This is a genomic window from Chitinophaga skermanii (assembly GCF_003259335.1).
GTDB classification, from domain to species: Bacteria; Bacteroidota; Bacteroidia; order Chitinophagales; family Chitinophagaceae; genus Chitinophaga; species Chitinophaga skermanii.
The window spans coordinates 1-115343 of record NZ_QLLL01000010.1; the positions used below are offsets into that span (position 1 = coordinate 1).

The 115343-nt window shown below is 41.3% G+C and carries 95 protein-coding genes and 4 tRNA genes (1 of these 99 running past the window's edge); 56 read left to right on the forward strand and 43 right to left on the reverse strand.

Annotated elements, in window-relative coordinates:
• The 6 genes from LX64_RS22075 to LX64_RS22100 all read right to left on the reverse strand — a co-directional run.
• On the reverse strand, positions 1-278 hold a 278-nt coding region (locus LX64_RS22075; protein WP_158538708.1), incomplete at its 3' end, for a transposase.
• Between the two features lie 393 nt (positions 279-671).
• A complete protein-coding gene (locus tag LX64_RS26100; protein WP_111599877.1) occupies positions 672-872 on the reverse strand; it encodes a hypothetical protein in 201 nt (66 codons plus the stop codon).
• Between the two features lie 93 nt (positions 873-965).
• Positions 966-2282 carry a ribosome biogenesis GTPase Der gene (gene der, locus LX64_RS22085; RefSeq protein ID WP_111599878.1) on the reverse strand — a complete coding sequence of 439 codons (1317 nt, stop codon included), beginning with the start codon at positions 2280-2282 and terminating at the stop codon, positions 966-968.
• An 83-nt stretch (positions 2283-2365) separates the two neighbouring features.
• Positions 2366-3235, reverse strand: a complete 870-nt coding sequence (gene era / locus LX64_RS22090) for a GTPase Era (RefSeq protein WP_111599879.1) — start codon at positions 3233-3235, stop codon at positions 2366-2368.
• A gap of 135 nt (positions 3236-3370) precedes the next feature.
• A tRNA-Met gene (locus LX64_RS22095) sits at positions 3371-3442 on the reverse strand.
• 705 nt (positions 3443-4147) lie between these two features.
• Positions 4148-4534 carry a single-stranded DNA-binding protein gene (locus tag LX64_RS22100; RefSeq protein ID WP_111599880.1) on the reverse strand — a complete coding sequence of 129 codons (387 nt, stop codon included), beginning with the start codon at positions 4532-4534 and terminating at the stop codon, positions 4148-4150.
• A 493-nt stretch (positions 4535-5027) separates the two neighbouring features.
• Between LX64_RS22100 and LX64_RS22105 the strand changes: the two genes are divergently transcribed.
• Positions 5028-7409 carry a TonB-dependent receptor gene (locus LX64_RS22105; protein ID WP_111599881.1) on the forward strand — a complete coding sequence of 794 codons (2382 nt, stop codon included), beginning with the start codon at positions 5028-5030 and terminating at the stop codon, positions 7407-7409.
• 138 nt (positions 7410-7547) lie between these two features.
• Here the strand turns inward: LX64_RS22105 and argH are convergent, their stop codons facing one another.
• From argH to LX64_RS22150, 9 genes are all read right to left on the reverse strand, one after another.
• Positions 7548-8879, reverse strand: coding sequence for an argininosuccinate lyase (gene argH, locus LX64_RS22110; protein ID WP_111599882.1), 1332 nt, complete (start codon positions 8877-8879; stop codon positions 7548-7550).
• A 47-nt stretch (positions 8880-8926) separates the two neighbouring features.
• Complete coding sequence (locus LX64_RS22115; protein ID WP_111599883.1) at positions 8927-9991, reverse strand: M20 family metallo-hydrolase; 1065 nt, start codon at positions 9989-9991, stop codon at positions 8927-8929.
• A 5-nt stretch (positions 9992-9996) separates the two neighbouring features.
• Positions 9997-10800: an acetylglutamate kinase gene (gene argB / locus LX64_RS22120; protein ID WP_111599884.1), complete on the reverse strand. Its 804-nt coding sequence runs from the start codon at positions 10798-10800 to the stop codon at positions 9997-9999.
• A gap of 5 nt (positions 10801-10805) precedes the next feature.
• On the reverse strand, positions 10806-11759 hold the full coding sequence (locus LX64_RS22125; protein WP_111600001.1) for a Rossmann-fold NAD(P)-binding domain-containing protein: 954 nt from the start codon (positions 11757-11759) through the stop codon (positions 10806-10808).
• Positions 11760-11831: 72 nt separating this feature from the next.
• Positions 11832-12959 (reverse strand): aspartate aminotransferase family protein, encoded by a 1128-nt coding sequence (locus LX64_RS22130; protein WP_111599885.1) that lies wholly within the window; start codon positions 12957-12959, stop codon positions 11832-11834.
• A gap of 43 nt (positions 12960-13002) precedes the next feature.
• On the reverse strand, positions 13003-13983 hold the full coding sequence (gene argC / locus LX64_RS22135) for an N-acetyl-gamma-glutamyl-phosphate reductase (protein ID WP_111599886.1): 981 nt from the start codon (positions 13981-13983) through the stop codon (positions 13003-13005).
• Positions 13984-14021: 38 nt separating this feature from the next.
• Positions 14022-15215: an argininosuccinate synthase gene (argG, locus tag LX64_RS22140; protein WP_111599887.1), complete on the reverse strand. Its 1194-nt coding sequence runs from the start codon at positions 15213-15215 to the stop codon at positions 14022-14024.
• A gap of 90 nt (positions 15216-15305) precedes the next feature.
• Positions 15306-16067: a GNAT family N-acetyltransferase gene (locus tag LX64_RS22145; protein WP_111599888.1), complete on the reverse strand. Its 762-nt coding sequence runs from the start codon at positions 16065-16067 to the stop codon at positions 15306-15308.
• A 423-nt stretch (positions 16068-16490) separates the two neighbouring features.
• Positions 16491-18572, reverse strand: a complete 2082-nt coding sequence (locus LX64_RS22150) for a discoidin domain-containing protein (protein ID WP_111599889.1) — start codon at positions 18570-18572, stop codon at positions 16491-16493.
• A 398-nt stretch (positions 18573-18970) separates the two neighbouring features.
• Here LX64_RS22150 and LX64_RS22155 point away from each other — a divergent pair, with 398 nt between their 5' ends.
• Both LX64_RS22155 and LX64_RS22160 read left to right on the forward strand, forming a co-directional pair.
• A complete protein-coding gene (locus LX64_RS22155; protein ID WP_211324868.1) occupies positions 18971-20362 on the forward strand; it encodes a Gfo/Idh/MocA family protein in 1392 nt (463 codons plus the stop codon).
• Between the two features lie 261 nt (positions 20363-20623).
• Positions 20624-21136: a GNAT family N-acetyltransferase gene (locus tag LX64_RS22160; protein WP_211324869.1), complete on the forward strand. Its 513-nt coding sequence runs from the start codon at positions 20624-20626 to the stop codon at positions 21134-21136.
• A 485-nt stretch (positions 21137-21621) separates the two neighbouring features.
• On the opposite strand, the gene galK is transcribed toward LX64_RS22160, so the two are convergent.
• Together galK and LX64_RS22170 are read right to left on the reverse strand one after the other, a co-directional pair.
• Entirely contained in the window at positions 21622-22770 is a 1149-nt protein-coding gene (gene galK / locus LX64_RS22165) for a galactokinase (RefSeq protein WP_111599890.1), read from the reverse strand.
• 160 nt (positions 22771-22930) lie between these two features.
• Entirely contained in the window at positions 22931-24229 is a 1299-nt protein-coding gene (locus LX64_RS22170; protein ID WP_111599891.1) for a sugar MFS transporter, read from the reverse strand.
• Positions 24230-24420: 191 nt separating this feature from the next.
• Here LX64_RS22170 and LX64_RS22175 point away from each other — a divergent pair, with 191 nt between their 5' ends.
• The 8 genes from LX64_RS22175 to LX64_RS22210 all read left to right on the forward strand — a co-directional run bounded on the left by LX64_RS22175 (position 24421) and on the right by LX64_RS22210 (position 33537).
• Complete coding sequence (locus LX64_RS22175; protein ID WP_111599892.1) at positions 24421-25842, forward strand: MFS transporter; 1422 nt, start codon at positions 24421-24423, stop codon at positions 25840-25842.
• Positions 25814-26776 (forward strand): ROK family protein, encoded by a 963-nt coding sequence (locus tag LX64_RS22180; RefSeq protein ID WP_111599893.1) that lies wholly within the window; start codon positions 25814-25816, stop codon positions 26774-26776. The genes LX64_RS22175 and LX64_RS22180 overlap by 29 nt, the downstream gene beginning before the upstream one ends.
• 38 nt (positions 26777-26814) lie before the next feature.
• Positions 26815-27873, forward strand: coding sequence for a N(4)-(beta-N-acetylglucosaminyl)-L-asparaginase (locus LX64_RS22185; protein WP_111599894.1), 1059 nt, complete (start codon positions 26815-26817; stop codon positions 27871-27873).
• Between the two features lie 84 nt (positions 27874-27957).
• Positions 27958-28704 (forward strand): copper homeostasis protein CutC, encoded by a 747-nt coding sequence (locus LX64_RS22190; RefSeq protein WP_111599895.1) that lies wholly within the window; start codon positions 27958-27960, stop codon positions 28702-28704.
• Positions 28705-28771: 67 nt separating this feature from the next.
• Positions 28772-29653: an alkaline phosphatase gene (locus LX64_RS22195; RefSeq protein ID WP_111599896.1), complete on the forward strand. Its 882-nt coding sequence runs from the start codon at positions 28772-28774 to the stop codon at positions 29651-29653.
• Between the two features lie 187 nt (positions 29654-29840).
• Positions 29841-30620, forward strand: coding sequence for an endonuclease/exonuclease/phosphatase family protein (locus tag LX64_RS22200; protein ID WP_111599897.1), 780 nt, complete (start codon positions 29841-29843; stop codon positions 30618-30620).
• Positions 30621-30786: 166 nt separating this feature from the next.
• A complete protein-coding gene (locus LX64_RS22205) occupies positions 30787-31086 on the forward strand; it encodes a thioredoxin domain-containing protein (protein ID WP_148707428.1) in 300 nt (99 codons plus the stop codon).
• A gap of 147 nt (positions 31087-31233) precedes the next feature.
• A complete protein-coding gene (locus tag LX64_RS22210; protein WP_111599899.1) occupies positions 31234-33537 on the forward strand; it encodes a glycoside hydrolase family 20 protein in 2304 nt (767 codons plus the stop codon).
• A gap of 106 nt (positions 33538-33643) precedes the next feature.
• On the opposite strand, the gene LX64_RS22215 is transcribed toward LX64_RS22210, so the two are convergent.
• Complete coding sequence (locus tag LX64_RS22215; protein WP_111599900.1) at positions 33644-34030, reverse strand: hypothetical protein; 387 nt, start codon at positions 34028-34030, stop codon at positions 33644-33646.
• Positions 34031-34402: 372 nt separating this feature from the next.
• On the opposite strand from LX64_RS22215, the gene nagB reads away from it, so the two are divergent.
• The 16 genes from nagB to LX64_RS22300 all read left to right on the forward strand — a co-directional run bounded on the left by nagB (position 34403) and on the right by LX64_RS22300 (position 54896).
• Entirely contained in the window at positions 34403-36322 is a 1920-nt protein-coding gene (gene nagB / locus LX64_RS22220) for a glucosamine-6-phosphate deaminase (protein WP_111599901.1), read from the forward strand.
• Positions 36323-36690: 368 nt separating this feature from the next.
• A complete protein-coding gene (locus LX64_RS22230) occupies positions 36691-38163 on the forward strand; it encodes a DNA recombination protein RmuC (RefSeq protein ID WP_111599903.1) in 1473 nt (490 codons plus the stop codon).
• 39 nt (positions 38164-38202) lie between these two features.
• Positions 38203-38886: a phytanoyl-CoA dioxygenase family protein gene (locus LX64_RS22235; RefSeq protein WP_262511796.1), complete on the forward strand. Its 684-nt coding sequence runs from the start codon at positions 38203-38205 to the stop codon at positions 38884-38886.
• A 442-nt stretch (positions 38887-39328) separates the two neighbouring features.
• Positions 39329-39907, forward strand: coding sequence for a GNAT family N-acetyltransferase (locus LX64_RS22240; protein ID WP_211324870.1), 579 nt, complete (start codon positions 39329-39331; stop codon positions 39905-39907).
• A 72-nt stretch (positions 39908-39979) separates the two neighbouring features.
• Complete coding sequence (locus LX64_RS22245; protein WP_111599905.1) at positions 39980-40909, forward strand: NAD-dependent epimerase/dehydratase family protein; 930 nt, start codon at positions 39980-39982, stop codon at positions 40907-40909.
• A gap of 86 nt (positions 40910-40995) precedes the next feature.
• Positions 40996-41943 (forward strand): YeiH family protein, encoded by a 948-nt coding sequence (locus LX64_RS22250; protein WP_111599906.1) that lies wholly within the window; start codon positions 40996-40998, stop codon positions 41941-41943.
• A gap of 102 nt (positions 41944-42045) precedes the next feature.
• A complete protein-coding gene (locus LX64_RS22255; protein WP_111600005.1) occupies positions 42046-42744 on the forward strand; it encodes a type 1 glutamine amidotransferase in 699 nt (232 codons plus the stop codon).
• An 83-nt stretch (positions 42745-42827) separates the two neighbouring features.
• Positions 42828-43811 (forward strand): YpdA family putative bacillithiol disulfide reductase, encoded by a 984-nt coding sequence (locus tag LX64_RS22260; RefSeq protein ID WP_111599907.1) that lies wholly within the window; start codon positions 42828-42830, stop codon positions 43809-43811.
• Between the two features lie 224 nt (positions 43812-44035).
• On the forward strand, positions 44036-44635 hold the full coding sequence (locus LX64_RS22265; protein WP_111599908.1) for an RNA polymerase sigma factor: 600 nt from the start codon (positions 44036-44038) through the stop codon (positions 44633-44635).
• Positions 44636-44690: 55 nt separating this feature from the next.
• Positions 44691-45839, forward strand: a complete 1149-nt coding sequence (locus LX64_RS22270) for a FecR family protein (protein WP_111599909.1) — start codon at positions 44691-44693, stop codon at positions 45837-45839.
• A 387-nt stretch (positions 45840-46226) separates the two neighbouring features.
• Positions 46227-49556, forward strand: a complete 3330-nt coding sequence (locus LX64_RS22275) for a SusC/RagA family TonB-linked outer membrane protein (protein WP_158538709.1) — start codon at positions 46227-46229, stop codon at positions 49554-49556.
• 18 nt (positions 49557-49574) lie between these two features.
• On the forward strand, positions 49575-50987 hold the full coding sequence (locus tag LX64_RS22280) for a RagB/SusD family nutrient uptake outer membrane protein (RefSeq protein ID WP_111599911.1): 1413 nt from the start codon (positions 49575-49577) through the stop codon (positions 50985-50987).
• 18 nt (positions 50988-51005) lie between these two features.
• Positions 51006-51836, forward strand: coding sequence for a DUF4843 domain-containing protein (locus tag LX64_RS22285; protein ID WP_111599912.1), 831 nt, complete (start codon positions 51006-51008; stop codon positions 51834-51836).
• Positions 51837-51854: 18 nt separating this feature from the next.
• Complete coding sequence (locus tag LX64_RS22290) at positions 51855-53453, forward strand: PKD-like family lipoprotein (RefSeq protein WP_111599913.1); 1599 nt, start codon at positions 51855-51857, stop codon at positions 53451-53453.
• Positions 53454-53619: 166 nt separating this feature from the next.
• Positions 53620-54117, forward strand: coding sequence for a hypothetical protein (locus LX64_RS22295; protein WP_111599914.1), 498 nt, complete (start codon positions 53620-53622; stop codon positions 54115-54117).
• The gene (locus tag LX64_RS22300) at positions 54114-54896 is read left to right on the forward strand and encodes a tetratricopeptide repeat protein (protein WP_111599915.1); all 783 of its coding nucleotides are present in this window, start codon (positions 54114-54116) and stop codon (positions 54894-54896) included. Before LX64_RS22295 ends, LX64_RS22300 begins: the two co-directional genes overlap by 4 nt.
• Here the strand turns inward: LX64_RS22300 and murB are convergent.
• Positions 54889-55905 (reverse strand): UDP-N-acetylmuramate dehydrogenase, encoded by a 1017-nt coding sequence (murB, locus tag LX64_RS22305; protein ID WP_111599916.1) that lies wholly within the window; start codon positions 55903-55905, stop codon positions 54889-54891. The two genes, LX64_RS22300 and murB, sit on opposite strands and share 8 nt — an antisense overlap.
• Before the next feature lie 57 nt (positions 55906-55962).
• Between murB and LX64_RS22310 the strand changes: the two genes are divergently transcribed.
• Both LX64_RS22310 and LX64_RS22315 read left to right on the forward strand, forming a co-directional pair.
• Positions 55963-56631: an NAD-dependent epimerase/dehydratase family protein gene (locus LX64_RS22310; RefSeq protein WP_148707429.1), complete on the forward strand. Its 669-nt coding sequence runs from the start codon at positions 55963-55965 to the stop codon at positions 56629-56631.
• 45 nt (positions 56632-56676) lie between these two features.
• A complete protein-coding gene (locus LX64_RS22315; RefSeq protein WP_111599918.1) occupies positions 56677-58662 on the forward strand; it encodes a DUF3857 domain-containing protein in 1986 nt (661 codons plus the stop codon).
• On the opposite strand, the gene priA is transcribed toward LX64_RS22315, so the two are convergent.
• From priA to LX64_RS22330, 3 genes are all read right to left on the reverse strand, one after another.
• On the reverse strand, positions 58663-61107 hold the full coding sequence (gene priA, locus LX64_RS22320) for a replication restart helicase PriA (protein WP_111599919.1): 2445 nt from the start codon (positions 61105-61107) through the stop codon (positions 58663-58665).
• Positions 61104-61871 (reverse strand): lysophospholipid acyltransferase family protein, encoded by a 768-nt coding sequence (locus LX64_RS22325; protein ID WP_111599920.1) that lies wholly within the window; start codon positions 61869-61871, stop codon positions 61104-61106. The genes priA and LX64_RS22325 overlap by 4 nt, the downstream gene beginning before the upstream one ends.
• A gap of 84 nt (positions 61872-61955) precedes the next feature.
• Positions 61956-62369 carry a DUF4258 domain-containing protein gene (locus LX64_RS22330; protein WP_111599921.1) on the reverse strand — a complete coding sequence of 138 codons (414 nt, stop codon included), beginning with the start codon at positions 62367-62369 and terminating at the stop codon, positions 61956-61958.
• 72 nt (positions 62370-62441) lie between these two features.
• Here LX64_RS22330 and mtaB point away from each other — a divergent pair, with 72 nt between their 5' ends.
• The 4 genes from mtaB to LX64_RS22350 all read left to right on the forward strand — a co-directional run bounded on the left by mtaB (position 62442) and on the right by LX64_RS22350 (position 64674).
• Positions 62442-63719: a tRNA (N(6)-L-threonylcarbamoyladenosine(37)-C(2))-methylthiotransferase MtaB gene (gene mtaB, locus LX64_RS22335; RefSeq protein WP_111599922.1), complete on the forward strand. Its 1278-nt coding sequence runs from the start codon at positions 62442-62444 to the stop codon at positions 63717-63719.
• A 211-nt stretch (positions 63720-63930) separates the two neighbouring features.
• Positions 63931-64005, forward strand: a tRNA-Val gene (locus LX64_RS22340).
• Between the two features lie 28 nt (positions 64006-64033).
• Positions 64034-64108, forward strand: a tRNA-Val gene (locus LX64_RS22345).
• Between the two features lie 491 nt (positions 64109-64599).
• Positions 64600-64674: transfer RNA gene (locus LX64_RS22350), tRNA-Val, on the forward strand.
• 110 nt (positions 64675-64784) lie between these two features.
• On the opposite strand, the gene LX64_RS22355 is transcribed toward LX64_RS22350, so the two are convergent.
• Entirely contained in the window at positions 64785-66935 is a 2151-nt protein-coding gene (locus LX64_RS22355; protein ID WP_111599923.1) for a cation:proton antiporter, read from the reverse strand.
• 215 nt (positions 66936-67150) lie between these two features.
• On the opposite strand from LX64_RS22355, the gene LX64_RS22360 reads away from it, so the two are divergent.
• Positions 67151-67459, forward strand: coding sequence for an ATP-dependent Clp protease adaptor ClpS (locus tag LX64_RS22360; protein WP_111599924.1), 309 nt, complete (start codon positions 67151-67153; stop codon positions 67457-67459).
• A 43-nt stretch (positions 67460-67502) separates the two neighbouring features.
• Positions 67503-68159 carry a leucyl/phenylalanyl-tRNA--protein transferase gene (aat, locus tag LX64_RS22365; RefSeq protein WP_111599925.1) on the forward strand — a complete coding sequence of 219 codons (657 nt, stop codon included), beginning with the start codon at positions 67503-67505 and terminating at the stop codon, positions 68157-68159.
• A gap of 85 nt (positions 68160-68244) precedes the next feature.
• On the opposite strand, the gene LX64_RS22370 is transcribed toward aat, so the two are convergent.
• Positions 68245-69189 (reverse strand): hypothetical protein, encoded by a 945-nt coding sequence (locus tag LX64_RS22370; RefSeq protein WP_111599926.1) that lies wholly within the window; start codon positions 69187-69189, stop codon positions 68245-68247.
• 152 nt (positions 69190-69341) lie between these two features.
• Between LX64_RS22370 and LX64_RS22375 the strand changes: the two genes are divergently transcribed.
• From LX64_RS22375 to LX64_RS22390, 4 genes are all read left to right on the forward strand, one after another.
• Entirely contained in the window at positions 69342-70001 is a 660-nt protein-coding gene (locus LX64_RS22375; protein WP_111599927.1) for a metal-dependent transcriptional regulator, read from the forward strand.
• A 51-nt stretch (positions 70002-70052) separates the two neighbouring features.
• A complete protein-coding gene (locus LX64_RS22380) occupies positions 70053-71930 on the forward strand; it encodes an Nramp family divalent metal transporter (RefSeq protein ID WP_111599928.1) in 1878 nt (625 codons plus the stop codon).
• Positions 71931-71965: 35 nt separating this feature from the next.
• Positions 71966-73354 carry an amidohydrolase family protein gene (locus LX64_RS22385; RefSeq protein ID WP_111599929.1) on the forward strand — a complete coding sequence of 463 codons (1389 nt, stop codon included), beginning with the start codon at positions 71966-71968 and terminating at the stop codon, positions 73352-73354.
• A 250-nt stretch (positions 73355-73604) separates the two neighbouring features.
• Positions 73605-73997 carry a thioesterase family protein gene (locus LX64_RS22390; protein ID WP_111599930.1) on the forward strand — a complete coding sequence of 131 codons (393 nt, stop codon included), beginning with the start codon at positions 73605-73607 and terminating at the stop codon, positions 73995-73997.
• On the opposite strand, the gene LX64_RS22395 is transcribed toward LX64_RS22390, so the two are convergent.
• From LX64_RS22395 to LX64_RS22420, 6 genes are all read right to left on the reverse strand, one after another.
• Entirely contained in the window at positions 73992-74738 is a 747-nt protein-coding gene (locus tag LX64_RS22395; RefSeq protein ID WP_111599931.1) for a LytR/AlgR family response regulator transcription factor, read from the reverse strand. The two genes, LX64_RS22390 and LX64_RS22395, sit on opposite strands and share 6 nt — an antisense overlap.
• A complete protein-coding gene (locus tag LX64_RS22400; RefSeq protein ID WP_211324871.1) occupies positions 74735-75778 on the reverse strand; it encodes a sensor histidine kinase in 1044 nt (347 codons plus the stop codon). Before LX64_RS22400 ends, LX64_RS22395 begins: the two co-directional genes overlap by 4 nt.
• Positions 75779-75798: 20 nt before the next feature.
• On the reverse strand, positions 75799-76152 hold the full coding sequence (locus LX64_RS22405; RefSeq protein WP_111599932.1) for a DUF4288 domain-containing protein: 354 nt from the start codon (positions 76150-76152) through the stop codon (positions 75799-75801).
• 60 nt (positions 76153-76212) lie between these two features.
• On the reverse strand, positions 76213-76920 hold the full coding sequence (locus LX64_RS22410; RefSeq protein WP_111599933.1) for a LiaF transmembrane domain-containing protein: 708 nt from the start codon (positions 76918-76920) through the stop codon (positions 76213-76215).
• Between the two features lie 163 nt (positions 76921-77083).
• Positions 77084-77746, reverse strand: a complete 663-nt coding sequence (locus LX64_RS22415) for an FAD-binding oxidoreductase (RefSeq protein ID WP_111599934.1) — start codon at positions 77744-77746, stop codon at positions 77084-77086.
• 48 nt (positions 77747-77794) lie between these two features.
• Positions 77795-78415, reverse strand: coding sequence for an SGNH/GDSL hydrolase family protein (locus tag LX64_RS22420; protein WP_111599935.1), 621 nt, complete (start codon positions 78413-78415; stop codon positions 77795-77797).
• A 203-nt stretch (positions 78416-78618) separates the two neighbouring features.
• Here LX64_RS22420 and icd point away from each other — a divergent pair, with 203 nt between their 5' ends.
• Together icd and LX64_RS22430 are read left to right on the forward strand one after the other, a co-directional pair.
• Complete coding sequence (gene icd / locus LX64_RS22425) at positions 78619-79884, forward strand: NADP-dependent isocitrate dehydrogenase (RefSeq protein ID WP_111599936.1); 1266 nt, start codon at positions 78619-78621, stop codon at positions 79882-79884.
• 103 nt (positions 79885-79987) lie between these two features.
• Positions 79988-81220 carry an NADP-dependent isocitrate dehydrogenase gene (locus LX64_RS22430; protein WP_111599937.1) on the forward strand — a complete coding sequence of 411 codons (1233 nt, stop codon included), beginning with the start codon at positions 79988-79990 and terminating at the stop codon, positions 81218-81220.
• An 819-nt stretch (positions 81221-82039) separates the two neighbouring features.
• Here the strand turns inward: LX64_RS22430 and LX64_RS22435 are convergent.
• The 7 genes from LX64_RS22435 to LX64_RS22465 form a co-directional block, all read right to left on the reverse strand.
• Entirely contained in the window at positions 82040-83689 is a 1650-nt protein-coding gene (locus tag LX64_RS22435; protein ID WP_158538710.1) for a L,D-transpeptidase family protein, read from the reverse strand.
• 222 nt (positions 83690-83911) lie between these two features.
• Positions 83912-84454, reverse strand: a complete 543-nt coding sequence (locus LX64_RS22440; protein ID WP_111599939.1) for a helix-turn-helix domain-containing protein — start codon at positions 84452-84454, stop codon at positions 83912-83914.
• 42 nt (positions 84455-84496) lie between these two features.
• Positions 84497-85369, reverse strand: a complete 873-nt coding sequence (locus LX64_RS22445; protein WP_148707430.1) for a transporter family protein — start codon at positions 85367-85369, stop codon at positions 84497-84499.
• A gap of 27 nt (positions 85370-85396) precedes the next feature.
• On the reverse strand, positions 85397-85945 hold the full coding sequence (locus LX64_RS22450; RefSeq protein WP_111599941.1) for a heavy-metal-associated domain-containing protein: 549 nt from the start codon (positions 85943-85945) through the stop codon (positions 85397-85399).
• Positions 85946-86048: 103 nt separating this feature from the next.
• A complete protein-coding gene (locus tag LX64_RS22455; protein ID WP_111599942.1) occupies positions 86049-86441 on the reverse strand; it encodes an HYC_CC_PP family protein in 393 nt (130 codons plus the stop codon).
• Between the two features lie 164 nt (positions 86442-86605).
• Positions 86606-88576, reverse strand: a complete 1971-nt coding sequence (locus LX64_RS22460) for a putative porin (protein WP_111599943.1) — start codon at positions 88574-88576, stop codon at positions 86606-86608.
• Between the two features lie 22 nt (positions 88577-88598).
• The gene (locus tag LX64_RS22465) at positions 88599-89420 is read right to left on the reverse strand and encodes a purine-nucleoside phosphorylase (RefSeq protein WP_111599944.1); all 822 of its coding nucleotides are present in this window, start codon (positions 89418-89420) and stop codon (positions 88599-88601) included.
• A 257-nt stretch (positions 89421-89677) separates the two neighbouring features.
• Here LX64_RS22465 and sucC point away from each other — a divergent pair, with 257 nt between their 5' ends.
• The 6 genes from sucC to LX64_RS22495 all read left to right on the forward strand — a co-directional run bounded on the left by sucC (position 89678) and on the right by LX64_RS22495 (position 98299).
• Positions 89678-90892: an ADP-forming succinate--CoA ligase subunit beta gene (gene sucC / locus LX64_RS22470; RefSeq protein WP_111599945.1), complete on the forward strand. Its 1215-nt coding sequence runs from the start codon at positions 89678-89680 to the stop codon at positions 90890-90892.
• Between the two features lie 208 nt (positions 90893-91100).
• Complete coding sequence (locus tag LX64_RS22475; protein ID WP_111599946.1) at positions 91101-92114, forward strand: DUF4407 domain-containing protein; 1014 nt, start codon at positions 91101-91103, stop codon at positions 92112-92114.
• 81 nt (positions 92115-92195) lie between these two features.
• Positions 92196-93332: an alpha/beta hydrolase-fold protein gene (locus tag LX64_RS22480; protein ID WP_158538711.1), complete on the forward strand. Its 1137-nt coding sequence runs from the start codon at positions 92196-92198 to the stop codon at positions 93330-93332.
• Between the two features lie 60 nt (positions 93333-93392).
• A complete protein-coding gene (locus tag LX64_RS22485) occupies positions 93393-95282 on the forward strand; it encodes a DUF4139 domain-containing protein (RefSeq protein WP_111599948.1) in 1890 nt (629 codons plus the stop codon).
• A 139-nt stretch (positions 95283-95421) separates the two neighbouring features.
• Entirely contained in the window at positions 95422-96354 is a 933-nt protein-coding gene (locus LX64_RS22490) for a M20/M25/M40 family metallo-hydrolase (protein WP_111599949.1), read from the forward strand.
• A gap of 247 nt (positions 96355-96601) precedes the next feature.
• Entirely contained in the window at positions 96602-98299 is a 1698-nt protein-coding gene (locus tag LX64_RS22495) for a sensor histidine kinase (protein WP_111599950.1), read from the forward strand.
• Positions 98300-98382: 83 nt separating this feature from the next.
• Here the strand turns inward: LX64_RS22495 and LX64_RS22500 are convergent, their stop codons facing one another.
• On the reverse strand, positions 98383-100806 hold the full coding sequence (locus tag LX64_RS22500) for a transglycosylase domain-containing protein (RefSeq protein WP_158538712.1): 2424 nt from the start codon (positions 100804-100806) through the stop codon (positions 98383-98385).
• A gap of 82 nt (positions 100807-100888) precedes the next feature.
• Positions 100889-103993: a type IX secretion system periplasmic lipoprotein PorW/SprE gene (gene porW, locus LX64_RS22505; RefSeq protein WP_111599952.1), complete on the reverse strand. Its 3105-nt coding sequence runs from the start codon at positions 103991-103993 to the stop codon at positions 100889-100891.
• A gap of 156 nt (positions 103994-104149) precedes the next feature.
• Here porW and LX64_RS22510 point away from each other — a divergent pair, with 156 nt between their 5' ends.
• The 5 genes from LX64_RS22510 to LX64_RS22530 all read left to right on the forward strand — a co-directional run bounded on the left by LX64_RS22510 (position 104150) and on the right by LX64_RS22530 (position 106332).
• Positions 104150-104578, forward strand: coding sequence for a hypothetical protein (locus LX64_RS22510; RefSeq protein WP_111599953.1), 429 nt, complete (start codon positions 104150-104152; stop codon positions 104576-104578).
• A 127-nt stretch (positions 104579-104705) separates the two neighbouring features.
• On the forward strand, positions 104706-105131 hold the full coding sequence (locus LX64_RS22515) for a bactofilin family protein (RefSeq protein WP_211324873.1): 426 nt from the start codon (positions 104706-104708) through the stop codon (positions 105129-105131).
• Positions 105091-105330, forward strand: a complete 240-nt coding sequence (locus LX64_RS22520) for an AtpZ/AtpI family protein (RefSeq protein WP_211324874.1) — start codon at positions 105091-105093, stop codon at positions 105328-105330. Before LX64_RS22515 ends, LX64_RS22520 begins: the two co-directional genes overlap by 41 nt.
• Entirely contained in the window at positions 105320-105709 is a 390-nt protein-coding gene (locus tag LX64_RS22525; protein ID WP_111599955.1) for a hypothetical protein, read from the forward strand. Before LX64_RS22520 ends, LX64_RS22525 begins: the two co-directional genes overlap by 11 nt.
• A gap of 2 nt (positions 105710-105711) precedes the next feature.
• The gene (locus LX64_RS22530; RefSeq protein WP_111599956.1) at positions 105712-106332 is read left to right on the forward strand and encodes a SprT-like domain-containing protein; all 621 of its coding nucleotides are present in this window, start codon (positions 105712-105714) and stop codon (positions 106330-106332) included.
• On the opposite strand, the gene LX64_RS22535 is transcribed toward LX64_RS22530, so the two are convergent.
• Positions 106322-106741, reverse strand: coding sequence for an OsmC family protein (locus tag LX64_RS22535; RefSeq protein WP_111599957.1), 420 nt, complete (start codon positions 106739-106741; stop codon positions 106322-106324). The two genes, LX64_RS22530 and LX64_RS22535, sit on opposite strands and share 11 nt — an antisense overlap.
• Before the next feature lie 125 nt (positions 106742-106866).
• Here LX64_RS22535 and LX64_RS22540 point away from each other — a divergent pair, with 125 nt between their 5' ends.
• Complete coding sequence (locus tag LX64_RS22540) at positions 106867-107916, forward strand: type IV toxin-antitoxin system AbiEi family antitoxin (protein ID WP_158538713.1); 1050 nt, start codon at positions 106867-106869, stop codon at positions 107914-107916.
• Positions 107913-108698 carry a hypothetical protein gene (locus LX64_RS22545; protein ID WP_111599959.1) on the forward strand — a complete coding sequence of 262 codons (786 nt, stop codon included), beginning with the start codon at positions 107913-107915 and terminating at the stop codon, positions 108696-108698. The genes LX64_RS22540 and LX64_RS22545 overlap by 4 nt, the downstream gene beginning before the upstream one ends.
• Positions 108699-108760: 62 nt before the next feature.
• Here LX64_RS22545 and yidC read toward each other — a convergent pair whose 3' ends face one another.
• Complete coding sequence (gene yidC / locus LX64_RS22550) at positions 108761-110578, reverse strand: membrane protein insertase YidC (RefSeq protein WP_111599960.1); 1818 nt, start codon at positions 110576-110578, stop codon at positions 108761-108763.
• A 467-nt stretch (positions 110579-111045) separates the two neighbouring features.
• Positions 111046-112701 carry a CTP synthase gene (locus LX64_RS22555; protein WP_111599961.1) on the reverse strand — a complete coding sequence of 552 codons (1656 nt, stop codon included), beginning with the start codon at positions 112699-112701 and terminating at the stop codon, positions 111046-111048.
• Between the two features lie 243 nt (positions 112702-112944).
• On the opposite strand from LX64_RS22555, the gene LX64_RS22560 reads away from it, so the two are divergent.
• Together LX64_RS22560 and LX64_RS22565 are read left to right on the forward strand one after the other, a co-directional pair.
• The gene (locus LX64_RS22560) at positions 112945-113466 is read left to right on the forward strand and encodes an acyl-CoA thioesterase (protein ID WP_111599962.1); all 522 of its coding nucleotides are present in this window, start codon (positions 112945-112947) and stop codon (positions 113464-113466) included.
• 123 nt (positions 113467-113589) lie between these two features.
• Positions 113590-114597 (forward strand): hypothetical protein, encoded by a 1008-nt coding sequence (locus LX64_RS22565; protein WP_111599963.1) that lies wholly within the window; start codon positions 113590-113592, stop codon positions 114595-114597.
• Positions 114598-114810: 213 nt separating this feature from the next.
• Here the strand turns inward: LX64_RS22565 and LX64_RS22570 are convergent, their stop codons facing one another.
• On the reverse strand, positions 114811-115343 hold the 3' end of the coding sequence (locus tag LX64_RS22570; protein WP_111600008.1) for a RagB/SusD family nutrient uptake outer membrane protein. 1174 nt of this gene lie beyond the right edge of the window; 533 of the gene's 1707 nt are visible here — the last part of the coding sequence; the start codon falls outside the window, past its right edge; it ends in the stop codon at positions 114811-114813.

Consider the following 115343-nt stretch of genomic DNA (forward strand, 5'->3'; position numbering starts at 1 on the left):
TTAAGCGCTGCAAGCTCCTTCTTAAGCGCTGCTTGATCCTTTTGCTCTTCTGGTGTCATGGCTATTTCATTTATTGTGGTAATTACCGCAATATCGCCCCTAAACCGCTTTTTCCAATTTTTTACATCATGATTCTTTATGCCGTATTTAACGGCTAGCTGCGATACACTTAAATTACCAGTTTCGTAGTCACGCACCACCATGCGCCTAAATGAATCATCATAACTCGATTGACCACCCCCAAGACCTTTTAGTCCAAATAATTTGCTTCTTTTCATCATTTTTCATTTGTGGGTGTAAACTTTTTGTAGGACTAGACATAAACAAAGAATAGGGGAAAAAGCCATCAAATAGCATGGAGACACGGTGGAATTACATAGAAATCACATGGAATCAAATGGAGTTTGCGTAGCAATTACGACTTCATGCGCTTGGGAATACATGAAAGTATGTACAATCGGTATGGGAAGATGTAGGTAAAGACGCTATGAGGAATATATAGTGGTATCAACAAGATAGCTAACGAGGCCAATACTACTTACCTAGGTATTAATCAAACAATTACGCTACTAATAGGGTATTAAACGGCAACAATTAAGGTTCAGCGGGAAAAAACAAAGCCACTAGGAATACCTAGCGGCTTGTTCAACTTCTTGCAAGTTATTGATCTCTTAGTGTTTAGCTGAATCAGCAGCTGGAGTAACAGCAGCAGAATCAGGTACTACTGTAGCAGTAGAATCAGCAACTGGAGCTGGAGCAACAGTAGCAGCAGAATCAGTAGCAACAGCAGTTGAATCAGTAGCTGGAGCTGTAGAAGAATTACAAGCTGCAAAGAAACCAGCAGCGATCGCTAACAAGAATAATTTTTTCATGTTGTTGTTTGGTTTTATAAATCGGACGCAAAAATATTACAATTTTTGCTATATCAAAATAATTTTTTCTATTCTAGGTCGTTACGCTCAACCTTATTTCTTCCTAAAGAAGATTTTAATCGGCACGCCCGTGAAATCGTAGTTACTACGGATTTGATTTTCAAGGTAATTGCGATAAGGTGGCTTCACATCATCGGGTAGGTTACAGAAAAATGCGAACGCCGGTGTATGGGTTGGCAATTGTGTAACATATTTGATCCTGATAGGTGTACCACGTACCACAGGTGGGTTGAACTTCTCAATCGCTTTCAACATTACCTCGTTTAATTTAGAGGTTTGGATTTTGCGGGTTCTGTTCTCAAATACCTGTAATGCCGATTCGATGGCTTGGAAAATCCTTTGTTTCTCTGTTACAGAGATGAAGATGATAGGCACATCATTAAATGGTGCTAATCTTTCTTTCAAGATTTTCGTGTAATCGCGGGCAGTATTGGTTTGCTTTTCTTTGATCAAATCCCATTTGTTCACGATTACCACCAAGCCTTTACCCTTACGCGCGGCTAAGCTGTAGATGTTCAAATCTTGTGCAGTGATCCCTTTTTCGGCATCCAATAACAACATACAAACATCGGCTTCATCCATTGCCTTAATAGCACGGATAACAGAGTAGAATTCCAAATCTTCGTTCACCTTGGTTTTACGGCGTAAACCCGCCGTATCAATCAAGATGAAATCTTTTTGGAATAAGTTATAGTGTGTGTGAATCGTATCTCTTGTTGTACCGGCAATGTCGGAAACGATGTTACGCTCCTCACCTACCAAGGCATTCAATAAAGACGATTTACCTACGTTTGGTTGACCAATGATCGCAATTTTAGGTAAGTCGGATTTAGCAACTGCTTCATCGAATTCGGGGGTAATTTTAGCTACCACGTCGTCGAGCAATTCACCGGTACCGCTACCAGTCATGCTAGATAAGAAGAAAACATGTTCGAAGCCTAAACCGTAGAACTCGGTCGCTTCTAGTCTTCTCTCGTTATTATCAACTTTATTAACAACTAGGAAAACAGGTTTAGAAGAACGGCGGAGCAAATCTGCCACTTCGGAGTCTAAATCTGTGATACCAGTTGTTACATCGCACATGAAGATGAGCAAATTAGCTTCTTGCATGGCGATTTTCACTTGTTTACGAATTTCTGTTTCAAACACATCGTCACTGTTCGCAACGAAACCACCTGTATCGATGACGTTGAACGTTTTACCGTTCCAATCTGCTACACCGTATTGGCGATCGCGGGTTACACCGCTTACGTCGTCTACGATTGCTTTACGTTGCTCTAACATGCGATTGAAAAATGTAGATTTACCAACGTTTGGGCGACCTACTATCGCTACTGTAAAACCAGCCATATCCCTGGATATTTTTAATTCTATTTAACCAATCCTGGAAGAAATCAACGGGTACAGGAAGTAACCGTTATTGCATTCTTCTATTATAATCCGTATTCACGCAAGTGATTTTCGTTGTCGCGCCATTTGTTGCGCACTTTCACGAATAGTTCTAAGAACACTTTACGTTCTAGGAACTTCTCGATATCCGTACGGGCTTGCGTTCCCAGTTCGCGGATCGACTTCCCTTTTTCACCGATAATGATTGCTTTCTGCGTTTCGCGGGTAACAATGATCTCGGCTGTAATTTTCGTGAGGGTATTTTTTTCCTGGAATTGTGTAACCACTACGGCAGTATGGTATGGAATTTCTTCATCGAACAGGTGGAAGATCTTTTCACGGATCATCTCTGCTACGAAGAAGCGCGTACTACGGTCGGTTAATGTATCCTCAGGGTAAAAAGGTAAACTTTCAGGTAAGAAATCGACGATCGTTTTCATCAATTCCTTGATGCCTTTCTTTTGGATGGCGGCAATGGTAACCACTGCTTTTGCTTTCCCCCAAGCTTTGCATTTCTCTACTAAAGCATCCAGGTCTTCTTTCATTAATAAATCGTCTTTATTAATCACGAGGATAAAAGGAGCTTTTAAACGGAGAGATTCGAACAAAGCGAGGTTTTCGTCGAGATTATCTTTTGCATCGAACATCAAGAGGGCGAGATCTGCATCTTCTAAAGCTGATTTCACAGCGCCCATCATTTTTTCGTGCATTTTATACTTAGGGTCGATAATACCCGGGGTATCGGAGAAGACTATTTGATACTCGGGTTCTGTAACGATACCGGTAATCCGGTGGCGCGTAGTTTGCACCTTGGGAGAGATGATGGCTAATTTCTCACCGATGATTGCATTTAGCAATGTACTTTTACCAGCATTCGGTTTCCCGAAAATATTTACAAAACCTGCCTTAAACATATTCTAAAAAATAAGACTTAACCACAATACTGTACTATCTACTTCTTAAAAATATGGCTCTAAGTTACTGATAATACAAGCACCAATTAGCTCAAATAAAAAAAGCCGAATCACTTCGGCTTTAATCTTTTTCTGTAGCGAGGAGCGGATTCGAACCACTGACCTTCGGGTTATGAGCCCGACGAGCTACCTCTGCTCTACCTCGCAATGTGGATGCAAAAGTATGCGCATTTCAGTTCTTAGCCAAATCTTTTTTAAATTATTGTTACTTTTAAAGACTAGAAAGCGCCGTAAGTTATTGCTAGCTTGGGTTTCAAAGCAATAAAAATATTAAATATATGTTGAAATAGATGTGCCAATCAATCGTTTTGCTAGTTCAAATTAACTATACAACGTAGTATTTCTAATAAGTTAAAGAAACCCAAAGACGCATCATCTTCTCGGTATCACTTCTATATTCACCCAACTTTATATCGTCTAATCCAACCATCATTTCCATGTACGTCAACAAATTTCAACCAACGTATTCCCGTTGACCATTACATAAACCTCGCAATATATGTTACGACTATATGTCGTACACACTTGGAATTTATGTACCTATTTAAAAGAGGGTTGAGTTTACTTCATCCTTCTTACTTATGAATAAAGGCTGCTTGTAATACATTACTTGCACTTCAAACGCTCAAATAATTAAATACGCCTTTTTAATGCAGGCTAAACATCACTTGGAATAAGATAAAAACTAGGCTCCCTGTCCTTTCTTCACACATCATCAACACTGGAAGCCTAGTACAACCGGTACTCATCTTTCCTTTGCGCAGCGCTTTACAGTATATAGTACAGCTTCCCTTCACGCGAATGTTTGCTTGTACTACTTTGTATTATTGCTGCAAGATGCTACCTGTTCAATTAAAATGGTAATTCGTCTGTTGGTTCCGCTGTAGTTACCATATTAGGTTGCACGAGAATTTCCGTTCCTTCCTTTTTAAATGGTAGTAACTCCACGCGGTGCACAATTAGTTTTAAAGCGGCTTGGTACTCACCATTCAGTGTTTTGTAAGATTCTGTATAAGGCGTGCCTTCTACAAACACATGGGTGCCTTTCAGCAGGTGCTTTTCCATGATTTCGCGATCCCATAGGGCGCAATCTACCCAAGTGGTGCGGGAACGCACTTCTCCCTGTTGATCTTTAAATTTCTGGCCATGCGCCACTTGGAAATTCAATACATTCCTTTTGTTCCAGGTGTTCGAAAGCGCATTATTGCCTACGAACCCGATCAATTGCATTTTGATCATTCTTTACTCAATTTTAGGTTAACAAATACATATTCATAGATCCCGGGTGTATACGGGAAGTGAATAACAATTAGTGCACAGCAAGCCATGCATAAAATTTGACGGTTTCGGAACAATTTGAGAAAAAGGGTTACAATAAAGCACCTTGGGTTACAGTGCACAATGAAACTAGTGTAATATTCATTCCCCACAAAAAAAATTCATCATTATTTCATGAATGGTTCTAACTTTGCCTCGGAAGCCGTACCAATCGCGGGCAAATACTACAAACTTTTTTCACTTTTTTGCAAACGCACGGCTTCACCTCGGGGTGCCTTAAAATAACAGGCTGAGATCACACCCGTTGAACCTGGCCAGGTAATGCTGACTAGGAAAGGTAAGCGACATTTCCTTACCTGTTTTTATGATCTGAACTGATGGCCAAAAGCCACCAGCTATTTGCGTGTTGATATCAACGGCAAACTTTTATCTAATGTGATAAAACAGGATATACATGAGAATTTTTCTATTCGTTGCGCTCCTATGCCAAATGAGCACCGCGCAAGCACAATCCCTCGTATCGGGTAAGGTGACCAACAAGAAAAACGGTCAACCCCTGGAAGGCGTTACCGTACAGCTTACCGGCCGAAATGTGTTCGGCACCCATACCAATGAAAATGGCTACTTTGCTATTAAAGTAACGAACGGTAATGCGTATACGTTACAAGTAAGCTACTTGGGTTTTAAGGCTTATTCACAACAAATTACAGTGAATGGTGCCACCAATGTAAACATTAGCCTTGAGGAAACCGGCCTATTCGTAAAACCCGTAGAGATCGCTAGCTTAAGAGCTACGCGTACTGCTCCATTTACTAAATCGGAGCTATCCGCGGAAGATATTAAGAAACAGAACCTCGGGCAAGATTTACCACTCCTATTAAACCAAATGCCTGGTGTTGTTACCAACAGCGATGCTGGTAACGGTGTGGGTTATACAGGTATACGCGTTCGTGGTACCGATATCACCCGTATCAACGTAACGGCCAATGGTATTCCTTTGAACGATGCAGAAAGTCAAGGTGTATTCTTCGTTAACATGCCCGATTTCGCTTCTAGCCTTAGCAGTATTCAATTACAACGAGGTGTAGGTACTTCTACTAACGGTGGTAGTGCATTTGGTGCAACCATGAACTTAAGTACCAATACGTTCAATGATAAAGCTTACGCAGAATTCGATAATAGCTACGGTTCTTACGATACATGGAAACACACGGTGAAAGCAGGTACAGGTCTTATTAATGACCATTTCACTTTCGATGCCCGCTTATCGAAAATCTCGTCAAACGGCTATGTAGATCGTGCCAGCAGCGATTTAAAATCGTTCTACACCTCTGCCGCTTATATCTCTAAAAACACGGCTATTCGCTTAAATATCTTCTCTGGTAAAGAAAAAACTTACCAAGCATGGAACGGTATTACAAAAGATATGTTGGAAACAAACCGTCGTTATAACTCCTCCGGCACCGAAAAACCAGGTGAGCCATACGATAACGAAACAGATAACTATCAACAAACACACTACCAATTATTCCTCAACCAAGTTATTAACGACCATCTTAATTTCAACGTAGCCTTACACATGACACGTGGTAAAGGTTATTACGAAAACTATAAAGCTGGTGAAGAATATGCTAGCTACGGCCTTACACCACCTGTTATTGGCGACACTACCATTACAGCCACCGATTTAGTTCGCCAACTGTGGTTAGATAACTATTTCTACGGCACCGTGTTTTCGTTAAACGGTACGCATAACCGCTTTAATTGGAGTGTAGGCGGCGGTTATAACCGTTACGACGGTAACCACTACGGCAAAGTTATTTGGGCAGAATACCCCATGCCTATCAACTACAAATGGTATGATTTAGATGCCTTCAAATCGGATCTCAACTTCTATGCAAAAGGTGAATATGCTGTAATCGAAAAATTGAAAGCATTTGCTGATGTGCAGTACAGGCATGTGAAATACGATATCGATGGTTTCCGTAAAAATCCAACGCTCGTTCAAAACAACAAATACAATTTCTTCAACCCGAAAGTCGGTCTTAATTACGCCATTAACGATCAAAACAGTGCATACGCATCGTTTGCAGTAGCTAATAAAGAACCTAACCGCGACGATTTCGAAGCCGGCGTTACGAATACTCCTAAGCCTGAGAAATTGCAAAACGTAGAGGCTGGTTACGCTTTCCGTTCTAAAACAGTGGTGCTACAAGCGAATGTATACTACATGGATTACAAAGATCAATTGGTATTAACGGGTAGAATTAACGACGTAGGTGCTTACACACGTGTAAATATTCCGAAAAGCTATAGAGCAGGTATTGAATTGCAAGCTGCAGCCAATGTAACGAACTACTTTACTGTTGCAGCAAACGCTGCTTTCAGCAAAAACAAAATCAAACATTTAACTGCGTATATCGATGATGCTTACTATAGTTACAACACGGTAGCCGTTAACTTTGACAATACCGACATTTCCTTCTCGCCTAATGTAGTAGCGGGTTACACGCTTACTTTCAAACCGGTAAAAAACTTGAATATTGATATTCTTGGGAAATATGTAGGTGCGCAGTTCTTAGATAATACGTCAAATAAAGATGCACAATTGCCATCTTATTTTGTTTCTGATGCCAGGATAAATTACCTTGTGCCACAGAAATTATTTAAGGAGCTAGGTTTGACATTGATGTTGAATAACATTTTCAACAAAAAATATGTCGCAAATGGTTATACTTACACTTATTTCAACGACGACAAGCGTATTTCAGCAGAGAATGGTTATTACCCAATGGCCGAATTCAATGTCATGGCGGGTGTGCATGTCGCATTTTAATCTGTACCCATATCCGAGACACATACAGAGAGCACTGAAGCATCCGCTTTGGTGCTTCTCTTTTTTAGCGAATAGGTGAACGAAAAACGCCCGTTTCTACAAGTAGAGACGGGCGTTTTTTATTATAAAGTTTGTATGTTATTTCAACAATGCTGATACAGCATTGTGTACTTTTTCGAAGTTGAAATCGGCGAGTACTTTGTTCATCAAATCGGCAATTTGCGCGGTTTGTAGGTTACCGATACTGCCTTCGTGGGTATGTTGAATGTTGGTATCTGCAACGAAAGTGCCTGCTTCGATATCCATGCCCACTTGCTTGTATGCTTCGCGGAACGGGGTACCGGCTAACACGAGGTTGTTAACTACTTCTACACTGAAAAGATACTTGTATTTCTCGTCTTCCAAAATACCTTCTTTAATGCGGATGTTACTCAACATTAAGCCGGTCATCTGCAAGCAATCGCGCAGGGTTTGGAAGGCTGGGAATAAGTTTTCTTTCAACAGTTGTAAATCGCGGTGGTAACCACTTGGCAGGTTTGTAATCATCATAGCGATTTCATTCGGCAAGGCTTGTAATTTGTTGCAGTGCGAACGAATTAACTCCCACACATCAGGATTCTTTTTGTGTGGCATGATGCTGGAACCTGTGGTTAATTCATCTGGGAAGCTGATGAAACCGAAGTTTTGGTTCATAAACAAACATGCGTCCATCGCCATTTTAGCGAGTGTGGAAGCGATGCCTGCTAATGCAAATGATACTATTTTTTCAGTTTTACCACGACCCATTTGCGCATACACCACGTTGTAGTTCATGGCTTCAAAACCGAGCAACTCGGTCGTCATTGTGCGGTTTAATGGGAAGCTAGAACCGTAACCTGCAGCAGAGCCGAGCGGGTTCTTGTTTACCACGTTATAAGCACCACGCAATACTTCTAAATCGTCTACCAAACCTTCAGCATACGCACCGAACCACAAACCAAAAGACGATGGCATAGCGATTTGTAAGTGTGTGTAACCAGGTAATAAGTAGGATTTATATTCCTCGCTTTTGGCTTGTAATAAGTCGAACAATGTTTTCACTTCTTTCACCATTTCTTCTAGTTCATGGCGAAGGAAGAGTTTCACGTCCACTAAAACTTGGTCGTTACGAGAACGGCCGCTATGTATTTTTTTACCCGATTCGCCCAAACGCTGCGTAAGCAATAGTTCTACTTGCGAGTGAACATCTTCTACGCCATCTTCTAGGGTGAAGTTGCCGGCTTGGATATCGCGGTAAATGTTTTTCAATTCTTTTTGAAGCATGTCTAAATCTTCTGTAGGCAATAATCCTACGGAAGCCAACATCTTCGTATGGGCTAATGAACCTAGCACATCAAAAGGCGCGAGGTAAAGATCCATTTCACGGTCTTTACCCACTGTAAACTTTTCTACAGCCGCCAGCGCGGTTTTATCTTTTTGCCAAAGTTTCATTTGCGTATCAATATTTTGATCATAAAATTAGTACATCATTACAACGATCAGTTGATCATGGTAATGAGTTTGATATAGGTATCGATGCCTTGTTTGATTTCGTCTACATAAATGAACTCGTCGGCAGTATGCGACCTGGCAGAATCGCCGGGACCGATTTTCACGGAAGTTACCGGGATCAGTGCTTGATCACTTGTTGTAGGCGAGCCATAGAGTTCTTTACCAAGGCTAATACCTGCTTGCACCAAGGGGTGTTCTACAGGAATTGAAGAAGAACGCATGCGCAATGAGCGTGGTTGTACATCGCATTGCACGTTTTCTTTAATTATCTCCAATACTTCTTCCAACGAATACTGGTCGGGCACCCGTACATCCACAACGAATGTACAATCTGCCGGCACTACATTATGTGCTTTATTCGACGTTTGAATCACCGTTACACTCATCTTCACCGGGCCTAATGTTTCAGAAACCTTCGGGAATTTATACGTACGGAACCATTCGATATCAGGCAATGCTTTATACAAAGCATTTTCACCTTCTTCACGGGCAGCATGACCAGCCTTCCCAGTTACCGTACAATCCAACACCATCAAACCTTTCTCGGCTACGGCTAAATCAGTTTTAGTTGGCTCACCCACGATGGCGAAATCGATAACAGGTAATTGATCCAAAATGCTTTCAATACCGTTTCTACCACTGATCTCTTCTTCTGCTGTACCGGCAAAAACGATGTTATAGCGTAGATTTTCTTGTTCGTAAAAGTGAATGAAAGTAGCGAGTAAGCTCACCAAGCAACCACCGGCATCGTTACTTCCGAGGCCGTACAATTTACCCTCTACAATATCCGGCGCGAAAGGATCACGGGTATATTGCGGGTTGGGTTTAACCGTATCGTGGTGAGAGTTGAGCAGTATAGTGGGTTTCGACGCATCAAAGTGTTTATTGATGGCCCAAACATTGTTTAAATGTTGATGATGTGGAACGTTGTGCTTTGTTAGGAAATCGGACAAATGTTGTGCTGTAGCTTGTTCTTCCCTGCTAATGCTAGGTGTTGCAATTAAAGTTTGCAACAGTTGTACAGCGTTGGTGAATAGTTGTTCGTTCCACATAGAATTTAGCGTATTAGGGTTCCCGCCACTGCATCTGTTGTGTTTTGCAACACATCATCAGCATGACCAATTAACACTTCTCCTACACCACTTTCAATGGCTGCAAAAGCATTTTCTAATTTTGGCAGGATACCGTCGAATAAAATATTATCGGCTAGTAATTGGTTGTAAATAGGTCGATCGATGAGGTTAATAACCGTGTTATCGTCGTTCGCATCACGTAATACTCCTTTCTTCTCGAAGCAATAAATTAAGCGAACATGGTATAATTCGCCCAATGCAATGGCTAATGAGCTGGCAATGGTATCAGCATTTGTGTTCAGCATTTGGCCATGACCATCGTGCGTAAGCGGCGAGAATACAGGGTTCATACCTGCATCCAATAAGGCCTTCACAGCATGCGCATTGATATCTTCCGGTTTCACGTCACCTACAAATCCATAATCCACTGTTTTTACCGGGCGCTTCGTTGCGGGTATAATGTTGCCATCGGCACCAGAAAGACCAATTGCATTACAGCCAATAGCTTGCAGCTTTGCTACAATTTGCTTATTCACCAAACCGGCATATACCATGGTAACAAGGTCGATCGTTTGGGCATCGGTAATTCTTCTACCATCTACCATTTTCGCCTCGATACCCAATTTTTCACCAATCCTAGTCGCAATCTTCCCACCCCCATGGATAAGAATGAAATTGCCTTGGATGTTGGATAAGTCCTTTAAAAAAGCAGGCAACAACGCTTCGTTATCGATTACGTTGCCGCCTACTTTAATGACGTATAGTGATTGTTTTTTAGTACCTGTCATATCAATTATTGGTTACGCAATAATTCACTCAATACTGCTTGCGCCGCCCATACGCGGTTACCGGCTTCTTGAATAACGATAGAGTTTGGACCGTCTAACACTTCATCAGCAATTACTACATTCCTACGTACAGGTAAGCAGTGCATAACTTTTGCATTGTTAGTGATGGCCAATTGTTGGTTGCTCATCATCCAAGCAGGGTCGCTGTTGATGATTTTACCATAGTCTTTGTACGACGACCAGTTTTTTACGTAAACGTAATCGGCGTCTTTCAAAGCTTCTTCTTGGTTATAGAACACAGGTGCATTACCGGCGAATGTTGGATCGAGCTCGTACCCTTCTGGGTGCGTAATAGCGAAATCCACTTCATCCCAAGCATTCATCCACTCTGCGAAAGAGTTCGGTACTGCTTGTGGCAATGATTTCACATGTGGCGCCCAAGTTAATACCACCTTCGGCTTACGTTTCTCTTTCCAAGTTTCGCGGATCGTAACGGCGTCTGTTAAGCTTTGTAAAGGGTGACGAGTAGCGCTTTCCAAGCTTACCACAGGTTTACCTGCGTACTTGATGAACTGGTTGATATACTTCTCGGTGTAATCTTCTTCTTTATCTTTCAAACCGGGGAAAGTTCGGATAGCTAACATATCGAAATACTGGCCCATTACCGCTGCCGCTTCTTTCACGTGCTCGGTTGTGCTGCCATTCATCACTACCCCATCATTCATTTCAAGAGCCCAACCTTCTTTATCGATATTAAATACCACTACTTCCATACCTAGGTTACGGGCAGCAACTTGGGTACTTAAGCGGGTACGCAAACTGGGATTTAAGAAAATCATACCCAGTGTTTTGTTAGTTCCTAAGCCTTTATCTTTAAAAGGATTAGCTTTATAGTCCAAGGCGATATCCACCATACGCGGCACGCCCGGCACATCCTCAACGGAAAGAAATTGTTTCATTTGTTCTGGCAGATTGGTTGTTACGAAAAAAGCAACAGGAATGCCATCATTCGCATTCCTGCGTGCTAACAACTAGTTTTCGAGTTCTGATTTCAATGCAGCTAAGAACTTATCTGCATCGGCTTTAGTAAGCGCCAATGAAGGCAGCAAACGAATCACGTTTGGCTTAGCTTCACCGGTGAAAATTTTATGTTTCGCCAATAGGTTCTTTCTAACGTGTGCAAACGCTTCTGGCAATTCAATACCGATCATCAAGCCCCTACCTCTTACTTCCGTAATGTTTGGCAACTTGCGTAATTCAGTCATGATGTAATCACCTAATGTTAACGCGTTATTGATCAAATTCTCCTCTTCAATCACTTCCAACACGGCTAATGCTGCTGCACATGCCAAATGGTTACCACCAAAGGTTGTACCCAACATGCCATAATGTGGAGCGATATGCGGCGCAATGATAATAGCACCCATTGGGAAGCCGTTACCAATACCTTTCGCCATTGAGTAAATATCGGCATTTACACCTGCCCAATCGTGCGAGAAGAACTTACCGCTTCTACCGTAACCACATTGTACACTATCGGCAATAAATACTGCATTATGCGCATCGCACAAGCTGCGGATTTTTTGCAAAAACGCTTCAGAGGCAACTTGAATACCACCTACACCTTGAATACCTTCAATGATCACAGATGATACTTCGTATTGTTTGAATGCTTCTTCCAATGCTGCTTGGTCTTCCCAAGGTAAAAACACGACGTTATCGGTTTCGTTCACCGGCGCAACAATTTTCGGGTTATCCGTTGCTGCTACTGCCAATGATGTTCTACCATGGAACGACTTTTTGAAAGCGATGATTTTCTTTTTACCGTTGTAAAAAGAAGCGAGTTTCAATGCGTTCTCGTTTGCTTCTGCACCTGAGTTACATAAAAACAATTGGTAGTCTTCCTTACCAGATACTTTACCCAATTTCGCTGCCAATTCTTGCTGAATGGGAATTCTAACAGAGTTAGAATAAAAACCCACTTTGTTCAATTGATCCGTCAAACGTTTTACGTAATGAGGATGCGTATGACCGATAGATATAACAGCATGACCGCCGTACATATCCAAATATTCTTGTCCTTTTTCGTCCCACACCAATGAGCCTTGTGCTTTATCGATGATGATATCATTGATTGGGTATACGTCGAAAAGATTCATTTACTTGCTTTTTGATAATGATGATGGCAATATTGTATCCTTATTAGAATACAATTGATTTCAACTTCAACCCAGCCGTCTCGTCCAAGCCAAACATGAGGTTCATGTTTTGTACGGCTTGTCCCGATGCACCTTTCAACAAATTATCTTCAATAGAATGAATGATTAACTTGTTGCCCACTTTTTCCAACTGGATTAAAACTTTGTTGGTGTTCACCACTTGTTTCAGGTCGATTTGTTTCTCGCTGACGTGCGTGAACGGGTGATTTGCGTAGTATTGTTGATAGAGCGCAACTGCCTCTTCGAGTGACAGGTCACTTTGCAAATAAGAAGTAACCCAGATCCCTCTTGGAAAGTCGCCACGCACCGGCACGAAATTGATGTCGCCTGTGAAACTGGGTTGCAGGGCGCTCAATGTTCGTCGAATTTCTTTCAGGTGCTGGTGTGTCAACACTTTGTACGTTGAAATATTATTTGCTCTCCAAGTAAAATGCGAGGTTGCTTGTAAGCTTTGGCCGGCGCCGGTAGAACCCGTGATGCCGGTTGTATGTACTTCTTGCAATAATCCTTTCGCAGCTAATGGTAAAAGTCCTAATTGAATCCCGGTAGCAAAGCAGCCCGGGTTTGCAATGTTGCCGGCTTGTTTGATGGCCTCCTTATTCACTTCAGGTAAACCGTATACAAAAGCGCGGTTACCCACTGTTTCACCTAAACGGAAGTCTTGGCTCAAATCGATCACTTTAATATGATCTGCAATGGCATTGGCTTCTAACCATTTTTTAGATTCCCCGTGTCCTAAACACAAGAAAAGCACATCTATATCGTTGCTAATGCTATCGGCGAAAAGGAGTTCCGTTTCACCCAGCAAATCTGCATGTACAGCATGCAAAGGTTTGCCCGCATTGCTACGACTATGCACAAACGTAAGCGTTACATTTGGGTGGTTGATCAATAAGCGGATCATTTCACCGCCTGTATAACCTGCGCCACCAATGATGCCCGCTTTAATTTGTTGATTGCTCATCGTTATTGCTATCGATTTTTATAATGATTGTAAGGCTATTATTGTTGATCTTCGTTCACTTGGTTCCAAATCATGGTTTGGTTACCGAAGATTTTGCTGAAGCCACGTACATCGTCGCCGCTCCAACCTTGGTTCATTTCACCGTATTTACCGAATTTGCTGCTCATCAAATCGTATTTCGATTCGATACCCGTTACTTGGAAACGGTATGGCATCAAGGTTACGTTTACAGAACCGGTTACATGTGCTTGTGAATGTTCTAAGAACGCTTCGATATCGCGCATAACTGGATCGAGGATTTGACCTTCGTGCAACCAGTTACCGTAGAACTGTGCCAATTGGTCTTTCCAGCTCAATTGCCATTTTGTAAGCACGTGTTTCTCTAAAGCGTGGTGCGCTTTAATGATTACCATTGGCGCAGCAGCTTCGAAACCTACGCGGCCTTTAATACCAATAATTGTATCACCTACGTGAATATCTCTACCGATAGCGAATGCACCTGCAATGCTTTGCAAGTATATGATCGCATCTGTTGGATGATCGAATGTTTTATCGTTGATACCTTTCAATTCGCCTTTTTCGAAATGAAGGGTAATATCTTCTGCTTCATGCTTCGTAAGCTGTGTAGGGAAAGCACTTTCAGGCAACATACCATTGCTTGTTAAGGTTTCTTTACCACCTACTGAAGTACCCCAAATACCTTTGTTGATTGAGTACATCGCTTTCTCGAAATTCACTTCTACACCTTTAGAACGTAAGTAAGTAATTTCTTCTTCGCGGCTCAATTTCAAATCACGGATCGGGGTGATGATTTCTGCGTGAGGAATCATGATATGGAAAATCATATCAAAACGCACTTGGTCGTTACCGGCACCTGTACTACCATGTGCAACAGCGTCTGCACCTACTTCTTTAACATACTCTGCAATCGCTAAAGCTTGGCTCATACGTTCTGCAGATACGCTCAATGGGTAAGTGTTATTTTTCAACACGTTTCCATAAACGAGGAAACGAATCACTTTATCGTAATAGGATTTAACAGCGTCTACTGTTTTGTGACTTTTCACGCCCAGGTTAATTGCGCGTTGTTCGATTTCTTTCAACTCACTTTCAGTGAAACCGCCAGTGTTCACAATCACGGAATGTACTTCGTAACCTTTTTCTTCGGTTAAATACTTTACACAGTACGAAGTATCTAAACCACCGCTGAACCCTAAAACTACTTTTTTCATGTGCCTAATGAATTTTAAAATACCTGGCCGAATAACCGTGAAGCCTTTACTATCGTGGCTTTCGAGCCGTGTTGAAAAAATAATTTGTGCTTAAAAATTAAAAAAGAAGAAGAAACGTTTCTTGTTGCTTCCTCCACCACCTTCTTTCTTAGTGGCCGGTTGCAACATCACAAACTTCTTAAACCGGATCCAACGCTCGAATAATTTAAAGTTACCTTTAAACTTACGACGCTTACGGATAGCGGTATCGTGCAAATCTTGCACCACTTTGGCCTTTACAGCCGCTTCTTTTTCCGCTGCTTCCTTCTCCTTTTCTACCGGGTCGTACAACATAGCTGTACAAATACAGTTCTTACGGCCCTTGCTTTGTAGAATGTCGAAGTTAACACAGCTCTGGCAGCCTTTCCAGAATTCTTCGTCGTCCGTTAACTCGCTATAAGTCACAGGTTCATACCCCAACTCGCTGTTAATTTTCATAACAGCTAAGCCGGTAGTTAAACCGAATATCTTTGCTTGTGGATACTTTTTACGTGAGAGTTCGAAAATCTTGTGCTTGATCGCTTTCGCAACGCCATGGCCGCGGAAAGCAGGATTCACAATCAAGCCGGAATTCGCAACAAATTTGTCGTGACCCCATGCTTCAATGTAACAAAAACCAACCCAATCATTCTTATCGGTTAGTGCTATAACAGCTTTCCCCTCTTCCATTTTGAGCTGTACATAGCTAGGTGAACGTTTCGCAATACCCGTTCCTCGTGCCTTCGCAGAAGCCTCCATCTCATCAGTGATGATGCTTGCATAGTGTGTATCGCCAGGTGTAGCAACCCTGACAATGATATGTTGATTTTCCAACTTGTTAAAATTGAAAACGTGAATCAATAAATTTGAAAATCGTGCTCCATGAGAATGCATGGAACTACAAAATCACAAATGACTTCTCAGTCATATTGTGCGATAGCGTGTCTTTCTGGTGTAAACGGACGCTATCAAATACGAGGTCGTCGGGAGAGGTATCTAAAAACAGGGCACCCAATAGAGTAAATACCTTCACATAATGAAGGATGGAAAGCGGAGATGTTGGTATGGGCTGTGGTTATTTCCAACTTCAGTTCAGCGTTAAATTGTTATTAAAATACTTGTTATGTTTTTAGACAAACGCAAAGTTATAACAATAATATTTATAGATGCCCAATTTTTTTATTAAATTTTTGAAAAGTCTTACTACAGCGCCAATGCAGTGCTGTAGCAAGACTTAACACTTTATAAAACAGCCACTTAGCGGGTAATTACCCCTAGTTCATTAATGCCTGCCCAATGCTCATTTTCATGCACCGGCTGCACTGCAACCAGCTTGATAAAGCGTGCTGTGAAAGGATTGTTAAAACGAATCGTTTGCTTGATGGGGTTATTCTTGATGTTCGCGAAGTGCCCTTCCGACACAGGTTTACCCCAATTCTGACCATCATTACTAATATAGAATTCATACGCCTCGATGTTTCCACTACCATTATTTTCCTTACGCGGCAAGTAGGTGAAACCTTTCAATACCAAGGCTTCCCCTAGGTCGACTTGGATTTCATGGGGGTATTTCTTGTTCGTTTCTTTCCAATTAGTTAACCACAAAGTAGCCGGGTCGCCATCAATTGCCTTCTCTGCCTCGAAGCCACGCACCTCGTCGCTACTGCCAATTACCTTCCATTTCGCCGGTGCTACATCGTAAGTGGCACTTACCGTGCTGCTCGCTTTAGCTCCATTGTTAATAAAGGCCTTTGCTTTTACTTCGCCACCTGCCGGGAAGGCAAAGGCTTGGGTATATACAGGCGATAGAGCTGTTGGCTCGCTACCATCGAGTGTAAAGCGTAATTGAGGATCAGGAGAAGGACAAGTGATGCTCACTTTGCCATCCTTACTGCGGGAAATAAAAGGTTCTGCTAATACTTCCGGCGCTTTGTATAATTCTATTTCGCTAATAATTGGTGTTGCCTTCGCATCTAAGATGGTAACACGAACTTGCCGTGTGTTAATATTAGGCAACACAAATATGCGTTTATGCCCAATTGTAGTGCCTTCGGCTACTGTTTTGAAAGTTTTTCCTTCCAATACTTCTACTTTGAAGGATTTCACACGCTGCCCTAATGCCAAGTACTCTCTTAGCACAATCCTGTTGAATTCTACCGGTTTGTAGTTCGATAACAAGATCGACGGCTGCTTCACACCATCTACAGGCGCCCAATAAGTACCAGGATTACCATCGGTAAGGTGAATAGGGCTAATTTCTTTCGAAATGCGGGTAGATGTGGCGGTTGTACGCATTCTTAAGGCTACGTTCGTTTTGAAAGTAGCGTCTAAGATTTTGCGGAACTCCATCAAACGCGTAGAATCATTCGCATGAATTAACCCGCGGCGGTCTACAGGTACATTGAGTAATAAGTTCGCATTGCGGCCCACTGAGCCATAATATATGTCTAACAGCTGTTGCGTAGTTTTTACCTTGTCGTTAGTCGACGGGCTAAAGAACCATCCTGGTCGAATGCTTACATCCGCTTCGCCCGGAATCCAATTCTTCCCATCTTCCTGCCCCTCGTTCAAAGGTTTCTCGATGCCGCCTTTACCCGGGTAAAACTCATCGCCATTCAAAGTGCTCCAGTTAGTAGTACCTGCAAAGCCTTGTTCATTTCCAATCCAACGGCAACCGGGACCGTTATCGGAGAAAATGATGGCATTGGGATGATACTTATATACCGTGTTGTGGAACAACGGCCAATTATATACTTGCTTTTTACCGTTCGGTCCTTCACCATTCGCCCCATCAAACCACTGCTCAAACACATCGCCATATTTAGTATGTACTTCTGTGAGTGTTTTAGCAAAAATATCGTTGTACTCTTCAGTGCCGTATTTCGGGTGGTTACGGTCCCAAGGCGATAAATACACGCCAAACTTCAAACCGTACTCTTTACAAGCCGCCGATAATTCTGCTAATACGTCGCCTTTCCCGTTCTTCCAGCTACTTTCACGTACGGTGTGCGTACTGTATTCACTCGGCCAAAGGCAGAAACCATCGTGGTGTTTTGCTGTAATGATAATCCCTTTCATACCGGCTTGCTTTGCCGTACGCGCCCACTGGCGGGCATCCAGCTGCGTTGGGTTGAATACCTTCGGATCTTCATCTCCATGTCCCCACTCCTTATCCGTAAAAGTATTCGGACCAAAGTGAATAAACATGTAATATTCCATATTTTGCCAGTCGAGTTGAGCTTGCGTTGGTAGCGCACCGTAAGGCTTTAATTCTTGTGCCTTTGCCGCAAACATGCTGCTGCAACAAATAGCGGCTACAAGCGCTGTTCTTTTTATCATACTTAATTAATAACTTTTTAGGTCATACGACCTATGGATTAAAGTTGACACAATAAAGATTGAGGTGACTAAAATTACATTACATTCAAACGAATGTAGGATGGATGAGAAAATAGATGTAAGGATCGTTAAAATACTACTGGTGAGGTAGATATGTAAATGTAACGAAAAAATCATTTCCGAGCAAACCCAATGCCCGTAAGGATTCCAACCGTTTCATAATCATGTACAATTCATCAATTTTAACCCATCCTAAATGGATGTTATCCTACCGCTTATACCTGCCAATTTGCATTTGTCACAATAGTATCAGAAATTAAGCGTAAAGTATACCATTGCTAACCTGTTTTTTATAAATTTAGCACCTCAACAAATCATATTCAGTAATCACCACCATTATGAATAAACATTTGCACCGTAGAAACTTCCTAAAGAACACCGCAGCCGCCGGTGTCGGACTTTCGCTGATGGGTTCACCAGCGAGATTATTCGCTGCCCAGAAAAAAGATAAAGTGAGAGTTGGCCTAATCGGCGTTGGTGAAAGAGGGAGAAACCACCTTTCTCTTTGCCTCAACAGGAAGGATGTAGACGTAGTTGCCATCGCAGATCCAGATCTAAACCGCGCTATCCCAGAATCTCGTAAGATGATTGAAAAAGCGTACGGCGCTAAGAAGAAAGTAGCGGAATACACGAACGGGAACGAAGATTTTTACAACTTATTAAAACGTGATGATATCGACGCGGTAATCATTGCTACACCTTGGGAATGGCACACCATTCAAGCAGTGGCAGCAATGAAAGCAGGTAAAACGCCAGCTGTAGAGGTTTGCGGTGCGGCTGATATTCAAGAATGTTGGAGCTTGGTAAATGCTAGCGAAGAAACGCGTATTCCTGTATTTGCCATGGAAAACGTTTGTTACCGTCGCGATGTTATGGCTGTTTTAAACATGGCGCGCCAAGGTTTATTCGGTGAAATCGTTCACTTGCAAGGCGGTTATCAACACGATTTGCGTGCTGTGAAGTTCAACGACGGTAAACAAGTGTATGGCGGCGGCGTGGAATTCGGCGATAAAGCTATTTCCGAAGCGAAATGGAGAACTAACCACAGCGTTCATCGTAATGGCGATTTATACCCTACACACGGTCTTGGCCCTGTGGGTAACGTTATCAACCTCAACCGCGGTAACCGTTTATTGTCGCTTACTTCTGTAGCTACAAAATCTCGCGGTTTGCATAAATATATCGTAGATAACGGCGGTGCGAACCACCCGAATGCGAAAGTTGAATTCAAGCTCGGCGATATCGTTACGTCATTGTTGAAAACTAGCAACGGCGAAACCATCATGTTATCGCACGATACCAACTTGCCTCGCCCTTACTCCTTGAACTTCCGTGTACAAGGCACGAACGGTTTATGGATGGACGATGTAAAATCTGTACATATCGAAGGTACTTCTAAGCCACACAGCTACGAAAAAACTGGCGATTATAACGACCCGAATTCATACTTCGGTAAGTACGATCACCCGTTATGGAAAAAGTACGCGAACGATACTGCCGGCGCAGGCCATGGCGGTATGGATTGGTTCGTGATCAACTCTTTCATTGAATGTATCAAACGTGGCCACGAATATCCATTGGATGTGTACGATTTGGCTACCTGGTACGCAATTACACCATTATCTGAGCAATCGATCCAAGAAGGCGGTTCCGTTCAATACATCCCCGATTTCACACGCGGTATGTGGATGAATCGTAAACCAATTTTCTGTTTAGATGATCAATACTAATCAATAATTGATAGCACATTTTACACTGTAGGAAAGTCCTGCCCTTACCCGGCAGGACTTTCTATTTACTTGACATATCAATTTCATCGTTTGTAACCAGGCAGGAATACGCACTTCATCCGCAGTTGCGTCGCATTTCGTTCATCGTTTGTATGGCTATGTGGCATCGCCCATCCTGCTAAAATCTCCATTCATCTTCCTTCCACCCCCAACCGCCAAAATCTTTTAAAAAATCGATTTTGCCCCCGTAATATTGCACCCATGAAAAGTGAACCTGTCATCTACCGAAACGCCACGATCGACGATCTACCGGAAATTGTTGCGATTTACAATACCATTGTAGCCGGCCGCATGGTTACCGCCGATACAGAAGAAATATCCGTGGAAAGCCGCGTCAAATGGTTCCACGACCACAACCCGCAAACTCGCCCATTATTAATGATACATACTCCATCCGGTGAAACAGTAGGTTGGGTAAGCTTCTCATCTTTCTATGGCCGCCCAGCATACAATGGTACTGCAGAAATTAGCATCTACCTTAGCGAAGCCCAACGCGGTAAAGGTTATGGTAAAATTGTATTACAAGACATGATGAAAGCAGCTCCACAATATGATATCAAAACCATCTTGGCCTTCATCTTCGCCCACAACGAACCCAGCATGAAGCTATTCCTACAGAATGGTTTTGCTGAATATGGCCACTTTCCTAATGTTGCCGTACTAGATGGTGTAGAAAGAACACTCATGATCCTGGGGTATAAAACGCAAGCATAATACTCATTAAATATGACAAAGCTGCCTTACCAAGAGGCAGCTTTTTTAGTATCTTTCCTATTCAAAACCCCGCTTTTGCAAGCTCTAATCTGCCATAAATACCCCGTAAAAGGCAAATAGCGTACTACAAGCTTTCCAATAGGTTGTAATATAGTTTCTTACAAGTATTTACATCGTAAGCACAAGCTTAATTCCAAGTACATTTCATGTAAGTTTCATGTGATTTTCATGTAAGTTTCATGTAATTCCATGTGACTTCATCGTATTACCATCGTATTCACATCGATAACACCCTTATTGTATCCTTATAGTTATTCGATATAACCTTGATAAAAACTTACGAGCAACTAACCCTGTGCTTGGGTATAAGCTTGGGTAACTATTCACCTAGAAGAGTAATACAAACGCTTATGCAGCTATAAATAAAACAGCCGGCAATAGAGATTGCCGGCAATTTCTTAGAAACATTTTTTTGACATCTTACATTATTGCACACAAGTACCGTTTTCGATACTCGTTACATATATTGATGGTTTTTTACCATATTTTTTCTCGTACTCACCCTCTACGAAGGCTATAAACTCATTTACCATGGGTGTTTTAACAAGGTTGATAGTACATCCGCCAAAACCACCGCCCATTACACGGGCACCGGCTACTTCCGGGCGACCTTTTACAGTTTCCACCAAGAAATCTAATTCTTGGCAACTTACCTCGTAAAGCTTACTTAAGCCTTCATGCGTTTCGAACATGAGACGGCCCATTTCCTCGAGGTCGTTTTGTTTCAGTAAACCCACAGCTGCCAGCACCCGCTCATTTTCTTGGGTAACATACAAGCAACGATCAAATACCTTACCGGGTAAATATGCTTTGTATGCCAGCACTTGTGCTGCGCTCACATCCCGTAAACTCTGAATACCCGGGATAAACTGCTGTAAAATACCTACCCCTTCTTCACACTGTGCACGACGAACGTTGTACTCCGATGAAGCCAAAGAATGGCTCACCATCGAGTTCACCAAAATGATTTTATAGGTATCGCCGAACTCGAACGGCACATATTCATAATCCAAACTTCTACAATCCAGTAACATCACCTTATTCGCCTGCCCATGCAGGTTGGCGAACTGGTCCATAATACCACACTTCACACCCGGGAAAGTATGTTCCGCCACCTGGCCAATTTTAGCCATATCCATGCGGTTCATATTCAATCCCAATAAATAATCAAGTGCCAATACCAGCCCTCCTTCCACAGCGGCAGATGAACTTAAGCCCGCGCCGATGGGAATATCCCCATCAATCACGCAATCGAACCCGGGAATAGTATAACCCAATTCGCGTAAATGGTACACCACACCTTGCAAGTAACAAGCCCAACCAATATTATTAGGCACGATCTCATCCGCCACGAATGACACCTTCTCGCCATTAAACGACGCGTACGCGTTACACGTATTGGTACCATTTAAGGCTACAGCATAAGTAATTTTTTTGTCGATAGCCCCAGGCAGAACATACCCTTCGTTATAATCGGTATGCTCGCCGATGAGATTAATTCTACCGGGCGATGTTACAATAATGGGGGTGCCCCCGAAGACTTCCTCGAAGCGTGCTTGAACTGTGTGGATCATATCAGTATTTATAAACGTATATTTTACACCTAAAAATATAAAAAGGGAATTAAAATACTAGGCCTCCTAGAAAATAATGTGAAAATTATAGGCGCAACATGCAACAAAAAACCCGTCTCTACAAGCGTGGAGACGGGTTTCACGATTATTTAAAAAATAATTAATCCTGTGGAAGTCCTTTTTTAGAACCGCTCAATGCATAGTACACCATGAACAGGTAACAAGGAATCATGATGATATATGGTAATTGGCGATCGCCCATTGCGTCGGCCATCGCACCGTAAACAATTGGCAAGATAGCGCCGCCTGCAATACCCATGATTAACAAAGCAGAACCAAACTTGGTAAATTTACCGAGCTTGTTAATCGCTAATGGCCAAATGCCGGGCCACATCAACGAGTGAGCAAAGCTTAAAGCTACCATGAAACCGATCGATACATTACCGCTAGTAAGTAAAGCACCTATAGTGAATACAATACCCAATACTGCGCAAATAACAAACGCAGTTTTTTGCGATACTACTTTTGGTACTAAGGCAACACCAATTAAATACCCCGCTGTGAAGGCAATTAAGCTGAAAATGCCGAGCTTACTGGCAATTTCTTTCGTTAAACCTTGTGATTCACCGTATAATGTAAGGGAGTCGATCGCTAATACTTCTACCCCTACGTAAAGGAACAAGCAAAGTACACCTAGCACTAAATATGGGATTTGGAAAGCAGAAGTTCTACCAAATGGATCAGGACCATGGTCAACTGTTTCATCATCTGCAGCGGGTTCTGGCAAAGAAGATTTGCGTACAACAACTGCTAAAACAATTAGCACAGCAGCCATAATAATATATGGAACAATTACACGGGAAGCGAGTAAATCGAGTTCTAATTCTTTTTCGGCACCGCTAAGGGTGGCGATTTTAGCCGATAAAGCCTCACTATCCTTAAACAAGAATAAACTTAACACGAAAATACCGATCATACCTGCTAACTTGTTGCAAATTCCCATGATACTCATACGCTGGGCAGCACTTTCAATGGGGCCAATGATCGTAATATACGGGTTCACGGCCGCTTGGAGAAGTGTCATACCGGCAGCAGTGGTGAATAAGCCGGCTAAGAAAATAGGATACGAGCGTGTTTGTGCTGCCGGTACGAAGATTAGAGCACCGATAGCCATTACGATTAAACTGAGTGACATACCTTTTGTGAAACCGATCTTTTTCAAGATCATCGACGAAGGAATGGCCATTACAAAGTAAGAAATGTAGAAAGCAAAGGCTACGAAGTACGCTACGAAGTCGGTTAATTCACAAGCCTGCTTTAAGAACGGGATAAGAAGGGAATTGAGCCATGTAACGAAGCCCAAGATGAAAAACATGGAACCGATGACGAACATCGCTTGCTTGTAATTCGTTGGCTTGGCCGCGCTAGTAGCTGGTTTTGAAGCTGTTGTGGTTGACATGATATGCTATGTTTAATAAACGTTCACGAATAACACGAACATAAACATTACTTTTCATATTTTATAAATATATTAGCTAAAACGTTAAAGCAGTAAAAAAACCTAGCACTTTTTTCAAGTTTTTTGCGAAAATCTAAAAAAAGATTTTATACATTTATTGCCTTAAAATAATCAAAAATTAACACGTTCATATGTCCACGCAAAAAAAGCAAGGAACGCACCCACAGTTTTTTGTACTGGTAATGGTATTTTTCTTCTGGGGTTTCGTTGCTGCATCAAATGACATCCTGATACCACTTTTCAAGGAGAAGTTCCATCTCGAGCAATGGCAATCACAACTTGTTGGATTTGCCTTCTACACAGCGTATTTCGTTGGCGCGATTATCTATTTTATTATCGGCAGTATTATGAAGGGCGACCCACTCAACAAGATTGGGTACAAAAACGGTATTATCTATGGCTTGATCTTCTCAGGTTTAGGTACGTTAATTTTCTTCCCTGCTGCTGATGCGGGTTCTTTCCCACTTTTGTTAACAGGTTTATTCATCGTTGGTCTTGGTTTCGCATTACAACAAATTGCAGCCAACCCGTTTGCGATTGCCTTAGGTGATCCATTAGACGGTGCTAAACGTTTGAACCTCGCAGGTGGTATTAACAACTTTGGTGCAACTTTAGGTCCTGTTCTTGTGAGCGTAGCTATCTTCGGTGATATTAGCCCAGATGCTGCAAAGAACGCACCGATCAGCGCTGTAAAAATTCCATACTTGGTATTAGGCGTTTTGTTCGTGTTAGTAGCGATTATCTTTAAGGTTTCTAAATTACCAGCAGTACGTAACGATGAGAAAGTTGAAGGCGGTTTTGGTGCTTTGAAATACCCTCAGTTGGTATTAGGCATGGTCGCTATCTTCTTGTACGTAGGTGTGGAAGTATCTATTGCTGCTAACTTAGGCGAATACTTGCACCAAACAGAAGGTTTGGATTCAGCAAACATCGGTCACTACGTGTCTTTGTTCTGGGGTAGTATGATGATGGGTCGTTGGACAGCAGGTTCTTCTGCATTCAACCCATCTAACCAATTGAAAAAAGTATTAACTGTTATCGTTCCTTATATCGCGTTCGGTGTTTACTTAGCGATCAATGCATTAAGAGGTAGCCACGTGGGTGACCTTTACATTTACGGTGTGTGTATCGCTGTAATGGTTGTTGCATTCTTCTTAAGTAAAGATAAACCAGCGACCCAGTTATTAGTATTTGCAGGTTTTGGTGCAATTGCTATGGTAATCGGTTTGTTAACAACAGGTGAGGTTGCAAAATTTGCGTTCATCTCTGGCGGTTTGTTCTGCTCTGTAATGTGGCCTTGTATTTTCACATTGGCAACTGCAGGTTTAGGCAAATACGTTTCTCAAGGTTCTGCCTTCTTAATTATGATGATCTTAGGTGGTGCAATTGTACCATTGTTACAAGGCTTCTTAGCAGGTAGCATCGGTATTCACTATTCTTATATTATTCCAGTTCTTTGTTTCGCATACCTAGCATATTTTGCAATCAAAGCTAAATCAATACTAAAATCTCAAGGAATCGATTATGAGTCAGCAATTAGCGGTGGGCATTGATATAGGCGGCACCAATACTGTATTCGGCATTGTAGATAGAAGAGGTAATATCCTGTGTGATGGGAAGATGTCCACGAAAGCACATGAAGAAGTGACCACGTTTTTAGAGGAGCTTCATGGGCACTTATCAAAATTAATTGAACAAGTAGGCGGCGCAGCTAATATCAAAGGTATTGGCGTTGGCGCACCAAACGGTAATTACTATACAGGAAATATCGAATACGCGCCTAACTTAAAATGGAAAGGCATCATTCCATTGGCAAGCATGTTGCAAGATCTTTTCAACATTCCAACTTTGCTTACTAATGATGCGAACGCCGCTGCTATCGGGGAAATGACCTACGGTGCAGCTCGCGGTATCAGGGATTTCATTATGATTACCTTGGGTACAGGCGTTGGCAGTGGTATCGTTGCAAACGGTCAATTGATTTACGGTCATGACGGTTTCGCCGGCGAGTTAGGTCACATTATCGTGATCCCAGGCGGTCGTTTACACCCAGGTACTGGCGCACATGGTTCATTAGAATCGTATGCATCGGCAACAGGTGTTACCAACACAGCCATCGAGTTCTTACAAACAAGAACAGATGACAGTATTTTGCGCAATTACCCAGCAGAAGAAATCAACTCGAAAGTGATTTTTGATGCCGCGCAAAAAGGCGATGTACTTGCATTAGAAGTATACGCTTATACTGGTAAAGTGTTAGGTGAAGCATTGGCGAATTTCGTGATGTTCTCTAGCCCTGAAGCCATCATATTATTTGGTGGTTTAACGAAAGCGGGAGATTTAATCATGAAGCCGGTGCGCGAACACATGGAAAAAAACTTATTGCCGATTTTCCAAAATAAAGTAAAATTGCTTTTCTCTGAATTGAAAGAAAGTGATGCTGCAATCCTCGGCGCTAGCGCCTTGGCTTGGGAAATGAAAGACTAATCATTCCCTTGATCGCAGTTTTAGAATAAAATTTTACTATGCAAAACAGGCGTAAATTTTTTAAAGCAGCAGTACTAGGTGCTGCTGCTTTTTCTTTGGATGGAGTAGGTAAAACTGCCGCTGCGGCTAGTAAAGCCTATGTGAAAGGTGGTGCTAAGAAACCCATCGTGTTATCAACTTGGGACTTCGGCCTGGCAGCCAACGAAGCAGCATGGAAAGTGCTGAAAACCGGTGGCCGCGCTTTAGATGCCGTTGAACAAGGTGTAATGGTAGCTGAATCGGATCCAAAAAATCATAGCGTTGGCTTTAGTGGTTATCCCGATAGAGATGGCCGCGTAACCCTCGATGCATGTATTATGGACGAGCACGCGAACATAGGTTCCGTAGCTGCGCTTGAACATGTAACACACGCTATTTCAGTAGCACGCCGCGTAATGGAAAAAACGCCGCATGTAATGCTCGTAGGTGATGGTGCACTACAATTTGCACTGGAACAAGGTTTCAAAAAAGAAAACCTGCTCACACCAGAATCAGAAAAGGCTTGGAAAGAATGGTTAAAAACCAGCGAGTACAAACCTATTATGAATATCGAAACCCAATCGTACGATACGAACGGCACAACCGCCTTCAACCCGTTGATGCTACCAGGCAACGTATACAACCACGATACCATTGGTATGGTGGCAATGGATGCTAATGGTAACCTCAGCGGCGCTTGTACAACAAGCGGTATGGCGTTCAAAATGCACGGTCGTGTTGGCGACTCCCCGATTATTGGTGCCGGCTTATTCGTTGATAACGAAATTGGTGCTGCCACTTCTACCGGTGTGGGTGAAGAAGTAATACGCATTGTTGGTTCGCATTTAGTAGTAGAATTAATGCGCCAAGGGTATTCCCCGGAAGCAGCTTGTAAAGAAGCAACTATGCGTATTGTAAAGCGCGACCCGGCTAAAGCAAAAGCAATTCAAATCGGGTTCTTAGCCTTGAATAAAAAAGGAGAACATGGTGCGTATTGTTTGCATCCTGGGTTTAGCTATGCATGCTGTACAGGCGACGATAAAAACGTCCTCATCAAAGGCAAAAACTATTTTCAATAATTCATAACAAAACGCTGCTAACAGCTGCCTGTACTTCATTGTACAGCATACGTTGGCAGCGTTTTGTTTTTTTTATTTACAACTATGTCTATTGTTCTAGAAATCGCTGCAGGCTCTGTAGCCTCTTGTATTGCCGCTCAAAACGGCGGCGCTAACAGGATTGAGTTATGCGACAACCTATTAGAAGGCGGCACTACGCCTAGCTATGGTACCATTGCCACGGCAAGAGAAAAAGTACAAATTCAACTCTACCCGATCATCCGTCCACGTGGTGGCGACTTCTTATACGATGATATCGAGTTTGAAGTGATGAAGAAAGACATCCAAATGTGCAAACAACTTGGTTGCGACGGCGTAGTAATCGGTATTCTTACACCCGGTGGTAAAGTCGATAAAGAACGCAGCAAGGCCCTAGTTGACATTGCCTACCCAATGGGTGTAACCTTTCACCGTGCATTCGATATGACCCAAGATCCTTTCGAGGCATTGGAAGACATCATTGAAGTAGGTTGTGAAAGAATATTGTCATCGGGTCATAGAAACCACGCCTTAGAAGGTGCTGATTTATTGGCACAACTTGTAGAAAAAGCAGCCGGTAGAATTACCATTATGGTGGGTTCTGGAGTAAGAGCGAATAATATAGTTGAGCTGGTACAAAGAACAAAAGCTGTAGAATACCACACTTCTGCCAAAGCTTATGAAGAAAGCGGTATGATCTTCCGTAACCCAACGGTTAGCATGGGCGGTATACCTGGCGTACCGGAGTATGGTATCTCTGTAACCCAAGCCGACCAAGTGGCAGAAATTAAACGTTTAGCAGAAAGTATCTAAACAATAATTTATAAATACTAAACAAAGGGCTTTATATTTACGCACACGTAATTGGAATCGTAAGTATATGAAGAAGTTAGTGATCGCCGCCGCTTTGTTATGCTGCGGCTTGTACACCAAAGCACAAGTGAAAGGAATCAAGCATGTGATTCTTATTGGTATGGACGGCCTAGGCGCCTATGCAATCCCGGAAAGCCGTGTTCCCAACATGCAACAAATGATGCAGCACGGTTCATGGACACTTCAAGCACGTAGCGTACTACCCTCGTCATCGGCCGTTAACTGGGCCTCGATGGTAATGGGTGCCGGTCCTGAAATACATGGCTACACGGAATGGAACAGCCAAACGCCTGAATTACCTTCACGGGTACTCGACAAATACGGGCTGTTTCCTTCCATCTACACCCTCATCCGCGAAGCGAAACCGGCCGCGGAAATTGGGGTGATTTACACATGGGAAGGAATTGGCGCCTTATTCCCCAAAGCCGCTGTAAATAAGGATCAACATTGTGATAACGACAGTGCTACCACCGAAGCTGCCTTAGCTTATATGACTGCTAAAAAACCGGACTTCTTGTTTATTCATTTCGATGAACCAGATCATACGGGCCATACAACAGGGCATAAAAATGCCACGTATTATGAGCAGGTTCACAGGCAAGACAGTTTACTTGGCAAGCTTTTGGAAGGTATCAAAGCTGCCGGCATGTGGGAGAATAGTATAGTTATACTTACAGCAGATCATGGCGGGATTAACAAAGGGCACGGTGGTAAAACCATGCAAGAAATGCAAATCCCTTGGATCATGGTAGGCAAAGGTGTACTAGAAAACCACGAATTGAAGGAAAGTATTATGACGTATGATACGGCTGCAACCATCGCGTATATCTTTGGGTTGAAAATACCCCAAGCATGGATCGGCAGAACCATCAACGCATTCAAGCGATAGACAAACATATCATCGCTCTATATAAAAATAGCCGGAGAAAAGGAACGCAAACGAACTACGTAGTAAAAGGGATTAATTTTTGATTAATAATGTCTTTTACCACAGTAATAGGTTGAATTCCTTTTCCCGGCTATTTACTTTTACGTAATTTACTTTGAGAATTGTGTTAAAGCATTAAAATGTTACTATGAAACAACTCGCACTCTTATTTGTCTTCAGCCTTGGCCTATCGCCTATTTTGAAAGCCCAAGAAGCCGTTCAACACGTTAGCGTGCTTTCATACAATATCCACCACGCAGAGAATAATAACGGTGTACTCGATTTACAAGGTATTGCCAATGTAATATTGGCGTACAACCCCGATATTGTAGCATTACAAGAAGTTGACAGTGTGGCTACCCGTACTAAAGGGGTCGACCAGCTGAAAGAACTCGCTTCCCTTACCGGTATGTATATTTATTTTGGGAAAGCGATGGATTTACAAGGCGGCGGTTACGGCGTAGGTATTATGAGTCGTTTCCCTATTACGCGCAGTTATACACTGGCCTTACCTGCTAAAAATCCCAAAGCGGAACCAAGAGCAGCGGCCATCGTTACTTTGCAATTACCGGGCGATTCGGCCTTACAATTCGTTAGTACGCACTTAGATTACGCAAAAGATGGTGTAGACAGAACAGCGCAAATGCAATTGATATTGAAGCATTTTGAAGGCAATACCATTCCTACCATTATTGCGGGTGATTTTAATACCACCCCTGCTTCAAAAGAAATGGTGCACTGGAAGAAAACCTTTACAGATGTAACGGAGAAAGCAGGTTTTACACACCCTGCGGAGATTCCTTCGATTAAGATTGATTATATATTTATTGGTCCGAAAGCCCGCTTTACGATCATATCTGCCAAAACGATTGAAGAAACGGTTGCGAGCGATCACAGGCCGGTTTTCAGCGAATTGGAGATTAAGTAATGATGGCTGGATGAAGATATAAGAAACCCCAAGTAAGCTGGCTTACTTGGGGTTTTTTTATGGCATTTTGATGTTTATGCTATATACTAGTAAAACATTCATATACCAACGTACAACTCAGTATGTTACATTGAATTCCCATGTAAATTGCATGAAAATTAATGATATGAATAAATTAAATTCATTACTAGCGGACGTAAATACTTTCATGAGCCTCAGCGTTAAAAACCTTAAATTCCAATTTCACAATGGGAAAATGTTTAAAAATGGGGGATACTTTGCCAATTATAAAATAGAAACTACAAATAAACCTAATCAGTTTAAGCTGACACTAAGTAGAGGCGGCAGTGAGTTAGGATTCTATGATTTAGAAAATATAGTAATAGTGAAAAAAAATGATCATCGTTCACCTATATTTCTCAATGTAAATCCTAACAATAAGTACTTCAATCCCTTTTGGTATTAAATTTACACACATAGTAAATTAACCATTCCTCATTTTATCGTGTGAATATGATACAGGTCTATCCTCCTTCCCTTATTTTTACACTTACCGTGCCATTCATACACCACGTGAAATAGTGAACAAACAAAATATTAAACACCGGTTTTCATGATTCAACTAAAACGTTTATTTCGTGTAGCCTTGGTCGTTAGTGCATGTATATGTTGCACAACGTATCAATCCTTTGCACAATCCACCAGTGCAACGGCTGCCAAAGTAAGTATCATTCCTTTGCCTGCAAAGCTTGAGCAACAGGAAGGTTTCTTCATCATCAACAAAGGAACGGCGATTCTTGCGAAAGATGCTGTAGAGATTAAAACGGCTGAAGTTTTTAACGCCTATTTCAGCGCCATTAGCGGGTATTCATTGCCAACAACAACAAATGCTACGCGTAATGTGATCATCTTAACAAAGAAACAAGGTGGTCCTGCTGAAGGATATACTATTACTTCTTCACCCAATGCCATTACCGTTACCGGTAACGATAATGCCGGTATGTTCTACGGTATGCAAACGGTGATGCAATTGATTCCTACAGAAAAAAGTAACACGTATAATTTGCCTTTGGTAGCGGTAGAAGATGCACCAAGATTCGGCTACAGGGGCTTACACCTCGATGTGTCGAGGCATTTCTTCTCTATTGATTTCATTAAGAAGTTCATCGACTTATTAGCGATGCACAAAATGAATACGTTCCATTGGCACTTAACCGATGACCAAGGCTGGCGTATTGAAATCAAAAAATTCCCTAAGCTACAAACCATCGCATCGCAACGTAAAACGTCTATGATTGGCAATTACGCCGATAATAAATACGATGGCAAGCCTTACGGTGGCTTTTATACACAAACAGAAGTTAAAGATGTAGTAAAATACGCAAGCGAACGCTTTGTAACTGTTATTCCTGAAATTGAAATGCCGGGCCACGCATTGGCTGCATTAACGGCTTACCCGGAATTAGGTTGTACAGGCGGCCCCTACGAAGTAGCTACCAAATGGGGCGTATTTGATGATGTATTCTGTGCCGGCAACGATCAAACTTTTACGTTCTTACAAGATGTGTTAGATGAAGTAATGCCGCTTTTCCCAAGCAAACTGATCCACATTGGTGGCGACGAGTGCCCTAAAACACGTTGGAAAGTTTGTCCTAAGTGCCAAGCCCGCATGAAAGCCAATAACTTGAAAGATGAACATGCGTTACAAAGCTATTTCATCCAAAGAATGGAAAAATACATCAACAGCAAAGGCAAACAAATCATTGGCTGGGACGAGATCCTTGAAGGCGGTTTAGCGCCTAACGCAGCGGTAATGAGCTGGCGCGGAATGGAAGGCGGTATTGAAGCAGCTAAACAGCAACACGATGTAGTAATGACTCCGGGCTCGCACCTGTATTTCGACCATTACCAAGCACGTGGCAAAAATGAACCGATTGCTTTTGGTGGTTTTACCCCTGTAAGCAAAGTGTACAGCTTCGAGCCTATTCCTAAGGAATTAAGCAACAACGAGAAAAAATATATCAAAGGTGCACAGGCGAACTTATGGACGGAATACATATTATCATCGTCACAAGCAGAATACATGGAATACCCACGTGCTACTGCATTAGCGGAAGTATTATGGTCGCCCGCAGATAAGCGCAACTACGACGATTTCATGAACCGCTTAAAAGTACATTTCTCGCGCCTCGACGTGAAGAAAGTAAACTACGCGAAGCATGTATTCGATATCAATGCAACGGTTTCTCAAACCGCTAAAAATCAAGTGCAAGTAGCCTTCGACACTAAAATGGAGAACGCACAAATTCGCTATACATTAGACGGTTCTAAACCAACCATGAAATCTGATATTTACAGGAAACCTATTATCATTAAAGAAAATTGCAACCTACAAGCGCTCATTTTCGTAAAAGGCGAACCATTTGGGAATGGTTATGCACAACCCTTCGTTGCTAACCTTGCAACCGGTAAAGAAGTGACCTTGAAAGATGCACCAGCTGATAAATACAACCCGGGTAATTTTGCCTTGGTGAATGGTATTGAAGGTTCGAAAGAATTAAATGATGAACAATGGTTGGGCTGGAATGGTAAGAATATGGAAGCCGTGGTAGATTTGGGTAAACCTTCCACAGTTAAAAATATCAGTTTCAACACCGTCCACGCTCCGGGTAAATGGATTTACAAACCCAAAGTAGTTACCATGTATGCATCGAATGATGGCCGTATTTACAGGATTATTTATACCGAAAACGTGTTTAACAAAGAAGGTGTATTTAAAGTAAATGCGAAAGTGCCGAATGTACCGGCCCGCTTTATTAAGATTGTTGCAGAAAACTTTGGTACTATTCCAGCAGGTGCGCCAGCAGGTGCAGGTTCACCGGCTTGGTTCTTTATTGATGAAATTATTGTAGAATAGATTATTACCATATTACAAATGAAAAAGCCGCCTCTACTAGTAGAGAGCGGCTTTTCACTTTTATAAAAATAACCTTATAAAAGTGTAACGTTAACACGTAGCAATTTTATGGTCGACTTTCCATTAAGCTCCAGTTATTATCGAATTTGTACCAAACGCCGCCGGGACCTTCCCATGAATTATCAGATACATGGTTCCAGGTTTCACCTTTATCTGATGAACGAAGCAATTTACCATCTGCAATTTTATACCAGCTACCGCCCTTGTCGGCCCAAGAGTTTTCTGCTACCGGGGTGAATTTGCTACCGTCGGTGCTCCAAGTGAGGTCGCCATTTTTTTCAAGTTTATATTGGTAAGTGATACCATCTTTTGTACCGGACCAGGTGGCGGTTTTAGATTTTTGCCATTTCTTATCTTGGGCAAATGTGCTAACGGTAGGCATCACGGATAACATAAAGCAGGCAAGCGTGATGAGCATCAAGAACTTTTTCATACGATTGTGTTTTAAAGATATGATAGGCGATTCAAAGCCTGGACAATGAAAGCCGGGTGAAATTGGGTGTTATAACAGCACGATCCAGGTTCGCGCTACCAAGTAAAATGTATCACGAATATCATACCAAAGCAATGTGTACTTTGTACGCATTGAAAAATATTTAATATTTATTCAAAAATTTTGCAAAATTTTAGCACGCTAAAATATTAGCTTTTGTACTTTTGTGATTCACTTTAATTTTACTGGTGCATTGCAAACATTTAATGAATGCCGTGAAAATTTAATTAATCTTAAATTTTCATGCAGATCATCGTGAATTTGTATATTTTTCCGGTAGTTTAATAGAACGCATATAAAAAACATTGACTCATGACCATTAATCACCAGGAAATCGAACTGATCGACAGTTTTGAACAGATTGCCGTGGACATTCACCCAACTGCGAAAGAAGGGTCAAAAAAGGTGGCGCAGGAAATTGCCGCGCTTATTCGTGAGAAGCAAGCCGCGAAAGAGCCTTGCGTACTTGGTTTAGCCACAGGATCTACCCCAAAATTCCTCTATGCCGAACTGGTAAGGCTACATAAAGAGGAGGGATTAAGTTTCAAAAACGTTGTTACTTTTAACCTGGACGAGTACTACCCCATTGAGCCGGATGCTTTACAGAGCTATAACCGTTTCATGAAGGAACATCTATTTAATCACATCGACATCCCAGAAGGCAATTACCACGTTCCAGACGGTACTGTGCCTAAAGACAAAATCAAAGCCTACTGCGAAGCCTACGAAAGAAAAATCGAACAAGCCGGCGGTATCGACATCCAAATCCTAGGTATCGGTAACAACGGTCATATTGGCTTCAACGAACCGGGTTCTAACCTCAACTCTCACACACGCCTTATTACACTCGATAACAATACGCGCATTGCCAATGCTTACGAGTTCCCTAATATGAGCCAAGTTCCCCGCCTCGCTATTACCATGGGTATTAGCACCATTATGCGCGCTAAACGTGTATTATTGATGGCTTGGGGTTCACATAAAGCGAAAATCGTTCGCCGATCAGTAGAAGGTCATAGCACCGACCAAGTGCCTGCTTCTTTATTACAACAACATTCTAACTGCGCATTCGTAATCGACGAACAAGCAGCTACTGAATTAACCCGTTTTAAAGAACCATGGTTAACAGGCGATTGCGAATGGACGCCTAAATTGATCCGTAAAGCGGTTACCAGCCTCGCATTGAAATTGGATAAACCCATTTTGATGTTGACGGACAAAGATTACAACGAAAACGGTTTGAACGACCTCGTTGTACAATACGGTTCTGCGTACGAATTAAATATCGAACAGTTTAACGCTATCCGCGACACCATTACAGGCTGGCCAGGTGGTAAACCAGGTGCACACTTACCTAACCATCCAGAACGCTCTGAACCGGCTAGCAAACGCGCCTTAATCTTCTCTCCACACCCCGATGATGATATCATTTCTATGGGTGGCACTTTCATTCGCTTACACGAACAAGGTCACGATGTACACGTAGCTTACCAAACTTCTGGTAACATCGCGGTAACCGACGAGTTTGTTTTGCGCTTTATTGATTTCGCTGTAGGTTTTGAAGATATGTTCGGCATCGATCGTGGTATTTCTTCTAAAATCCTCGACGAAGCAAGAGAGTTCTTGAAAATTAAGAAGCCTTCTCAAAAAGATACGAAGGAAATCCGCGCGATTAAAGGTTTAATTCGTCGTTGTGAAGCAAAAGCTACTTGTCGTTACGTAGGTATCGAAGACAATGCTCACTTCTTGAACTTGCCTTTCTACGAAACGGGTTTAGTTGAAAAGAAACCAATGGGTGAAGAGGATATCCAAATCACCGTGGATCTGTTGCAAAAATTAAAACCACAACAGATCTATTGTGCCGGTGACTTAGCCGATCCACATGGTACGCACAAAGTATGTTTAGACATTATCTTCGCTGCATTAGAGCGTTTGAAAAACGAAGAGTGGATGAAGGATTGTTGGGTTTGGTTATACAAAGGTGCTTGGCAAGAGTGGGATATTCATGAAATCGAAATGGCTGTTCCAATGAGCCCAGACCAAGTGATGCAAAAACGTTTAGGTATCTTCATTCACCAAAGTCAGAAAGACGTAGTTCCATTCCAAGGAACGGATTTACGCGAGTTCTGGGAACGTGCAGAAGATAGAAATGCGAATACAGCTGATTTGTATGACAAGCTCGGGTTGCAGAAGTATGCTGCAATGGAAGCGTTTGTGAGGTATCATTTCTAATTCTATTATACATTTTTTAAAAAAAGGCTTTTCCATTTGTTTGGGAAGGCCTTTTTTGATTTTAATCGGGGAGCGGCCATACTAATTTTAATTACATCCTAGTGTGTTACTTTCTTTGCTCGCCAAAGAAAGTAACCAAAGAAAGGCGAAAAACGCCCGTGAACGACAGGGGCGTTTTATCGGAGCCGTGATTAGGCGGTTGGGGTACTGTGCTGCCGGGCGTTGGGATTTCTTTATTGGTGGTGGAGATGTTTATTTGTTTGTTTGTGGGTGGGGGTATGGTGGGGGTTATGAACATGTGTGCATATTTCCCGTAATTTTTCGCAAATGCATTTTCCTATCTTTGGTTTGGTCAAATTTTTATTGTTATGATGGAAGTACTATTGTTGGTTGGGGGATTAATATTGGGGGGATTAGTAGGGTATTTTGTGGGGAAGTTGCAAGGTGGCAGTGGCAGTGTTAGTAAGTTGCAATTTGAGCAGCTGCAATCACAATTTAGCCAATTGCAAATTGAGAGTGCGCAGAAGTTGAGTAAGCAAGAGGTGGATGCGAAATATGTTTCGAGGGAATTACATCAACATACAATGTTACAATTGCGCGAGCAAGATAGTGAAAGAGGAGATTTGAAGATGACGGTGCAGATGAAGGATAACGAGATTTTGGACTTGAATACGGAGCTAACGGCATTGAAGAAAGAGAATGAACATTTGATGGATCGTATGTCGGATTTTAAAGTAGAGGTAGAACAATTACAATCCCAAGCAGAAGAAAGGTTCAAGAATATTGCAACAGAAATATTGCGCGCCAATTCAAAAGAGTTTACCCTCACGAATTTGCAAAGTATGGATGGTATTCTTACGCCACTAAAAACCGATTTAGCGAACTTCAAAAAAACAGTAGAAGATACCCGTAAAGAAGATATTCAAGATATTACTTCCCTGAAAAAAGAAATCGAACAATTACATAAGCTCAACAATCAACTCAGCGAAGATGCTAAGAACTTAGCGGGGGCCCTTCAGGCCGATGTGAAGGTGCAAGGTAGCTGGGGCGAGGAACGCTTGCGCGTGATACTAGAAGCAGAAGGGTTGCAGAAGTATGTCGACTATACAGAACAAAACCAATACTTCGACGAAGAACAACAACAAATACGCAAGCCCGATATGATTATCAAATTACCCGATGGTAATAGCATCGTAATTGATAGTAAAGTGTCGCTAAATGCTTATGTTCATTACTTCAATGCGCACGATCCAAATGAAAAGAAAGGGTATTTAAAACAACTCGTGCGTAATATCACTACACATATCGATGATCTATCGGCTAAGAATTATCATCACTTACGTGATTTAAAAGCACCACCGTTTGTGTTTATGTTTATGCATTTCGAATCGGCGCTTACCTTGGCCCTGAATGAAGAACCTAGCATTTTTGAACGTGCGATTAAGAAGAATATTGTTATTATAACACCTACTACGCTTATTGCCGCAATGAAAATGGTGAAGATGATTTGGCAAAAAGAAAATAGGGTGCAGAATGTAGAGGAAATTTTCAAACAATGCGGCGCCTTGTACGATAAATTTGTAAGGTTCCTCGATTCTATGGAAGGTGTAGGTATTGGCTTAGAGAATGCTAATAAGAACTATAAAGCCGCCATGGATCATTTAAAAGATGGTACCAGGAGGGGCGATACCATTATTGGTAGGGTGGAAAGATTGCGTGAATTGGAGGCTAAAACCACGAAGCAGATTTCACCTAAATACTTTACTGAGATTCAAATGTTAGATAACGACCTTAGTATTGTTCCTACCGAAGATACCAATGGCGCAAACATAGAGGAATAAACGCGTTTCTTTCTTGTAATTTACAATGTAACTTATGCTATCCATCCAAGAAAAGGGTACGCCTTATTGCCGGCTATTTATACACGGGTAGAATGTGCCCAGCTGATGGCTGCTATTGAAGAAGCTACACAAAATGAACGTTTCCGTAGATCGAATGAATTATTTGCCATCAGGCGCTTTTTACACGAAGTACCGGCGGCTTGGGGGATACTGAATAATGCAGCTTTGCAAGATGTGTTGGCTAGTCTTTCAACAGGCAAACTGCGGCCTGTGAAGTCTATCTATTTCGATAAACCAGGAGGTTCAAACTGGTTCGTGAGTTACCACCATGATTTAACGATTTCTGTGACATCGAGGCATGATGTACCCGGCTTTGGTCCGTGGACAAAGAAGCCTGGGTATTTTGCTGTTCAACCACCCCTATCCTACCTACAAAACATCTTCACCCTCCGTATCCACCTCGACGATACCAACGAAGAAAATGGTGCATTACGCGTGGTACCAAGTTCGCATAATAAAGGTCTCTATCGCCCCGAAACAATCGATTGGACCCTTGAAACGGAAGATACCTGCTGTGTAGAAGCCGGTGGCATTATGATCATGAAACCCCTCCTTTTACATGCCTCTGGCCGAACAACTAACCAAGCTTCCCGCCGCGTTATCCATATCGAATTCACAACAGATACGCTTCCTGCCCCATTAACTTGGGAAGAAAGCCTGTAAACACCGAAAGTTAAAATAGTATAATTACCCTATTGAACTGTATAGGCAATAAGGACTTCTATTAGTCATAATAAGGGCTATTATAGGGTAATCATTGGCTATCAATAGGGTTATAAGCATCAAACTACTTGTTCATTACATGGAATTACATGGTAGTTACATGGAAATTACTTAGAAACTACATGGATCTTACATGAAACATACTTGAAAACTACAGGGAATTTACAGGGTACTTACAGGAAACCTATAGTAAATTAACTTGGATAATAACTAGGCATACTAGGAAATATAGCAGGTACTAAAGGGCAACTTACGGCAATGAATATGGAAGGCATATAAGTTTACAGGGCAAGCCATTCTTTCGTAATTGGTGAAGAAAATAGCCACACTGGAAAACAAAAAACACTGATTTTTATTATTTTAGTATAACAACAATTACCAGATGATAACAGTGCCCGATTTTGCCCCACTTACCGTGTTCCCTAAATTACAAACTAAAAGGTTATCACTTGTTCCGATTACCATGAAGCATTTGGAGGACATATTTGCGTTGTTTAGCGACGAGCATGTAACCCGCTTTTATAACCTGCATACGTTCAAACAGTTACAAGATGCGCAACCCTTCATTGAGTTTTATATCAAGAAATTCAATGAAAAATCTGGTATTCGCTGGGGTATAACGTTGGAAGATTCACCACAAATCATTGGTACTATTGGGTTTAATAACTTCACCAAAAACCACCGGGCGAACATTGGATACGATTTGCAATCTAAATATTGGAATAAAGGTATTCTAACGGAAGCCTTACAAAGGGTCGTAAATTTTGGTTTTGAACACTTAGCGGTGAATAGAATTGAAGCGGAAGTGATGATTGGGAACCTCGCATCGGAAAAGGTTTTACTGAAGAACGGGTTTACCCGGGAAGCAGTATTACACGACTGGATGTTGTTTAATAACCAACATTACGATATGACGATGTTTTCATTGTTGAAGTCGCAATACTTGGCAAACCAAGCATAATTTTTGTTGTTGTACAATATGGCGGCTCTTGGTTCGTCTTCCTAATCAATAAAGACCCATAAACAATCAAACATGCAAACTATCCTAGGTGCAAACGGCGTTATCGGCTATGAATTAGCGAAGGCGTTAAAAGATTATACGAATGATATTCGACTCGTGAGCCGTGCACCCAAACCTGTGAATGAATCTGACCAACTATTTTCCGCCGATTTACTCAATTACGAACAAACTTGCGATGCTGTAAGAGGCAGCGAAATTGTATATCTCACCATAGGCTTACCGTATAAATCGAGTGTTTGGGAAGCCCAGTGGCCGGTGATCATGCAAAATGTGATCAACGCTTGTATAAAGAGCAGTGCGAAATTGGTGTTTTTCGATAATGTATATGCATATGGTAAAGTTAAAGGCGAAATGACCGAGAATACGCCTATGCGACCTGTTAGCCGGAAAGGGGTTGTAAGAAAGAGGTTAACAGAAATGTTAATACATGAAATAGAGCGCAACACCATCCCTGTGATTATAGCCCGTTCAGCCGACTTCTACGGTCCTAGAAATACCAACAGTGTTGCGAACTTGATCTTCGACAACTTAGTGAAAGGTAAAACACCACAGTGGCTAGGCTCTACAGAATTTGTACATTCATTTACCTATACACCCGATGCCGGCCAGGCTACCGCTATACTCGGCAATACGCCTTCAGCTTATAATCAAACTTGGCATTTACCAACCGATGCGCAGCAGCTAACTATGCAGGCTTTTATTTCTACAGCATGTGAAGTGTTAGCCAAAGAACCCAAAACCTCTATCATTGCACCGTGGATGATGACACTCGGGGGGCTTTTCAATAGCACCATCCGTGAAAGCAAAGAAATGATGTATCAATACGACGCCCCTTATTTCTTCGATTCTTCCAAATTCCAACAGGCATTCAACTTCGTACCTACCTCCTACCAAAAAGGAATTGTAAATACAATTCAATACTTAAAGAATAAAAAATCATAACTACAGGTTATAACTAATCACATTTTACAATTTGACTTAGTTATAACACTACCGGAACTTTGTGCTTGTAATCAATTCAAATCGACATGGCACAAAGTATCACTGGGCAGGCATTACGCAAACACAAAGCAATTTTCTTATTGGCATTGTGCTGCTGTTTTCTTCCCTTCATGAATGCACCGTTTGCTTTATTATTAGGCGCTTTGGTAGCACAATGTATTCCCCATCCATTTGCACAAATACAGGCTAAAGTGACGCAATATTTATTGCAGGTATCGGTGGTATGTATAGGCTTTGGCATGAATGCAGTGGCGGCATTCGAGGTAGGCAAAGAAGGCTTTGTGTTTGCATTTGTTTCTATCTGTAGTACGTTATTATTGGGGTTATTATTAGGGAAATGGTTGAAGATAGATCGTATTACAAGCTATTTAATTTCTGCCGGTACCGCTATTTGCGGGGGTAGTGCCATTGCTACCTTAGCCCCGGTTACCAAAGCCAACGAAAGACAACTATCTGTTGCATTGGGTACCATCTTCTTACTGAATACCGTCGCGCTTTTTGTATTCCCGGTAATTGGGCATGCTTTACACTTAACACAACATCAATTCGGGCTTTGGAGTGCTATTGCCATTCACGATACTAGCTCTGTTGTAGGAGCTGCTACAAAGTATGGTAACGAGGCTTTACAAATTGCTACAACGGTAAAATTATCACGTGCTTTATGGATAGTACCTGTAGCCTTATTAACTGCCACCACCTTTAAAACAGGTGAGCGCCAAGTGAAATTGCCTTATTTCATCTTGTTATTCATCATTGCGATGGTACTAAACACTTATGTACCGGCCATTCACATAGCGGCACCATTCTTTGTGCAATTGGGCAAATGGGGCTTGGTTTTAACGTTGTTCTTTATTGGTACAAGTTTATCGAAACAGGCCTTGCAAGTAATTGGCTGGAAAGCCTTGCTGCAAGGGGTTTTATTGTGGGTATTTATTAGTGTATTAGCTTTATTGGGAATCATGTTTTTATCTTAACTGCATTGAATGCGCATTTTTGATAGCAAATCCGAAATAAGTTGTAATTTATAGGTCCGAATATGTTTGCCAACAATTCACCCCTTAAATACTATGCCTACAATGCGCATTCATTATTTCCAACATGTTCCCTACGAAGGTTTGGGCTGCATCGGCCACTGGGTAAGGGAAAATGATTACGAGCTAACCGTTACCCATTGGGATGATACTGTAGAAATTCCCGATTTAACCGACATTGATATGTTGATCATTATGGGTGGTCCCATGAGTGTTTATGAAAGTGCCCGCTATCCTTGGTTAAATGTTGAAAAGAAATTGATTGGCCGCGCCATCGACCAAGGAAAAATTGTGCTTGGTATTTGTTTCGGTGCACAGTTAATTGCGGCTACATTGGGCGCTGCTGTTATACCCAACCCTCAGAAAGAAATTGGTTGGTTCCCTGTTAGCTTTAACCATGTTGCCGCGCATACCCCTCTCCTAGAATTTCTTCCCCCTACCCTCGAAGTGTTCCATTGGCATGGCGATACATTCGAACTACCAGAAGGCGCTTCCCGCTTCGGCTCGTCTGCTGCTTGTAAAAACCAAGCATTCATGTATGGCGACCGTGTGATAGGTCTTCAATTTCATTTAGAAATGACTGCTACCGGTGTTGACGAAATGTTAGTACACGGCGAACATGAAATCCTCCCTGCTCCTTACATCCAAAGCATTCCCACTATTGAAAGCAAAATCAATGCTGTAGGTCGTATCAACGAATACATGTACCAATTGCTGGATAAACTAGCCGACATCAAATCATAAAGTATCGTCAAAATGACAATGCTATGCAACAAAAGAACTTTGAATAAAGTAGATTTGTTGTCTAGGTTTAAAGAATTGTCATAATGCAGAACGAAAAGTTAGATGTCTTGATTATTGGCGGCGGCCCCATTGGACTAGCTTGTGCCTTGGAGGCCCGTGCAGAAGGGTTATCTTATGTAGTGATAGAAAAAGGTTGCTTGGTAAATTCTCTTTACCGGTATCCCTTGAACATGACTTTCTTCTCCACTTCCGAGAAATTGGAAATTGGGGGTGTGCCGTTCGTATCGAACAACGCGAAACCTACGCGGCCAGAAGCCTTGGAATATTACCGTCGTGTTGCCCAGTCTCCTGGTATTAACATTCATCTTTTCGAAGAAGTACATAACGTTATACCGAATGGTAATGGCTATACCATTAATACATCTAAACAAACCTATACAGCGGCACAGGTAGTGATAGCCACCGGCTTCTATGATATTCCCAACTTGCTGAACATTCCCGGCGAAGATTTACCCAAAGTAACGCACTATTACCGTGATCCTCATTTTTATGCTTCGCAGAAAGTGGTGGTGATTGGGGCGAATAATTCCTCGGTAGATGCTGCATTGGAAACTTACCGTAAGGGCGCTCAAGTTACAATGGTGATACGCGAAGGAGAAATTGGCAGGCGTGTGAAATATTGGGTAAAACCTGATATTGAAAACCGTATTGCTGAAGGTTCTATCCAAGCGTATTTTCATTCTCAATTGGAGTCGATTAGCGAGCACCATGTGAAAATTAAAACACCTAATGGCGTGGTAGAATTGGAGAATGACTTCGTGGTAGCAGCAACAGGATACCAGCCGAATTTTGCCTTTTTAGAGAAAGTGGGCATCGCATTAAGTGCTGATGAAAAGCGTTACCCTACGTATAATCCTTTAACCATGGAAACCAATATGCCTGGTATCTACTTAGCAGGCGTGGTATGTGGGGGTATGGATACCCATGTATGGTTCATTGAAAACTCCCGTGAGCATGCGAAAAAGATCATGCATCACATCACCAACAAAAACAGTTACACCTTCTAACACAATCATGTCATAAGCTGCATTCGGAGTGCAATTAACTACTTAACCGGTAGCGTAAGGGGAAACTTATGAGTGGTTAAAAAGCAAAATTTAATCCTTCTAACGAGCCATGGTAAAGGATTCTTTCCAGTAGAACATATATAACGGCATGAGTACTATAGAAATTAAAATGAAAACACTAGTTTTGTTTGGACTGATCAACCAAATAAATTGCTACTTTATCAATGACCGTGCAACCATTACCAAACGAACCGGACTTGCTGCATGATTTACAAGCTGGGGATGCTGAAGCATTCACGGCCTTGTATCATCATTACAGCCCGATGGTGTACGTGGTTATCCAGCGAATGGTAAAAGACCCGGTTCAAACGCAGGAGATTGTACAAGATATCTTTTCCGGGATTTGGAAAAAGCATGCCGAATTAGAGATTGAAAATTTAGCCGCCTACCTATACAAAGCCAGCCATAACCGGGTCGTGAATTTCTTCCGCAAGATCAAGCAAGACCGGGCACAGTTACAAGACTTCAAAGTTTACGTAGAAGAGCATTATTCACATATCGAGGAAGCATTACACTACCAAGAAAGCGAGGCTTTATTGCAACAAGTGCTAAGTACATTAACGCCGCAACAGGGAAAAGTATACGAATTAATTAAGGTAAAAGGTTTATCGTATAAGGAAGCAGCTGCGGAATTAAACCTTTCCACCTATACCATTAAAGAATACTTAGTAAGTGCCAACAAAAAAATCAGGCTTTATTTTGATAATCATATCGTAACAGCCCTGTTTTTATTATCGTTATATGGAGCGAAAAACTTTTTTTAAAATTTTTTCGAATTCCATCCCCCCATTTTTATTTTTCATTTGTCATTAATATAGAATGAAACGTCCAGATTACTTTATTAACCTATTTAATAGGTTATTGGAAGGTAGCTGTTCTCCCGAGGATACGCAAGCGTTGATTGAATGGTTAGGAAGCGAGGAATTAGATCCACTAGCCAGTAATTTAATACAAGCAGAGATCGAAAAGATGCCGGACCCGACCACCATCGACCCCGCCATCAAGGAGAGATTAGCTGCACAACTTCCAGCAATTTTAGCGATGCGCGAAACGCCTGTCGTACGGGTATCGCCATGGCCGAAATTGTTGAAAATTGCAGCTGTAGTACTCGCCATTGCTTTGCCTGTTAGCTATGCTATTCTTCGTGCACCAAAACAAGCAGTTGTTATTTCGCATCAAGAAATTAAACCTGGTACCGATAAAGCTATATTAACATTAGCCGACGGGTCGCAGGTAACGCTAGATAGTAGTGGCAACCAAGTTTTAGTTCAAGGTAACACTACCATTAAGCAGCTAGGTGGAGAATTGTTGTATGATGCCAATACAAACGGTGAAGTATCGTACAACAAATTATCCACGCAGCGCGCTAACCAGTTCAAGGTGAAATTGCCAGATGGCACTACGGTATGGTTAAATGCCTCGTCGGAGATTACTTACCCTACTGTATTTACCGGCAACGAGCGGGTAGTTACATTAGAAGGGCAAGCCTATTTCGATGTAGCACAAAATGCATCGCAACCATTTAAAGTGAAAACTAAAACGGGCATTGTGGAAGCACTAGGTACAAGTTTCGATATTATGTCGTACCCCGATGAACCTTCTACAAACACCACCTTGGTATCGGGTGCGGTAAGAGTTTCCAGTGGCGACCAGTCGGTGGTATTACAACCCGGTATGCAAGCAGTATATCAACATCAAACAGGTAAAATAAAAGTTAACAAGGTAAATGTAGAAAGTGTGATAGCGTGGAAGAATGGCGTATTTGTTTTAAACAATGCCGGTATTTCGGTAATTATGCGCCAGATTCAACGTTGGTATGATGTGGAAATCGAATACCGTGCAGGATTTAAAGATGAAGAATACGGGGGCGAAATCCCTAGAGATTATCCTATGTCCGACGTGATCAATGTGTTACAACAATCAGGGGTAAAATGCGAATTACAAGGTAGAAAAATCATTATGAAATAAACAAATAAGGTACATATCATTTACATGTAGAAAGGAGTTCAGCAAAAGACTGTCAACTTAAAATCAACAACCAACCATTATATTTTAACTAACCAGTATTTATCAATCAAAAACTTAGAACACATGAACTCTTTCAGCTTCATTACGAGCAGGGGTATGCCCTGCTCTACACCTAATTACTAGTTATGTCTAGCCCTCAACAAAAAGGCCGGTAATGTTGCAGCATGACCGGCCAGTGTTGGTGCGCATAACAATTTTTCGAGGACTGTTATTTTCTAACCAAACATTATCAAATCTATGCAATTTCTTGCAAATGGCAAGGCTATGCCTTTGACCTGGTTCAAAGGCGTGGTTCCACTTCGAAGTACAGCACAAATTTGGCTGATTATGAAATTAATGATATGCTTACTTTTAGGGGTTTCTCTACATATAAGCGCTAATAGCTACGCTCAACAGGTGTCTATTTCAGTGAAAGACGCTAAACTTGAAAGAGTTCTAGAGCAAATAAAATCACAAACAGGCTACACCTTCGTATACAAAACCGAATGGTTACGCGAGGCTAAGAATGTTGATTTACAATTAAGCAATGCACCTTTAGAAAGTGCGTTGGAATTGGCATTTAAAAACCAACCATTTACGTACTCTATTACACGTAAAACCATCGTTATCAAGCAAAGAGACGAGCTGGGGATTGGTGCACCTAAACCTGTTGAAACTTTCCAAGAGATTACTATCCGTGGTAGGATTGTTGACGAGAAAGGGAATGCCTTACCAGGCGCCAGTATTGGTATTGTGGGCGATAAGCGAGGTACTGTTTCCCTTGGAGATGGTACATTCAGCTTAAGCGTTCCTGACGAAAAATCGAGAATCAGAGTTTCGATGATCGGTTATCAACCCGTTGATTACGTGGCTACTAATGTTCCTGCGGTGATTAAGTTACGTTTGAAAGATGAAGATTTGAACCAAGTGGTGGTAACGGGTGTGATGAAACGTAATAAAGAATCGTTCTCTGGTGCAGCTGCTACTTATACCGGTCAACAATTAAGAACAATCAGTAATACAAACGTGATCCAAAGTTTACGCACCTTGGACCCATCGTTCTTGGTATTGGAGAATAACATTGCGGGTGCGAACCCTAACCAGCTCCCTACCATCGAGTTACGCGGTCAAACCAGTATCTCTACAGAAACCGTGCGCGATCGTTATTCTGAAGATCCTAACCAACCATTATTTATCTTAAACGGCTTCCCGGCAACTTTACGCCAGATTGTTGATTTGGATATGAACCGCGTTTCTTCCATTTCAATTTTGAAAGATGCTGCTTCTACGGCTTTATATGGTGCCCGTGCTGCAAACGGTGTAGTAGTAGTAGAAACTATTCGTCCACCAGAAGGTACTTTCAACATTCGTTATAACAGTGATTTCAACTTCGAGATGCCGGATATTTCGTCATACAACAGGATGAATGCTGCTGAGAAATTGGAATTTGAAAGATTGTCGAATGTGTACAAAGCGAATTCCCGCTTCGATAGCCCAGATGATTATTATCAATACTATTTGCCTTTATACAATAGCCGCTTGCAAGATGTTTTGAGTGGCGTAGATTCTTACTGGTTATCGGATCCATTGCGTAACGGGGTTTCTCAGAAGCACGGTATTTATGTGGGTGGCAACTCTGGTGCAGTTAGCTATGAATTGGGTGGCCATTATAGAAAAATAGAAGGTGTAATGAAAGGAGATGGTCGTGATGAATGGTCGGGTACACTTCAAGTAGGTTACAGGCAAAATCGACTCAACTTAAACAACATCTTATACGTTAACGGCTCTAAAGAAAACGAATCGCCATATGGTTCTTTTGCCACTTGGGTGAATACGAACCCGTATTTCAAAAAAGCCCCGGCAGATCAACGATTCTTATCCGTATTTAAAGATAAAGGCAGCAATGGTCAAATACGCGATGATTCAGTTTATATTGCCAACCCATTATATAATGCCTCTATTGGTAACTTTGATAAAGGTCAGAGTTTCAATATCCAGAATAACTTACAAGTTTCGTATAACTTAACGAAATCGTTGATCTGGGAATCCAACTTGCAATTGAATGCAACGAATACAGATAACCGTACCTTCAAATCACCCTTACATACTTCTTACTTCAAACAAACAGAACCAACAAAACGTGGTGAGTTAGGCATTCGTACCTCTAATCAATTCCGTTACTCTGCCAACACGATGTTATCGTTCTATAAAAACATCAATAAGCACTCGATTAATGCTAGTGCAAGAGCGGAAGTAGAAGAAGACAAAAGCAGTGTAAACACTACTAACTACATTGGTTTCCCGAATGCAAGTAATGGTAACTTACGTTTTGCATATGGTTACAATACCGACAAACCGGCAAGTGCTTCCATGCAAGTGAGAAGAAGAGCGGCTTATGTAGGTGTATTGTATTATTCTTATGACAACCGCTACAACTTTGATGTAACCTGGAGAAATGAAGGTTCTACAGCTTACGGCGCGGCCAATCCTTTCCAATCTTATTTTGGTTTAGGTGCAAGTTGGAATTTACACAACGAGAAGGTAATCAAAGATTTGGATCTATTCAGTGCATTACGTGTTCGAGGTAACATAGGTTCTACCGGTAACCAAAACTTCGATTCATACACTTCTATTACTACTTATGTATATCCTTCACAATACAATATGTTTGGACAAGGTGTGGTATTAAGTACGAAAGGTAACCCGCATTTGAAAGCACAAAAAACAGATAGTTACAACTTAGGGCTTGATGTATCGATGATGGAAAACCGTTTGAACTTAGAGGTGAACGTATACCAAAAAGTAACATCGCCGATGGTATTAGCCGTAGAATTATCACCATCATCGGGTTTATCGAGATATCCATTTAACGCCGGTACCAGTACTGTAAAAGGTATGGAGTTCAACTTACGCTATAACATTCTCCAAAACAGGCAGAAAAACTTGCAATGGATGGTGGGTGTAACGGGATCGAGATACAATACGATTTACTCTAACTTGAACACTACGTTGAATAACTTGAATGATAAATTACGCGAAGCGAATTCGTTGGTAAGTTATAGAGATGGTTATTCGCCAGAAACAATTTGGGCGGTACGCTCCTTGGGTATTGATCCAGCAACCGGTAGAGAAATCTTCCAAAAGTTAGATGGTACACAAACATTCGATTACAACACGAAAGACCGCGTAGCATTGGGTAGTACTCGTCCTGAGTTAACTGGTGTTATTTCTACTTCCGTAACGTACAAAGGATTTTACTTCTATTTAGCTGGTAGGTACAATTACAATGCCGACTACTTAAACTCATCCTTATACGACCGTGTAGAGAACATCGATTTCTATAATATCGTTGAAAACAACCAAGACAAGCGTGCCTTATACGAAAGATGGAAAACAGCCGGTGACATCTCTAAGTTTAAAGCCATTTCATTAACAAGCACAACGCCGATGTCGTCGAGGTTTATTCAGAAAGAAAACTCTTACACCATCGAATCAGTGAGTCTTGCCTATACATTCAACAGCAGGAATTTCTCATGGTTAAATGCGCTTAGATTGAAATCGCTCCGTATTTCGGGTATTGCCAACGAACCGTTAAGAATTTCTACTATTAAAAGGGAAAGAGGTTTAACCTATCCATTCTCTAGGAAATTCTCCGTTTCATTGAACGCCAATTTCTAGTTTTTTTAATGTGTAATTATGAAAAAAATACTGACATATCATATTGTACTATTAGTTGTATTAGGCAGCACCATTACTTCGTGTAAGAAGTGGCTGGATGTACAACCTGAGGACAGAATCCCAGAGCAAGTTGTTTTTAAAAATGAAAATGGATTCCAAGAAGGGATCAACGGTTTCTATATCGAACTAGCGAAGCCCGATTTATATGGTGGTGTTACTTCACAGTTTATCTACGATGTGTTGGCACAACGTTATGTTTCATCTAAGAATACAACGACGCAATATTTTTTATCGCGTTACGACTGGCAACAAACACCAGTAAAAGCCATGGTGCTTAACATTTGGACTAAAATGTATGCACAGATTGCGGGTGTAAACCAGTACTTGGAGAACGTGGAGAAATATAAAGGCAACATTGCAGAAGGAAGATACATTTATTACAGGGGGCAAGCATTAGGTTTACGTGCCTTCTTGCATTTGGAATTACTTCGTGCATTTGGTCCCATTTATTCAGCCGATTCAACAGCACCGTCTATTCCTATTTACAAAGCCCTTAAAGCAGAAAACCAGAAGCCTGTTTCGTCTACAACTGTAATGGATTTTGTGTTGCAAGATTTGGATGCTGCTATTGCAGACTTAAGTGTATCAGACCCGGTTACTGTTTCTGGACCGAAGAACTTCCTGAACTGTAAAATGAATCTTGCAACTGTGAAAGCATTAAAAGCGAGAGCTTATATGTACCGTGGTGATACTGAAAATGCAGCGGCGGCGGCAAAAGATGTATTGAACCAGTTTGATGCATTGTTCCCATGGACAACGGCAAGTGATATTAACATAGTAGGATCTGGCGACCGTATTTTCAGTACAGAAATGTTCTTTGGTGTGTATTGCAACGTATTGAATGATGTGTACGATACATATTATACTTCGAACGCCGATGTTGGAGATTTCTTGTACGTTGGGCCAACCTTGGATCAAATCTATGATAACAAAATTCAAGATTACCGTCTTACTTACGTATGGCGTACAGATGGCAACTATTCCTTTAGAATTTTGAAGAAATACCAGCTACAACAAGGTATTGTTGACAGGTTAGTTCGTTCACGCAATATAGTGCCGCTAGTAAGGAAAAGTGAAATGTATTACATTTTAGCAGAGTGTGAGCAGGATCCAAATGTTGCCTTGACTTATTTGAATGCAGTACGTGATCATAGAGGATTGGAATTAGATAAATTATCGGACCCAGCATCAGTACACGATCAAATTACAAAGGAATATGTGAAAGAGTTTTATGGTGAAGGCCAATTATTCTTCTACATGAAACGTAATAAAATTACGAACATTCCTAACGTAACTAATCTCAACAACGTATCGATACCACTCAGTGGGTTTAGGTTGCCAATTCCAGAAAAAGAATTGGAACACTATTAATCTTTCAAAACGTTTTATATGCAACTTAAATACATCAATTATATACTCACCTGCATCGTAGCATTATCGATGGTATCTTGTAAAGAAGATCCAATTATGATGTACGATCCCAGTACTACTAAAAGTACGATCTATTTCTCCGATAGGTTTAACAAGGCATTAACCTTTGATAGAACCATTCAAAATGACAACGAGTTCATCAGTTTTGGTTATACAAGCACAGAGAAAATGGATTCCATCTTCATATTGAGTGTACGTGCAACTGGACCTGCTGCCCAGGAAGATAGAACCTTTAAAGTTGTTGCTGATGAACATTCAACAATGAAGGAAGGGATAAATTTTGAATTTGTAACGGTACCGGTTATTTTAAAAGGTAGAACAACCGGGAATGTTGTGGTGAAAATTATTCGTACGCCAGACATGAAAAAAGATACCTTATCGCTGAAACTTCGATTGGTATCGAACGAGCAATTCCAAACAAATATCCAATACAAACAAAACAATGCGAAAACGGATAGTTTAGATATCCTTTCTACTTTAATTTATGTAGATGATATTACCGGTGTTCCGTCTCTTTGGACAAGCGATCGTACAAAAAGTACTATCAACACTTACTTACTAGGCACTTTCTCAAGAGAAAAATTATTCTTGATGATGGATATATTGAATCTAACAATTGAAGATTTCAATCCTACTATCACATCAGCTAATAGTGGCCAGCACTTAGATCGTGCTACCGGTTGGGCATCTTATATGCAATATTGGCTTGCTAAAGAAGCGGTAGCCAACCGTTTTTATTACGAAGCCGATGGTGTTACAAGAATTAGAATGGGTATATCCTACCAATAAACTATCAAATCGAATCACATGAAATTTCAACATAAAATCATTTGCAGTTGCCTCCTTTTAAGTGCGCTCGTGTATGGTGCGTGTAAAAAAGATTTGGGCAACTATGAATATACACAACCACTTGACATTACCATCGAGGGAATTCCTTCAAACTATGCTATTGCAGCAGGTGATAAACCCGATATTCAGCCTGTATTAAAAGGTGCTGAAAATGTAGCCGATTCTAACTTTAGTTATCAATGGGTAATGTCGGTTAGCTATTTAATTGGGGAAGACAAATTACGTGTTATTGATAATAGCAAGAATTTGGACAGTGTTTTCCGTTATACATCGGGTGCATATAATGCTTATTATTTGGTAACCGATAAAAGAACTGGCCGTACATGGACAACACCTTTCACGATTACCATCATGGGTAGTGTAAGGAAAAACGGTTGGTTCTTATTAACAGAAAAAAGTGACCATACTGCTAATATTGGTTATTTGATCGAGGATACTTTAAATGTAGGTACTTATCCTAAACGATTCAGCGAATTCCAAACGACCTTAAGAGATGCGACTACAAATGTGCCTTATAGTTTGCCGGGCAAACCTAAGTTTTTAAGCATCGTTTCAGCATCTGTTAACGCAGCAGAAACAGGTACAAAAGTTTGGATTTATGCAGGAACAGACCAATGGTTAGAAAAAATAAATGTTACCAATGACTTTACTTGGAAAAATAGGGTGTATAGTTTCCCATTAGAAAACTCTACGGGAATGACTACACTCGATAAAATTTTACCAACATCAAGCGGCATCGGATATGGTATTAAGGATACATCTTTGTACCGTTATTATAACGTATTCCGTTATACAATGGGTGTACCTATTAGTCGTTTAGCAACGGGCGAATTAATCAATATTGCCCCAACGATAGCCCAAGTAACGCAAACAACATCTTTAGCCTCCGTAGTATACGACACACGTGGAAAGCGTTTCTTGTATCACTATGAAACAAACTCATTCTTAAAACAATTCACCAACAAAATCGATGGCTTTAACCCTGATAGTGTAGGTATGGATTTAGTTTGGATGGGGTATACGCATGCTTATGCCGGTAACGTAATTGCGTTGATGGAAAATAGTGCGAAGAAAAGATTTATTGCGCGTATGGAGTTTAATTCATCAGCAACATCTCTACCGTTAAGTTTATACGAAGTAACGGCGCCAGAATTATTCCAGGCGGAGAACTTTGCGATTGACTTGAAATATGGCTTTATGTATTTCTCCAACGGCAGCAAATTATTCCGTTACAACTTAGATACAAAAACTGTACAGTTGGTGAAGGATTATGGAACAGGAAATAACATTACGAAAATTCGTACAAAGTTCCACCAATCAGTAATTGCTCCAACACAATGGCAAAGTGTGCTCAACTTCCCTCAATCATATAACAAGTTTGTTTTAGAACCGGTTTCCTGGGGTGTTAGTGTTACTACATTTAATGGTGACTACAATAGTGGTGGTACCTTGGATGTATTAAAAATAGATCCATTAAACCCACAAGCTGGTAGCTATTATACAGTTACTGGGCTTGGTAAAATAATAGACTTCGATTATTACTATTCGAAACTATAAAAATACTGTTCTACAGTTTTGATTGTAATTTTGAACCGCCGTCTCTACTTTATAGAGACGGCTTTTTTTATTGTTTTGTTAAAAATTTTCCAGCTTGATAAACTTTTGTTAAAATAATTTACCTATCTTGTTACTCCTTACCCTTTTATCAACCAATTTCGTTCACATGAAACGCTATGCCATCGTAAGTTTCGTGGTTGTTGCATTTTTATTATTGAATTGTATTGTTTGTTCTGCCCAAAGTAAAGTTCCTCATCCAAGAACCGTTAATGATTTACCCATCGATAGTACCGTGCGTGCTAAAGATGAAAATTTTATATTCCAGTATTACAATATCGATACACACGTAACGGGTGGTATCCACTATATCCGTAAGACTTATCATAAAAATTATATACCCGTTCTGGAAAACACCCAGCAAGGTTTTATTACCCTACGCTTCTTAATTAATGCAAATGGAGAAACCGGTCGTTTTTATGTAACAGGTATGGATAGACATTACCGGCCGCTCACATTCGATGCACACATAACCACCCAAATTATAGCCATTGCGAAAGGCTTACAAGGATGGCAACCGGGCATGTATATGAATGAAAAGCGAGATAGTTATTATTACTTGGTATTTAAGATGGAAAACGGTTATATTAAAGATATTGTGCCATGAGATGGTTATTACCCCTACTTTTACTACCATGCAAACTATTTGCGCAAAATAGTTCAGCCCGCGAAAGGGCCGAAAAATACTACGCCATGGGAATTGAATACCGTCAAGGAAGTTTGAAATCCCAATTATACTTAGACTCTTCTATAATAGTGGATCCTACGTTTGCAAAAGGCTGGCACGAGAAATCGGTGCCCTATTTGAAAAATGGTGATTTTATTACGTGGAAACCACTCATAGATAAAGCGGTGGCACTTGCGCCCAATATACACCTAGGTACAAGAGGCTGGTGTGCATTCTCCTTTTTACACGATTACGAAACAGCCATAGCCGATATTACGGCCTTAGAAACATTGTTACAAGGCTATTTACCTTCTTCAGGCAATGGCATGTATCCATTACGCATGATATTGGGATTGAGTTATAGAGAAATAGGGAATGAAACCTTGGCTATTAGCACCATGGAGAAATCAATTGCATCGGGTAACCGGGGCTTGTACGATTATTTACACTTAGCGGTTACTTATATGCAAGTAGGGCAATGGGACAAGGCACGTATAGCTTTAGAACAAAGCATCGCTGGTTATCCAGGCCTGGCCGAGAATTACTACTACTTAGGGAAATACCAATTGCAACAACATAACATAGCGGCTGCCCGTACGAGTTTCGAAAAGGCAAAAAATTGTTATTTACACGAGTTTCATTTTATTGATCCTTATGTAACCCCTTTAGATGCTGTTGCCTTGGAAGAAATAGAAGAAGCCATAGAAAAGCTTAAATAATGTTCACTTCACGCTCTAAAGCCACCCCGAACTTTTCTTGTACGCTGGCTAATACTTTAGATGACAAATCGTAGATCTCGCTACCGGTAGCACGACCGTAATTTACTAACACCAATGCTTGCTTGGCGTGTACACCGGCATCACCTTCGCGGAATCCTTTCCAGCCACATTGTTCAATAAGCCAACCTGCGGCGAGCTTTACATGCCCGCTGGGTAAAGGGTATGCTACGATATTGGGGAACTTAGCTTTTAGCGTTTCGTATTGGGTTGCTGGAATTTCTGGGTTTTTGAAGAAACTACCCGCGTTTCCAATTTCGGCTGGATTGGGGAGCTTGGAACTGCGAATATTAATAACAGCTTGGCTGATAGCTTGAATAGAGAGATCTTTCACCCCCATTTGGGTCAACTCCTGTTCAATTGCCCCGTAACTGGTATTAAAATGAGGTGTTTTATTTAATTGGTAGGTAACGTCTACAATCACAAACTCATTCTTCAATTCACGCTTAAATACGCTTTCCCGGTAGCCAAATTTACAATCGGCGTTGTTGAAAGTCATGATTTTGCGTTCCTCGATATGGAAAGCCGTTAAACTATGGAATGTGTCCTTGATTTCTACACCATAGGCACCTATATTTTGCATAGGGCTAGCGCCTACATTGCCAGGTATGAGGGATAAGTTCTCTAAACCGGCCAAATTTTCTTGGATACAATGCTGTACAAAGCCATGCCAATTCTCTCCGGCTCCACTTTTCATATACACATGGTCGCCTGCTGTACCTGTTTTCTCGATGCCTTTGATGTTGTTTTTCAATACTAAACCATTGAAATCCTTGGTGAGCAAGATATTACTACCCCCGCCTAGGATGAGTAAGGGCATATTTTTCCAGCGAGAATCGCTTAAAATATTCCCCAAATCTTCAATCGATTCAAAAGTACTGAAATAACGTGCTGTAGCGGGAATGCCGAAAGTATTGTAGGCTTGTAATGAAACTTGTTCTTGTACGATCATGATGGCTTGTGTAAAAAGGCTATCTTTATTTATGGAACAAAGATAATTAACAATCACATGCAAACAGCTATTGTTACAGGCGCTACCGGGTTGTGTGGGAAAGCATTGGTGCAGTTACTTTTGGAAGATAATACCTTCAATAAGGTACGAACAATTACCCGGAAGCGGTTACCCATTGATCATCCAAAGCTAGAGCAAGTATTGGTTGCCGATTTTGAGCAAGAAGAACCGCTCAAACCAGCGCTGCAAGGCGATGCATTGTTTTGCTGTATTGGAACAACAATCAAAAAAGCCGGTACACAAGCTAACTTTGTAAAGGTGGACCTAGAAATCCCCGTTACGGTAGCAAATATTGCCCATGCGAACGGTGTTCCACAAATGTTAGTAATTTCGGCCGTCGGGGCGGATGCCGCAGCGAGGAATTTTTATTTAAGAACGAAAGGGTCTATGGAAAATGCTGTTAAGCAGGTAGGCTTCGCGGGATTACATATTTTCCGACCTTCGCTGATAAATGGTCAACGCGACGAAAGAAGGTTTACTGAAAAATTGGCTATGAATTTGATGCATGTATTGAACGTGTTGCTCGTGGGAAATCTGCGTAAGTACCGGAGCATTAACGCTACAACAATCGTAAAAGCCATGCTGAAAGTTTACCAAGCACACCAAGATGGCGTGCATATTTATGAATCAGACGAAATAGAAAAAATAGTAAGTGCAGCTAGCTAACCCGCTTACTTAGATTATACACACCAGCAATAAAGGAACTAGATTATGAGCTCACGCATTTTATCTACATTGGTCGCAAGCCTGTTCGTTGTAACAACGCAAGCGCAAATCAATACACAACTTCCTGATACCTACAAAGTAAGACCTACGCCGTACACAGTTACCAATCCTGCACAATTCAATACAGATATCACTGTGCTTGATTATACCGTTGTTCGCAACTTTAAAGAAGCGGCCGACCGTCCAGAACCCAATCTTTCCCATATACTATACGTACACAAGCATTTCCGTATTAATACACAAAAAGGTGCCGATAGCTCTGCCACCATCCTTATACCAAAAGAAGATGGTGCCGAGCCTATTTACATGGAAGCACGCGTAATTGCCCCCGATGGCACTATTAGCCAGATTACCGGTAGATTACGTAAGTTAAACGGGGCTGACGGGAAAGAATTTTGGACAATTAAAACACCCGCTTTAACACCTGGGTCTGAATTAGAATACGATTTAGCCTCTCTAGTATATGACGCATTGGCCGGTGCCGATCTTTTTCAAGAAGATGTACCTGTTGTACATGCTCGCTTCCGGCTTGTAACACCTAACATTTTAAAGTTTGATGTTAAATCTTTGAATGGCTTTGGTGAAGTAACAAGCGCGCAACATGGTCAAACCACTGTATTTGATGTTGAGGCGAACAATATCCCGGCCTTTCCGAATAGTGCTTTCGTATTCCCGAAGCCTTTAGTACAAGGCGTTTCATTTGGGATGAGAAGTTTTGTGAATATGGCTTCATACAAGCGAGAAACGGTTGAATACAACTGGCAAGATTATGGTGAACGTGAATATATTTCTTACTATAACATCGACAAAAATGAATACACACGCCTTCAAAAAGAAATGGAAGGTTGGTTATTTATTCGTCAACGTAAATCGTTGCCATTATTGATTTACCAAGTAGAGCACTACTTGAAAAGTATCATCAAATATGAGCCTGCTAAGAATATCCCAGACCTCGAAAACTTGGGTACCATTCTTAAAAATCGAATGGCAAATGATTTAGGTATGGTTCGACTTATGGCGGCAGTGTATTACAACTTGGGTATCCGTGCTGAATTATTACTCGCTTCTCAACGAGATGAACTACCTATCGACACGAGCTTATGCACCTTCTACCGGGCTAAAAATGTATTGCTTTATTTCCCTGAATTAAACCAAGCCATTGCGCCAACAGAACGCGACTATCATTTTCCTAATATTCCGCCAATGTGGTCGAACACGTTAGCATTACATGCATGGGATTCTGCTACGGCAAACGCTTCTGTAGTGAAAACCAATTTTATGCGTGTTCCAGTAGGCAGCTATGCGAATAATGGGATTAGAATGTCGGTAGATGTGAAGTTTTCACCTAGCAACGATTCATTGTTGGTTAATACTACGCAATTAATTAGTGGAGATCCAGAAGTGACGCTTAAAGCAGTGCTTAACACACCTAAAATAAATACCACGCAAGTATTAACGAGTAACTTGCCATTATCGCCTACTGAAATGCGCAATTTGAGTGTTACAGTAGCGAACCAAGATTGGTCGCCGACGATGATTTCTCGACCATTAGAAGTGAGAGCTTCGTTCAGCAATACATCTATCTTAAAAGTAGAAAACAACGGGTACAGCATCGATTTACGTGAACTTAACCGTATGCCGGTTGATAATTTAGGCGACTTACCTGCTGCTGGTCAACCCATCAATATTACGTTCCCATTCTACCAAGAAACAAAGATTAGCATTGCTTTACCGGCAGGATATAAAGTGAAGAATGCGGCTTCCTTCAACAGTGAATATGTTTATAAAGAAGGAGATGACGAAGTTGTAGGTTACCGTTTGAAATCATTACAATCAGATCAAACCTTTACATTACTATTAACACAATGGTACGCGCAAACCGATTACCAAGGTAAAGCACGTGAAGGTTTAGAAAAAGTATTGAGAACTTTATTGCAATTGAGAGAAGTAAAAGTAGAGATCGCTAAATAATTATACCGTATCCACATCGGGTACAATCAGTACAGCACGGAAAGCTTTTTCCGCTGTTAACTGGATAAAATATTCGCGCAGCAAGTTCTTTGCTTGCGCGATTTTTTTCATATCACGTGGCAACTTAATGAGCATTTCTTGTAGATAATAGTTCCGTAATTTATTAACGATTGGAGCAGCAGGTCCTACCAATTGAGCACCAAGGTGCGGTTTTAACCAACTACCCAATACTTGTGCCGCTTGGTTAACAGTACTTTCCTGTTTATGCTTCAAGGTAATTTTCAATACACGTACAAATGGCGGGTACGCAAAACGTTCGCGTTCATCGATTTCGGCAGCATACATACCATCATAATCGTGTGCGGCTACAAATTGTAACACTGGATGCTTGGTATTATTCGCTTGGATAATAACCCGTCCAACCCCATCGCGCCTACCAGCCCTACCACTTACCTGTTCCATTAATTGGAAAGCTCTTTCATTCACCCTAAAATCAGGGAAGCTTAATATGCTATCGGCACTTAATATGCCTACGAGGGTTACATTTTCAAAATCCAACCCTTTCACAACCATTTGCGTACCTACTAGAATATCGATCTCCTTTTCTTCTAGGAGTTGAATCATTTTGTTATGACTATCCTTCGTTCTAACCGAATCTACATCCATACGCGCTATCCTCGCTGATGGAAACATCTGTTGCAGATCGTCTTCGATTTTCTCGGTGCCAAAGCTTTTGGGGATCAACGTTTGACTACCGCAGGCAGCACAGGTATGAATATATGGGTAACGTGTACCACAATAATGACAATGTAATTTATCGTGCTGGCGATGGTAAGTAAGCGAAACGTCGCATTGTAGGCATTGCGGAATCCAACCACAAGTGGTGCACAATAAAAACGGTGCATAACCACGCCTATTCTGGAATAGAATAACTTGTTTTCCACTGTCGAGCGTAGCTTGGATAGCTTCTGTTAATTGACTGGAGAAGTTCCCTTGCATGGTTTTCAATGCATGTTCCTTCTTTAAATCGGCTACTTCAATTGCCGGCATTTCTATACCGCCAAAGCGTTCCATCAACTTCACTAAACCGAATTTACCTTGCGTAGCGTTGTAATACGATTCCAAACTAGGTGTTGCGGAACCCAGTAAAACTTTCGCCTTAAAAATAGAAGCGTAATAAATTGCCGCATCGCGGGCATGATACCGAGGAGCAGGATCTTGTTGTTTGTACGAAGGGTCGTGTTCTTCATCCAAAATCACTAAGCCTAAATCCTTGAAAGGTAATAATAAACTGGAACGTGCCCCCAAAACAATTAGGATTTCACCGGTTTTCACCTTATTCCATATTTCTACCCTTTCATTATTACTGAAACGGGAATGGTAAATACCAATTTTTCCCGCGAAATGTTTTTTTAACCGCCGGATGATTTGTGCTGTTAATGCTATCTCTGGGAGTAAGTATAAAACTTGCTTACCAGCCTGAACAGCTTCCTCTATGAGCTTCACGTATACTTGCGTTTTACCGCTAGACGTTACGCCATGTAGCAAGGTTACCGGCTTTTGCGTAAAACATGCGTGTACTTCTGTTAACGCTTTCTCTTGGGCTGGACTCAAATCGAAATCGATGGTAGACTCGATCGTTCCGAGGGGAACTCGATCCACTGTTCTTTTCTCTATCCAGAGAATACCTTTTTCTACGAGTCCTTTTAGTTGAGCTGCAGAAGCGCCCGATTTCTTCAACAATTCGCTTTGGATAACGGCACCTTGGGTTTTCACTAAGTGAAGATAAGCGAGTAATAACTCCAACTGTTTAGGAGCCCGGGAAAGTTCGTCGAATAAAGGAGCGAGGCGTTCTTCCGATTCAAATTCGGGTTGTAGCTGTACGTAGTTTTCCTTCTTCTCGCGGTAGGCTTCTCTTAATTCTTCATAAATGATCAGCACCCGTTTTTCGAGCAAACGTTTGATGACGCTGTACACTTCAGATTTATCGAGAATTAGTTGTACCTCGTCGATACGTAATTCTTTCCGAATGTTTAAAGCTTCGGCGATCATGTACTCATCATCGTCGAGCAAGGAAAAATCGTGTTCGATACTATCGTTATACAACAGAACCGTTTCGCTGGAAAGTTTAAGGTGGGCCGGCAAAGCAGCATTAAGCACTTCCCCTTCTGTGCACATATAGTATTGTGCGATCCATTCCCAGAATTTAAGCTGGGTGGGATATACAACAGGCTCCTTATCGAGAATATCGATAATAGGCTTTGTTTTATAAGCTTGTGGTGCTTGCGTGTGAATGTTTTTTACGATGGCGGCGTACTTCTTATTTTTTCCTAACTGCACAGCTACCCTACTGCCCACATGCACATTGTGTTCCATGTGTGGCGGAATAGAATAGGTATAATTCCTCGGTAGGGCCAACGGTAAAATTACATCAGCAAACATCATACGGTTTGTAAACTTGGAAATTCGTGGTACTCACGCATCGCAGCATCCATGGCGTCGAAAGTACGTTGTTTTAAAGCAGGAAGATCAGCTATTGTTAGTCCTTCTACTGGAATAGTAGGTAAGTAAACGATTCGGCAAACACCTGGTGTAAGCGAGGTAAGGTTTACTTTGGGTAAACGCTGCCTGCTATCTACGTATAAAACGGGTTTGATTGGTGTTTGGGTTTCGATAGCGATTTTGAAAGCGCCATTGTGAAATTGGCCTAATGGTTGGTCACCTTTATTGAACGTTCCTTCTGGGAAGATCAAAACAGAAACCCCTTCTTTCAACATCGCAATCATTTCGCGTACACTTTTTGAGCGGCCGGCAGCTGTTTTACGATCTACAGCTACTACGGAAGCTTTATAGATGATACCGAAGAACGGCACTTTTACCAATTCAATTTTACCCAATGGGCGGAAAGGTAAACGCATTACTTTTACGGCAATAGCAGCATCGAGGTACGAGCTGTGGTTTACGCAGTAAATACAAGGCTTATCGTCGTTCGGTTCACGGTATTCTCTTTTAAACCAAATACCCACCGAAGGAAACCATACATGCGCCCAAAAACGCAAGAAATAAAACACAATGTTTCCCCCTTTAACCTTACCTAAAATAAACGAGGCAAGAATAATTGGCGGCAAAATCAAAAACATGATCGCCAAGAAAACGATGATTGCGTAAATGGTGTAAATCACTTGGAATGGCTTCACAATCCTAAACATATTAGCCGGCTGTATTTTAATAGAAAAACGCGAAAATTACAGGATTCCCGCGGTATAACCTAATTATTTGTTGCAATATACATACTATGGGCATTCGCAACTCCAATCGCGTTCCAAATCTATACAGGTAATCACTTTCACCTCGCCACCACATTCCCCGAATACGATGCGAACATGTTGGCCATCGGAAGTATAACCTTCGCGGGCAATGGTTGGACAAGGCTTACCATTCTTTTCAGATTTCTTGGGGTTGACTTTCCCATTCATATACATATCCAGCACCTCCTCCTCCGATATACGCCGGCAAGCCATCCGGCACAAGGCATGTTTCGTAAACTTCAATGTAGGAACATCCTTTTTACTGGCGGTCGACTTAGTCGCAGGCCGAGATGCCTTCGCTTTTGGTGGCGCTTGTTGTGAGCTAATGGGCTGTTCACAACCGATGGCTAGGATCAGCGTTAAGATGGCCAAGGCGGCCGTTTTCCATGCTTTATACATATAAAAAATGGCTAAACTACGATAAAAACTCCCACCGTGCAATAATGTAAAAAGTGCTACCTTTGCCGACTTATGACACAAGCAAAATCAGTAGCATTTCACACGCTTGGTTGCAAACTGAACTTCTCTGAAACGTCTACCCTCGGCAGATTGTTTGAGAAAGACGGCTTCGAGAAGAAAGAATTTGAGGATGCAGCCGACGTATACGTGATCAATACTTGCTCCGTAACGGATAATGCCGATAAAGAATGCCGCCAATTGGTGCGCCGCATTCAACGTCGTTCTCCCGAGAGTGTAGTAGTGGTAACGGGATGTTATGCACAATTAAAACCAGGCGAAATTGCCGGTATTGAAGGGGTGGACCTTGTTTTGGGTGCAGCTGAGAAATTCAATATCGTTGAACATATTAAAAATTTCACGAAGGGAGATAGCGCAAAAATTTGTTCTTGCGATATCGAGGACGTGAATACATTCCATTCATCATATTCTGTAAACGACCGCACCCGTACCTTCTTAAAAGTACAAGACGGTTGCGATTATAACTGTGCTTTCTGTACCATTCCAATGGCGCGTGGTATTAGTCGTAGTGACAGTGTTGCGAATGTGGTGGCCAATGCCAAAGAATTAGCCGCCAGCGGCGTAAAAGAAATCGTGTTAACCGGTGTAAACTTGGGCGATTTTGGGAAAGGATTTGAAGGTGGGAAGAAACGTGAAGAAACATTCTTCGAACTTGTGCAAGCTTTGGAAGAAGTAGATGGGATTGAGCGTTACAGGATTTCGTCGATTGAGCCGAACTTGCTTTCGGATGAAATCATTGATTTCGTATCGAAGAGTAAGAAGTTTATGCCGCATTTTCATATTCCATTACAAAGTGGTAACAACGAGATTTTGGGGTTAATGCGCAGGCGTTACAGAAGAGAACTATATGCAGAGAAAGTAGCATTAATCAAAGAAAAGATGCCGCATTGCGCTATTGGTGTAGATGTAATTGTTGGCTTCCCAAGTGAAAGCGACGAGCACTTCAAAGACACCTACGATTTCTTGCACAGCCTTGATGTATCTTATTTACACGTGTTTACTTATAGCGAAAGGGCCAACACTGCGGCTTTGGATATTAAACCGGTTGTTCCGCAGCAAGTACGTCAAGAACGCAATAAAGCATTACGCAACTTAAGCTTCATGAAGCAGCAGTTCTTTAATGCCCAGCATGTGGGTGACACACGCTCTGTGTTATTCGAATCGCATGCAAAAGATGGTATGATGGAAGGTTATACCGATAACTATATTAAGGTAAGTACACCTTACCGTGCTGAATGGGTGAATAATATTGTTGACTGGGAATTGCGTTAATGCAAGTCGCTTAGTTACAACACGATAAAAATTTCAAAAATTTTTATTCACCATAAAACTCAATACCAGTAAGCATTTCAAAAGATTATAAAATAAAAAAACGCTGAAATGCTTACTGAAATTGAAAAATAAATTTGGCAGAGATAAAATAATTTCTACCTTTGCAATCCCAACGAACGAAAAGCGTTCCACACAAAAGGGAAAAAATAATGGGAGTTTAGCTCAGCTGGTTCAGAGCATCTGCCTTACAAGCAGAGGGTCGATGGTTCGAATCCGTCAACTCCCACTACATAAAGACTTTCATTTTTTCCTAAGGGAGTTTAGCTCAGCTGGTTCAGAGCATCTGCCTTACAAGCAGAGGGTCGATGGTTCGAATCCGTCAACTCCCACACAAAGCCTTCTCAATCGAGGAGGCTTTTTTATTGCTATGAACTAAGCGATCGAACTACTATTTCGCTTTGTAGCAGCACATTTTTAGCGCCGTTTTTTATACAGCAAGTTGAACCCCAAAGCAGCAAATATTCCCCACCATTTAATAGTACCCACTTCCCTAATCATTTCAGGTATTGTAATCAAACAACTTCAATGCAAACACATGCATCTTCCTTTATTATGTCAATAAAACCAACAACAATTTATCCTACTATTAACACAGCATTTTTCTACACAGAAAAACGATGTAAACATTTTAAAAAACACAAACAGCATATAACACAATTACAATCTCAAAAAAATATCATCCTCTATAACACAATACCAGTAAGCATTACAAGCGATTGAAAAAAATATTTTTAAAAAAAGTTGCATAATTTCTTGTTTACATAATTTTCTTTTCTACATTTGCACTCCCAACGAACAAACAACGTTCGAAAAACAAAAAGGGAGTTTAGCTCAGCTGGTTCAGAGCATCTGCCTTACAAGCAGAGGGTCGATGGTTCGAATCCGTCAACTCCCACAAAAAAGCCTTCTCTATCGAGAGGGCTTTTCTTATTAGCGCCAATTTCAAACGCATAAAAAAAGGATGTACACATGTACATCCTTTTTACTTTTATAACAATACTGCTATTACTTTGGGTTCTTAAATATCCTCTTCACTACCTTGCCTAATTTATTTAAATTCTGCAATTGCTCCTGGATGGGCGCTAATGTTAGATCGGCAGGCATTACACCCGGTTCCGTTGTATCCACCTCCGTTTGTTCTGGATATATAAGTATTACGTTGTTTTCTTTGAAATGACGGTACAATTTGGCCGGAATACTATCCAAGTAAGGACTATAGCTCAAAGTACTCTTACGCGCCGAAATAACCACCATTAAATCGTTTTTAGACACACTGCGTGCAATCACTAAAAAGTCTTCCAATTCTTCCAACGTAACATACGTTACTTCAACACTACTTTTCGATGCCGTAATCAAATCACTAATGGCCACTTTTGTATGGGCACCTGCATATACTTGGAGCTTCGCCCCGGCTTGCTTCGTTAGCAACAATATCTTTTGCATGTAATGCGCAAAACCAATTTCATACTCGGCATTCTTCGGTGCAATTAATACCAAGTTTTTCGTTGTACTAAGCGGGTGATGGAAGTTACATACATACACGGTATCCCAAACCGATTGTAGTACGTTATCGAGCGTAGTACCAAAGATATTTCCTAAGAAACGATCCGTTGTACTGGTTTTATCGGTAAACCCTAATACTACGTCGGAAATCATTAATTCCTTCGCAGCACGACTAATCCCATCGGAGATATTCAAATCAACACGGGTAACTACTTGTAAATTGCTTTCCGTTGCCGCGGCATGCATCACAGCTTTCTCCATCATGCGGTTACTGCTGAATACATTTTCTTTTGCGGCATCATCATCTTGCACAATTACTAAGGGGTATATAGGCGCTTTAGAATGAGGATCATTGATCATTAATGCAAAATCGATCATGGACTCCATTCTTTCTGCATTGGGAGAGATGGGAATTAATATTCTACTTGGTTGTTCACCTAGTGGCGCTTTTTTATTGGCTTCTACGATCGCTAATTTTCTACCGGCAGATTGGGTTACGAAGGAACCCACTAAGCAAGTCACCAAAATCAATACCACTGTTCCATTCAGCACATTCTCATCCACAATACCCATATTGTAACCAATCATAATCACGGCAATAGTAGCAGCAGCATGCGCACTACTTAAACCGAAAATTACATTCCGTTGTGTAGGAGTATATTTAAAACACAATTGCGTAAAAAATGCAGCCAACCATTTACTAGCTAAGGCCATCACCGTTAACACGCCGGCAATAATTAATGCCTGCGGACCTTTCAACAATACGCGTAAATCCACGATCATACCCACGGAAATTAGGAAGAACGGGATAAACAATGCATTCCCTACAAATTCTAGCCTATTCATTAATGGTGAAGTATGTGGTATTAAACGGTTCAAAGCTAAACCGGCTAAGAACGCACCGATAATCCCTTCTACGCCGGCTAATTCAGCCAAGAAAGCAGCTAAGAATACAAGCGCTAATACAAACACAAAGTGCGTTGTTTTATCGTCTTTTATCTTCTTAAAAAACCATCTTCCTACCAAAGGAAATATCCAGAGAATGATCACCGCGAATATAGCTAAAGAAATACCAAGGCGTAACCAAAATGCGGTGTTTAGGTTACCGGATTGAGCGCCGGTAATAATGGCCAAAATAAGCAACACAGCCGTATCGGTAATAATTGTACCACCCACCGCTACTGTAACTGCTTCATTTTTAGTGATACCCATCCTACTGGCAATAGGGTATGCTACTAAAGTATGGGTCGCAAACATGCTCGATATCAGCATCGTGGCCATCCAGTTCAGGTCTAAAACGTACTTACAAACCACGAAGCCCAGTATTAGGGGAATAAAAAAGGTAAAAGAACCAAATGTCATACTCCGGTTCCGGTTCTTTCTAAAGTCGGCCATATCTAATTCCAAACCGGCTAAGAACATAATGTACAATAAACCGGCCTTCCCAAACAAATCAATACTGCCCTTCTCAATTAATTTAAATCCATGATCACCTATCAACATCCCAGCAATGATCAACCCAATAATACTGGGTATCCTAAACTTCCGCAGGATGATAGGCGCCAATAGAATGATAAACAGTACCAAGGAAAAAATAGGCACTGGGTCTTTCAAAGGCAAGCTTACATCAAATAGAAATACTGTTCCATTCATACCGCTTAATTTACGTTCTTTTCTTCAAAATTGATTCATATTCCATGGTTTACATATGAACTTTATGCAAACCGTTGCGATTTTTCCACCTGCAAACTACAATTATTTGAAATCGTATGAGTAGCCACTATGTAAAATGATACGAATTATTAACACCATTTCATGACCAACTTAGCTACCAAAATGTTTACTTTTGCAGTAAATAAATTAAAAACATGGTTTCTCACACGGAAAAAGAAAAGTCTACACAAACCTGGGAAGACGTGCTGGTAGCGGAAGACGAACAATTTCCGTATAGCCTCGTGGTATGGAATGATGAAGTGAATACTTTTGATTGGGTGATCCAATCACTGATCGAAGTATGCGACCATTCCCCCGAACAAGCAGAGCAATGTGCACTCATTATCCATTATAATGGTAAATACGCTGTTAAAACGGGCGAGTTCACCACTTTGCGTCCCATGTGTGAAGCCCTTCTTGAAAGAGGCTTAAGCGCTACCATCGAAGAAACCGTAGGTTCCTAAAGATGGGCGCTTCTTCTTTTCTGCAAAATATTTCAAACAGTTCGTGCCGATATTCACTTTACACCCTTCTACATTACTATTTCCCCCAGTTCATTTAGCTGAAGATGACGGGCTGTTGGCCGTAGGTGGCGATCTTACACCCGGAAGATTATTACTCGCTTATCAATCCGGTATATTTCCTTGGTTCGGTGATGATGAACCTATCATGTGGTGGAGTCCAGACCCTCGCTTCGTTTTATTTCCACAAGAAATCTATATCTCTAAAAGCATGCGGCAAGTGTTGAAACGTAATACCTTCAACATTACCATTAACCAATGTTTCGAGGAAGTAATTAAACAATGTAGTTTAAAAGAACGCCCGGGACAAGACAGTACCTGGATTACCCAAGAAATGCAAGCAGCCTATAAAACATTGCACAACATGGGCTTTGCCTTATCAGTTGAAGCATGGCAAAATGGGCAATTAGTAGGGGGATTGTATGGTGTGAAAATTGGGGATTGCTTTTTTGGTGAATCGATGTTTGCACATGTTAGTAATGCTTCTAAAGCTGCCTTCATTACTTTCGTAGAAATGGCTGCCGAACAAGGATTACAAATAATAGATTGCCAAGTACATACTGAACACTTAGCCTCTTTGGGAGCACGTTTCATTGACCGTGCCGATTTTATTTCCATTATAAAAAAGAATATGCACCTATAGTACATACATCTTGCGTGGAAATTCCATCCATAAAAAAAGCAGTAACAGGAAACCCATTACTGCTCAATATCTATTACGTATTCGTTTATTTCTTTGTTGCTTTCTTTACTTCCTTCTTTTTCGTATAAGTACCTTCAAAAGAACATTGAATGCCACGGTATGCACCACAGCTACTTTCAGATATAGCTACTTTATTATTGGTGAAAGTGAATTCAATTACACAAGCACTGTTTTTATCGCGGAACTGCCCAGTTGTTGCACTTGTAAAACGACCAGTACCGTCGATTTCTGCTACACACGCACCTTTATCTTTTGAAATATGAATAAAGAATAAGAAATCCTTTGGCGACTCGCCATCACGGATGGAAATAATGCTGTTTTCGCCGGAAGTATAATTGCCAGATAGTTTGTGTTTGTGTGAAAGCGTGTCGATTGGGTTATAGTATTGACCCGGGCCTGTTGGTGCGCTGGAGTTTGTTAACACCAAAGTAAATGCGCCTGTTTGACTTACATCGAAATATTCCTCTTTCGTGGCCGGTGTTTTAGCACCCGGCATTAATTCACTTGTATTTACTTTTAGATTCAACTTCTTATCCAATGAGAAATCAATCGTTGGCTTACCTGTTGCTACTTGGCCTACCATCATTTTATTGATATAGTTGCCTTTTTTATCGAATAAAAGCAAAAATGCTTTGGTCGCTTTTCCTTGGGTTTGAACTATGAAATAATCGATAGGTGCTTCTTTAAAATAAGCTACCGGGAAATACTTCACTTTTTCTCCCACATCATCTTTCAAAAGAGAATCGATTTGGAACTGCTTCACCACTTTTGTTTTCAAGGCGGTAGAATCTGCCAATTTAGTAGCCATCGCATCGCTGGCTAAGCGGTAAGGTAAGGCACCTTCTGCGAACAACTTCCTAAACTCGGGGAAAGTAAGCGGCGCATCTTCGTCGGTTTTAGACGTTTGCTGCTTGGACTTACAAGATGCCAACACACCGAAAATCAATATCAACCAAAGTATTCTTTGCATACGTTTTTTAGTATTCTCTCAGAAAATTATAAAATATCTTTATATGAAAAAGCGGTAAAGATTACAAAAATAAGGCCATATTGCAAATTTTAGTAAGCCTTTTGTTTTCCAAAATAATTATTTAGTTTTGTCTAAATTATATTTTAGACAGTATGAATTTAACAATTGCGGAAGAGAACTATATCAAGTCTATCTATAAACTCCAAGACGGCACCAATTCCGTTTCCACCAACTCCATTGCTTACGAACTGGATACGAAGCCTGCTTCGGTAACCGACATGGCTAAAAAGCTCAAAGAAAAATCACTCATCGAATACGAAAAATACCAAGGCATTACCCTCACCCATGAAGGTAAAAAAATTGCGCTACAAATTGTTCGTCGCCATCGCCTTTGGGAGTGTTTTTTAGTAGACAAACTCGGTTTCAGTTGGGAAGAGGTACACGAAATTGCCGAAGATCTTGAACATGTAAGAAGTGAAAAGCTTACAAATCGACTTAGCGAATTCCTTGGCAATCCTAGTACCGATCCGCACGGCGATCCAATTCCCGATGCAAACGGTAAAATCAATAAACCACGCAGCAGCGTTTCGCTCGACAAAGCCACGGCTAAAAGACTAGAAATAGCTGGTGTATCCGATCAATCAACTTCCTTACTCGAATTCTTAAACGCGAAAGGCATTCGTTTAGGTACACATATCGAGGTAATTGAAAGATATGATTTTGATAACTCCGTTGAAATCAAAATTAAAAATCAACCTGCGCTTACTTTAAGTGAACAGGTTTCAAAAACAATCCAAGTTAGACCAATATAACAGTAACGGCTTTACCACAATGCCGCTATCTATTACAATTTTGAATGGCATATGAATCACACTCCCGAAAATTCTGCATCGCTTAGTGAAGTACATCAAAGTGTAGATACCACGAAAAATCGCCCACGCTGGCGTAAGTTACTTGCATTTTTTGGCCCCGCTTACCTAGTAAGTGTTGGTTATATGGATCCTGGTAACTGGGCTACCGACCTTGCCGGTGGTGCGCAATATGGTTATACGCTAATTTGGGTATTGTTAATGAGTAATCTCATGGCATTACTGCTTCAAAGTTTAAGTGCACGTTTGGGTATTGTTCGTGGACGTGATTTAGCCCAAGCCAACCGGGAAACTTATCCTCCCGCTATCAACTTCATGTTATATATCCTAGCCGAAATAGCCATCGCAGCTACAGATTTAGCGGAAGTTTTAGGTATGGCCATTGGTTTGCAATTATTGACCGGGATCGACTTAATTTGGGGCGTTTCTCTTACAGTATTGGATACTTTCCTCCTGCTCGTTTTACACCGCTACGGCATTCGTAAGATGGAGGCATTCATTATTTCCTTAGTAGCTATTGTAGGTGCTTCTTTCTTGGTAGAATTATTACTAGCAAAACCGGCCCTTACTGAAGTGGCTAAAGGCTTCATCCCCCATATTCCCGATGAAACTGCCTTATACATTGCTATTGGTATTATAGGTGCCACGGTTATGCCACACAACCTTTACTTACACTCTGCCTTGGTGCAAACGCGTAAAATTAAACGCGATGATCAAGGTATTCGTCAGGCTATTAGGTTTAACATTTTCGATTCTGCTATTGCATTGAATTTGGCCTTCTTTGTGAATGCTGCCATTTTAATCTTAGCAGCAAAGGTATTTTTCGAATCTGGCCATACCGGCATCGCCGATATCCGCGATGCACATATGATGCTCGATCAACTGTTAGGTAACAAACTCGCTCCGATCTTATTTGCCGTAGCCCTAATCGCTGCCGGTCAAAGCTCAACTGTAACAGGCACCTTAGCAGGGCAAATTGTAATGGAAGGATACCTCAGTTTGCGTATCAACCCATGGCTCAGAAGATTATTAACGCGCCTCCTTGCCATTGCCCCTGCTCTACTCGTAATTTTGATAGCCGGGGAAGAAAAAGTAGGGGAATTATTGGTATTCAGCCAAGTACTGTTAAGCTTACAATTAGGTTTCGCCGTAATCCCTTTAATTCACTTCGTAAGCGACAAGCAAACAATGGGCACTTTCGCCATCCGTTGGCATGTAAAAGTAGCAGCGTGGCTAATTGCGGGAATATTGGTGTACCTTAATGTGAAGATGGTATACGCAGAGGCGAAGGACTTCATCACTTCATCGCACAGTTTTTGGGGCGATGCAGCTATTATAATTGCGGGCATTTTCTTCTTGTTTTTGCTCGTTGTAACCGTCTTTTACCCACTCTTTAATAAATACAAACAAGCTTCTGCTCGCATGCACACATCAAAAGCGAGCCTTGGTGAATTAACCCATCCTAATTACTATAAAATTGCACTCGCACTCGATTTTAGCCAACAAGATCAATCCATTATTTCCCACGCCCTGTCACAGGGTAATACCGATACCGAATACATACTTATACACATTGTAGAAAGTGCTTCTGCTCGGTGGTTTGGTAAAGAAAGTTATGATTTTGAAACTCAAAAGGACCAAGAACAATTAGATACATATGTGGCCTTATTGAAGGAAAAAGGGATCAATGCAAAGGGAGTTCTCGGCTACCGTCACCGTGCCAAAGAAATTGTACGTCTTGTAAAGGAAGAAAAGGCAGATCTACTTGTATTAGGTGGCCATGGCCATACTGGTATTAAAGATTGGATTTATGGGGAAACAGTAAACCATGTTCGTCATTATGTACAAGTTCCTGTACTGGTTGTACAGTAATTTGTTGTAATTTGAATGACCAAAAAATTGGTCCTATGCGTACCCTATCTATACTCTTTATCGCTCTGTGCTGCACAATTAAATTGTTGGCACAAAACCCAGTACTTATCCGTGATGTGAACGTTGTGGATGTTTCTACCGGTAAAACAAATCATCATCAATTCATTTTCATAAAAAATGATCGAATTGAAAGCATTACCGGGAAGACTCCAAGTGTTCCTAACAACACAACCATCGTAGAAGCGAAAGGAAAGTTTATTATCCCAGGGTTATGGGATATGCACGGGCATACCCAATCGGCCGGCTTTTATTTCCCACTACTTATTTGCAATGGCGTTACAGGTGTACGCGATATGTTTGATGATATTAAGCTGGTGCGTGAATGGCGTACAAAAATCCAAAACGGCGAACTGCTCGGACCTGTTATCTATGCCTCCGGGCCTATTGTTGATGGACCACAACCCATTTGGCCAGGTTCTGCAAAAGTTGGCAATGCAGAACAAGGCAGGAAAGTAGTTGATTCTGTTAAAAACTTAGGCGTTGATTTCATCAAAGTATACTCCTTGTTGAGCGAAGAATCCTATTATGCCATTGCAGATGAAGCCAAAAAGCAAAATATGGTATTCGCTGGCCATGTACCCAACCGCATTACCGTGCTAGAAGCCGCTCAAGCTGGTCAAAAAAGTATGGAACACATGTACGGTTTTTTAGAAATAGCCAGTGATAGTGCCGATTATTACTTCGATTGGCAAAAGAAAAAAATTACGGATACAAGCCTACAAAATAAAGTTTACCGTGAAGCATTCTTACAACGCAACTTCAATCCTAAAAAATTCCAAACCGCCATACAAGCATTAGCAAAATACGATAGCTGGCAGTGCCCAACACTTGTTGTAAACAGGTCGATCGCTTATTTAACCGATACTACCTTTACCAACGATCCGCGCTTGGTATACATGGGTGCAGGCTTTAAACAACGTTGGGACCCTAAAAATGACTTCCGCTTTGCAAAGGCACAAGATGAGCTATACATCTTGCAACGCAAAGCGTTTAAGATGAAAATGGACATGATCCTACCTATGTACAAAGCCGGTATTAAGTTTATTGCAGGTACCGATTATCCCAACCCATATGTGTTCCCTGGCTTTAGCCTACACGATGAGCTAGCACTATTTGTTGAAGCTGGACTTACACCTTTGCAAGCATTACAAACAGCAACCATCAACCCGGCTACTTACTTCGGTATCACCAAAGACTATGGCGGTGTACAAGCGGGTAAAATTGCCGATTTAGTTATCCTAGATGCAAATCCACTAGAAAATATTTCTAATACAAAAAAGATTAATACCGTAATAGTGCACGGCAAAGTTTTGCAGCAAGAAACATTACAAAACATGTTGAACGCAGCGAAGAAAAAGCTTTAATAATAAGAAAACAATTTAACTAAAAAATAAGATCGAACATACTATTTATGGCCATGCCATAATGGATAATTTATTCCATACTACCAAAGTAACAACCCGCCAAACTGTTATTCTTGCAATTATTAAATTTCTATACTCATTTTAATTGCACCGTGATAACTTCTTAACTGGAATCCAAAAAATAATTCATCTCCTCTTCTATCAAAAAGCCGGGCACGCGTTATTGCCCGGCTTTTTGTATTTTTAAGATATGAAGCATGCCCTGCAAATTGGAGATTCACGCACCTTTCAACGACTCGTTCGCCCTACCGATTGCGCCACTTTCGATAGTGGTGCCGTGCACCCTGTATATGCTACGTTTGCATTATCCCGCGATGCAGAATGGTGCTGCCGCTTATTTGTGTTAGATGAGAAAGATGAAAACGAAGAAGGCATTGGTACAATGCTCACAGTAGAACATCGATCACCTGCCCTAGAAGGCACTACGGTCGATTTCGTGGCTACTATTTTGGAAATTAATCGCCACGAAATCATTTGTAGCTATGAGGCGCGCGTAGGAGAACGTTTAATTGCGCAGGGGAAAACTGGACAAAAAATTTTATTGAAAGAGAAATTAGAAAAGCTCTTTCAAACTTTATCATAACCCAAGTACTTCTTTTAATTTAGGGTAACCCGTCTTACTCACAGGCACCTTCTCACCATTCTTTAAAATGGCAATATGTGCATCCTTTTCATACGGATCGATACGTGTAATTTGTGTAACGTTCAAAATATATGAACGGTGCACGCGTATAAACTGGGTAGGATCTAGCATCTTCTCAAAGAAACTCATCGTTTTATTCTTTAAGAAAGCTCCTTCCGATGTTATAACTCGAACATAATCATCCGCAGCTTCTAAGTATTGTATATCGTGTAATGGAATAATCTTAATCTTACCATTGATTTTTACCACTATCCTATTATGCTGTGCAGGCATCTGCTGTGCGGCCGTTTCTAAAAGAGCTTGCGTTTCCTTTTCATCTTCTACTGTAGGGCGTGCTTGTAACCATTTCTGTACCGCCTTTTCGAAGCGTTCGCGTGAAAATGGTTTTAACAAGTAATCTACAGCATGCACTTCAAATGCCTTCAATGCATATTCTTCAAATGCTGTAGCAAAAATAACTGCCGGCATTTTCTCTACTAATTCCAACATTTCAAAACCGTTAATCTTCGGCATTTGAATGTCTAAGAAAATCAAATCTGGTTGATGTTGTTGTATGGCCTTCAATCCTTCGAAGCCATCGTTACACTCTTGCACTACTTGCACATGGGGAAATACTTTAAGGTATTCAAGTACCAATTCCCGTGCAAGCGGCTCATCATCTATTAAAACAACTTTTATCATTGTGGTTGCGGTACTTTTATGGTAGCTGTAAATAAATCGCCTTCGGAAGTGGTCGAAAGAAGATCTTGCCTTCCGAAAAGCAAGTATAATCGTCGTTGTATAGAACTTAACCCAAATCCCGTCCCGCTTTTACTCGCAGGGTTCAACGACGAGTCGAATGGGTTAGCAACAGCAATCATCAATACCCCATCTTCCTGCCAAGCATCTATAGTAATTGTAATCGCCTCTGTTGTATCGTACAATCCAAATTTGATCGCATTTTCAACTATTGGCTGTAAAATCATAGGCGGAATTTGTAAGCCTGTCGCTGCTTCACTAATAGTTATCTCGGTAGATAAACGGTGGCGGAACCGCACTTTTTCAATATCTAAGTACAATCGTAAGTATTGAATTTCTTCATCTACACTGATCCATTGTTTATCCTCTTTCTTCAAGGTACCTCGTAAGAAATCCGAAAGCTTCGTTACCATCTGCCGGGCTTCATCGGGCCTAATGGCGATCAATGCGTTGATGGAGTTTAAACTATTGAAAAGAAAATGCGGTTGTAACTGTTGACGAAGTTTGAACAACTCGGCCTCACGGGCCATTTTCTCCGCTTCTTCCTTACGAGCTAAGATACTTTGCTGCTCCCGGGTTTCGTAGAATAGTAAGCTAATGATGCCCATGGCTAACAATAAAATAAAGCCATAAATAAACGTAATAGGCATCGCTGTGTATAACCAAGCGGTATAAAGCAAATCTTTCTCGAAGATTTTTGCTAACACCCAACCACTCAACATCACCCAAATAATGGCTAACGTAGTACTGGTCACCACTACAAAGAGGTACTTGCCTTTAGGGCGGTAATAGGTTAAGGTTTGACTTAATCCCATTACCGCGAAGGCTAATAATATATTATGAATTAAGCTGTCTACAATCGCCGTTTCGATATTGGCTGAGAACCAGAAGTATAATAGGGCAGCATTTAGCAGCGTAACACATAACCAAGATATGCCGAAAATGATCTGCGCGGATTTGATGGATAGTAACAGTTTGGCCAAAGCTAATATCGTTTGATGGCTTATAAATTTACTTCAAAATACTTTTGGGTTTGTAATTGAGCGGCTTTCATTTGTTGAAGGGCCACGTACGAATTAGCGTCGTGGGGTTCTTCTACTCTTGAATACAACTCAATACCATCCGAAAGTTCTGCCAATGCTTGTAACTCGGGTACGTTTATGAAGCGCCATTCTACGAGTTCTTGCTTTTGGTTTTTGAAGGCATATTGTTCTTGTTTGCCTATTTCGTTGGCTTTCAACCAAGCTTCCTGTTTATTGTTTGCGCTGATTAATCTCAACTGTTCGTCAAATTGCGCCATATGATCGCCTGCCCCGCAAATTACCTGGTACACTACTTTTGCAACAAACCACTGCATAAAAATAAGTTTAGCATTATATAAAGGATGGATCATAATTCGTGCTAGTGGTGGCGTACCTTAGTACGCTTTCACTTCAATTCCGGCAAAGGTGCAACTACCTTTAATGAATAACTTCTTCGAGTAAATACCCGGAACAAATTCACCTTTGCGCTTATCTTCCACACCACCAAACATCGCGTTTACATCCATTACTACTTCCCAATTGTTGGGGACAATAATTTCCACACCACCGAATACCGCATATACATCTAGTATTGCCTCATCAGCGATATCTGCTTGTAAGAGGTTGATTTTTGCACCTCCACAAACCGCGGTCACCTGCCCACCTTTAAAATTTTTAGATAACACGGTACGCTTATCACCACTGAATATTACGGTCGAATTCACAAAGTCTTCTAATGAACCGCCTTCCATGATAATGTTACGTTGCAATTTCCTTTTAGTGCTATTGATAATGATGATAATACCAACAAGGATGATGATTAATGGCCACATGAACCTACGTACGTTGATTGGCCACCATTCTATATAATCTTTCAATATAAAAAACCCACCAATCATCACACATATCAACCAACCAGAACCTTTGAAGTTACGACGTACGCCCAAGGCCAAACCAATAACAATCAAAATTACTTCCCATGAAAAAATCCATGATGGAAAACCGATATCTAATCTTTTTAATAAAAATAAAGAACCTATGATAACAAGGATAATACCTCCCCACATTCCGTTTCTATCTTCATGACGATTGTAGCTGCTCATATATTGTATATTTTATGAAACAAAAGTAGAAACATCACGGTATGGTGACAATGGGGTTTAGGTTAAGGTGTGGGCAACATCGGTAAAAGAGGGGAAAATCCCGGTGAAAATCCCAATCGGCTAATTTTCACCGGTAAAAGAGGTGTATTACAGTCGGCGAAGTTTACATTTCTACTACAATCGTGGGCGCTCCCAATTTTTGCAATATTTCTTGTAAAGCAGCTACCATACGGTCGGGGCCGCAAATATAAAAGGGCTGGTTGAAGTTCGTCACCTTCTTACGCAGGTAATCTTCATTCACAATCCCAAAATCGTATGCATCCACTTTCTCCTTTGTAATTACATTCAAGAAGTTTTTACCGAGGATTTTCTGGAATTCGTCTTTCAGGATGATGTCTTTCGTAGTTTGGTTAGAGAAAATAAGCTTATTCTCGCCCACTTTCCCATCCTGGTATAGTTGCCTAAATATGGCAATAAAGGGGGTTATACCCGCGCCACCGGCAATAAATATACCTTCTCCTTTGTACTGAATGGCTCCCCATACATCGTGCAAGATCAGCTCGTCGCCTACTTGCAAAGTATCTAAGTGGTTCGTTACCCCGTCGTGATCACGGTACATTTTAATCGTAAACTCCAGGTGATCCCAATTATTCAGGGCCGTAAAGGTAAAAGGGCGTAATTGATCCTTCCAGCGAGGTTGGTTGATTGCCACATCGGTGGCCTGGCCGGGGATGAAGCTATATCCCGCCGGCTTTTCTACTTTAAACCTTTTAACATTATGCGTAACAGGATCGATCCGAAGGATTTTAACAACATGTTCTGCCATAATTATGGATTTGTTTTGGTATAAGCAATGTAAACAACCTAGTTACCCTTATGGTTGCAGTGCCTTGGCAATGAGCGGGGCTAGGGCATGCGACCAAGCCTGGTAAGCTTTTCCACTTGGGTGCAAGCCATCTTCGGCTACCAGCGTAGCATCGGTAGTGGCTAAACGAGTATTAGGCGTAATATCCAGGTAGGTAATACCGTATTGAAGTGCTATTTTCTTATTAACAGCGTTGTATTGATCAATTTGCTGCCCAATCTGCTGCCGATCACGCCCTTCAGCAAAAGGTGTAACACCCCAGTCTGGAATCGACAATACAAAAACTCGGCTATTATGTCCTCCCGCAAAGCGAATGGCTTGTTCTAATAAGGATTTGAAGGCCGGTTCATAATCCGCTACGGGTCTACCACGGTATTGGTCATTCACACCAATAAGCAAAGTCACTATATCATAGGTAGCTTCCACCTCTGCAGCGGCAATACCGGCTGCCAGTTCGTCGGTAGTCCATCCGGTGGTGGCAATAATACGGGGTGTTTCTATATTAAATTGTTCGGCACGAAGGATGGCAGAGGTTTGCATGGGAAAACGCTCTTCTGTTGGTACGGCTTCGCCAATGGTGTAGCTATCGCCTAAAGCTAAAAACGAGTACGCTTGGTTATGTTGCGACATGTGGTTGTTGGTTATTGATAGAAGGCTCCAAAATAAGACTAAATGAAACATTGTCGTTACTTTTTTTAATTATACAACGAAACAAGCCACCAGCATACCAAAAATGTGCAAAAGTGCTTGTTTTATTTAACAGCGCTTTAGATTGAAATGTTTTACCTTTGCGCTGCTAAACATACATTCGTAATGCATAAATAAATTGTTTTATGCCGGGAGAAAAAATCACAATGAGTAATGGCCAGGTAAAAGTTCCGAACCATCCAATTATTCCATTTATTGAAGGCGATGGCATCGGCCCAGACATTTGGCGTGCCAGCGTTCGCGTATTTGATGCCGCAATTGAAAAAGCTTACGGCAGTTCCAGAAAAATTGAGTGGAAAGAAGTGCTTGCAGGCGAAAAAGCCTTCAACGAAACTGGCGAATGGTTGCCAGCGGCTACACTCGATGCTTTGAGTGAATACTTAGTTTCAATTAAAGGTCCTCTTAGTACACCTGTAGGTGGTGGTATCCGTTCTTTGAACGTAGCCATGCGTCAAACATTAGACTTATATGCTTGCGTACGTCCTGTACGTTGGTTCAACAAGGTTCCTTCCCCGGTGAAACACCCAGAGAAAGTGGACATGGTAATTTTCCGCGAAAACACGGAGGATATTTATGCCGGTATCGAGTATAAATACGATTCTCCTGAAGCGAAAAAATTATTGCATTTCTTACAAACTGAATTGGGTGTTAAGAACATTCGTTTCCCTGAAACATCTTCATTCGGTATCAAACCGGTTTCTGTAGAAGGTTCTGAGCGTTTAGTACGTGCAGCTATCCAATACGCGGTTGAACATAAAAAACCATCTGTTACCCTCGTTCACAAAGGTAACATCATGAAATTCACTGAAGGTGGCTTCAAAAGCTGGGGCTATGCTTTGGCAGTAAGAGAATTCGGTGAACAAGTGTACACTTGGGAACAATGGGAAGCTACAAAGAAAGCTAGCGGCGAAGAAGAAGCTAATAAAGAGCTGAAAGTAGCACAAGCACATGGCAAAATCATCATTAAAGATGTAATCGCCGACAACTTCTTACAACAAATCCTCTTAGCACCACAAGACTACTCGGTAGTAGCTACTTTGAACTTAAATGGTGACTATATCTCTGATGCTTTGGCGGCAGAAGTTGGTGGTATTGGTATTGCGCCGGGCGCTAATATCAACTACGCTACCGGCCACGCTGTGTTCGAAGCAACCCACGGTACAGCTCCTCGCTTCGCAAATACCGATACTATGAACCCTTCATCTGTGATCTTAAGTGGTGTAATGATGTTGGAATACATGGGTTGGAAAGAAGCTGCTGATATCATCACGAACGGTCTTAGCACCGCCATCATGCGCAAACGCGTAACAATTGACTTCTATCAATTGATGGATGATGCGACTTTAGTGAAATGTAGCGAGTTTGCAGACGAGATTATCAAACACTTGTAATTGTTTGAATAATATCAGCGTACTTTGTATATTACGGGTTTTAAATGGGTCAGAAAAAGGGGTTCTGCCTATTTTTATCATATAATTTATTAAAAATCCTGAAATGTCTACAAAAATTAAAGTTGCAAACCCTGTAGTAGAACTGGATGGCGATGAAATGACACGCATCATCTGGAAGTTTATTAAAGACAAATTGATCACGCCATACTTGGACTTAGATATTAAATACTATGACCTTGGCATGGAACACCGTGATGCTACTAACGACCAAGTTACGGTAGATGCTGCAAACGCAATCCGTGAGTATGGTGTTGGTATCAAATGTGCAACTATTACCCCCGATGAAGCGCGCGTAACAGAATTTGGCCTTAAACAAATGTGGAAATCACCAAACGGTACTATCCGTAATATCTTGGATGGTACAGTTTTCCGTGAACCAATCGTTATGAGCAATGTTCCACGTTTAGTTCCTAACTGGACTGCTCCTATCTGTATCGGTCGTCACGCTTTCGGTGATCAATACCGCGCTACCGATTTCATTACGAAAGGTAAAGGTAAATTGACCATCAAGTTTGAAGGTGAAAACGGAGAAGTAATCGAACACGAAGTATACAACTTTAAAGGTGATGGCGTTGCTTTAGCAATGTACAATACCGACGAATCTATCCGCGGTTTCGCTCGCGCTTGTTTCAACCAAGCGTTGATGAAAAAATGGCCTTTGTACTTATCTACAAAGAACACCATTTTGAAGAAATACGACGGTCGTTTCAAAGATATCTTTGAAGAAGTTTACCAACAAGAATTCAAAGCTGAATTCGATAAAAATGGCTTGACTTACGAACACCGTTTGATCGATGACATGGTGGCTTCTGCTTTAAAATGGAACGGTAACTTCGTTTGGGCTTGTAAAAACTACGACGGTGACGTACAATCTGATACTGTTGCACAAGGTTTCGGCTCTTTGGGCTTGATGACGTCTACATTGATTACCCCAGACGGTAAAACAATGGAAGCGGAAGCTGCTCACGGTACCGTAACTCGTCACTACCGCGATCACCAAGCTGGTAAACCAACTTCAACTAACCCAATCGCGTCTATCTTCGCATGGACTCGTGGTTTAGAATTCCGTGGTAAATTAGATAACAACCAAGAGTTAATTCACTTCTGTCAAGCCCTCGAACAAGTTTGTATCGAAACTGTAGAGAGCGGTAAAATGACGAAAGATTTGGCTGTTTGTATCCACGGTAACAAAGTAGAACACGGTAAACATTATTTGTATACTGAAGAGTTCTTAGAAGCTTTGGACACTAACTTGAAAGCGAAATTGAATAAATAGTTTTTCCAATTTCTTTATATTAAGATCCCCGTTGTGTTTTATGCATAACGGGGATTTTTATTTTCTGCCGAAGGCGGTGGAAGATGGTTTTGCCGAAGGCGGAAGATGGTTTAGTTTAGTTTTATTTTAATGATCGGCCATTCTAGTTTCAATTACATCCTATGTTGTTACTTTCTTTGCTCGCCAAAGAAAGTAACCAAAGAAAGGCGAAAAACGCCCCGTGAACGACGGGGGCGTTTTATCGGGGCCTTGATTGGGCAGTGGGGGTACTGTGGTGCCAAGCTGTAGGTTCTCTTTATATTTGGAACCTATAAGCCTAAGGGGGCTTTATTCATTTCCAGTACTGGCATAAATTTTAGTCGCAATTCATCCCAAAGAGGCAATTTCCGCAAACTGGTTCGTACAATATAACTCTGGAATAACGCCTACACTGTTCCCTATCAACCCAAACCCTTATTCAATACAGTTACATTCCTATTAACACATAATCCCTTAAAGCCAGATTCTTAGTTAAAATACTATAAGTAACATGTAGCCATCATGTTCTTCCCAAGTACTTTCCATGTAAATTCTAAGTAGTTTCCATGTAAGTTCCATGTAAATCCATGTAATTACATAGTAGTTGATATATACTTGTTATACTATCTTATCGGTTTCGCCTTTATTTACACTTATATATCTTTCAGCTAATAGTTGGCTTCCATTTAATTACCCTATACGCTAAGCGCGCAAACATCCTAAGCAGGGCTAAATGCGTCAGTGGGCATAAAAAAACCTTTCCCGTTGGGGAAAGGTTCCTGTTTAACTTGTATTACAGTGTTACAAGCCCATTGCTTTACGCAGGGTTTTATCTTCACCATAAATATCTTCGTAGAACTGCATCTTGCCATCGCGGGCTTCGGCAGTGAAGTAGCGGATGTAAATGGGTAACCTTCCGGGGAAGTTTACTTGCTTTTTCTCGCCACGGGCGAGCCATGTACGAACGCTATCGCGGGTATTGTGGCGGATCGTGTCGTTGCGAACAAGGTACATCGCTAGGCTATCCCATTGTTGTACGCGTACACAGCCATGACTAAGGGCACGGTAGCTGTTTTTGAACAGGCCACGGCTATTGGTGTCATGTAGATATACATGGTAAGGGTTCTGGAAGTTAAACTTCATGACACCCAAGCTGTTATCTACACCATCCATTTGACGGAGTACATATGGAAAGTAATTTTTCGACAATTTCGACCAGTCGATGCTATAAGGATCAACGGCTTCACCGTCTTTATTGATTACTTCGAGGTTCTTTTTGTGTAAGTAACCAACATCTTTTTTGATTTGAGGCAGCATTTCTTTGAATACAATGCTGTACGGCACACGCCAATATGGGTATAGTACAAAGTTGGTCATTGTGCTTATTAAAATCGGGGTACGCGTTTTTGGGGTACCTACAATTACACGGGATGATAACACCACTTCGTTACTATCCGTTAACTCCATATTATAAGCTGGAATATTCACCCATAATAATCTTACCGGTAACGAGTCGGGGAGCTTACGCCAGCGGTCTAAGTTAACTGCGGCTTGGGCAAACCAGTCATTCATGTTGCGGTTGAGAAGTTGGATGGTTTTCTTGCCAGCTACGCCGTCGGGATATACGTTAAATTCCGTTTGAAAGCTTTTTACGGCTTGTCGTATGGCTGATGTGTCTTTCCTACCACCCGTGGTATCCAAATGAGCCGTTTGTACTAAGCGGTTGGCAAGCAATTCTCGGAAAGCAACTGTATCAGTGTATTGACTTGGAAGCGTATCCCAAGTATATTGGCTGTACAAATCTTTAAAGGCCTTCCATTCTTTCTTTAAGCCTACGTAACCGGCATGTTTGGGTTCCAAATTAGCAAATGCTGTTTCCAAGGAATTGGATTGTAATGCTGCTTGCAACATTTCAATCATGTCCATATCTGAAAATACGGAATCCTTACGAAGTGCATTACTATCACGTGGGGCAATACCATAATGTAAATCGTTGGCGAGTTTCATGAATGCATCGGTGGCCATCACGTCCATACGTGCCCATAAGGCAGCGTCTTTCTTAGCTTCGCGGTCGTTATGCAATTGATCCAATGCGGCTGCTAACGCGGCAGCATGGTAACGTTTCGGTGGTAACCCCACGTACTCGGCGTTCTGCACATACGATACTAATTCCTTTAAATTGCCAGATGCTTGGCCGTTGTTCGACCATTTCGGTGCATTTTCATAGATCTCGTAAAAACTTTGCAGGAGATTGGAGCTGTAAACGGGTACACTGTCTTCCATAAAATGATTATTGTCGATATAGGATAACCTATCTGCAATGTTTCCAACAATAATCTCATCGAGTTGACGAACATCTTGCACTATTTCTTTCTGCTTCGGCGGTTGTTTTTTAGATCCGCAGGCGGCGAGAAATAATATGAGCAATATCCATCCATGTGTTCTTTTCAAGGGTAACATCATATTAATTCAGTAGCTAATGTACACATTTTGCAAACATCCTGCCAGTCTTCGATTGTTAATGTTTGGCTAATAGGATGTACTGTATTACAAAAAGAAAAAGCAACCCAGGGGTTGCTTTTTCCTACTACTATTTACAACAGTTCTTTTTAACAAAAAGTCCTTGCAAAATTCTACCGATCTTCAATAATATCGCTTTCATTGTCACCCGGTTTAAATGGCATCCAGCGGCTTTCTTTCCGCCGAGCCGGCTTGTTTAAATTGACTCGGCGTCATGCCTGTTACTTTTTTAAACTGTGCGCTCAAATGTGCTACGCTACTGTATCCCAATTTAATCGCAATCTCGCTCAACGTCAGATCTCCATATAGCAACAATTCTTTCACACGCTCAATTTTCTGGTGAATAATGTATTGTTCGATGGTTGTTCCCTCTTGCTCACTAAACAACTTACTCAAGGTGTTATAATCCTTATGTAACTTCTGCGATAACAAGGTGGAAAAGTTCTCTTTCAATTCATCCAATTCACCATAATGCACAGTTTCCACTACCAAGTTTTTGATGGCTTCCACCACCTGCATTTTCTTATCATCCAACAACTCAAATCCTTCCGCCGTTAATTGCTCCGATACCGTTTGCAATTCCTGTTGCGTTAAGGTTCTATCTATCGTCACTTTTCCCAAAGTGGCTGCTTGTACAGGTATTCCTAGCGCTGTTAAAGTAGTGCTAACCACTTTAATACAACGTGGGCAAACCATGTTTTTTATATATAAAGTTGAGGAGTTCATATTGTTTGCTGCCTACTTTCTCTTTTTAAAAGCGTTGAAAATATTATGTTCCACTCGCACTAAATACTGGCTGTACAACATTTGGCGCTGCATATCGCCTGCTAACTGCGTACGGTACGAAAAATCTAAGCGCGTTGTACTGTTAAAAATGAACTGGATCGCGGGTGCCACGTCTACATAATAACCCGTTTTGCCTGCATCCATGTTCGATTTACCCAGGAACTCTACGTACAAATTCATGTTCGTTTGCTCGTAGCTTTTGTATTTCTTCGGGAACAATAAATACCCGGCCGATATACTATAATTCACAGCATTGCGTGATAAATCGTCTAAGATATTATGGTTCACGTTATTCGTGTACCTATTGTAACCCAAAGTACCCGAAAGCGCCAATTTGTGGAGCAATTCCGTTGCCACAATGCCCACGTTCGCACCCGATGCTCCTCCTTCTAAATCCAAATCCTCGTTCTTCGCATGCATCACCGGCTTTCCATCGGCACCTGTTGGCAAATAAGGGTTGTCAATCACCGATACTCTCGCATACGCAGCCATACGGAAATGCGCATGGGGCTGGTCGTTCGATAAAAACCTGTATTTCGCATATACACTCGCACCTTCAAAACGGATGTTATCTTGCATCACGTTACCAAAGAAAGTTTGACCATGCATCATCCAGTTCTTATTAATACCTACCATCATTTCCGGGTCGAAACGCATGGCCGTACGCTGGTCGTGCTGCATTTTCATGAACTTGTTTGTTAAACGGAGTCCTAACGACTTAGCGGGCATGTTACTCGCCGGTTCACTGTTGACGTACAATTCTTGGGCTTTTACACTGGTAAACCCTAAGCTGCATAGCAGCATCATTCCTACAAATCTTCTCATGAGTCTTATAAATTAACAGCTGAAACATTAGATAGTTACGTGGTAAACACGTTTAGAATTGGTTGTACCAGGTGTATGGCAACAATCTTGCATGAAGCCGGTTTTGATACAAGCCATTTTCGTTTGTTCGCTGTATTTTTTATAAGATTTCGCTGGAATGAAGTCTTTATCTACTACGGTAAAGCTTTTTTCCCCGTTCAATGTTTGATCCTTTACAGATACAAAGTGAAGGGTATTACCATTATAATTAATGTGTGCGTCGTTGCTGATTTTTACATTGTCGAAATCAGCAGTTACCACCAATTTAGCTACAGAGAATCCTGCATCTTCTACTTTAGCGCGCATTTCATCAATGCTTACGTTAGCGTCTTTTTTGAAGTTAAGGATGAAGGTTGTATTCTCTAAATCTGTATCAATGCTTTCTACGAAAGGCAATGTTTGTAAAGATTTTAAGGTAGCGTTTGAACACATTGCGCAAGTTAAGCCGCTGGCTTGGAGAGATGCTTTTTTATATTGAGCGTTAGCTGAAAAAGTAAATAATGTAACGAATGCTGCGATGAATGTGAATAGTTTCATGATCTAATAATTTGTTGCATACACGTTGGCATGCGGGGGAATAAATAAGTGAATACATAAGGGTGGAGATGTAGCCGCATAAAATAGCAGCATACCCTTGGTATCAGATCAAGAAAGCGTTGTGTTGAATGTAGAGGGGCTCTTGTGATGATAGCCCTGGTGGTGCATTTGCCCGTGGTTGGTTGGTAATGATCGAAACGGGTAAATCGATAGTAGGGAATTCCAACACCGGTAAAGCAATGGCAGCGAATAATGGCTGCATATCACCTTGTGTTTTAGCCACTTGGTGTTCGTTCGCCATTTTGAGGTATTTCACCTCGTGCTTGCAACAGTTGCTTTTCCCGTCGGCCCGGCCGCATTTGTTACAGCTGGCATGTTTGGGTTCTTGAAGCTTTACTTCCGCTATTTTGCCCATGCAATAGTGCACATTCACTGTAAACCCACTTGTGATGATGGTGTACAGTACAGCAATTAATATGGTAAGTAGTTTCTTCATTTGATAAGGCGAAAATACTAAAAGATTCACATATGGCTGTTTACATAATTATGGGTAAGTTTTATATCGTGCCTAACTTTTTGAATTTAACATTTCGTTACCATAACAAAAAATGTCCTGCTTGTTAAGCAGGACATTAGATATAATAAGTAATTATAGTTCGATTAGTTCACAAACCACCAACGGATACCCAGGCGGAACTGGAATTTATTGCCCGGGTAGAGCGGTCCGTTCATATTAGGATTCCAAATGAGGGCATTGAGGTTTTCGCCACGTACAAATGCTGTGAAGGATTTCACGCGGAAGTTTACGAATGCTGCCACATCGGGTTTGTTAGAAATTTTCAAGGTGTCTTGGTAGATGAACTGGCCAAATAAAGGCGAGTAATCATCTGCATAGTAGGCTGTATTGTACTTGATTTCCAAGCCCGTAAACAGGTTCAAGTTCTTATATAATGTTCCATCATACCCAACCCGATGGCGCGTCCATATAGTTGGTAACTGTACCGGCGAGCTGCCATGGATTTGTTGGAAGGCCACTTCAGCCATCCAATTAAAGCTTTTCACTTTGAAATGCTTGTTCACATAAACCTGTAACACGTTGAATATGCCGTTTACTTGGGCACTGTGCTGGTAATCGCGGAAGTAAGTAAAGTTATTATAGATGAAGTAATTCACATATAACGAGTACCGCAGTTTAGCGTTCGATGCCGCAAATTGTAACTGGGTAATGTTTTCTTTATTCAAGGAACTATTCAACCAATACGCCTGGTTCACACTAAAGAACTGGTATACGTACGAAGGTGTTTGGTTCACGTTCTTCGCCATAATACTGATGTTCCCCAGCCGCTCGTTCAAGTACCTACTCAACCTTCCACTTACATTATAATCGCCCCGGTTGGCGCCCAACAAGTAAAACTCGCCCATTGCCTGTAAATCCCACTTCTGGTTGCGGGTTTTATTACGGTATTCACCATGCAACCTGAAATTATAGAACTGGGCAATGGCATCGGTCATTTTACCGTCGATATTATCTATCGTAGCCCCCACTTTCAAAAAGTGTCCAAGGTTACCTAGTTGAGGGAACGAGATCAAACTCACGTCGTTCGACATAATCTTCCATGTTTGCTTGGTACGCAAGGTATCGCCCGCTGCTGTAGAGGGTTTGAAACCGTAATGGTTGATGTAAAACGTGGTGTCTGGCGAAGCATCTTGGAATCCGTAAGTGTTTTGCGTATAGCTAAACGTATGCTGAATGCGGAACCTCGGTTGATAACGCCAATAATCTGTTGTATCGTTAATATGAATAGTATCGCCCTTGCCCCAATCGTAGCTATGTTGGTACAATATGCTGGCTTCTTGGTATTGCGATTTAGTAGGGATGGTACTGTTGAAGAAGGAACTGGACTGAATATTCGCGCCACCCAAGTTCGTTGGAATGGTACGGGTTTGCTTATAATCCGGGTCGCTCAAGTAAGAGGTACTCACAATACCACCGTTTTCACCACCATTGATTTTATTCAAATAGTAGCTGAGGTTCGCGTTATAACGCTTGTTGGGCGTGTTATAGCGCGCGGTGAAGGTGTATGTATCGTGGTTGGTATTCTGGTTCCGGTAGTAGCCGGGTGCATTTACCTTTTGATAATCGAAGTAAAAGTTGAATTTCTCCGTCCTGTTCTGGGTATGCGAAAGGCCAATAACCTGCTCTTGCTTGCTACCAATTAGGTAAGTAAGCTCGGAGTATGGTCGGTTCGTATTGAAGAACTTGGCATCGCTATGGTCGTGACTATACACGTCATACGCATGGAAACCGGCGTCAAATCCACCTGTCATCCTCGGTGTAAAAAGGATGTTTTTCGCGGCATTTCCTAAGTTCCCGAGGGTATAATAGTTAGCGGGGATACCTAAGAATTTCTTTTGAAAATCGTTGATCGACGAGTCCAGTTTGAAATCAGTGGGTTCGCCGAGGTACTTGTATCGAAGTGTTAATGTATCTGGATCGTGCTGGTGTGATGTAGTATCGCGACGCATTCCCCCGCCACCACCGCCGCCGCTAATGCCGCGGGTGTTAAATTGGGCGTACGAAGAGAGTGCAAAGCAAGTCAAAAATCCTATGCAAAAGAATAAATGCCTCATTCGATTATGATGTACGATTGTATTATAGTTGTTGAATCAATTCGCTAAAAATCAATGTAAGCTTAGGTTCTGCCGCGTTTGCCGCCTCTAAAACTTCTTCATGCGTAATCACATTCTCTTCTTCACGAATCCCGATATCGGTGATCACACTCATGGCAAACACCTTCATACCGCCGTGGATGGCAACAATTACTTCCGGCACGGTGCTCATACCTACGGCATCGCCCCCGATAATGTGCATGAATTTATACTCGGCACGGGTTTCGAAAGTAGGGCCTTGAACGCCCACATATACGCCGTTATGCACAAAAATATTGTTATCGGCAGCAATCTTTTGCGCTGCTTGTATCAAAGATTTGGCATATGGTTCACTCATATCCGGGAAACGTGGTCCGAGTGTATTATCGTTCTTTCCGCGTAATGGGTGTTCGGGTTGTAAGTTGATATGATCGGTGATGATCATCAAGTCGCCTACGGCGAAAGCTTGGTTCATACCACCGGCTGCATTCGATAATAACAAAGTTTCTACACCGAGTGCTTTCATTACCCTAATGGGGAAAGTAACGGCTTGCATAGAATGACCTTCATAGTAATGGAACCTACCCGCCATGGCAATTACTTGTTTGCCTTTTAGGGTACCGATGATAAGTTTGCCGCTGTGGCCTTCTACCGTAGCTGGTGGAAAGTGCGGAATATCATTATATGAAATAGCTGCTGTAGCTTGGATTTCGTTGGCTAAATTACCCAAACCGCTGCCTAACACAATACCTATCTTCGCTTCTATAGCGGCTTTGGACCGAATAAAGGCACAAGCCTCATCAATTTGTTGTAGTAAATTACTCATAATTACGAATATTGAACGCTGACAGTATACGAAGATGCATCTTTTTTTTCTTCCACCCCATTCAGCAATTATGCCCGGCAAAGTTAATTGTATATAACATACCGCGCGGTTTAAATTAAAGGAACCGAATACATAATTTAATAATACGAGGAAACAACTACTCCTAGCGCCCCTTCACGCTCTTCACCCCAATTTTATAATATTAGTTATTTGCATTTAGTCCATAAAGTCCTATTTTAGCGGCAAATTTTATTCCGATGAACTTACACGAGTACCAGTCTAAGGAACTGTTGAAGAAATATAATGTACCAGTACAAGAAGGTATACCGGTAGATACTCCAGAGGCTGCGGCAGAAGCATACAAGCAACTGAAAGTGCAGTTTGGCAACGAATTCGCTGTTGTAAAAGCACAAATTCACGCTGGTGGCCGCGGTAAAGGTAAAATTAGGGGCACGGAACAACGCGGTGTTGCCGTTGGCAAAAACGCTGAAGATGTTAAAACCATTGCAGGCAATATCCTTGGCGGTACTTTGGTAACTATTCAAACTGGTGAAGCTGGTAAAGTAGTAAACAAAGTATTGGTAGCGCAAGACGTGTACTACCCTGGTCCTAACCCAATTAAAGAGTTCTATCTCTCTATCTTGTTAGACCGTGCCAAAGCACAAAACGTAATCATGTACTCTACTGAAGGTGGTATGGACATTGAAGAAGTGGCCCATAACACACCTGATAAAATATTCAAAGTATGGGTTGCTCCAAACTTACCATTACAAGGTTACCAAGCGCGTAAAATCGCTTTCGACCTCGGTTTGTCTGGTGAAGCTCACAAAAACATGGTGAAATTCGTCACTAACTTGTACAATGCGTACGTTGGTTTGGATGCAGCTATGTTGGAAATCAACCCGCTATTCAAAACTTCTGATGAGAAAATCATCGCGGTTGACTGTAAATTAAACTTGGATGACAACGCTTTAATGCGCCACCCAGATTTAGTTGCATTGCGCGACATCACAGAAGAAGATCCTACAGAAGTAGAAGCTGGTCAATTCAACCTTAACTACGTGAAATTAGATGGTAACGTAGGTTGTATGGTGAATGGTGCCGGTTTAGCTATGGCTACTATGGATATGATCAAATTGAGCGGTGGTGAGCCTGCGAACTTCTTGGACGTAGGTGGTACTGCTAACGCACAAACTGTAGAAGCAGGTTTCCGCATCATCTTGAAAGATCCTAAAGTAAAAGCAATTTTGATCAACATCTTCGGTGGTATCGTTCGTTGCGACCGTGTTGCGCAAGGTGTAATCGATGCTTATAACTCTATCGGCGACATTAAAGTACCTATCATCGTTCGTTTGCAAGGTACTAACGCTGCTGAAGCGAAAGCATTGATTGAAAACAGTGGCTTGAAAGTACAATCAGCAATCTTGTTAAGTGAAGCAGCTGAATTGGTACAGAAAGCAGTTTCTGCATAATCAATATTTTTTCCAATATTTGGGTCCCTCTCCATGCCTTGGAGAGGGATTTTTTTTGCACTCATCACTTATTTCCGCAATTCCACAATTATTTCCCCCACCGCTTCGTTTTAACTCGTAATTTCGTAGAACATCCTTCCTTATATATGTCTTCCTCGGGCGAATGTTCGTATTATTTCGTCGCACCTTTATCTATTGAATTATATATATGCAAAGCATCCGTAACTTTTTCCTTTTATGCAGTGGCGCTTATGTGCCCTTACTCAAACGCGCCCCATCCGAAATGAATAAATACGCCGGTATTGGCGGAACAATATTTTTCACGGGTTTATTAGCAGCTTTATCAGGCGGCTTTGCCTTGTGGACCGTTTTCAGGGAACCTTGGGCGGCTGTGCTGTTTGGGTTAGCCTGGGGTTTGATGATCTTTAACTTAGACCGTTACATTGTGGCTTCTATGAAGAAACGGGATAATACGTGGGCCGAAATTAGGATGGCTATTCCCCGTATTATATTGGCTATTCTCATTGCAACTGTCATTTCTAAACCCTTGGAATTGCAAATCTTCAATAAAGAGATCAAGGCCGAATTGATCATCATGGAACAAGAAAAACTCAAAACACAGGAAGACAAAGTGAAATTGAGGTTCCAAGGTCGCATCGATTCGTTGCAAGTTCAAGTAGGCAAGTTAAAAGCCGAATTACAAGAAAGAACTACCCACCGTGATAGCCTTCTCTTACTTGCTCAACAAGAAGCCGATGGTACAGGGGGCTCCAGGGTGAAAAACCTCGGTCCTATCTACAAAGCTAAAAAAGCCGATGCCGACAGTGCTACTGCCTCTTTAAAGTTATTAAGCGATCGTAACACTAAGCTTATCGATACCTTAGAGAAAGAAATCGCCATGGGTCAAACCAAAATCGATTCTACCATCAACAACCTCCAACGCGAAAGCATGGACGGTTTCGCCAATAGGCTAGATGCTTTAGGGAAGTTAACGGAAGCTAGTACGCCTATGTGGTTCGCGAACTGGTTCATTATCTTATTATTTATTGCGCTAGAAACAGCCCCTGTGTTTGTGAAGCTAATTTCGCCACGTGGCCCGTACGATGATCTATTAGAACAGCATGAATACAGTTTCATTATTCACAAAGATGAACGTAAAACAAGGCTGAAACGGGATAGTGATCGTCGATTAGAAAAAGACGAGAAAGATTATAAAGGATAATATTAAAACGGGGCTTATATGCCCCGTTTTTGTTGCTTACATCTCCGCAATTTTATAGTTTTATGTAAACCCTGGCTCTTTATGTCAACCAACAAAATCTACTTATTCGTATTATTCTGTTGTTGTACCAGTACGCTTTTTGCACAAAGCTTAACAATACCTTCCAAAATACTGCAAGAACAACGGCATATTTGGGTGCACCTTCCTCCCGGTTACAACGAGCAAACAAGCACGTGTTATCCCGTTATCTATGTGTTAGATGGGAATGTGCATTATAAGTACGTAGCTGAAGCGGTGGATTACTTAGCCTCTTATGATGTAAACCGTATGCCACGGGCCATTGTAGTAGGTATTGAACATGAAGACCGTGGTAAGGATTTAAACTTACAACATGCACAGTTGCCCAATGGGACGCAGGATAGCGCTATTAGGAAAGATATGGGGGCCCCGTTATTCACACAATTCCTCCAACAAGAATTAGTTCCTTACATAGACCAACATTATAGAACTGCTCAATACCGCGTTTTAATAGGTCATTCTTTAGCTGGTTTATTTGCGCTATACACAAAGCTCAATGCACCCCAATTATTCAATTATACCATTCTAATTAGCCCAGCTTTAGGTGGTATCAATTCACAACTAACGAACGAATTCGATCGCTTCCTTCAACACACAAATACTCCCGGTAAATACTTTATTAGTATTGGTGATGAAGATACGATCCAAGTAAAAAGGATCGTACACATATTAACAATTCATAACAAATCGCTCGTACAATTTGTGTATAAAAAGTATGATGATGAAAACCATTTCTCTGTGCCATACAAAAGTGTATTTGACGCGTTGAAGTTTGGCTTCTCTCTTTGGTTTTTAGATAATTATAGTGATGAAATAGTAAGCTGGTCGATGATAGAACAACGATACGCGAAATTGTCTGCTGAATTTGGTTGCGCCTTCATTCCGAATGAAGACTTTCTCAATAATATGGGCTATAAACAATTGCGAGCTCGAAATGTAAAAGAAGCCATATTAATCTTTCAAAAGAATGTCTCATTTTACCCGAACAGCGCAAATGTATATGATAGTTTAGGCGAAGCATATTTGAAGAATGGCGACACGAAACTTGCTATACAATCGTATGAAAAAGCAGTAGCCCTTGATCCTTCCAATGAAAATGCGAAAGTAGTTTTAACAAAACTAAAACAGTCGCAACAATGATGTAAGAAACGGCGCTTATGGAATCTACAATTTTCACGCATCCTATGAAAAAAGAAACATATGATGCGTGCCATACTTATATTCTCCTCTATCATATGCATGCACTTTAATAGTGATGCGCAGCAGAAAAATAAAATCCCCGTTACGTCGAAAATCGATCATGTAACCGTTTACTTACAAGGCGCACAAATTACGCGCTCTGCTTCCGCCAATATTCCACAAGGTGCAAGTACACTGGTTTTTAGTAACATATCTCCCGAAATTGACGAGAAAAGTATTCAAGTAGCCGGTGAAGGAAAATTCACTATTCTTTCCGTTGCCCGTGAAAGAAATGCATTGATTGCACCCGCACAAAGAGAAGAATTGGAACAACTAGAAACTTCACTAGAAAGCTTGCGGGAAAGAATTGAACGCGAACAATATTTGCTTCAAATATATGATAGTGAAGAAAAGATTTTAACCGCCAATCAAAGTGTAGGCGGTACGCAGAATGGCTCGAAACCGCTCGACTTGAAAGAGATGTTAGACTTCCAACGCACACGCAAAACAGAATTGATCGATAAAAAAGTAGCGACTAATAAACTCATTAAAAAACTACAAGCCGATCAATACAAAATAAGTCTTCAAATAAATACGCTTAAAACAAATGCCAATAGCACCAATGACTTACTGGTAAACATTCAAACCGACAAGCCTCTGAATGGGAAATTAATGCTCCAATACTATGTGAAGAATGCGAGCTGGCATCCCACGTACGATATCCGTGTAGAAAATATCGCCAAGCCCATGAACATCAACTTCCGAGCAAACGTATACCAACGCAGCGGCGAAGATTGGAACAATGTGAAGCTTAGCTTATCTACCGGGAACCCCGATGAGAAGAATACTAAGCCCGAACTTACACCTTGGTATGCTAACCTGTACAATAACCAAACAGAACTGAACTACGCACGTTTACAAACAAAACCTACCGACAATAGGTTTACCGGCCGTGTGATCGATGAGAATGGACAACCTATTATAGGTGCTACTTTACAAGTAACTGGTCGAACCATTGGGGTTGTAACGGATCAAGAAGGGAAATACGCCATTCAGATGCCCGGCAATAACAGGGAAGTAACGGTTACTTCAATAGGTTATGATCAAAAGCAAATACGCTTAATTAGCAATAATCAAAATATTCAACTGGCTACATCTTCACAACTATTGCAGGAAGTTGTTGTTACAGGTTATAGTTCAGAAAGCGATTTTGCGGGCCGTGTAGCAGGCGTACAAGCTGAAGCCAAAGCGAAAAAATCTTTTGCCGCCCCCGTACCGGTGGACATGACAGAAAGTTATAAACCTACAACTGTTACATTCGATATTTTACTACCATATACGATTGCCTCTAATAACGCCCCCATCATTGTTAATATCAAGCAAACAGAGGCTCCTACGATTTACAATTATGTAGCTATTCCTAAACTGGAAAAAAGTGCTTACTTAATCGCCGGTATTACCGATTGGGAAAGCTTAAACCTCATGGAAGGCGAAGCCAACATCTATTTTGAAGATACCTACCTCGGTAAATCATTACTCGACTTTTCGAATGCTGGAGATACGTTAATGATTTCACTCGGCAAAGACAAAAACATTCTTGTCAACCGCACACTCGAAAAAGATTACTCGAAAAAACAATTGATCGGCAACTATAAAACAGCATATAAAAACTGGTACATCACAGTACGTAACAACCGCCAGCAGCCAATTAACCTCACCTTGTACGATCAACTACCCATACCACTCTCTCGCGAGGTGGAATTGTTAAAAACCAACACAGATGGCGGTAACGTGGATGACGTAACGAAAGAAGTGAGTTGGAAACTAACAATTGCACCCGGTAAAGAAGAATCCCGCCGCTTCGAATACGGCGTAAAATTCCCGAAAGACAAATTGCTCAATTTTCAATAATAGGGTTGTTTATATATGAATGGAAAAGAACGGTTCCTGCTATGTGGGAACCGTTTCTTATTTTGATAATATTTGCACCGATCTTAATACTATTTGTACTTCCCATGTTTCATTGCGCCTGAATCCATATTTTTGCCAGATGATGAAAAAGCAATTGTTATTGGTGGTGAGCGCATTGAGCCTTTCGCTCGCAACTTTCGCGCAAGATTATTTGCCTTCGGCAGAGCGTATTCAGAAAACTGTGAACTACTTAGCGGCAGATAAGCTTCAAGGTCGTGGCACAGGCACAAAGGGCGGAAAGAAAGCGTCGGAATTTGTGAAGAAACAATTCAAAGCCCTAGGCCTTCAACCAGGTAACGGCAACACTTATTTCCAAGATTTTAAGTTCGATAAGAAAACACATACTAACTTGCCGAGCCGTAACGTAATTGCATATCTCGACAACCATGCAGCTAATACTATTATCATTGGCGCCCATTACGATCACCTAGGTAAAGGTGAATTGTTTGATGGCAGATATCCGAACGAGATACATAATGGTGCCGATGACAATGCTTCTGGTGTAGCGGGTTTATTAGAATTAGCACGTTATTACAAACAAAACAATATCACCGAGCAATTCAACTTCCTCTTTATTGCTTTTGGTGGTGAAGAATTGGGATTACACGGCTCTAAATACTTTACGGAAAATCCTACCATCGCATTAAATACAGTGAGCTTCATGCTTAACATGGATATGATCGGTCGTTACAACCCTGAACGCGGCATTGGTATTGGCGGGTATGCTACAGCTTTGGAATGGCCAGCCATTTTTAAAGATGTTCAGCAAGATGGGATTAAATATTTCACCGATGGTAGCGGTAAAGGCGCTAGCGATCATCATAACTTCTACATGAAAAACATCCCTGTTATGTTTCTTCACACTGGCGGCCACGACGATTACCATAAGCCAACCGATGATGCTCCTAAATTACAAGCTACATCGGAAGCGGGTATTCTCAACCTAGCCATTTCATTGATGAACAAAGCAATGGCATACCCTAAATTAACGTTCACCTCTTCTGAGAAATAAAATTTAATCTCTCTATATAATTAAAAAACGTCCGTGGCTTAAAGTGCTGCGGACGTTTTTTTTGCGCTGGTTTATCGGCGAATCCTTACTATTAAACATCCTTGCGTCGCACTCCTCAGCTTGGGAATTGGCAAGGAACTGAAATAAAAAATGCCTTAACTTTAAACAAGACCGCTATCTGGTATGTAGATTGTATATTTCACATTGTTTAACGCTACGAAAACCTAATTAATCAGCCGATTTCGATATGATGGACGACAGCTTCGCAAACAATAGTTTACAAACGAGCACAGAACAACTGAAAACAAGTATTTCCGTAGCCGGGAACCTAGACCTCTACCGTGCACTGTATGATACGATTGATGAAGGGGTGGTAATTATGGAACTGGAACGGGATGAAGCAGGGAATATCCAAGATATTCTTTACTTAGAAGTGAACCCATCATTTGAACGCCACACAGGTTGGACAAACGTTGTAGGCAAGCGTGCCAGCGAATTGGTTCCCCATCTTGAGAAAGTTTTCCTCGATAATGTACAACATGTAGCAGATACAGGCGAACCTACCCGTATTGAAGAGTATACGGCCGACATGAATCGTTGGCTAAATGTTCTCTACTTACGTATCGGCGAGAGAGGAAGCCCTTACTTAGCCGCCGTATTTAGTGATGTAACAGAGCGAAAACGAACTGAAAGCTCACTCTATGAAAGCGAAGAGCGACATGCGTTTTTACTCAAATTAAGTGATGAACTTCGTGCTGAAACCACACCTAACGATGTAGGAAACCGCGCAACGCAAATAGTTGCCGAATACTTCAAATCCGATCGATGCTATACTTGCAGAGTATTGCCCAGCGAAAAAACCAGCTTTGTTGTACACGAATTCAATAAGCCAGGCTTAAACTCCATGTTGGGAGAATACAAGTTCAAAGATTATCCGTTAGCGACTACATTAATGGCGGCCAAAACTTTAGCTATTCATGATGTAGCAACAGACCCCAATTTGTCGGAACTAGATAGAATATCGTATAGCGCCATTCCTCTCAATTCCTTCATTTGCGTAATGCTGAAAAAAGGAAAGGATTTCGTTTGGTCATTTGTAATAGGCATGAAAGGCACGAGAAATTGGACAACCAACGAAGTACGCCTCACAGAAGAACTGGCAGAACGAATTTGGTCGGCTATCGAACGTACCCAAAATGAACAAGATCTCCGTCAAACTGCTGCGGCCTTAAGGGAAAATGAATGGCAATTGAAGCAATTACTCAAGCTACGCGACGAGTTTATCGCTATTGCCAGCCACGAGTTAAAAACGCCTGTTACCAGCATTAAAACCTACGCCGAAATTGTGCAGGAACGTATGATTGAAAAGAACCTCGTAGAAGAAAGCGACATCCTAAAACGCTTAAACGCCCAGATTGATCGCTTAACGGTACTGATCAACGACCTTCTCGACACCACTAAAACCGCCGAAGGCAAACTCAGCTTCCAATTCGGACCTACCAATATGAATGAAGTTATCCAAGAACGTCTTGAAGAAATACGCGGCGCCACTTCTCATACCTTCTGCCTGGAATTGTCGGCTTTGCCAGATGCCATGGCCGATAAGGAAAGGATTGGGCAAGTTGTATCTAACTTACTCACAAATGCTATTAAATATTCCCCTGCCAAATCAACCATCACCATCTCTAGTACAGCACTGCCAAATGGCGTAGAATTGAGTGTACGTGATGAAGGTTACGGTATATCCATAGAAGATCAAGCCAAGATTTTCGATAGGTTTTACCGCGTTACAGATAATAAAATGGATACTTTTCCCGGTATGGGATTAGGCTTGTATATTTCTTCACAAATAGTACAGCGCCACCAAGGTATGCTAAGGGTTGAAAGTGAATTGGGGAAAGGTTCGAAGTTTGTGTTTTCTATCCCGTTGAAGCGGGAAGGGTAACTATTTACATCATCAACATTCCTATCATAAAAAAAGCTCCTGCAAGTATTACTTACAGGAGCTTTTTTTTATTGTTTAGCTGCTTATTGTCCGCCACCAGGTTTTGGTTTCGGAGGGTATTGCGCTTTCGGCTCAGTACCTGCAGGCTTCGTGTCTTTTTCTTTCTCTTTCTTCTCTTTCTCTTCGCGTGCTTTAGCTTCTTTATCAGCTTCTGCTTCTGCTTTTTTCACGTCGATCACTTCATCACCATAACCACCGTAATCTTCAACAGTACCATTACCGGCATTCTCAACTTCAGCGCCCGGCTGTACGTTCGTTTCGTAGTTTAGGAAGATATCGTCGTGGAGTGATGCAGGGATTGGGAACGTAGTTTTAGTATCGTAACCCAATGATTTGTCTTGCAACACTTTTTGGTAGAAGTAAGCCCAAATTGGTAAGCCTGTATTGGCACCTTGTCCCATGGCTGTAGACGAGAAGCGGAGATAGTTGTTATCACAACCTACCCAAGCACCGGCTAACAATTGTGGCGTGTAACCAATAAACCAACCATCGGTGTTATCGTTCGTAGTACCAGTTTTACCGGCGATTTCACCTTGTAAGTTATAACGGAAGCGTAAACGAGCACCTGTACCACCTGAAGTAGTAACACCTTCCATCATTTTCACCATGGTATAAGCGTTGGTTTCATTGATGACTTCCCGTTTTTCACTCGCAAATGTTTCGAGGATATTACCATAACGATCTTCAATACGTGTGATGTAGGTAGGTTTGGTAATCATACCACGACCAGGGAACATTGTATACGCTTGCAACATCTCGTACAATGATATTTCAGACACACCCAAAGCAATCGAAGGGTACGGTTCAATCTTCGTAGAAAACTTAATCTCGGAGTTCACAAAGTTTGCAAAAGCTTTCGGGTTCAATGTTTTAATCAAGTATACCGATACCAAGTTCAGCGATTTCGCCAAGGCACCCGCCATTGAAATAGTACCGCCTACAGACCCTTCCGAGTTGCGGCTGATCGTCCAGTTACCAATCGTTACCGGTTCATTCGGTAACATGGTGTTTGGAGAAATACCGTTGATCAAAGCAAAGCAATACAAGAATGGTTTGAAAGTAGAACCAACTTGGCGACGTGTTTTATACACGTGATCATTCTTGAAGTAACGGAAATCCGGTCCACCTACCCAAGCCTTTACTTCCCCATTAATAGGGTCCATGGCCATGAAACCAGCTTGTAATACTGCTCTCATGTACTTAATAGAATCGATCGGCGTCATTACCGTATCAATTTCATTTACCGACGGGTCAGTAAAGCTCTTCCAGCTAAATACTTTCATCTTCGTTGGGGTGTTGAATTGCTTCTTCACCTCTTCTTTGATTTGATCGTCGGTAATATCTGGTGTGTTTTTAATGATCTGGTAGCGTTCAGTTTGTACTACGAACGAGTCTAACTGGGCCGACCATTTCTTCCAAACACTACCTGATTTAATATCGTTTTGTTGGTAGAATACTTTTTGGAGGTCTTTTAAGTGGTGCATCACCGCTTCTTCCGCGTATATCTGCATACGTGGGTTGATGGTGGTGTAGATTTTAAGACCGTCGCGGTAGAGGTTATAATTGGAACCATCGGCTTTCTTGTGGTTAGCACACCAGGTTTTCAATTCACCACGCAACACTTCTCTAAAGTAAGGCGCTAAACCTTTGTTATGATCTATTTTGTTATAGCGTAAAACGATCGGTAAGCTCTTTGTTTTTTCCCCTTCGGCAGCCGTTAAGTAATTGTTTTTCACCATTTGGTCGAGCACGGTGTTTCTACGTTTCAATGCTTCGTAAGGATTACGGCGAGGGTTGTACAAGGTTACCCCTTTCAACATACCCACTAAAGTAGCCGCTTCTTCCACGCTAAGGCGCGAAGGATCTTTACTAAAAAACGTACGAGCACCGTTTTCGATACCATATACGTTATCGCCGAAAGCGACGGTATTTAAATAAAGAGTAATAATTTCTTCTTTCGTGAAGTTACGTTCAAGTTTTACAGCAATCACCCATTCAGTTAGCTTTTGGAAAGCACGCTTAATGGGGTTGGACGCGCGCATACCTGCACCATTGTCGGCTTGGAGGTTCAGCGCTAACTGTTGTGTGATAGTACTGGAACCACGTTTCTTCCCTACTAACAAATAGAAAGGGATAGCCATGGTACTACGGGCATCGATACCGGAGTGACTATAAAAGCGTTCATCTTCTGTAGCGATCAACGCATTAATAACATTCTTCGAAATATCGTTGTATTCTACATTCGAGCGATCAACTTGGTAATATTTACCCATTACGGTACCATCATCGGCCAATACTTCGGAGGCCAATGCAGCGCGTGGGTTTTCTAATTCTTCCATGGATGGCATATTGCCGATGATACGGAAGTTGATAAGCAAAAGGATAATTAAAAACAATCCCAGCCCACCTAAGACCGTCAGCCACAATATTTTAACCGATTTCTTCATATAATGCATTAAATTAAGTGCAACAGCGGCACAAAACTATTGAAAATTATTACTAATAGGTACTAATATGCTGTTAAACTCTTTACTGGTAATTTCCAAGGAAAAACTTCTTATACCCTTCTATGTCTTTCGTTGTGTTGAGCAAGATAAAGTTGTCACGTGAAATAATAAACAATGTGTAATCCACTGGTTTTATTCTCGGGATAATCGTTGTAGGCGCTTGTTTCTCTATCTCTTCCAAGTAATCTAAGGCAGATTGTTCGTTCGGGAATAACCTGAAAATAAGCATTACTTCTGTTGGCGTTAAAACGAAACTACTAGCCTCGATTTTGTCGTTTACGTGCTTCTCGGCATTGTATTTCGAAAATTGTGCCACACCTTCATCTATCAACGCTTTTTCAACTCTTTTGAACGATAATACAACGAAATGGGGATTCGCTGCCTTCAAATCTTCAGGACCCAATTTATAGGGCGTCACCGGTTTTTCTACCACAGGTGCAGCTGGCGCCGCAGCTATAGCTGGCGCATTTTTCGCTACAGAATCTGTAAATGCTTTCTTCACAGCGGCTGAATCCACCAAGTTAGGCTGGGGATTTTGCCAAGGATAACGCATTGTTACGTTTTCATCCACTTTGGCCGTATTCTTCGCATCAATTGGTTGGTTTTGAAGGGAAGATAAATACCCTACAATTTCCTGCTTCCTGTCTAAAACGTTCAGCATGCCTTGTGCTTGGTTAATAATAGCATCATCAGCCGGGTATTTCGTAATCACGTTTGCAATTGCTTTCTTACCATTCTCTTCGTCGCCCAATTTCACCAATGCCATCCCCTCTAAGAGGTCGAATTGTGCTTGGTGAGGGTATATTTTATAGAGCGAATCGGCTTGGCGTTTATTGTCAATCACCACGCTGTAATTGCCCGATAAGTAATTAATATATGCCGAATCGTACAGGGCCAGGGCGCCTTTCTTCACATCGTCGCTCGCACTTTCAATTTTACCTACTTTAATAAGGGTAGCGTAATTGGTATGGCCAAACTGGTTTAAGAGTTGATTTTTGTATAAATCGGCGGTATTGGGGTTGTTGATCTTGTTATTCCAAACATACAACGAGTACAATACTTCTGGCTTTTTCTCGTATGCGGGGTAGCGTTGTAAAAGAGTATCGTATGTTTTTATACCATCTTTGTAATTCTCAAGTTTGTCGCTGTACAATTTACCCAAATCGTAATATGATGCTTGTTGCTTGCGCTTGCTGGCATCCATTTGGGCGCCTGTTAATGGCAAGTTTTCTACTAACATATCTACGGTAATACTATCGGCTGGTAGTCTTTCCAGGTTTTTCGCTACTAACTGCGCTTCCACACTGTCGATGCCACTCATATCCAAAGGCTCGTTATTCCCCTTTGGTGCACCGGCTAACCCAGCGGCAGAAGATCTACGCCAGTTATCCACAGGTGCCCTGTTCCCCCAACGTTTCTTAAACTCTTGTAAACCACTCGATTTTGTTACTTGGTTGTAGAAGTACCAATCGCCAGATCCATCATCATACCCTCCAGCAGCAGAACCATTTTGCGGGTTGTTGCGGTAGAAAGGATTACTGTTGATTAAACGTTGCTGGGTAACGGCCGCGTTCGGTGCTACATAGTTGCTATAGTTCCCTTGTTGCTGGTTATTAGCTTGGTTTGCACGCATGCGGGCCGTGTTCTTGATTTCACCTAAACGTTTCTCTAAAAACACGTTCCTCGCCGAAGGGTCCATCTTAGCTATTTGTTGCAAGCTGTCTTCTTGGCGAATTAATTTAATGTGTGCGTCGATTTGACTCAATACATCTTTCCTAGCATTTACGATATCGGCGCCAACAAAATCGGGCGGCATAATAGCCGCTACGCTATCGTAGTACACCTTGGCACCGGCAAAGTTTTTAGCGCCGTAGCGCATATCGGCCAATGCTTTGTAGGTAACAGCGCGTTGTACTTGGTTATTACTTTCTACGGTTAAGGCCTTCTGCAGGTAAGTTTCGGCAAGGCCGGGATCTTTCTCCAAGGCAATTTCTGCCATGGTATAGTAAATAATGTCTTTATACGGGATAAAATTCTCTTTCCTTAACATCCGTTGCAAGGCTTCGATGCTTTGTTCTGGTGTACCGCCTGTAGAAAGGATATTGGCTTTGGCCACTTGTAACCTTGCCTGGAAATCCATTAAAGCATCGGGCTTGGTATCGATCACTTTTTGGAAGCAATAGAGTGAGCTATCGAACTTTTTCTGCGAAGCGTAAATCTGGCCAAGAATAAAGTACATTCTTGCTCTTTGGTTACGGTTATCGCTGTGCTTAATGGCAATCTTCAGCGGTTCTACCGTTTCGTTATAGCGTTGCTGTTTGTAGTATTGGAAGGCCTTCATTTCTGCCAAGTTGCCTTTGAGGCGCTTAGGGAAATAAGGGTCGTCGGTGAGTACGTTTAGGAGCGACTGTGCATCGTCGTACTGCTCTTGTTCGAGGTGCACTTTGGCTTGCCAGAGGAACGCGTCGTTCCTAGAGGCTGGGTGTTTGAATTTACCGAAGAAACCTTTTCTTTTTTCGCGGGTGGCGATTGAAAGTTGGTTATCGGTATTGGTACCAATCACGGTTTTATATTCTTTCTTCTTTTTAGGGGCGAAGGTGGTATTGATGTATTGAAAGGTTTTGGTAGCGTTCTCCCAGTCCGTTTTATAATAATAGGCTTTCCCGATGATGAAATAGCAGTCGTCGATCCATTTCCCACGGGGATCGTGGATATGGATGGCGATGGAAGCTCTTTGGATCACTGAATCCAGGTCGGATTGGTTGAGGTTGAGGCTTTCCGGCGAGTAAGGATAGAATGGCAAGAAGGCTGCGTAGTTATCTACTCTTTGCTGGTTGATACCGTCGAGGATACCTGCTAATTGGAGTTTCGCATGATAGTAATAATTGTACCGCGTGGTCATATCTTGGAAGAACTTCCTCTTCCATGTCCATCTTTTCGCCATCATCTTTTCAGACGGCGTTCTTTTGTCCACTGTTTTGGGAGTTGGAGTGGTCGTAGCAGTAGATGATTGCGTGGTGGTGGATGCGTTTTTCGGCTTGATTAATTGGCCTGTAGCAAGTTGACAATTAAACAAGAGCATTCCGATTGCGCAAGCACCGATATATAAAAAGCGGATACAATTCATGTATACAGGGTGAATAAAAGCGAATATATATAACTACGTAGACGAAAAAATATTTTAAAGATATGATAATTTTTTTCTTTGCTAGGAGACTAGGAGAATTTGTTTAACTTTAGCGCCCTAATAAGGATTGTTTTTAGAAACCGATATCAAACAGTCATGGCCGGAGAAAGCAAAAGCAGTAAAAATATCAAACCAAACAAAAACAAAGGGAAACGCTTAGAACGTTTGCAGCATAAATACCGTTTGGTAATTATGAATGACGACACATACGAAGAAGTGACCTCTTTCCGTTTATCTCGCATGAGTGTTTATGTGGCCATGAGTACCGTGTTTGTATTATTGGTAGCCATCACTGTAGCTACTGTTGTTTTCACACCATTACGTTATTATATCCCTGGGTATGGTGATTTGAAGCAACGTAAAGAATATTTAACATTGAAAATGAGGGCCGATTCAATGCAAAAGGCCATTATTGCACGCGACCAATATCTTGAGAATGTGAAGCAGGTGATTAACGGAAGTTTCACCGGTAAGTTGGATACTACCTTATTAAAGGTACCTAAGCAAGACAACAGTACATATTAATTAGGATTTCATACAACTGGATAGGATTGATTTAACCGGCTCGGCATAGAATTCGGTGAGATTAACTTATATGTTATAATTATTTACTATCTTAGATAAACTTTAAACCTGAAAAACCTTTAAACCTATGTTTAACCGAGGTAATACAAAAAGCGAAGGCGTAATGCCTACATCGAACATCAATATCATTGGTTATGGTACAACCATTAAAGGCGATATTGTATGCGAAGGAGATATTAGAATTGATGGCCAGGTAGAAGGTCTTGTAAACACGAAGGCGAAGATCGTAGTGGGCCCAGAAGGTGAAATCACCGGCGATTTACAATGCAATAGCGCGGATATCTTAGGTAAAGTAACCGGTATTATCAAGGTTGATGATATATTGTTCTTGAAAGGGAATGCTGTAGTTAAAGGCGATGTGTTCACGAAACATTTCGAAATGGAACCTACCGCGAATTTCAATGGTCGTTGCCACATGGAGCCTGCCCATTCCGAGGCAAAACCATCTAAGCATGAAAAATCAAAACTCAAACCAGAAGAAACTGCCGCCTAGTAACAAAGAGTTACTCATGCGCTACGCAGGCTTAGCTTTCCAAATGCTGGCCGGTATTGGCGTGGCGTTATTCGCCGGCTATAAGATTGACCAGTGGGTAGGCATTCGCTTCCCACTGTTCATGATAATTTTTTCTTTACTGGCATTAGCAGTACTTTTGTGGCAAATTATAAAAGATACTAGTAAGCATGATCGATAAATTCGTGATCCGTCTCGTTGCCTATTTCGCTTTAATCACTGCCGCATTATTTGTACTGAAACCGCAACTTCTATCCCAAAACGCACACTTCTACGTGCTCGTTGGTGGTAATGTATTCATGGCAGCTATTACAGCCCTCTCCTACCACCTTAATAAAAAAGGCCTGAAAGCTAAAAACAACAATACCTTCGTTCAGATGGTATACCTTTCTACCTTCTCTAAATTATTCCTCTGCTTAATCGCCATCGTAGCCTACGTGTTACTTACACGCGACAACATTAGCAAAATCAGCATTTTCATTTTATTAGGATTTTACCTCGTGTACACCGTCGTAGAAACCATTAGCATCTACGGCAATACGGGAAAAAATAACTCGTAGTCTTGAAAAAAGAACATCCTTTACAAGCACTCGCCAGCTATATGCCAAAGGGTGCTTTCGATTTAGTTGTTCCATATATCACTTTCTATAAAGTTGAACTAACGCTTACCCGTGAAAGGCAAAGCGTACTGGGCGACTATCGCCATCCCTACCAAGGGAAAGGGCACCGTATTAGCATCAATTCTACCCTGAATAAATACGCCTTCCTCATCACGCTACTGCACGAGCTAGCGCACCTTACCACGTATATTCAATTTGGTAACCGCGTAGCTGCTCATGGTAAGGAATGGAAGATGGAGTTTTCGAAGATTTTAAAGGAATTTGTTGGTCAGAACTTATTCCCGCCAGATGTTGAATTGGCCGTTCGTACAAGCCTACAAAACCCGGCTGCCAGCTCATGTGCCGACGAACAGCTGATGCGGGTGCTTAAACAATACGACGAGCAAAAAGAAAACCACTATCTCGTAGAGCAATTGCCCCCTGGCACTTTATTTAAAACCAAAGACGGCCGAGTTTTCCGAAAAGGGGAACGCATCCGCAAACGCTTCCGTTGCGAAGAAGTAACCACCAAGCGTATTTACCTCTTTAGCCCAGTGTACGAAGTGGAAATGCTTACGGCTTAACCTCTTTCAGTAATTCCCATTCATTCAACCGTACCGCGATACCCGTTCTCAACGAGTTATTTACTTCCGATACTTTATCGGTATGTTTCAACAAGGCTTCTACTTGTTCCCGCGGCGCATTGGATTTAATCTTCACATCGAAACGCACATTCCGCGCTTGGGCAGGCTCGCCCGCCCAATCGGCGTTCACAATAATTTCTACCTCCAAAATTTCGATATTAAAACCCGTGGCCTCGCGGTATAACACATTGCAATAAGATGCCCCAATCGACATCAATAACAATTCTTCCCCGCTAAAACCAATACCCATACCGCCTGCTCTTGGCGTTCTATCAATTGTTACGGCACGCGGGCCTGCCCATACAGTGGCTGCGCTTGTATCGTGAATGGTTTTCAGGTGTACTTGCATAACGTGGGATTTTTCAATTATAATTTACGGAAAATATGTTTTCAATACTTCTAGAAATAAATTTTACACTAACATAAATGTTCATTATATTTATATTGTTCATTGATCATAAAAAATATTACAATATGAACAACCATAAAGTACAAGAAGATAAGATTCTAAGAGAAGCTATAAATGTGTTTTATCAAGAAACTTTAGGTCGAATAGTAATTCATCCCATTCATCCTCCGAGTACTGTAGGCAAGTTTACCCCTGATGCTCTTGTAAGCATAAGTTTACATAATAGTGAAATACAAGATCTTTTTGTTGAGATAAAAGGTGAGCTAAACCCTCATATAGCTTACCAGGTATTACATAATTTAGGAAAGGAACCAACAAAGTGGTTGCTAGTTGCTAGATATATTCCTAATGACGTTAAAGAATTGTTTAAAACAAACAATATCAATTACATTGAATTAACCGGGAATATGTATATAAATATCAAAGGGGTTTATATATATATCACGGGTAGAAATAGCTCAAAAGCCAGGGTAACTACACTTGGTAAATTATGGAAGCCGGCTGGATTAAAATTCTTATTAGCTATTATTTCTAATCCTAATCGTATAAATGATTCTTACCGCGACATTGCTTCCTCTGCCGGTATTGCACTAGGTAATATAAGTACATTGATGGGTGAGTTAAAGGATGAGAAATTCATTGAGTCTAATGATGAGGGGAAATATCAAATTATTAATAAAAAAACACTTATTAATCGTTGGGTGGAATTATACCACGCAATAATGAAACCTAAACTATACAGTGGCACTTACAGATTTCTCAACTTAGATGTACAAATGAAGTGGAGTACAATTGAGAATGCAGAAATATATTGGGGCGGGGAACCTGGGGCAGATATTATCACGAATAATCTTACTCCTAATGATTTCACTTTTTTCACCTCATTAAATGGCAATGAATTAGTAAAGAAGCTTTTAATCATACCTGACAAAAATGGGAATGTAAAGTCCTACAATAAATTCTGGGGCGATATTACCACTGAAAAAATTCGACCTTCTAAAGAAACCGATGCCCTATCCGCCCCCCCATTACTAATCTATGCAGATTTAATCCATAGTCTTGATAGTAGAAATCAAGAACTAGCTAATACCATCAAAGAAAAATATCTATTATGATCCATGATATATTAACCCCAGAAATACTGGACCTCCTTGGTGATTTGGAAACAATCCTTGAAAAGCGGAATATTCCATATTACATAGTTGGTGCAGTTGCTCGAGATATAAACTTTGCCCAAGCAACTAAAAAACCAATGAGAAAAACAAATGATGTAGATATAGCGGTAATGCTAGGATCTGAAGAGGAATTTCAATCATTAAAACAAGAATTAATTGCCTCTACATTATTTAATGCACATCCCACTGAATTGATCAAATTTATTTACAAGGAATCTATTGAAGTAGATATTCTCCCATTTGGGGGAATTGAAAATAATGATGAAACAATTATTACGCAACCAAGGGTTTTTGCGTTAAATGTGCCAGGGTTTAAGGAAATACTCCCGAATGTGAACGAATACACCACCTCCAAAGGAAAGAAACTCAACGTTTGCCCGCTTGAAGGTATTATACTTTTAAAAATCATTGCAAATAACGATAGGCCTGGCAGAATTAAAGACATTACTGACATAGAAGATATTATCACTTCCTATTTAGATTTAAAAGGCTATGATATTTACCAAAAAGACTCAGATGTATTAGACTTTTATGATACAAGTGAAAATGAATATCTGCAGCTTGTAAATGCTAGAATTATAGGAAGACAAATAAGCAGGATTTTAAATAACAATAGTCATTTAAGAAAGCGCATTCTAACGATTCTTGACAATAAAAGGTCTGTCAAATACTGGCCAGAAATTGCTGCTGGAATTAGGGACATGAATATTCTTGACGAGTAATAACAGAAAGGCCGTCTCAATAATATTGAGACGGCCTTTTTATATCAAAATACTGAACGCGCTTATTTTTTACCTTTTTTCGCTTGCTCCTGCATTTCTTGTTGTCTTTTTTGCATTTCTTCTAAACGTTCTGACCATTTAGATTTCTTTGGTCCTTTCTTCTTATTCTCTTGAATTTGCAAGTGAATCTTATCGTGGTTGATAACGAATTTCTGAATTACCCACTGCAACAAGATCGAAATTACGTTCGATAAGAAGTAGTAGAAAGTTAAGGCCGCCGCCAATTTGTTGAAGATACCTAACAACATGATCGGGAACACAAACGGCATATACTTCATTACCGGGTTGCTTTGATCCGTCATACCACGGTTATAGAACGCCAAAATCAAGCTCGTGATCGTCATTAAGATCGTGAACAATGAAATGTGGTTACCGTAGAATGGTACGTTGAAACCGAAGTTGTAGATAGAATCGTAGGTAGATAAATCCGTAGCCCATAAGAAGCTTTCTTGGCGAAGCTCGATAGAGGATGGGAAGAAGCTATACATGGCTACGAGGATCGGTAATTGTAACAATGCCGGTAAACAACCTCCTAATGGGTTTACACCTGCAGAACGGAACAATTTCATTTGCTCCATACCGAAACCTTGTTGATCATCGCCGAATTTAGCTCTCAATGCATCGATTTCTGGTTTCAATACCTTCATTTTCGCCGCAGAAACGTACGATTGGTAAGTGAATGGAGAAATCAATAAACGGATAAATACAGTCAACAAGATGATGATAACACCGAAGTTGCTGATGAAACCGCTTAAGAAGTTAAATACAGGGATAATGATCCATTTGTTGATATACTTCACGAAGAAGAAGATACCAGATCCCAAAGGAATAATGCTTTCTAAGTCGATACCGAAAGATTTCAATGTTTTGAAGTGGTTCGGACCGTAGTAGATATCCATTGGGAATGAGTAAGCTGCCGAGTGATCGTAAGGAAGGTTCAATGTGGTCATTGCTTGGCCTACGATGTTGCCGCTTTCCGGGATTTTAGTATTGATATCTGCGCTAGCAAAGTTTTCTTTCTTCGCTACCATGGTAACGTTGAAGAATTGTTGTTTCACACTCACCCAGTTTACCCTGTCTTCTAACTTTTCGTGGTTTTTGCTCGACAAAGTAAAGTAATCGTGTTTTTCATTCGCGTAACGGTAATGAACTTGGTTGTTCATACGTTCGTTGTTAATGTCTTGCTCTTGTTTATCGAACTGGAGGTTCCATTGGAAAGGCAAGGTATTACCCGCGATTAAGTTTTGCATACCTACAGCGTTAATGGTAAAGTTAACCATATAGCTACCAGGTGTAATGGTATAAACGTACTCGATGTATTTGCTTGGATCGATGGTATTCAAACGGTAGGTGATAGATTTATCAGAGGCGTTTGAAAGGGTGAAATACAGGTCGGCCGTGTTAAGGGAACTGTTATTCACGGGAATTTTAAGGCCCATACGGTTAAAAGAGCCTTGTTCTAAGAAAAGTGGTTTCTTATCGTAAGTTTTGTACTTCTTTAATTCAACGCTAGCCGGAGCACCACCTTTATTAGAGAATGTGATTTTAAGGTCATCATTTTCCAATACTTGTGTTTGTTCTGTGCCAGTTGCTGCTGCTGCAAATGCGCCGTACTCGCTGTTCAATTTCGTGGAATCGATGCCCCCCGAAGGTAAAGTGGCTACAGGTGCGATTTGTTCCTTCGGCTTGTTCAAGTTGGCGATAGAATCTTGACGCTGTTTCTCTAATTGAGCTGTTTGTTGTTGGTTACTTTGGTAAAAGAAATATCCTACTGCTAAACCAATGATACATACGAGCCCGATAATCGTATTTCTATCCATGTAGTGAAATTAAAAAATTTGAGCAGCAAAGGTAAGCAAGAGAAGGCAAAGTGTGAAATGTAAGCGCAGGGAATGGAAGGTTATTTGGTTAATCTTTTAATAAAAATTGTTTCTTTTTGGTGATAATACATATTTATATTGATTATTAATTGGTTATGGAAGGTTTTCTGGCTAGGCAGCAGCTTTGTATAATTAGCATTCATCCTATTTGTTACTTTCTTTGCTTCTCTAAAGAAAGTAACCAAAGAAAGGAGGACAAACGGCAAATGTACTGCGTTGCCGTTTGATCGGGGCTGTGATAGAGCTTGGGTACTACTGTGCTGAAGGGCTGTGGGACGCTATTTAAGGGAGCGAGTGGGTTTGGTTGGTTGGATGTGCAGATATGGGTAAAATAGTGTTAGTATCAACATTATAAAAAAAGTCCTGCTAGTGGCAGGACTTTTTTGGTATTGATCGTTAATTACTTATTAGTCGTGTTGAGCAACTCTCTCTTCGTTGGCTTTGGCTTTGCCGTTTTTGTTTTCGGCGTAGCATTTAGCGGCTTTTACGAAGGAAACGAAAATTGGGGATGGTGCTTCCACGGTTGATTTCAATTCTGGGTGGAATTGGGCACCTACGAAGAATGGGTGATTTGGTAATTCTACCATTTCAACTAAGCCTGTAGATGGATTTTTACCGGAAGGAAGCATGCCTGCTTTTTCGAATTGTTCTAGGAAGTCGTTGTTAAACTCGTAACGGTGACGGTGGCGTTCGCTGATAGAAGTTGCGCCATAGATTTCTGCGGCTTTGGAACCTGGGATCAGCTCACATTCGTAAGCACCTAAGCGCATGGTACCGCCTTTGGTGGTAATTTTCTTTTGTTCTTCCATGAGGTTGATCACAGGGTACTGTGTATCTGGGTTCATTTCAGAACTGTGTGCGTCTTTTAAGCCAATTACGTTACGTGCGTATTCTACTACAGCCATTTGCATACCCAAACAAATACCAAAGAATGGTAATTGATTTTCGCGGGCATACTGGATAGCGGTGATTTTACCTTCGATACCACGTTGACCGAAACCAGGAGCTACTAATAAACCATCGAGGTTTTTTAGTTTTTCTGCTACATTCTCAGGTGTAATGTATTCAGAGTGAATATTTTGTACCACCACTTTACATTCGTTTACAGAACCTGCATGTACGAATGATTCGAGGATGGATTTGTACGCATCTTGTAATTCAACGTATTTACCGATTAAACCAATGGTAACCTTTGTTTTAGGATACTTCAATTTATCGAGGAACTCACGCCATTTTGTTAATTCTGGGTCTTTTCCTACCGGTAAACCGAGCTTTTTAAGGGTAATTACGTCCAATTTCTCGCGTTGCATTTCTAAAGGAACTTCGTAAATAGTTGGTACGTCGTTCGCTTCAATAACGGCATCTACTTGTACGTTACAGAACTGCGCAATTTTCTTTTTCAAATCGCGGTATAACGGTTCTTCTGTACGGCACACGATAATATCGGGGTGTACACCGTTTTCGCTCAACATACGAACAGAGTGCTGCGTAGGTTTTGTTTTTAATTCTTTCGCTGCGCGGAGATAAGGAATCAATGTTAAGTGCACCACTAAGCAATCCTCTTCTTCCAATTCCCATTGTAATTGACGAACCGCCTCGATGTACGGGAGCGATTCAATATCACCCACAGTACCACCCAACTCGGTAATCACGATGTCGAACTTATTGTCTTTACCCAATAAAAGGATACGACGTTTGATCTCGTCGGTGATATGCGGGATTACTTGCACGGTTTTACCGAGGTAAGCACCTTCCCTTTCCTTGTTAATAACAGTTTGGTAAATTCTTCCCGTTGTAACGTTGTTCGCCTGGGAAGTGGGCGTGTTTAAAAAACGCTCGTAGTGTCCTAAGTCCAAATCTGTTTCTGCACCATCTTCGGTTACATAACATTCCCCATGTTCATATGGGTTTAAGGTTCCCGGATCCACATTAATATATGGATCGAATTTCTGAATAGTCACTTTAAAGCCGCGCGCTTGCAATAGTTTAGCAAGAGATGCTGCTATAATTCCTTTACCCAATGAGGAAGTAACACCTCCTGTAACGAAGATATATTTTGCCATAAAAACTAAGTTCTGAAAGATACTTGACCTAAAGAGGAAGCTTGATTTGATTGGTGTATTGTCAAGTAATTTACTTCCGCAGGTCATGCAAAGTTACAAAAATTTGCACCCCTGCCAAGTACTTTTTTTGTCATGCTGCCTCTAAAAACCGCTGAAACGCTGTACCAGTAAAGGTTATAATAGATATACTTTGCAGATAAGTTTCCTTAACGTAATTTTGCGCTTCGAAAACACGATCTTTTTATGACCTTAACGCCAAAGAAAGCACAAGATTCCCTGATCATTATGACAGAACTCGTATTACCCAACGATACGAACACGTTCGGTAACCTTATGGGAGGACGTTTAATGTATTGGATGGATATTGCGGCTGCTCTTTCTTGTATGAAACATTGTGCGGCCCCCGTAGTTACGGCGTCGGTTGATAATATTTCATTTGAAAATCCCATCAAGCTAGGTAACGTAGTACATATCGAAGCAAAAGTTACGCGTGCATTCAACACTTCTATGGAAGTACATATGAAAGTATGGGGCGAAGACCCAGTTATGCAATACCGCTATAAAAGTAACGAAGCTTTCATGACGTTCGTTGCCCTCGATCCTAATGGGAATTCTCGCCCGGTACCAGCTATCGTTCCGGAATCTGATGATGAAATCAAATTGTTCGAAGGCGCTTTGCGTCGTCGCCAATTACGTTTGATCCTCGGCGGTAAAATGAAACCTGCAGATGCGAACGAGTTAAAAGCACTCTTCACAGAGCAATAACATATTCATTTTTTTTCTATAGAAGGCTTCTACCGGGTAGAGGCCTTTTTTGTTTCCCCTAATCAACTTTTCCACTTATATTTATTACTACCAAAATCTACATCGTTAAACCCACAATTTGCCATGAATCTACCATTCATTTACCTCGTATGCGGCCTCGCATTAGGCCTGCAAGCTTGTTCCGTTAAAGCATCGAAACAAGAGCATATTGAACGCCAAAACAGCCAAATTAACCAAGCTACTCGCCGTGAAATGCAAATCATTAGCGAGCAATTCATCCGCCAACTCGGCAAAGGTGATACCACGGCGGCCAAAAAAATGATGGCCCAACAACTGGTGGATAACCTCGACCGTTTTCCAGCATTGAGTGCTGCTTTTGCCCGGGATTTCACCGGGCTGCTTACCCTTTTGGAAGAGGTAGAAGTGTTATCGGATGGAAAAGAAGCAGTACATAACATCCAGTACGATTCGGAGTTACTGGGGAAATACAATTTCAAGTATTACATCGCCAACAAGCAAATGTACTTTGCCCAGTACTCGTTTGGCAACGATCAAAAGCAATTTTTGGTGTTACTGGGATTTGGAAGGGAGGATAAAGACAGTCAATGGAAGCTATTTAGGTTCTTTTACGGCCCTTACAGTTATTACCACAAGAATGCTGGCAGTTATTTCAACATGGCTCAGCAATACAAGCACAATAAGGACACCATGCAGGAATTATTGAACGCCTTCGCAGCACAGGCGTTATTGTCTCCTATTGGAGAAGCCTTAGAACTTGCTAACCAGGAAATTATCTATAAACATTACCAATCGGCCGTGAATGCCTTCGTACAGAAATACCCCACCGACTACCCTTTCCAACTGAAAGAAATCCCCAGTAAGCCAATGATTTATGCCTTCACTTTTAGTCCTAATGAGCAATCAGTAAGATTAAAAGTATCGCTGGTATCCAAAAAGTTCGATGATGAAGCCGGTTTACAAAAAGAACTGGAAGATATTACCGCGGTTTTAAAAACTAAGTTCCCCGGGATAACCGGTGGCCAAACAGAGGTAGTATACTCCGTTTGTGATAAAGATTATGTCAATAATGCCGGATTCCGCTCGAAAGAAATGATTATCAAGGTGATATAACAAGTAGCTTTAGCTCAAAATCACTTAACTACTTCATTATTAATAAAATAGATAGGGGGAGGATAGGCTTAGGATAGGGTGGAGATAGGCTTTAGATAGGGTGGAGATAGGGTGAGGATAGGCTATTATCGATAAAAGGATAGGGTTATACTAGTATTTCTATAGAAAAGGCTGCTTCTTGGAAGCAGCCTTTATGTTAAAGTTAATTATTTCTTACTGAACCCATCCTGGGTTTTGTTTTAATTCTTTACCCACATCTGTATACATCTTAATTTGATCTAGCGGAAGGGGTTCTAAGTAATTACGATCAGTTACCACTCTTTGTGCTACCGTTGAGTTGGCGGTCCAAATATAACCGGCTGATCCACCGCCCACTAGTTTATCTTTAGCGTCGGGGAATTGAGCCTTATTAATATAGGCACCATAATATTTTGTTGGATTTACCTTTGTATCGGCATAATCCAATTTCTTCCAACGCTTTAAATCGTCTAAACGCAATCCTTCGAAGACCAATTCTACGCGACGTTCGCGGCGAATTTCCCACAGTATGGATGAAACGGTAGGATCACGCTTAGGGTCATCGAATACATTCCCTGAGGTATCGGCAGGCATACCTCCTACCACTTTTAACGGCGCCATGGTAATATCTCTACCCCTAATTTTATTAATCGTACGATCAACGTCTGCTTGAGAAACTGCACCCAGTTCCGCAGCTGCTTCAATATAATTCAGCATTACTTCACTGA

Excerpts from the sequence above, each read along its gene's own strand:
- LX64_RS26100 (WP_111599877.1), bottom strand. The coding sequence starts at position 872 with ATGAAAAAATTATTCTTGTTAGCGATCGCTGCTGGTTTCTTTGCAGCT.
- der (WP_111599878.1), bottom strand. The coding sequence starts at position 2,282 with ATGGCTGGTTTTACAGTAGCGATAGTAGGTCGCCCAAACGTTGGTAAA.
- era (WP_111599879.1), bottom strand. The coding sequence starts at position 3,235 with ATGTTTAAGGCAGGTTTTGTAAATATTTTCGGGAAACCGAATGCTGGT.
- LX64_RS22100 (WP_111599880.1), bottom strand. The coding sequence starts at position 4,534 with ATGATCAAAATGCAATTGATCGGGTTCGTAGGCAATAATGCGCTTTCG.
- LX64_RS22105 (WP_111599881.1), top strand. The coding sequence starts at position 5,028 with ATGAGAATTTTTCTATTCGTTGCGCTCCTATGCCAAATGAGCACCGCG.
- argH (WP_111599882.1), bottom strand. The coding sequence starts at position 8,879 with ATGAAACTTTGGCAAAAAGATAAAACCGCGCTGGCGGCTGTAGAAAAG.
- LX64_RS22115 (WP_111599883.1), bottom strand. The coding sequence starts at position 9,991 with ATGTGGAACGAACAACTATTCACCAACGCTGTACAACTGTTGCAAACT.
- argB (WP_111599884.1), bottom strand. The coding sequence starts at position 10,800 with ATGACAGGTACTAAAAAACAATCACTATACGTCATTAAAGTAGGCGGC.
- LX64_RS22125 (WP_111600001.1), bottom strand. The coding sequence starts at position 11,759 with ATGAAACAATTTCTTTCCGTTGAGGATGTGCCGGGCGTGCCGCGTATG.
- LX64_RS22130 (WP_111599885.1), bottom strand. The coding sequence starts at position 12,959 with ATGAATCTTTTCGACGTATACCCAATCAATGATATCATCATCGATAAA.
- argC (WP_111599886.1), bottom strand. The coding sequence starts at position 13,983 with ATGAGCAATCAACAAATTAAAGCGGGCATCATTGGTGGCGCAGGTTAT.
- argG (WP_111599887.1), bottom strand. The coding sequence starts at position 15,215 with ATGAAAAAAGTAGTTTTAGGGTTCAGCGGTGGTTTAGATACTTCGTAC.
- LX64_RS22150 (WP_111599889.1), bottom strand. The coding sequence starts at position 18,572 with ATGATAAAAAGAACAGCGCTTGTAGCCGCTATTTGTTGCAGCAGCATG.
- LX64_RS22155 (WP_211324868.1), top strand. The coding sequence starts at position 18,971 with ATGAATAAACATTTGCACCGTAGAAACTTCCTAAAGAACACCGCAGCC.
- LX64_RS22160 (WP_211324869.1), top strand. The coding sequence starts at position 20,624 with ATGAAAAGTGAACCTGTCATCTACCGAAACGCCACGATCGACGATCTA.
- galK (WP_111599890.1), bottom strand. The coding sequence starts at position 22,770 with ATGATCCACACAGTTCAAGCACGCTTCGAGGAAGTCTTCGGGGGCACC.
- LX64_RS22170 (WP_111599891.1), bottom strand. The coding sequence starts at position 24,229 with ATGTCAACCACAACAGCTTCAAAACCAGCTACTAGCGCGGCCAAGCCA.
- LX64_RS22175 (WP_111599892.1), top strand. The coding sequence starts at position 24,421 with ATGTCCACGCAAAAAAAGCAAGGAACGCACCCACAGTTTTTTGTACTG.
- LX64_RS22180 (WP_111599893.1), top strand. The coding sequence starts at position 25,814 with ATGAGTCAGCAATTAGCGGTGGGCATTGATATAGGCGGCACCAATACT.
- LX64_RS22185 (WP_111599894.1), top strand. The coding sequence starts at position 26,815 with ATGCAAAACAGGCGTAAATTTTTTAAAGCAGCAGTACTAGGTGCTGCT.
- LX64_RS22190 (WP_111599895.1), top strand. The coding sequence starts at position 27,958 with ATGTCTATTGTTCTAGAAATCGCTGCAGGCTCTGTAGCCTCTTGTATT.
- LX64_RS22195 (WP_111599896.1), top strand. The coding sequence starts at position 28,772 with ATGAAGAAGTTAGTGATCGCCGCCGCTTTGTTATGCTGCGGCTTGTAC.
- LX64_RS22200 (WP_111599897.1), top strand. The coding sequence starts at position 29,841 with ATGAAACAACTCGCACTCTTATTTGTCTTCAGCCTTGGCCTATCGCCT.
- LX64_RS22205 (WP_148707428.1), top strand. The coding sequence starts at position 30,787 with ATGAATAAATTAAATTCATTACTAGCGGACGTAAATACTTTCATGAGC.
- LX64_RS22210 (WP_111599899.1), top strand. The coding sequence starts at position 31,234 with ATGATTCAACTAAAACGTTTATTTCGTGTAGCCTTGGTCGTTAGTGCA.
- LX64_RS22215 (WP_111599900.1), bottom strand. The coding sequence starts at position 34,030 with ATGAAAAAGTTCTTGATGCTCATCACGCTTGCCTGCTTTATGTTATCC.
- nagB (WP_111599901.1), top strand. The coding sequence starts at position 34,403 with ATGACCATTAATCACCAGGAAATCGAACTGATCGACAGTTTTGAACAG.
- LX64_RS22230 (WP_111599903.1), top strand. The coding sequence starts at position 36,691 with ATGATGGAAGTACTATTGTTGGTTGGGGGATTAATATTGGGGGGATTA.
- LX64_RS22240 (WP_211324870.1), top strand. The coding sequence starts at position 39,329 with ATGATAACAGTGCCCGATTTTGCCCCACTTACCGTGTTCCCTAAATTA.
- LX64_RS22245 (WP_111599905.1), top strand. The coding sequence starts at position 39,980 with ATGCAAACTATCCTAGGTGCAAACGGCGTTATCGGCTATGAATTAGCG.
- LX64_RS22250 (WP_111599906.1), top strand. The coding sequence starts at position 40,996 with ATGGCACAAAGTATCACTGGGCAGGCATTACGCAAACACAAAGCAATT.
- LX64_RS22255 (WP_111600005.1), top strand. The coding sequence starts at position 42,046 with ATGCGCATTCATTATTTCCAACATGTTCCCTACGAAGGTTTGGGCTGC.
- LX64_RS22260 (WP_111599907.1), top strand. The coding sequence starts at position 42,828 with ATGCAGAACGAAAAGTTAGATGTCTTGATTATTGGCGGCGGCCCCATT.
- LX64_RS22265 (WP_111599908.1), top strand. The coding sequence starts at position 44,036 with ATGACCGTGCAACCATTACCAAACGAACCGGACTTGCTGCATGATTTA.
- LX64_RS22270 (WP_111599909.1), top strand. The coding sequence starts at position 44,691 with ATGAAACGTCCAGATTACTTTATTAACCTATTTAATAGGTTATTGGAA.
- LX64_RS22275 (WP_158538709.1), top strand. The coding sequence starts at position 46,227 with ATGAAATTAATGATATGCTTACTTTTAGGGGTTTCTCTACATATAAGC.
- LX64_RS22280 (WP_111599911.1), top strand. The coding sequence starts at position 49,575 with ATGAAAAAAATACTGACATATCATATTGTACTATTAGTTGTATTAGGC.
- LX64_RS22285 (WP_111599912.1), top strand. The coding sequence starts at position 51,006 with ATGCAACTTAAATACATCAATTATATACTCACCTGCATCGTAGCATTA.
- LX64_RS22290 (WP_111599913.1), top strand. The coding sequence starts at position 51,855 with ATGAAATTTCAACATAAAATCATTTGCAGTTGCCTCCTTTTAAGTGCG.
- LX64_RS22295 (WP_111599914.1), top strand. The coding sequence starts at position 53,620 with ATGAAACGCTATGCCATCGTAAGTTTCGTGGTTGTTGCATTTTTATTA.
- LX64_RS22300 (WP_111599915.1), top strand. The coding sequence starts at position 54,114 with ATGAGATGGTTATTACCCCTACTTTTACTACCATGCAAACTATTTGCG.
- murB (WP_111599916.1), bottom strand. The coding sequence starts at position 55,905 with ATGATCGTACAAGAACAAGTTTCATTACAAGCCTACAATACTTTCGGC.
- LX64_RS22310 (WP_148707429.1), top strand. The coding sequence starts at position 55,963 with ATGCAAACAGCTATTGTTACAGGCGCTACCGGGTTGTGTGGGAAAGCA.
- LX64_RS22315 (WP_111599918.1), top strand. The coding sequence starts at position 56,677 with ATGAGCTCACGCATTTTATCTACATTGGTCGCAAGCCTGTTCGTTGTA.
- priA (WP_111599919.1), bottom strand. The coding sequence starts at position 61,107 with ATGATGTTTGCTGATGTAATTTTACCGTTGGCCCTACCGAGGAATTAT.
- LX64_RS22325 (WP_111599920.1), bottom strand. The coding sequence starts at position 61,871 with ATGTTTAGGATTGTGAAGCCATTCCAAGTGATTTACACCATTTACGCA.
- LX64_RS22330 (WP_111599921.1), bottom strand. The coding sequence starts at position 62,369 with ATGTATAAAGCATGGAAAACGGCCGCCTTGGCCATCTTAACGCTGATC.
- mtaB (WP_111599922.1), top strand. The coding sequence starts at position 62,442 with ATGACACAAGCAAAATCAGTAGCATTTCACACGCTTGGTTGCAAACTG.
- LX64_RS22355 (WP_111599923.1), bottom strand. The coding sequence starts at position 66,935 with ATGAATGGAACAGTATTTCTATTTGATGTAAGCTTGCCTTTGAAAGAC.
- LX64_RS22360 (WP_111599924.1), top strand. The coding sequence starts at position 67,151 with ATGGTTTCTCACACGGAAAAAGAAAAGTCTACACAAACCTGGGAAGAC.
- LX64_RS22370 (WP_111599926.1), bottom strand. The coding sequence starts at position 69,189 with ATGCAAAGAATACTTTGGTTGATATTGATTTTCGGTGTGTTGGCATCT.
- LX64_RS22375 (WP_111599927.1), top strand. The coding sequence starts at position 69,342 with ATGAATTTAACAATTGCGGAAGAGAACTATATCAAGTCTATCTATAAA.
- LX64_RS22380 (WP_111599928.1), top strand. The coding sequence starts at position 70,053 with ATGAATCACACTCCCGAAAATTCTGCATCGCTTAGTGAAGTACATCAA.
- LX64_RS22385 (WP_111599929.1), top strand. The coding sequence starts at position 71,966 with ATGCGTACCCTATCTATACTCTTTATCGCTCTGTGCTGCACAATTAAA.
- LX64_RS22390 (WP_111599930.1), top strand. The coding sequence starts at position 73,605 with ATGAAGCATGCCCTGCAAATTGGAGATTCACGCACCTTTCAACGACTC.
- LX64_RS22395 (WP_111599931.1), bottom strand. The coding sequence starts at position 74,738 with ATGATAAAAGTTGTTTTAATAGATGATGAGCCGCTTGCACGGGAATTG.
- LX64_RS22405 (WP_111599932.1), bottom strand. The coding sequence starts at position 76,152 with ATGCAGTGGTTTGTTGCAAAAGTAGTGTACCAGGTAATTTGCGGGGCA.
- LX64_RS22410 (WP_111599933.1), bottom strand. The coding sequence starts at position 76,920 with ATGAGCAGCTACAATCGTCATGAAGATAGAAACGGAATGTGGGGAGGT.
- LX64_RS22415 (WP_111599934.1), bottom strand. The coding sequence starts at position 77,746 with ATGGCAGAACATGTTGTTAAAATCCTTCGGATCGATCCTGTTACGCAT.
- LX64_RS22420 (WP_111599935.1), bottom strand. The coding sequence starts at position 78,415 with ATGTCGCAACATAACCAAGCGTACTCGTTTTTAGCTTTAGGCGATAGC.
- icd (WP_111599936.1), top strand. The coding sequence starts at position 78,619 with ATGCCGGGAGAAAAAATCACAATGAGTAATGGCCAGGTAAAAGTTCCG.
- LX64_RS22430 (WP_111599937.1), top strand. The coding sequence starts at position 79,988 with ATGTCTACAAAAATTAAAGTTGCAAACCCTGTAGTAGAACTGGATGGC.
- LX64_RS22440 (WP_111599939.1), bottom strand. The coding sequence starts at position 84,454 with ATGGTTTGCCCACGTTGTATTAAAGTGGTTAGCACTACTTTAACAGCG.
- LX64_RS22445 (WP_148707430.1), bottom strand. The coding sequence starts at position 85,369 with ATGAGAAGATTTGTAGGAATGATGCTGCTATGCAGCTTAGGGTTTACC.
- LX64_RS22450 (WP_111599941.1), bottom strand. The coding sequence starts at position 85,945 with ATGAAACTATTCACATTCATCGCAGCATTCGTTACATTATTTACTTTT.
- LX64_RS22455 (WP_111599942.1), bottom strand. The coding sequence starts at position 86,441 with ATGAAGAAACTACTTACCATATTAATTGCTGTACTGTACACCATCATC.
- LX64_RS22460 (WP_111599943.1), bottom strand. The coding sequence starts at position 88,576 with ATGAGGCATTTATTCTTTTGCATAGGATTTTTGACTTGCTTTGCACTC.
- LX64_RS22465 (WP_111599944.1), bottom strand. The coding sequence starts at position 89,420 with ATGAGTAATTTACTACAACAAATTGATGAGGCTTGTGCCTTTATTCGG.
- sucC (WP_111599945.1), top strand. The coding sequence starts at position 89,678 with ATGAACTTACACGAGTACCAGTCTAAGGAACTGTTGAAGAAATATAAT.
- LX64_RS22475 (WP_111599946.1), top strand. The coding sequence starts at position 91,101 with ATGCAAAGCATCCGTAACTTTTTCCTTTTATGCAGTGGCGCTTATGTG.
- LX64_RS22480 (WP_158538711.1), top strand. The coding sequence starts at position 92,196 with ATGTCAACCAACAAAATCTACTTATTCGTATTATTCTGTTGTTGTACC.
- LX64_RS22485 (WP_111599948.1), top strand. The coding sequence starts at position 93,393 with ATGATGCGTGCCATACTTATATTCTCCTCTATCATATGCATGCACTTT.
- LX64_RS22490 (WP_111599949.1), top strand. The coding sequence starts at position 95,422 with ATGATGAAAAAGCAATTGTTATTGGTGGTGAGCGCATTGAGCCTTTCG.
- LX64_RS22495 (WP_111599950.1), top strand. The coding sequence starts at position 96,602 with ATGATGGACGACAGCTTCGCAAACAATAGTTTACAAACGAGCACAGAA.
- LX64_RS22500 (WP_158538712.1), bottom strand. The coding sequence starts at position 100,806 with ATGAAGAAATCGGTTAAAATATTGTGGCTGACGGTCTTAGGTGGGCTG.
- porW (WP_111599952.1), bottom strand. The coding sequence starts at position 103,993 with ATGAATTGTATCCGCTTTTTATATATCGGTGCTTGCGCAATCGGAATG.
- LX64_RS22510 (WP_111599953.1), top strand. The coding sequence starts at position 104,150 with ATGGCCGGAGAAAGCAAAAGCAGTAAAAATATCAAACCAAACAAAAAC.
- LX64_RS22515 (WP_211324873.1), top strand. The coding sequence starts at position 104,706 with ATGTTTAACCGAGGTAATACAAAAAGCGAAGGCGTAATGCCTACATCG.
- LX64_RS22520 (WP_211324874.1), top strand. The coding sequence starts at position 105,091 with ATGAAAAATCAAAACTCAAACCAGAAGAAACTGCCGCCTAGTAACAAA.
- LX64_RS22525 (WP_111599955.1), top strand. The coding sequence starts at position 105,320 with ATGATCGATAAATTCGTGATCCGTCTCGTTGCCTATTTCGCTTTAATC.
- LX64_RS22535 (WP_111599957.1), bottom strand. The coding sequence starts at position 106,741 with ATGCAAGTACACCTGAAAACCATTCACGATACAAGCGCAGCCACTGTA.
- LX64_RS22540 (WP_158538713.1), top strand. The coding sequence starts at position 106,867 with ATGAACAACCATAAAGTACAAGAAGATAAGATTCTAAGAGAAGCTATA.
- LX64_RS22545 (WP_111599959.1), top strand. The coding sequence starts at position 107,913 with ATGATCCATGATATATTAACCCCAGAAATACTGGACCTCCTTGGTGAT.
- yidC (WP_111599960.1), bottom strand. The coding sequence starts at position 110,578 with ATGGATAGAAATACGATTATCGGGCTCGTATGTATCATTGGTTTAGCA.
- LX64_RS22555 (WP_111599961.1), bottom strand. The coding sequence starts at position 112,701 with ATGGCAAAATATATCTTCGTTACAGGAGGTGTTACTTCCTCATTGGGT.
- LX64_RS22560 (WP_111599962.1), top strand. The coding sequence starts at position 112,945 with ATGACCTTAACGCCAAAGAAAGCACAAGATTCCCTGATCATTATGACA.
- LX64_RS22565 (WP_111599963.1), top strand. The coding sequence starts at position 113,590 with ATGAATCTACCATTCATTTACCTCGTATGCGGCCTCGCATTAGGCCTG.